Source organism: Enterococcus sp. AZ063, assembly GCF_051715045.1.
GTDB lineage: Bacteria > Bacillota > Bacilli > Lactobacillales > Enterococcaceae > Enterococcus_D > Enterococcus_D casseliflavus.
On the sequence record NZ_JBIOTA010000001.1, the window covers coordinates 403,701 to 519,043 of the forward strand.

Sequence of the window (115,343 nt, forward strand, 5' to 3'; positions counted from 1 at the left end):
AGGTTTTGCGCTTGCTGCCACCCTTAACGATCTCGCAAGAGGAAACGCAAGCAGCCTTGGCGATTTTACAAGCAGTCTTAGCATAATTGCATAAAAATAGATTTTTCGGGCTTTTTTTCTTATAAAAACCGAATAATAGCGAATTAACTTTGAATAGTTTTATAAATAATCATTGACAGAGCGATGGGAGTTTCTTATAATCTTAAGTAAATTCTTTTGAGGAGTGACGTGTTTGAAGGCAGCAATCGTTGGTGTAACAGGGTATACCGGAATTGAATTGATTCGTTTGATCCAGCAACATCCCCAATTGGAGGTGGGCACCTTGCATAGTCATTCTATGCATGAAAATTCATCTGTTTTGTATCCTCATTTAATTGGACTGACAGAGCGGCTGATCGAACCTTTTGATGCAGAAAAAATCCAAAAGGAAAATCAACTCGTGTTTTTTGCGACTCCTGCTGGAATCAGCAAAGAACTCGCAGCGACTTTTGTCGCAAATGACTTTCCAGTGATTGACCTTTCTGGTGATCTGCGATTGAAGGATCGGGATAGCTATCAAAAATGGTATCACCAAGAAGCTGCACCTGCCGAGTTGTTGGCACAAGCGACCTATTCGCTGCCTGAGTTTGCAACGACTTCTGGCAATTTGATCGCCAATCCAGGCTGTTATGCGACTGCTGCCATTTTAGCGGCTGCGCCGTTGGTTCAGCAAAAACTATTCAGCGGCACGTTGATTTTTGATGGCAAGTCGGGCTTATCGGGTGCTGGAAAGAAATTGACTGACAGCAGTCACTTTGCAACCGCTGCGGATAACATGACGATGTATAAGCCAAATCAGCATCAGCATATTCCCGAGATCATGCAACAGTTTCAACAATGGGATCAGGCAATGCCGCCGATCCAATTTTCTACCAGCTTACTGCCTGTCAAAAGAGGGATCTTTATGACGCTTTATGCGCCTATCAAAGACGCGATTTCGCAAGAGGACATCTATGAGCAGTACGTAAAAACGTATCAAAACCATCCGTTTGTCCGAGTGCAACCGTTAGGAAAGCTGCCAGAGCTGCGGCAAGTGACGGGAACGAATTTTTGTGACATTGGCATATGCTTCAATCCACTGACCCAAGTGTTAACCGTTGTCGCAGTGATCGATAATTTAGGCAAAGGGGCTGCTGGCCAAGCAATCCAAAACTTCAACCGATGGGCAGGCATACCAGAAACGACCGGTCTTATGCAAGCACCGTTATATCCATAAAATAGCCAACAGACGCGTGAGGATACTCGTGCCAGCCAGTGGATAACCCGCCAAAAGGTGGCAGTAGGAGGAAAGAAAATGAAAGAAATCAAAGGAACGATCGCAACCCCCAAAGGTTTTTTTGCCGACGGTCTGCATTGCGGCCTGAAGAAAGAGAAAGTCGATCTTGGTTGGATCGTCTCTGAAGTGCCAGCCAGTGCTGCGGCAGTCTTTACCACCAATCAAGTACAAGCGGCGCCCATTCTCGTTACAAAGGAAAAAATGCAAGCAGGCACCTTGCAAGGCGTAATCGTCAATGCGGGCAATGCCAATGCTTGTACCGGGGAGCAAGGTTTAAAAGATGCACAAGAGATGGCAGAATTGGCAGCAGACCAGCTGCATACGAGTCCCGAAGCCTTTGCGGTAGCCTCCACCGGAATCATTGGCAAGAGCTTACCGATGGAAAAAATCACTGCAGGGATTCAGCAACTAAACAGGCAAGGGGATGCCCACCGGTTTCAAAGAGCGATTTTGACGACGGATCTGACTGAAAAAAGCAGTGTCATCCAATCAACGATCGCTGACAAAACGGTGACTGTTGCGGGCTGTGCCAAAGGGTCTGGTATGATCCATCCCAATATGGCCACGATGCTGGCATTTGTTACGACGGATGCAGCGATCTCGTCAGCACTCTTGCAAACACTGCTGAAAGAGTTGACCGATGTCACCTTTAATCAAATCACGGTCGATGGTGATACATCTACCAATGATATGGTGTTAGTTTTAGCCAACGGGTTAGCCAAAAATCCAACGATCGAAGCCGATACGCCAGCTTATCATGAGTTTAAAGGGATGCTTAAAGCAGTTCTGACCGCCTTAGCCAAAGCAATTGCGAAGGACGGAGAAGGCGCCAGCAAATTGATCGAAGCTCACACGAGTGGAGCTGTGACCGATGAAGCAGCCCGCATGATCAGCAAAACCATCGTCGGTTCGCCGCTGGTCAAAACAGCCCTCTTTGGCAAAGACCCAAACTGGGGGCGTATCTTATGTGCAGTGGGCTATAGTGGGCAACCCATCGATCCAGCAACGGTATCGATCGCATTAGCCGACATTCCCGTTTTTGTCCAAGGGACACCGGTAGCTTTTGACGAAACCATCATGCAAGAACAGTTGGCGGAAAATGAAGTCAAAGTCGCTGTCGAGCTGAAAGAAGGGGCAGGCGTTGGCACCGCTTGGGGCTGTGATCTGACGTATGACTATGTGAAAATCAACGCACTATATCATACCTGAAAGAAATCAGGTACTAGACAAAAAGGAGCGAGTAGATGGAAACGATCGTAGTAAAAATCGGCGGTGTCGCCTCAGACAATTTAACCCCGTCATTCTTTGAGACGATAGCAGACTGGCAAGCTGCGGGCAAAAAAGTAGTCATCGTCCATGGCGGCGGTCACTACATCTCAGAAATGATGGAGAAAATGGCGTTGACAGTCACGATCAAAGACGGCCTGCGGGTGACCGACCCCCAGACGCTTGAAGTAACTAGAATGGTCCTTTTGGGACAAGTTCAACCGCTAATCACGACCGCTTTCCAGCAAGCTGGGTTCCATGCCGTAGGACTGAATGCTGGCTGTGATCAACTGATTCAAGGAGAAGTCATTGATGAAGAAAAATTAGGACAGGTGGGGAAGGTTCAACAAATCAACGCTGCTTTCCTGCAGCTCTTGACAGAGAAAAAACATGTCCCGATCCTAGCACCGCTAGGAATTACCCCAGAGGGGCAATGGCTGAACATCAATGCCGATGAAGTAGCGTGTCAGGTTGCTGCCAGTTTACAAGCCGAAAAACTATATTTGTTGACGGATGTCCCTGGGATCAAGCAAGAAAGCCAGTGGTTATCGGCTGTTTCTTTTGAAGAGATCCCCCGTTTGATCACCGAAGAAGTAGTCACAGGCGGCATGCTGCCAAAACTAAAAAGTGCGCAGAAAGCCTTGAAAGCAGGGGTAGCTGCCGTTTGTATCACCGATCGAATCGATCGTTTAGGAACCCAGATCCTCGCGGCAAGTCCAGCCGCAGCTGTCTGTAGCTGAAGCCATTAGCAACACCCAAATGCCTCTTCTCTACTCATAAAAATGCAAAATTCTGACTTTTCTGTGCTTTTCTTCTTGTTTTCTCTAAAAAAAGAATAAAATAGGTAGGGATTTCATTTGCTAGAATTTCGTTTTATCAGTACAATGAGTACATATGTAAGTAGGGGGAGAAACAATGACAGATTTCTTATTGGGGAGCAGTACGAAGTTGCTGACTGTTGCAATCCGGGTAAAAGACCGTGATCAAGCGATTGCCTTTTATCGGGATGTACTTGGTTTTGAGTTGAAAAGAGAAGAAAATGAATTGGCCATCTTTGGTCTAAAAGGATTAGATAGAGAAGTTTTATGGTTGGAAGAAAGCCCGCGTGCCAACGATCACTTCGGCGAGATCAAAAAAATGCAGCGCATCGTCTTAGCCGTATCCTCATTAGAAGAAGCGGCAACTATCGCGAGCAATGCCCAACAAAAAGCGATTGCTTTCGAAGAAGCTCGTTATGAAGCGAATCAATTAGGCTTTATTATAGCTGATCCAGAAGGGAACAAAATTGAAGTCTTATTTACAGCACCCGCAGGAACTGCGGTACCAAAAGACGAAGCAGAATTGATCAAAGCGGCACCTGCAAAAGCGGCTGGCTTATCAAAAGAAGCTCATTTTGGCAAGCTGTATTTAAACGTCAGTGATCTAGCCAAAGAGCAGCTTTTCTTAGAAGAAAGCTTAGGATTGAAAACAAAAGAAGCCGAAACGAAGGAATTTATCCTCAATGATGGTGACTTCCAAGTCGGCTTGACTGAAGCACAAGGTGGTACGATCGATTTGCCGACCCATGAGGTGCTTGGCTTAGACTTCTTGAAAATCTCCATCAGTCAAGAAGATATCGATACATTGGAAAAGCACTTGTCTGAGAAGAACCAAGAGTTCTTCATCGACAAAAAACGGAAGTTGTTGACGACCTACGATGCGATCGGTATCGAATGGTGGTTTATCGTTAAAAAATAAATCCAAATAGATAAGAAAAAACATCGGAAACTCTTTTGAGTAGTCGATGTTTTTTGATGACTAAGAAACCAAGCAAGCGAATCGACTAGCTGATCGAGGCGGATAGTTGGAGGAAAAAAGAGGATAACGAGTTTTGTTTGCTGCTAAAAAGTGCTAAAGTTAGAAGCAAGACAAGCCTGAAAGGAGCGAGTATGGAACGATGACAATGTACCCAAAAACAGTACAGCTCATTCAAGAAAAAATGCCGACCGTTTTCCCAGGAGCGGTGCTGCGTTTTATCGCTGGTGAAACCCAAGAGACCCATGTATTCGGACAGGCAGCGCTTCTTCCGAAAACCGAACCTATGACGAAAGATCATTTGTTTGATTTAGCCTCATTGACGAAAGTCGTTTGTACAACGAGTGTTCTGTTAAAATTGTGGGATCGAGGAAAAATCGAGATGGAGGCGCCGCTTACTCGTTGGCTGCCAGCGTTTAAAGACGATCGGGTAACGATCAAGCACTTGCTGACGCATACGGCAGCCATCAACACGTGGATTCCTCATCGAGACCAATTGGATGCTGCTGCCTTGCGCAAGGCGTATTTGCAGCTTGAAAGCAGTGATACGATCGGTCAAACGGTCAGCTATACGGATACTGGGACGATTTTGCTGGGCTTTTTATTGGAGGAGCTGTATCAAAAACCAGTGACCGAGATTTTTCAAGAAGAAGTCTTGACGCCTTTAGGCATGAAGAACAGCGGCTTTCCGCCTTTTCCTCCCTCACAGCTGCCAATGATCGTTCCTACCCAGCAGCTGCCAGACGGCAGCATCCTTAGAGGAATCACCCATGATCCTAAGGCACGAGTGTTGGGAAACCATGCCGGCAACGCAGGGTTGTTTTCTACCGTGGATGACTTGACGCTTTTCGTTCAACTGTTACTGGCAAATGGTCAGCAGCAAGGAGCGCCGTTTTTCTCAGAAAAAGTCATGCAGGCGCTGGCTCACAGGCAGACACCTGAAAGCACAAAGCCTCGCACCTATGGTTGGGACTTGTTAGGTGCACCGTATCAATTATTTCATACAGGCTATACAGGCACGTTTCTCGCAGTAGATATCCCTAACAAAAAAGCGTTTATTTTCTTATCGAATCGGGTCCATCCAGTGGATCATCGAGAAAGCTATTTGGGTCATCGTGACGAAATCCTGCAATGTTACTTAAAAGAAACTGCCGAATAAGCGGATTCATGCTATAATATGCACGAACAACTAGAGAGGGGAACAATTATGGAACCATTGTTTATGAAACCTGTTTTTCAAGAAAAAATTTGGGGCGGCAGTCGCCTGCATTCTGTTTTTGGTTTTGATTTACCGAGCGACAAGATCGGTGAAGATTGGGCGATCAGTGCGCATCCTCATGGGGTGAGCGTCATTGAAAATGGTCCGTTTAAAGGCAAAACATTGGCGGATCTTTGGCAAGACCATCAAGAACTATTTGGTCATTCAGACGAACCAGTCTTTCCATTATTAATTAAAATTTTAGACGCGGAAGATGATCTATCCGTTCAAGTCCATCCTGATGACACGTATGGGTTAGCCCATGAAGGGGAATTAGGGAAAACGGAATGCTGGTACATCATTGATGCCGAACCAGGTGCGGAAATCATTTATGGCCACCATGCACAAACCAAAGAAGAACTTGCGGAAATGATCGAAGCGGGTCGTTGGGATGATTTGTTAACAAAAGTCCCTGTGAAAAAAGGCGATTTCTTCTATGTGCCAAGTGGAACGATCCATGCCATTGGAAAAGGGATCATGATCTTGGAAACCCAGCAGAGCTCGGATACGACTTATCGGGTGTACGACTATGATCGTACCGATGATCAAGGACAAACTCGGGAGCTGCATATCCAACAATCGATCGATGTGACGACGATTCCTGCACGGACGCCAGAATTATCGATCCGTGAGGTCAAACAAGGACAATCAGCAGTTGTTACCTATCTTGAAACGCCATTTTTCAATGTGTATGAGTGGGAAGTACGTGGAAAATTATCGTTGGCACAAAAGGCCGATTATACCTTGATGACCGTGATCGATGGGTATGGGCATTTGATGATCGACGGTCATTCCTATGAACTAAAAATGGGCACGAGTTGCATTTTGCCAAACCCGATCAAGAAATGGGAATTGGTTGGTGAATTGACTGTCATTGCCTCTGAACCTGGAAAAAAATAAAACGATCAGTAAGTGACGTGATCCGCACGAGCAAAACAGCACACGTTCCTGATTTTTCGTAAGGCTGAACTCGTTCAGCTGCCTGTCATCATTGGCGATTTTTCCGCTTTTGACTGACAGGTTTTTTCGTATGGACACTCACGATAGACGTCTGAGGAAGATTTGTTATAATGGCAGTAATGAAGGATAGGTGAAAAGAATGGTTTACTTAGATCATGCAGCAACGACACCGCTGCATCCAGAAGTGATCAAAGTGATGAGTGAAACGATGCAGACATTTTTTGGCAATCCATCAAGCATTCATCATTATGGTCGAGACGCCCACACCCAATTAGAATTGGCTCGTCAAGCGATCGCTCAGCAGCTAGGAGTCAAAGAACATGAGATCATTTTTAATAGTGGTGGTACCGAAAGTGATAATACAGCAATCATCGGTACAGCCCTTAGCAAACAAGCACAAGGCAAACATATCATTACGACCCAGATCGAACATCCGGCGGTCATTGAGAGTATGCGCTATTTAGAAGGCTTAGGCTTTGAGGTGACCTATTTGCCCGTAGATCAAAAGGGGCAGTTGGCCGTCAGTGAAGTTGAGGCTGCCTTACGTCCCGATACGATTTTAGTATCCATAATGACGGCAAACAATGAAACGGGCAATTTGCTGCCGATTGCAGAAATTGGGGCCCTTTTACGGGAGCATCCCGCCGTGTTTCATACCGATGCCGTGCAAGCTTATGGCAAGATCCCGCTTGAAATCAATGAAAACAGTATTGATCTTCTAAGCATTTCTGCTCACAAAATCAACGGACCAAAAGGGATCGGCTTTTTGTATAAACGAGATGGCTTGACGCTGCCTGCGCTACTCCATGGCGGCGAGCAAGAAGAAAAACGGCGAGCAGGGACGGAAAACTTAGCAGCCATCATGGGAATGGCCAAAGCAGCTTCTTTGCATACCCCCGAAGCGCAGCAAGCAGCGGCGGAACAATATCAAACGTTTGCCGATGTACTGATGGAGACCTTAGCAGCACAAGGCGTCGATGTTCAGTTGAATGGTGATCCAGCACACAAATTGCCGCATATTTTGAATCTGCGTTTCCCAGGTGTCAGCAGTGACTTGCTGCTGATGAAATTGGACTTAAAAGGGGCTGCGATCTCGACAGGCAGCGCTTGTACGGCGGGCAATGTTGAACCCTCACATGTGCTCGAAGCGATGGTGGGCAAAGAGCATCCAGCTATTCGGGAATCGGTCAGAGTCAGCTTTGGCTATGGCAACACATTGGCGGAAATCGAAGCATTTGCTCTGCTATTAGCAGAAACTGTCTTAGCAACGAAAAAGTAGGAGAACAGCTAGCAATCTCGCTGAAAACTATTTATAATGAAAGAAATGATGTTAAAGAGGTGAAGAACATGGCATTTGAAACAACAGCAACCGTTTTAGGCGCAGCAACCCAATACCGCATTGCTCCTGAAGCAAAAAAATATACGTTGCGGGACAATGGCTTTACAGAAACGAACGGCGGCAACTTCCAATTGATTCGCGGCCTTGAAGCAACACCCCAAAGCAAAGAAGGCTTTAAATTAAAAATCACTGTTGCAAAAGATCTGCAAACCTTCAAGATGTCCATCACGACAGCCAATGGGTTAAAAGCAGTCAACATTTTCAAAGATGAACAGCACAAAATGCTGCAAGAAAAATTTTACTTTTTAATGGATGGTTTTATCAGCCGCGGGTTGTTTGTCAAAGCGTAAGCTTTTGCCAAAAGCAGCTATATCATTCAAAAGGCAAGAAGTGTGTCACTCCGCCAAGCAGGCATGGGATTGATACACTTCTTTTGTATCTTTGGCGGTTTCTTTTTATACTATAGAAAACAAACCCTAGGTGTTCGCAGGAACAGGATGAGTTAAGACGAGAAAGAGGGAATCAAGATGAAACGAACCTTAAACAAGCAATCAGTGCTAGCCGTCGGCATGGGGACTTGGCATATGGGGGATGACCCAGCCAAGGAAAAAGCCGAGATCGATGCGTTGCAAGCGGGCATCAAAGCTGGAGCGGCTGTCATCGATACCGCAGAAATGTACGGCGAGGGAAACGCAGAAACGCTAGTTGGCAAGGCGATCCAGCCCTTTACACGAGGGGATCTTTATTTGATTTCAAAAGTCTATCCCTGGAATGCCTCCGCAGATGAATTGCCGAAAGCTTTAGACCGCAGCTTAGCGCGTTTAGGCACCGACTATCTTGATCTGTATCTGCTCCACTGGCGAGGAGATGTGCCGTTAGCAGAAACAGTTGACGCACTAGAAGCTGCCAAAGCCTCTGGAAAAATTCGCGCATGGGGCGTCTCTAATTTTGACGTGGCAGATATGGAGGAGCTGTTGCGGTTAGAAAACGGCGATCAATGTGCCGCCAACCAAGTACTCTATAATTTAGGTGCCCGGGGGATCGAATACGATCTTTTGCCTTGGCAGGCAGAGGCTGAGATTCCTGTGATTGCCTACTCACCCATTGCTCAAGGCGATCGGCTAGGGCACCACTTCAAAAATGATGAAGTGTTGAAAGAGCTGGCAGAAGCCAAAGGCTGCACGATCTTTCAGCTGCTTTTGGCATGGACCCTTCGACAACCCCACGTCTTAGCGATCCCCCAAACCAGTGACTCGCTGCATATGCTGCAGAACATTGAAGCTTGCAAAATCGTTTTTTCCCAAAGCGAATTGGCAGCAATCGATGCGCGGTTTCCTGCACCGACGAAAAAGCAGCCGCTAGCGATGATTTAAAGACGCTGATCACAGAAAAAGCACCAAGGTAAGGAGCGACTATGAAATTTTTTACGTCTGATACCCACTATTTTCATGCAGCCTTGCTCGGGGACAATGACTTTGCCCCACGCCCCTTTGAGACAGTGACGCAAATGCATGAAACGATGATCGCCAGCTGGAATGAGGTCGTTGCGGATAAAGATGTCGTCTATCATTTAGGGGATGTCGCGATGCACCCTGATTACGAAGCGGGCTTTCCAGAAATTGCTGCGCTGTTAGCACAGCTGCAGGGCAAAATCGTTTTTATCAAAGGCAATCATGATACCCGAGCTTTCTTTGCGTACTTGCGCAAGCATGATCCTGGTTGTTTGGGAGCCGAAAAGTATGCGTTTGAAGATGTCGGTGTCTTGCTGAAGTTTGCTCATCAGCAATTTATACTGACCCATTATCCTATGCTGCTGGGGATCACCAAAAACAGCCGTAATCTGCATGGGCATATTCATCATCACAGTGTACCGATCGCTGAGAATCTCAACGTAGGAGTCGATGCACCAGAATTGGCGTTTCTGCCACAGCCGCGTCCTTTTGGTCGGCCAGTTTCCGAAAATGAACTGGCGGTGTTGTATCATGCAAAACAACAAGAACTTACTAAGCTGGCTCGTTAACAGATAACAAAAAAAGCAAGCGTCCAAACAGATTTGGGCGGCTTGCTTTTTTTGTGATGACTTTGACAGCAAGCTTTGATTAAGGAAATTTTTTTGATAAAAATAAACTTTATATGTAAAAAATAATCGATTCCAAGAGTTATTATTTGATGGATATTTAAGAAATGTGTATGCTTTAAGTAGAAAGCAGTAAAGGAGGTTGCCAATGCGTAAGATTTCTAAAGTGATTTTTATCATCGGATTGCTTTTACTCTTACTTGTCTTTTATTTTGGGATCATCGCCAATCAGCAAGCGGCTTCATTGCCTGTTTACTTGATTCCTTTGGATGAATATCCTTGGGTCGGATCTTCCATGAGTATGCTGCTCTTTTGGTTATCTGTTGGCTTTGCCATTTTTACCGTGATCGCGCTCTTTGTCGTTTTGTTTTATCCAAAACGTTCGGACCGCTTGATCATTTCCCATAAGACAGGCGATTTAGTGATTCAGAAGAAGGCGTTAGAGCATTTTGTGCTTGAACGGGTGAAACAAGCAGATTTCATCCATCAGCCATCCGTAAAAATCAAAATCGTCAAGAATAAAGTATCCGTAAAAATCGATGGAGAAATGAAACAAACAGCAGCCATCCCGCAAAAACAAGAAGCATTGGTTGGTGAGATCAGCAGCAGTCTGCAGCAGCTTTTCGGTATCGAAAGCAATATCCAAACGGAAGTTGTTTTAAAAGATACGCAAGAAACGCCAGCAGCCCATGACCAGCCGCGTGTAGTTTAGGAGGAACAGGTATGAGTGAATGGTTCTACCACTATAAGATCCCGCTTATCTTTGCAGGTTTCGGTTTGATCCTAGCGATCCTGTTTCTAACGATCGGCTTTTTGAAAACCATACTGCTGGTGCTGTTTACGGCACTAGGTATGTATCTGGGATTTTATCTCAAAGAAGTCGGATTCTTTGAACAATTTCAAAGACCGCGCCGTTAACTTTGGTAACATTATTAGTTTAATTTATATCAAGATTATAGTAGGAGGAATGTACGATGGAAAACCAAACAAAACCAACAACAGGTGTTAAAGGAGAATTAACTTACGAAGATAAAGTGATTCAAAAAATCGTAGGCATTGCATTAGAATCTGTAGACGGACTCTTAACAGTCGATGGCGGTTTCTTCTCAAATATTGCAGGTAAATTAGTCAACACCGATGATGTGACTTCAGGGATCAACGTTGAAGTTGGGAAAAAACAAGTAGCAGTCGATCTTGATATCGTTGCAGAATACGGCAGCGACATGACCACGATCTACGACCAAATCAAAGAGGTTGTTTCAACACAAGTCAACAAAATGACGAATTTAGACGTCATCGAAGTAAACGTGAACGTAGCAGATGTCAAAACACGTGAACAATTCGAAAAAGACTCTGAAACAGTTCAAGACAAAGTAAGCAGTGCGGCAGAAACAACTGGCGACTTTGCGTCAAAACAAACACGTAAAGCCAAAGGTGCCTTCAACCGGACAACGACGCGTATTCAAGAAAACAACGAACCACGCGTTCAATAATAGCAAGATAAGCAAAAGACTAGCTTCGGCTAGTCTTTTTTGTCGCAAAAATGGCGTGTTTTTGCAGCTTCAGCCGGTCAGAACATCAAAGCCAAAAGCTCCAATAATGGATTCCTTCTGCTTGAAAGACATCGTTAGGATAGCTTTTCTCATAATGGGCTTTTTCGGGGGAATCATTAGGATCGAATACTTGAATCGCTCCTTCTTTGTTCAAAGCCAATACCATGATATGTCCTGAGGTCGTAAAGGTTCCTGCTTGAACCGAGACCACAACGGGGATGCCTTGTGTCATTTTCTCATAGGCAGCCGCAAAGGAACTTCCTAAATCGGCAAATTGGTAACCAAAAGCTTCGGCAAACTGAGGAAAGATTTGCCAACTCGTTCCTTGTTTGGGAAGATAAAATTGATCGCCAGCCCACTTTAATAGTTTGTCAGGATTCGACGGATGATCCGTCCAAAAAGAATCGATCATCGCTAAAGAAGCAATAGCGCACCCGTTTGCTGCAAACGTATTTTGCGTTTCTCCATATCCATATGTGTTATTGCCCCAGCGTTGATCGGTTTGTACAATCAACGGCACTTGCTGCGTGTCTGCCATCGCTTGTTGAATCGCTTGATTGGCTTGGCGAGTGAACTCTTTTGAGACAAGCGCTGTCTGATCAAATTCAGCATCCCTGACCTGATCAATCACGTAATGAATGACAAAAATACCACCGATGAGAAAAAGTAGTAGCGCAAGGCTCTTTCTTTTCTTTCCGTCGTTTCTCCTAGTTTTCGATATCCCTGTGTGTGATCTCATGAAATGCCCCTCCTCGTAAAGTAATATCTAAGAGAAGTATAGTCTTTTTCTGATAGCGGCATTTCTACATTTCCTGAAGAATTCCATACGATTTTATGACAAACGACTGTTTAAAAGGTAAAATGCGGCTTCTTAGCATTCGCTTATCTAGTTGTCTTTGAACAATGGGAGTCGTTTGGACGGCTATCGATAAGATACACAAAAAGCAGCGCTTCTTCTATTGGTCTGAATGGGGGGGAAGAACGGACAGCGGGTATCCTCCAGATGACTTTTCTAAAAAAGGAATTTATAAGAAAAGACAGCAAACAGTGAACTTTTTTGTGTTTTGTTGTATAATGCAAATTACTGAAAAGTTGCGACCTTCAAATCGTAGATGATTTCAGAATCTATAATTGAAATGATGGTGAAACGATCATGTCTAACGAAAACACCCGTGTGGTGGTTGGAATGAGTGGCGGGGTAGACTCGTCAGTAACAGCACTTTTGCTGAAAGAACAAGGGTATGATGTTGTCGGGATCTTTATGAAAAATTGGGATGATACCGATGAAAACGGTGTTTGTACCGCAACAGAAGACTACAAAGACGTAGCCAAAGTGGCTGCGCAAATCGGGATTCCTTATTATTCAGTGAATTTCGAAAAAGAATATTGGGACCGTGTATTTGAATATTTTCTTGCAGAATACCGTGCCGGACGGACGCCAAATCCAGATGTCATGTGTAACAAGGAAATCAAGTTCAAAGCCTTTTTGGATTATGCGATGGATCTTGGTGCCGACTATGTAGCAACTGGCCATTATGCGCAAGTGACCGTTGATGAAAACGGCGTGACTCATATGTTGCGAGGCGTGGATAACAACAAAGATCAAACGTATTTCTTAAGCCAATTGTCACAAGAACAATTGAGCAAAACCATGTTCCCACTAGGCGGCATGGAAAAATCAGAAGTACGAGCGATCGCTGAACGGGCCGGTCTAGCAACAGCCAAGAAAAAAGATTCCACGGGTGTCTGCTTTATCGGAGAAAAGAATTTCAAACAATTTTTGAGTAATTACTTGCCAGCGAAAAAAGGCAATATGGTTACATTAGATGGCGAAGTCAAAGGACAACACGATGGCTTGATGTACTACACCATCGGACAACGTCAAGGCTTAGGCATTGGCGGCGGCGGTGCTACCCAAGAACCATGGTTTGTAGTAGGAAAAGACTTAGCGACCAACACTTTGTATGTGGGACAAGGATTCCATCACCCCGCATTGTATGCAGATCGCTTGGAAGCAAGCCAAATCCACTTTACTACAGAACAAGACCGCGGCACAGAATTTTCATGCACAGCAAAATTCCGCTACCGTCAACAAGATGTACCGGTAACGGTGCGTCTATTAGATGGAGATCGAGCAGAAGTGATTTTTGACGAACCAGTCCGCGCCATCACTCCTGGACAAGCAGTCGTTTTTTATGACGGGGTGGAATGCTTGGGCGGCGGTTTGATCGATGCAGCCTATAAAGAAGCCAAAGAATTACAATATGTTTAACCACTAACACAATCAGCCCTAGCTAAGAACACTGAACCAATCAGTTGCACTTAGCTAGGGCTTTTTTTATTTGTACCAACGAATGTTTTGCGTAATCAAGAGAACCAAAAAATAGGTAGCCGATTATTCTTTGATCTTGAAAAGGTGGATCTGTTCGCTAAATGTAGCGACTTGTGCAGGATTGATCGTACCGTTTGTTTTCGAAAGCGCATTAGACATGCCACAAGCCATCGAATAGGTCAATGCTTGTTCCATTGGATACTGTTTATTCAATGCAACAGCCATGCCACCAACAGTTGAATCGCCACAGCCAGTCGTATTAACGATGGCGATTTTAGGGATCTCGATCTTATAAAAAGTCGACTGATGTTTAACGATTGCCCCATCGCCGCCTTGAGATATCATGACGGTGTCGATTCCTTCGAAAAGAGTGCTTTCTAAGACAGAGAAAATGTCTTGAGATGAATGTAATTTTTGACCTATTAGCTCTTCCAATTCCTGTTGATTCGGTTTAATAAAATTCGGACGAGCATTCGTGTGAGTCAAACAATTTTTTAGTTGTTCACCTGCTATATCCATGAGGATTGGTACCTGCTCACCTAATGTCTTACGGATGAATTGAAGCAATTGATCGTGAAAATGCCCATTATCAGAATTTACTGATCCAGAAATACAGACGACCGTGATGGGATGTTGTTCAATTAATGCTGCAAGGTGTTGGTAAAAAAGTTGTTCGTTTTTCTCCGATAGATAAAGTCCTTTTTCTACTAGCTCTGTATGGGTGTTACCGTCATGCATGATCGTGATCGCATTGCGAGAATTACCATCGATGGTTAGGAAATCCAATACATAACGTTCTTCGGCTAGTAAAGAATCAAGGATCGTTTTGCCTACAGGTCCACCTAAAATACCTGTCAATAAAACGTCTTCCCCAGATTGTGCGATGACTCTGCCAGCATTGATACCTTTTCCCCCAATCGATGTATGTGGGTTATCTACCCGATTTACTTGATCCAATTTCAACGAAGGAACCAAATAGTTGTAGTCCATGGAAGGGTTCATTGTGATGGTTAAAATCATTTTTGTTCCTCCTTGAGGATCTCTGTAAAGGAGCGATAATACTCAAAAGTAGTCTCAGAAAGTTTATCATCAGTGATCAAATAATCGATATCTGAAAGTGAGTAAAAGGTGTAAACGTCGGAGCGATTAAACTTGGAACTATCCGCAACGATGCATTTTTTGCGGGAATGCTTGAAAGCGACTCGTTGAATCGAACCTTCAACAAGATTCGCAGTGGTGATATTATTTTCAAAGATCCCATTTGTAGCAGCAAAAGCGATATCGATATTTAAATTTTCAAAACTCTTCTCTGCCGTTTCCCCATAAAATTCTTCCGTCGTGCGGGAAAATTCTCCGCCTGTCAATAAGACACGATAGTCTGTGTTGTAAATCAAATAATTAAAAGCAAGCAAACTATTTGTGATCACGAATAAGTTTGCTTTTTTTAGTTCAGGTAAAGCGTGAAGCATCGTAGTTCCAGCACCGATATAGATAGTATCGTTGTCTGAAATGATACTGTTCATCACTTTTCCAATGAATTTTTTTTCAGCAACATTCGTATCGATTTTTTCTTGAGTAGAAAGCTCGTGTTCGATTTTTTCGAGTTTTTGGGCGCCACCATAGATTTTTACCAATAAAGATTGATTCGCTAACTCTGTAATATCTCTACGAATGGTCATATCGGAAACGTCTAATGTTTTGGCTATTTCTGCAATGGATAAGTAATCGTGCTGATTCACTAGCGCTAGAATTTTTTCTTGCCGTTCTTTCTTTAACATAGTTTCACCTCTGGTTGATTAACGATTTTTTTAAGTTTCTTTTTCAACTGTCTTCTTTATACATTAATTAATAGCATTTACTTTTGGAAAAAGCAAGGATAAATGTTCATCTTTGTTAAAGTTTGATAATTTTATGTGTCGATAAAAGTAACCAGTTTGGAAAAAATACGAAAAGAAAGCGTTGACAAGAAAAATTAACTATTGTATATTTACATTGTAAAACACATTATAACAAAGTTTAACAATGTTTATCATTAAAGTTGAACAAGGAGGAAGAATAGGTGGGCTATACGAGCATGTTTGATGAAAGGCTGATTTTTCTCGACGTGGAAGGAGAGGAGTTGAAAGAGCTATTTGAAGAGATAGCCAAACGATTACAGGAACAAGGTTTTGTGAATGAACAGTATGTAGAAGGATTACTAGCAAGAGAACAAGCCTTTCCAACTGGGCTGATTACACAGTATTTGAATATTGGCTTGCCTCATTCAGAACCAGCGTATGTCGAAAAGCCTTTTATAGCGATCGTGCGTCTGAAAAACGAGGTGAAGATGAAGCAAATGGGTGACAGTCAAGAAATGCAGGTCAAGAATCTCTTTTTTCTAGGGATCAAAGAACCAAAAGAGCAAGTCGGCTTACTGCAATCGTTAATGGCATTATTTATGGATGAAGGATTTGTAAAGGCATTCATTGGGACACAAGAAGTACAGGCAATTTATCAATTAGTTACACAGTATACAAAATAAAATTTTTGGAGGGATTCAAGATGAAAAGAAGATTGATCGTAGCATGTGGAAGTGGCGTTGCAACAAGTCAAACGATCGCAAGTAAAATTGCTGGGATGCTTGAAGATGACGGGATCGATTTCCCCGTTGAAGCAGTTGATTACAAGTCGATCCAAAACGAATTGCCGTCGACAGGAATTTATGTGTATGTTGCACAGCCAGATGATGAAGTATTGGAAAAAGCGGCTGAGCTAGGTGTACACGTTTTTGCTGGAATTCCGTTTCTTACAGGTATGGGTATGGATACGATTTATGAAGAAATCAAAGAATTGATTGGCTAGCACAAAACATCCTATCAAAAGAAAGAAGTGAAAAAAATGCAAGTATTTCAAGACATTATCAATTATATTTTAGGTTTAGGTTCCGCTATTTTTGTGCCGCTAATCATTTTAATCCTAGGCTTGGTTGCAGGGATGAAATTCAAAAAAGCCTTTATGTCTGCGATCACGTTAGGTATTGCTTTTACTGGGATGTCGATGGTCATCGGCTTTATGTCAAATGCAGTTAGTCCAGCTTCCGAAGCATTGGCGAAAAATACTGGCTTGAACTTGCCTGCGCTAGATTTAGGTTGGACAGGAGCAGCAAGTATCACCTGGTCATGGTCTTATGCATTTGTTTTCTTTGCCGTCGTTCTTGGTGTGAATTTTGTCATGTTGATTTTGAACTGGACCAAGACGTTGAATGTCGATATGTGGAATGTATGGGGCAAAGCGCTGACTGCCTATCTAGTCTACTTTATCAGTGGGAGTTTACTTGCTGGGTTTATCACCGCCGTCGTACAGGTTATCTTGGAACTTAAGATGGGGGATATGTTCCAACGCCACATTGAGGACTTGACTGGTATTCCTTTAGTAACAGTGACCCACTTGATGAATATTTCAGCAGTACTTTTATTACCGATCAATGTGATTATGGATAAAATTCCTTTCTTTAATCGACGTGCCGATACCAAAGCCTTAAAAAAGAAAATCGGCATCTTCTCTGAAAATTCGGTGATGGGCTTTCTCATAGGCTTAGGCTTGGGGTTAGCCGCAGCCTATGGCGTGTCAGGTTCATTGAATTTAGCTATTCAAATCGCGACGGCAATGGCTTTGTTCCCAATGATCTCAAAAATGTTTATGCAGTCCCTTTCACCACTTGCTGATGCAATGTCGGAAATGATGAAAAAACGCTTTAAAGATCGGGAAGTTTACATTGGGTTAGATTGGCCTGTATTAGCTGGTCGCTCTGAGATTTGGGTCACTGCTATCTTGTTGGTACCTGTATTTATTGGCTATGCCATCATCTTGCCAGGAAATGCTGTGTTGCCTTTAGCAGGAATCATTAACTATTCGATCGCAGTAGGTGGATTATTGCTTACCGGCGGAAACTTGGTTCGTATGCTGATCATGGGGGTTATTTCGATGCCAATCTATCTATATGCAGCTACGTATTTGACGCCGATCTTAACGGGCTTAGCAGATCGAACCGGCGCAGTAGAAGGGATACAAAAAGGGCAGCAAATCACTTGGTCTTCGATCGAAGGACCAGAATTTCGAATTTTATTTGCAGAAGCGTTTAAAGGAAATATCTTGGGTATCGTCGGTTCCGTTGTGTTTATCGCAATGTTTGTCTGGTTGTATAAATATATGAGTAAGGTAAAGGTACCAAGTCAAAGATATGAAGAACAAGGGACCCAATCGACGCATGTGCGTGCGACGAATGGCTAATATTTTCAAAAAGGAAAGGGCGACAGGAATGGGAAAGAGCGAAAAAATAAAATGGCAATTGCTTCTTTTTCTAGCAATTGGCTGCTATCTCTTAGCTTTGGTGACACAACAGTACCTATTTAATGTCGTAGCGATTGGTCTAGCAGTCTGTGTGTATAAATATGGCAGTCCAGTACTTTTTAAAGAATATGATGAACGGAAAAAGAAAAAAGAGGAAGAAGCAGCCAAAGTAAGAGAAGCTGTTCAAACAATCTTACGCAACAAAACGTTTGAAAAATAAAAAAGGTGGTCTTGAATATGTCAGATGGACGGATGATTTTTGAAAGAGAACGGGAAGATTTAGCACGAATCGTAAAATTGATTTTTACTAGGAAGAATACAAATGTTGCAGGCGGTAATTTTTCTTTTAAAACAACCGATGAAACTGGAAAAGAATACATTATTATGACACCAACTATGATGTCAGAAGCCTATTTAGGAGAAGTCTCACCAGCCCAGATTTTAGTCGTTGAGCCTCATACGAGAAAGGTGATTGATGGGGTAGGTCAGCTGACACGAGAAATCAACTTACACGAAGCGGTTTATGATACGAATCCAGCGATAAAAGCAGTCTTACATGCCCATTCTCCTCACTCGATGTTTTGGGCAACCGCCGGATTGGATATGCCTAACTTAACGGAAGCGACCCAAAAAATTGGCTATATTCCTGTACTAGACTTTGAACCTAATTGCTCACCAGAATTAGCAGAATTAGTTTCTGATTATATGAAAAAAGAACAACTCGCCTTACCGAATATGTTGCTCCTCAACAGTCATGGGGTACTGATCAGTGCGCCAGGAGCATCTGGCATCGAAGCAATCCATAAAGCTTTGCAAATATTAGATACCACGGAATGGAATGCGGAAATTGCCTATAAGCAAACGATTTTCCAATCTTTAGGCTTGTTAGATGGTTTTTACTCCAAAGGGAGACAAGTAGGAACCCTTGAAGACTTGAAAAAACATACACCGATTTATAATAAAGAAGAAATTTTTGCTGGTGGTGATTAGCCAGCAAGTAATCATCTTTTTCGATTGATAAAAATCCAAGAACATTCGTTTACGAGTTCTTGGATTTTATTTTTTTAGTCAAATTATGCTATAATTTAGATAGAAAATGAATGTTTTTGATGCATTGGCATTTTTAAAAGAAAGGAGGAGGAGCATGAATCGTACCAAAGCCAATCTCATGAAATGGGGGTTTGTCGTTAGTGTCGTAGGGATGGTGATGCTTCATCAGACTCAGGTCATTTCAAGCCAAATCAACCATCTTGCCTTAGCCGTACTATTGGGTTTAGCCGGGTATTTGCTTGTTTTTAAAAAGTTCTACTTTTTGTCCTCTCAGATTGCGGGGCATTCCGATCAGTATAACCAAGCAGAAGTCAAGTGGGGCAAAATTGCGGGAGTGGTCGCCTTCTGTATTGCGCTGATCAATTTGATTTTGGTCTTTGTGTGAGTGCGACGGAAAAAAAGCCGCCAAAAGAAATCTTTGGCGGAAACTGGGTTGCTTTGCTCATGATCGATCATCAAATTCGGCTTGGTGTGCTTGAAAAAAGCGGTAATACTGCTGGACACTGGCTAACTGGGTCCACTTCCGAACATCGACGGGCGTTTGATCCAAATCATAGATTTTGGCTTCCTTTAAAGATAAAACGAAAGGACTATGGGTAGCAATAATGAATTGACACTGTTCATAGCGGACAAAATCTTCCAGTAACTGCACCAGTTCCAGCTGACGCTCAGCAGAAAGAGAATTTTCTGGTTCATCTAATAAGTAAAGGCTGTTGGGACGAATCTTTTCTTGAAAGAAGCGAAAGGCACTTTCACCATTGGAATATTCTCGGACATTGTCGATCAAGTGCTTGCGGGTGAATTTGGACTGTGTGTTGGATCGTGCAAGATTGATTTTCTTCAATTCATGGTAGTCGTCAAAACCCGTGAAACGAAAGTCCGCATACTTTGCTTGGTAGTATTCTTGGAATACTTCTTCTCGGCGATGATCGATCCCTTGATTCAAGTTTCGAATAGCCAGCATGTAATCAAAGACATCATCGCTGGTCAAAAGTACTTTTTCTTGCGGTTCGACGATGCTGCCAGTAGTACAGTAGGCTAAGTAGTCCTCGAAAAAATTCGAGCGATTATACGCAGCAAAGCGCTGCGCGTGGATCTTTTCGGCAATCACGTTCAATGCGGTGGTTTTGCCAGAACCATTGCCGCCATATAAGATCGTGACCGGTTCAAAATCGATCTGCTGAAAAAGGCGGGCACTGAGAATCTGAAAAGGGTAGTAAGAATCATAAACGGTTCGTTTGATGGAAAGGAAAAAATCAAACTCGGTCTCTTGATCGGGAAAAGTGATTTGTTCGAGATACATGGGGCACCTCCTGGCAATTTCGTGGTTGTCATTATTGTAGCATATCCATCGCAGACAAATTTTTTTTACGAGGTTAAAATAAATCTTGTTTGATATTTTTTTAATCTTTTGATGTTATATTCACAACAGGAAACATCTGTGCTAGACTATAGGGGCATAGAAATGATGTAATCTTAAACAACCGATAAATCGTACAAAAAAACGAGGGTTTAATGAATTTTTAAAGCAATGTTTAAATGCTGAAACTTATTCCTTGCAAGTTTAAGTAAAAGTGACTAATATGAGGAAGGAATCGTGAAAGGAGCAATGGAATGTATCAAGTAGTAGTCATGTATGGGGACAATGAACCGTGGTGGTTTTTTGAGGGATGGCAGTCAGATATTCAAGAGGCGTTCACATTTGCAACTTTCAGCGAGGCGCAGTCATTTTATGAACAAAAATGGCAAGAAATCAGAGAAGAGTATTCGTACATAAATGCAAAATCAAACTTTATGACGGCTTTTTGGAATGAAGAAGACGAACGCTGGTGCGAAGAATGCGACGATTACCTCCAACAATATATTGGACTGGCATTGCTTAAAGAATATCAGCAAGTCGTCGATGAAAGCAGGAAAGATTTTTATGAAACAACTAATTCTAGCGGAAAAGCCAAGCGTTGCCAAAGACCTCAGCAAAGTTTTGGGCTGTGAGCAAAAACATAAAAATTATTACGAAGGACCCAAGGCGATCGTTACTTGGGCCCTTGGTCATTTATTGGGCTTGAAAATGCCTGAAGATTTAAACAAAGACTGGGCATCATGGCAGATGGAAACGCTACCGATGATCCCTAAGTCCATCGGGATCAAGCCGTTGCCAAAAACCGGTCATCAACTAAAAGCCATCAAACAATTGGCTCAAAGAAAAGATGTCGGGGAAGTCGTGATCGCTACCGATGCGGGAAGAGAAGGGGAGCTAGTCGCTCGCTGGATTTTGGAGTGGGTTCGTTTTGACAAACCAGTCAAACGTTTGTGGATTTCTTCGCAAACCCCTAAAGCCATCAAAGAAGGCTTTGCAAAATTGCAGTCAGCCAAGCACTACGACAATCTTTACTACTCCGCCCTTGCGCGGGCAAAAGCCGACTGGCTGGTAGGATTGAATGTCACCCGGGCATTGACGGTCAAATATCAAGACAATCTTAGTGCGGGTCGGGTCCAAACCCCTACCTTAGCTTTGGTGCGCAGTCAGGAAATGCAGATCGAGAGTTTCCGTCCGCAAACCTATCATGTGATTACCCTAAACGTAGGCGATGCCAAGGCCCGCCTGCAGCAAAAAAATCCCTATCAACTAAAAGAACGCAGCGACGCCGAAGCATTGGTCAAGCAAATGAGTCAACAAAATGGTCGCGTGACAGCGATCGAAGAAAAGGTCAAAACAGAAAGTGCACCATTGCCATACGATTTGACCGAGATCCAACGAGAAGCCAATCAGCGTTATGGTTTTTCTGCCAAGAAGACCTTGTCGCTTGTTCAAAGCTTGTATGAAACCCACAAGATCGTCACTTATCCAAGGACGGATTCCAAGTATTTGACCAATGATATGAAGGCAACCATGAAGGAACGCCTGCAGGCAGTTGCGGATTTTGCCCCAGAAGTCAAAGGATACTTGAAAAATGGCGGACAAGTGGTGCAGCAAGCTGTCTTCAATGATAAAAAAGTTACCGATCACCATGCCTTATTGCCAACGGAACAGCGGGCACGTTATGAAAAATTAACTACCGATGAACAACGGATCTATCAAATGATCGTTAGTCGTTTCTTGATGCTCTTTGCGAAACCCCATAAAAAGCAGCAGCAGAAAGTGACCGTGACCTTTGGTTCAGAAACCTTTGTATTCAACCGCAATACCGTGTTAGAAGCGGGATGGAAAACGACTTCTGAAGAAGAAACCAGTGATGTGGCTTGGCAAAAAGACAGTACCGTCAAGCCTGAGTTCACCATCCAGAAAGAGTTGACCACACCACCGAAACCGTTGAATGAAGGAACTCTTTTAGGTAAAATGGAAAAACATAGTCTCGGTACGCCGGCAACCCGTGCGGAGATCATTGAAAAGCTGATCAAATCTGAGCTGATGGAGCGGACCCCAAGCGGCTTGCAAGTATCGCCAAAAGGCAAGCAGCTGTTAGTCTTAGTCAATCCATCCATGGTGACACCAGAATTGACGGAAAAATGGGAGAAGGAACTGGAAGCCATTGCGAAAGGCACCTATTCTGCCCAAACCTTCCTTGCACAAATCGAAGCAGACACAAAACAACTGGTCAAAGAAATCAAGCAAAGCGAAAGCAAGTACCAAGATTTCTCATTGACCCAAAAACGTTGTCCCGAATGCGGCGAACCATTGCGGGAGAAAAATACCCGTGATGGCAAGATCTATGTTTGCTCCAGTGGCACCTGCAAGTACCGTCGTCGGAAAGACCCGAAAGTTTCAAACCGACGCTGCCCGCAATGCCACCGAAAGATGGAGATCATCGAAGGCAAAAACGGCGCCTATTTCCGCTGTAAATTCGATGGGACCACCGAAAAAATGGCGGATAAAAAGGAACGCAGCAAAAAGCTGTCGAAACACGAAGAACGCCGCTTGATGAACAAAATCAATCAAGAAGAACCGCAAGAAAGCCCATTAGCAGCTGCTTTAAAAGCTGCGATGGAGAAGAAATAACTGCATGAGGTAGAAAATGAAAAAGAGTGAGGACGATTTTGCTGTCCTTCACTCTTTTTTTGCATCCATCCATTCACTCATCTAGGCATTTTTTTGACGGTATTCTTTCGGTGAGATGTTTTCTTTCTTCTTGAACAAAAAGGAAAAATAATTTGGGTCATTATAGCCAACATCAAAGGCGATCTCAGATAGCCGTAGATTGGTCGTTAACAGCAGTTCCTTAGCTAAGGTCAACCGTTGCTCGGTCAAGTATTCGATAAACGTAGAATCAGTGGCTTGCGAGAAGATGGTGCTGAAATGTGCTGGACTCAAATGAACTTTTTCAGCAACTACATTTAAGGAAATATTGGGATCAGAAAAGTGCTCACTGATAAAGGCTTTGGCTTGATTGATGACGCTTTGATATTTCGCCATCGCAGGATTGATGGGTTGTTGGGTCAATAATGGCAACAGTTCTGCCAGAGTCGTTTGATAGTTCTCTGGCTCATGGGTCAATGCCGCTAGATAGTCTAAGTCATGGGCGTGCTGAACGATCTGGGGCAGCGAATGACTGTCTTTTTTCTTCAATAATGCCAGCAGTTCGACTAAGACGAACAAACGGTACATTTGCGTTCGCTCAACGGTTCCATGAGGCGCCATCAATTCAGCGATCAGCTCAGGGATCGTCTGTTTCCCAGCATTTGCCAGCCGTGAAGCAAGGTCGGTTTTGAAGGGATTGGTGGGGGACAGTTCCCCTTCGCGAATGTCGTCTTCATAGCTGATGATTTTTTCCTTGCGGATGCTGCCATAGGTTTTTAGCATGTCACGAGCTTTCTGATAAGAAAGAGAGATGCCCGAGAAGCGATCTGCTACCGGTCCGATCGCCACTGCTACTTCTTCCCCAGAACCATGAACGAGGCTTTGAGCGATCTGATAGGCTTTTTCTAAAACTTGTTCTCGGTCATGGTCAAAAAGCAAAAACTTGATGAAGCGGCTAGACACACTGGAGAACAAGACGGCATCGTCTTGTTCATAGGCTTTGGTCAGCTGCTGGCTAAAGCGAGTGTAGTCAGAAAAGCTTTGATTGAAGGGGGTTTTTGCTAAGAGCACACAAAACTGTTTGCCTGAAAAGCGCCGGCCCAGTTCTTCTGCTTGTAAAAAGGCTTCTGAGATCGTGATCTTTTGTTTAAAGAGGTGATTCAGAAAGTGATTCTTTTTGATTTCCATTTCGAATAAATCGTCTTCTTTGGATAATTGTTGATGAGTGGCTTGTTGTTCATCTAAATGTTGAACGACGGTTTTGATGGCTTGTTCTAATTCTTCGTTTTTGATGGGCTTGAGCAAGTAATCGTCTGCTTGCAGCTGCAGTGCCGTTTTTGCATAGTCAAAATCATCAAAGCCGCTAACGAAAATAATGCGAACTTGCGGCAATAATTTCTTGGCTTCTTTCGCAAAGACCAAGCCGTCCATAAACGGCATTTTGATATCACTGATAATAATATCAGGACGCAGATCAAGGATCGAAGCCAGCGCCAATTCGCCATCTGCGGCTTCATCGCTATAAACGATCGGGTATTGTTTGGCAAGAGTCATGATTTGGTGGCGCAAACTATCGCGAATCAGATGTTCATCTTCAACTATGAACACTTTGTACATGGTTGGGTTCCTCCCTTTTTGGTACTGTGACGTTAATCGTGGTGCCTTCTTGGTATTGACTGTGGATCGTCAGTTGCGCTTCGCTGCCGTAGTTCAGCTGGAGACGGCGATAGACGTTATATAGGCCATAGCCGCTCTCAGAGGCGGGATCAGTGGTTTCTTTAAGGTTACGACGAATCTCCTCCAAACGCTCAGGGTCGATCCCAACACCGTTGTCACTGATGGTCATTTGAATCTGGTGAGGCAATTCTGACACTGTGATTCGAATCATGCCGACACGACGGACAAATTTGGTGCCATGATATACGGCGTTTTCAACAAGGGGCTGCAGGACCATCTTCAAAACCTGTAGTTCTGGACTGACAGTTTGATCTTCAATGGTGTAAGACAGCATCCTGCCATAGCGGATCTGCAAAATCTTCAAGTAATCGTCCACATGCCGCAATTCTTTTTCCAGCGGAATCCAGTCTTGCCCTTTGCTTAAGGAGATGCGGAAAAAATCTGACAGCGCATAAGTCATTTCGGTTGCTTGCTCGTAACGGGCAGCTTCAATCAAAGAAACGATCGCATCTAAACTATTATAGATGAAATGTGGAGTGATCTGGGCTTGTAAGACCCGCACCTCACTTTGGGCTAAGTGATACTGCTTCAAGGCATTTTCTTCCAAGAGCCGAGTCAAGTCATCTGCCATCCGATTCAAGCTACTCGTCAGAGTCCGCAGCTCTGGGGTTTCGGGCAGTTCTGCTCGGTAGCTCAAATGTCCTTGGGATAGTTCATTGGAAAGGTCTAACAACCGATCCAGCGGGTATTGCAGATTGTCACGAACAAAGCGGCGGTTTTTATTGATGATCGCAAAGATGATCAAAAGCAACACGACCTGAAAAAGGATCAGCAGCAACACGGATTGGACCAGTTCGTGATTGGTTTGGCTGGCTAAGCTGATCTCTACCCCGACAAACTGCTGCAAAATATCGGATAGCAAATCGATCACCGAATCCACTTGGATCATGACGTATTGGTTTTTTTCCACCGGCTCATCCTTGAGAATATTGTCGATCAACTGTTGCTGATAGGTTTCTAAAGAATCGAGCGTCCGAAAGGCGACTGCTAAAATATTGAGCTCTTTGGCAGTGCTGGTATTTTCTTGAATGTGCTGCAGATCGCTCCTCAGTTCATCGATCACATTGGTTTCTTGGACTTGTGCGACGGTTTTTTGGCCAAAGACTAAGTCCCACATCTCCTCCAAGACAATGGCGTCGACTTTTTCCGATAGTTGATTGGCTTCTTCAATATTGTTGATGGTGTTTTGGTAAATAAAAATCTGCCGCGAGTAAAAGACACTGCTTACTACAAGGGGGATAAAGGCGACGAGGATCATCAGTTTGTTGGTCTGCTGGAAAATGCCCTTGATACTTTTTGTTTTCATCTTCATCTCCTCAATAATTTCTTGGTGGAATCTGATCAAAGTCCATATCACTGGAAAAAACTGTTTCATGGACATAGATTTCACGAGGAATGGCATCGGCGCCGCGAGCCAAGTAGCGCGAGATGGCATTTTTGACGAACACACCAGCGTCTGGGTTGCATTCAACGACACAATTGACGATCCCTTGCTTCAATTTGTCGATCATTTCTTTTTGGGCATCGATCGATACGATCACCAAATCCTTCCCTGGCTCAATATCGGTTTTTTCGAGGGCTTCAAGAGCGCCAAGAGTCATCTCGTCATTGTGACTGAACAAGACATCGATCTGCTCCATTTTGCCTTCTGCGATGTATTGTTCAATGACTTCTTTGCCTTTGCGGCGAATGAAGTCACCATTTAGCTCATCTTTGACTTGGATCGTTACATTGTTGTGGGCATAATCACGCTTGATGGTTTCTCGGAACCCTTCTGAGCGCAAATACGTCGGAGAAGTAGCATCCAGTCCCGTCAATTCTAAAACATTGATCGTTTCATTTTGATGTTCTTTATAATAATTGCTGACGTAGAGACCTGCACGATTGCCCTCGGCTTTGAAGCTTGGCCCGATATGAGTCAGAAACAAAGAGGGATCGCTGACGTTGACATGACGGTCCACCACGAAAACGGGAATCCCCGCTTGCGCAGCTTCTTCCAAAATCGGTTCCCAATTGTTTTCCTGAATCGGGGTAAAGACGATGGCATCGACTTGATACACGATAAAACTGCGGATATCTTGAATCTGACGTTCTTGATTCATATAGCCGTTACGATAGAGCACTTCATAGCCTTCCTTCTCTAATTCAGTGCGAATCGATTCGGTGTGGCGCTTGCGCCAGCTGCTTTCCGTTCCCGATTGAGAAAAACCGATCACGATACTTTCTTCCGATGTTTCAGCGGTCGTTTCTTTGACTGCTTGGCAACCAGCCAAGAAAGACAAACACAACCAAAGGAGTAACCCAATTTTTATATTCCTCATTTTTTTCACCTCTATGGTCTATTCTACTAAAAAATACGGAAGCGCTTTACACAAAATATCAAATCAAATAAAAACCAAGGGAATCTTAAAAAATCCAAGATTACGAAAAGAAAAGGGGGCAACTGAGTCGTTTTTTCTCAAGAAATCCAAGAAACCTCGAAAAAATCTAAATGTAAGCGATTCCTTAAATGGCTATACTGAGAATGTAAGAAAAAGACATGGAGGGATCACAATGAAAGGTACTTTTGGTAAATTGGTCGTCCTAGCATCCACCTTATTGGTTGGCGGATTGTTAGCAGCTTGTGGGAATGGATCAGACAGCGGGGCAAACGGTGACGGAGACAAAGGATTTGTTGGGATCGCGATGCCGACCAAATCGGCAGAACGGTGGATCGCAGATGGCGACAACATGGTAGAAGAATTAGAGAAGCTCGGCTATAAAACTGACCTGCAATATGGAGAAGACAAAGTAGAAAACCAAGTGGCACAAATTGAGAATATGATCACCAAAGGCGTTGATACTTTAGTGATCGCCTCGATCGATGGTTCGGCACTGACAGACGTGTTGGAAAAAGCCCATAACGAAGACATCACAGTCATCGCCTATGACCGTTTACTGATGAACTCGGAATACGTCGATTATTATGCCACCTTTGATAATTTTGGAGTCGGCGTGCTGCAAGCGTCTTATATTGAAGACAAATTGGGTCTCAAAGACGGTGAAGGACCATTTAACATTGAATTATTCGGCGGCTCTCCAGATGATAACAATGCACTGATCAATTATAATGGGGTCCTTTCGGTCTTCCAACAATACTTTGACAGCGGACAGCTAGTCGTTCCTTCTGGTCAAACCAACTTTAACCAAATCGCTACTTTGCGTTGGGATGGTTCAACTGCGCAAGCTCGGATGGACAACTTGTTGAGTGCCAACTATACGGATCAAACATTGGATGCCGTTCTTTCACCTTATGATCCAATCAGCCTAGGAATCATTTCATCGCTTAAAGGCGTTGGCTATGGTTCTTCCGATAAACCACTACCTGTAATCACCGGTCAAGATGCGACGGTGGCAGGGGTGAAATCGATCATCGCGGGCGAACAGACCCAAACGATTTTCAAAGATACACGGGTGTTGGCGAAAAACACGATCGAAATGATCGAAGCCATCACCAATGGCGAGGAAGTGCCAGTCAACGATACGGAAACCTATGACAATGGCGTCAAAGTCGTACCAACCTACTTGTCAAATCCCGTTTCTGTGGATAGCGACAACTACAAAGAAGAACTGATCGATACCGATTACTATACAGAAGAAGAGCTAGGCATTTAAGCAAGAAGCGCTGATCCAGCGAGAAAAGATACTAGTTTCCCCGAAAGCAGTAGGGAAGAACGAATCATCCCCACTATTCGTTCTTTCCGCTTTTCTTACAAAGGCAGCGCACCACTTTTACATAAAAAGGAAAAGGGTGAAAGAACATGGCAGATAATATTTTGATGATGAAAGGCATCGTCAAAGAGTTTTCAGGGGTTCGCGCCCTTGATAACGTCAACCTCTCGATCGAGCGAGGAGAGATCCACGCACTGTGTGGAGAAAATGGCGCTGGCAAGTCCACGCTGATGAATGTCTTAAGCGGACTCTATCCTTACGGCAGCTATGACGGAGAGATCTATTATGAAGGGGAGTTATGCAAGTTCAAAGATTTGCGGGACAGTGAGGACAAAGGAATCGTTATTATTCATCAAGAGTTAGCATTAAGTCCTTACCTGTCGATCAAAGAAAATATCTTTCTAGGAAACGAACAAGCCAAACACGGCATCATTGATTGGGATCTGACCGAAAAGAAAACAGACAACCTCTTAAAGATCGTTGGCTTGAAATTAGACCCGAATACGCTGGTTTCACAAATCGGTGTCGGGCATCAACAGCTGGTGGAAATTGCCAAAGCATTTTCAAAATCCGTCCGATTGTTGATTTTAGATGAGCCAACCGCGGCGTTGAATGAAGAAGAAAGCGCCAATCTGTTAGAGCTGATCAAAGAGTTTCGCAACCAAGGGATCACCTCGATCATCATCTCCCACAAGTTGAATGAAATCGTCAATGTGGCGGATCGCATCACGATTTTACGAGACGGGCAAACGATCGAGACGCTGAGTGGTGCCGAAATCTCTGAAGAGCGCATCATTCGCGGCATGGTTGGGCGAGATTTGACCAATCGCTACCCAGAGCGGAACCCCACTATTGGTGAACCGTTTTTTGAAGTCAAAAATTGGACGGTCCATCATCCAATCGACCATACCCGTGTGGTGAATGAGAATTTGAACTTGATGATCCGCAAAGGAGAGATCATCGGCATCGCTGGTTTGATGGGTGCGGGACGGACTGAGTTTGCCATGAGTGTCTTCGGTCATTCCTACGGCAGTTCGATTTCGGGGGAAGTCTATAAAGACGGCCAACCGATTTCTGTCAAAGACGTGCCAACCGCCATCAAAAATGGGTTAGCCTATGTGTCGGAAGATCGAAAAGCGCTGGGCTTGAATCTGCTGATGGATATTCGCGAGAATACCACCATTGCTAGTCTTGCCAAAATCAGCCGCCAAGGGGTTATCGATAAAGAAAAAGAAGTCACGATGGCTGAAGAATTCCGCAAAAAAATGCGGACGAAAACCAATTCGATCTATCAAAACGTCGGCAGCTTGAGCGGCGGGAATCAGCAAAAGGTCGTTTTGGCAAAATGGCTGATGACCACACCAGACATCTTATTTTTAGATGAACCGACCCGTGGGATCGATGTCGGGGCGAAATACGAAATCTATACGATCATCGAAGAGATGGCAGCAGCTGGCAAAGCCATTTGCATCATCTCCTCGGAGCTGCCAGAACTATTAGGCATGTGTGACCGAATCTATACGATGAACGAAGGCCGCTTCACTGGCGAGGTCCTGCGGGAAGAGGCGGATCAAGAACGATTGATGAATCTAATGACATTAGAAGAGAGTGGGGTTTGAGATGGAAACAACCAATAAATTAAAAAAAGAACGCAGCCATTCGCTGAAAGAAAAGGCACTGGAAATCTTTAGCAAATACAGTATGATCATTATCTTAGCAGTGCTGCTGGTGGCCTTTCAGCTCATGACCGACGGGATTTTCTGGCGGCCGCTGAATATCACCAATCTCGTGTTGCAAAACAGTCATATTCTCGTTTTGGCAGCTGGTATGCTCTTGGTCGTCTTGTTAGGACATGTTGATTTATCCGTAGGGTCCGTGATGGCGTTTGTCGGTGCGATTGCAGGCGTCTTAATGGTCAATAACGGCATCAGTCCTTGGCTGGCAGTGCCTCTTTGCTTACTGATGGGCGCAGTGATCGGTGCTTGGCAAGGCTTCTGGGTCGCGTATGTCGGTATCCCAGCATTTATCGTGACCTTGTCTGGTTTACTGATGTTTCGAGGACTGACCCAAGTCGTCTTAGGGGGTCAATCATTGGCGCCGTTTCCCAAGGCATTCCAACAAATTTCTACTGGGTATTTGCCAGATATTGCAGGCGGTCAGATCCATTTACTTTCCATGATTTTAGGTGTAGTGATCACGGGCATCCTGATTTTAGGCCAATGGCGGACCCGTGAGCGTCGCAAAAAAAATCTTTTTGAAGTGGAATCAATGGCAGCATTTGCCTTTAAAGCCGTCTTTACTGCGGTCGTATTTCTCGGCGCTACCTATATCTTTGCCTCTTATCAAGGGTATCCGATCATTTTGATCGTCTTAGGGGTGATCGTGGCTGCTTATGGCTTTTTGACTAACAAAACCGTTGCTGGTCGTCAAATCTATGCAACCGGCGGCAACAAAAAAGCAGCCGAACTTTCTGGGATCAAGACGAAGAAAATCACCTTCTGGGTCTTCGTGAACATGGGGATGATGGCAGCTTTGGCGGGCTTGGTTTTAGCCGCTCGGTTGAACGCAGCCACCCCGCAAGCAGGAACGTCAATGGAATTAGATGCAATGGCCGCAGTGTATTTCGGCGGGGCTTCCACATCAGGTGGTATTGGTACTGTGATGGGTGCGATCGTTGGTGGGCTCGTGATGGGTGTCTTAAACAATGGGATGTCGATCTTAGGAGTCGGTGTCGATTGGCAGCAAGCCATCAAAGGGTTGATTTTGCTGCTGGCCGTCGTGTTGGATATCTACAATAAGAAAAAGAAAATATCGTAGGAGGGCCTGTTTATGGAGGAACAAGAACAAAAGACGATTTTATTGATTTGTACCGCAGGTATCACTACGGGTCTCTTAGTGAAAAACATGCAGCGAGCTGCAGATGAAAAAGGATTAGCCGTGCATATCTATTCGGCACCAGCCATCATTGCTGAACAGATCCTGCAGCAGCAGACTGTCGATGCCTTGCTGATCGGTCCGCAGTCGAAGTACGAAGTCAATCGATTGAAAGACTTTCTCATGGTCAAAGCGGTGCCTTATAAATTGATCAAAGAAACAGATTACGAGTTGTTAGATGGCGAAGCTGTCCTTGCAGACAGCCTGACCCTCTTGCAAAACGATCGCTAACCAGCAGCTTGGCAAAAAGCTAGGTGGTCAGCAGTTGAATAGGCTCCCCAGAGTAGTGCTTGTCATCCCCCACAAGCACTACTCTTTTTGCGGTGCTTTTCTGCCTACACTAGCCAAGAAAGCCACTATTAAGCAGAAAAGCGTGGCAAGCCCGTTGGTTCGTTTTCTCGTGTTTAGGACATCGCATCATAGACAAACAAAAGAGAAGTTGAGGGGGAAGAGGACGAAGCTGACACCACGCGTATGCTGTTTAAAGGCAAGTGATGGGCGAGTGTCGCCCTTAAAGCATCGAGGCTGTGGGCGGTAGGAGGGGGGAAATGAGCTGATTAAACCGCTTCTGGTTTCTCGTTCGTAACTAAGCGTTTCGTAGGAAACACAACGAAACCCAAAAACAGACAGTCTGCTGACTGTCTGTTTTTAGGGGATACAAATAAGGAATAAAAGTGGATATTAGTTAAATGCGACTGCCTAGGGGGCAAATCCGAGAACAGTGCATGGTAACTACAAATTAAGGAAGTGTGATGACATTTTCTGAATCTTTGTCGAAGAAGTGTGCTTTGTTGATGTTGAAAGCCAAATCAACTGTTTCACCTGGACGGTGGAAGTCACGAGCATCAACTTTCGAGATAAATTCAGTCGCACCTACGCGTGTATAAAGCATCGTTTCTGCACCTAATAATTCAGATACGACTACTTCGGCACGTACAGTTGCTTCAGGAGAAGCTTCCAATGCGATTTGTTCACTGTGAATATCTTCTGGACGAATACCAAAGACTAATTGTTTGCCTTCGTACCCTTTTTCCACAAGAATCTTGTTCTTGCCTTCAGGAATACGTAAGTTCAAGCTTTGTCCATCAGAGATCATACCGTTTTTCAACGTAACATTGAAGAAGTTCATTGCTGGTGAACCGATAAAGCCGGCAACGAAAATGTTTTTCGGTGTGTTGTAGACTTCTTTTGGTGAACCGATTTGTTGAATGAAGCCATCTTTCATGATAACGATCCGGTCAGCCATGGTCATCGCTTCTGTTTGGTCATGGGTTACATAGATCGTCGTTGTTTCTAAACGTTGGTGTAATTTTGCGATTTCCGCACGCATGGCAACCCGCAATTTCGCATCTAAGTTTGACAACGGCTCATCCATCAAGAAGACTTTGGCATCACGGACGATGGCACGGCCTAGGGCAACCCGTTGACGCTGACCACCTGAAAGGGCAGCTGGTTTACGATCTAAGTATTCTGTCAATCCTAAGATCTCAGCGGCATTTTCTACCCGTTTTTTAATTTCTTCTTTGTCGTATTTACGCAATTTCAAACCAAATGCCATGTTGTTGAAAACAGTCATATGGGGATACAATGCGTAGTTCTGGAAAACCATCGCGATGTCGCGGTCTTTTGGTGCCACATCGTTCATTACTTTTCCACCGATGCTCAATTCGCCTTCAGAAATATCTTCTAAACCAGCGATCATTCGAAGCGTTGTTGATTTTCCGCAACCAGAAGGTCCAACGAAAACGATGAATTCGCGATCCGCGATATCTAAATTAAAATCAGTTACCGAATACGCATCATTATTATCATATTTTTTGTGGATATTTTTTAAGGCCATTTCTACCATTGGGATTACCTCTTTCCATTTAGTTTACATGAACATCATAAATGAAAACGCTTCGAAGGTGCAACGGAAACATGCACAAGAAAAAAACGTTTTCTTGTGCATGTTGTTTAATTGCTCTGATGGGTGAACTGATCGATCAATAAATAGCAAAGCAGCAGATCATCCATATTTTTTAAATTTAAGCGCGTCAGTGTTTGAAACTTATCGATCTTATATAGGAGAGAATTCCGATGCATGAACAGTTCTTTGGCTGTGGAGCTTGCATTGCCTTGATTGCGCCACAGGGATTGAATGATCGTTTCGGTCTCTTCTTCAAACCAATCTAGATACAAGGTACGAAACAAGGAAATATACTCGGAAAAGCCGTTGCGAAAAAGAGAGAAGACCACTTTGGGCAGATCCATACTTTTACTGGTGGTTTTCGTTTTTAACTCATTTTTGAACAGGCTAGACTCACTTGCCCATAAGGCAGTGAAATCGTGGCGTGGATGATGGAAGGGACCGACGAACAGCTGGGAATAGCAGTCGAAATCCATATCCAAAGCGACGAATAAGCCGTCGAGATCTTCGATGGGCAAATTGGCAGCATCTTGTTTTTCTACGATCACTGCATGGTCTTCGGTGAGGAAAAAAAGATCCACCACGCTAGGGAGCATTTGCTGAATCTCTGCGAGCCATTCGGATTGCAAAGAGTCGATGGTTCGGGTGAAATGAACTTGCAGCAAGCGAATCCACTCTGGCTCTTGAACGGGCTGATGTTCAAATAAAATCGGATACCATGGATGGTTTCGGTTATCGATTTCTGGTTGCAAAGAGCCGTTTCCCAGTTGGATCAGCAATTTTTCACTGTCACTTAATTGGTCAGTTGGCAGCCAAATATATTTTTTGCCGAAGGCGATGGATTCGATATCCTTCGTTGTGGCAACTTTGTCATGCAACGTTGCCTGGGGGAAACGTGCTTTGATGTCATTAAAAGAAAAAATGAGAAAGACCTCCTTTGAGATACTCTACGTATTCTTCAATTAGTATAGCATGTTCTAAAAAAACCGTTCAAAATTTTCCCAGGAAAAAAGCACAGCCCTTCACCGAAAGCTCTGTCTTCTCATGGCAGGAGGGCGGCTTTTTTCTCCGAAGCGATTGCTTCTATAATCCTAACAGTTGTTTTTTCTTGAATGCAAATTCTTCTTCAGTCAAAATTCCTTCGTCGACCAACACTTTTAGTTCGCGTAGTTCAGCAATGAGCGCTTCCGTCGGCTTCGCAGCTGGTGGTGGCGATGGGTTCGTTAACGGGACCGACCGCTCCCGAGGGAAGTTGGTGAGGTAGCGCTGTATGATCCGAGCAATCACCAGGTCTTTTTCGGCAAAGCAAAGGGAGTGATTCGGTTCCATTCGTCTGAAGGAATGGGTTTCTCTGATCGCTCCGCCGCCAATATACAATTCTAAAAAGCCATTGCCTTTCCAAAGTCCTGATTCAGCAACTTCTTTCAGATTGACACTGGTGATTTGGGGAATCTGCAGAACCTGTTTCGCTTTCTTCTTGTAATCGATGATCGTGAGGGTATCTTCTGAAATGACCCAAGCATCACGATAATGATAGGAAAGTAATTTGATTTTTCCAGCCTCTTCATCCACGTAACTTTTGGCTGATTGCCCACCAAGTGCTGCCAAATGATCCGTTAAAAACTCATAGGCTTTTTGGGCATAGATTCGATTGGTGAAATAGAGCAGATGAGAATTACCTGGTACCTGCAGTCGGAGGTAGTCCACTAAGAGACCTTTGCCTATATGTAATTCCACATCGGCAATTTTTGCCATGGGAATCTTTTCATCTGGGATTTTTGGATGGGTGTTGTTTATCCAGACGCCTTTTTTCGTAATGAGCCAACGACAGCTGGCATCATGTCTGCGATTTTCTCGATATTTTTTTGAATACAAAATAATGGGTTCCTCGTAGGTTTCATTAGGTGTTCTCGTCAAAATACTTACCTCCTCAAACGTAATAAGCAACATTTTATTCAATTATACAACAAATAGTGTTTTGATTCGTTTTATTCTGATGAAAATAAAGGAGATTTATCATTTATCTTCTTTTCGTTAGGTTTTTTTAGAAAAAAAGCCATAGCAGCAATTGACACGGAAGCGGTTTCTTGGTATCTTAGATGTACGGACAACTTTTGAAAGATGGGATTAAAATGGCGAATAAGTACGAACAACTTGCGGATATCTTAAGAGAAAAGATCCGCTTAGGCACCTATCAAGAAGGCGATGCAATCCCTTCAGAAGCAACCTTACAGGAAGAATTTCATTATAGCCGCCACACGGTGCGCCAAGCGATCGCTGTTTTGGTCAATGAAGGCTATTTAAGAAAAGAACGAGGCTCAGGCACCTACGTTTCAAAACCTGAGACTGTCAATCATAAAAACCGCAAAACGATTGGGATCATCATGACCTATTTGTCTGATTATATTTTCCCTTCGATCATGCGCGGCGTGGAACAGACATTGCGGGAGCAAGGCTATTCACTGCTTCTAGGATCAACCAACAATGACCATGAGCAAGAAAGAGCGTGCTTGCAGCAAATGATGGATCAAGGGGTAGACGGGTTGATCGTTGAGCCAACGAAGAGCAGCCAGTACAACCCGAATCTTGCTTATTATGTCGCCCTCCAAGAAGCCGGGATTCCTCTCGTCATGATCAATGCCTATTACGAAGAACTAGACTTGCCGCATATTTGTGTCAACGATACACGTTCTGGGTTTTTAGCAACCAATTATCTATTAGAACAACAGCATCAGCAGTTGATGATGATCACGAAAATCGATGACTTACAAGGGAAATATCGGATGAAAGGGTTTGTCAAAGCCTTGACCCAAGCCAAGCGGACGTTTGCAGCAGAAGACGTCTTGACGTATACGACGGAGACGAAAGAAGCCGTTATTGAACAAGCGATCCAGCGCTTGACGGCTGCCGATAATCAAGTCACAGGCATCGTTTGTTACAACGATGAGATCGCGCATCGCTTGATTCAAGCATTGACGGCTGCTGGGAAGAACGTTCCTACTGATTTTTCGATCGTGGGTAACGATGACTCGCCCCTTAGCACCTTGTCCACACCGACGATCACCACACTAACTCACCCGAAAGAAGCGATGGGGGAATTGGCGGCACAATGGATCACTACAGGTAAGGCAACAGAAGCACAACACTTTTATTTTGAACCGGAGCTGATCGTTCGCGGTTCAGTCAATAACCAAAAAGGAGAATAAGAAGATGACGCAACAAGTAAGGCAAGCAATTATTGACGGGCGCACGTCTCTTGGGATCGAGCTAGGCTCGACACGGATCAAAGCTGTCTTGATCGATGAGCAGTTTCAGACGATCGCTTCAGGCAGCTTTGAATGGGAAAATCAATTGGAGCAAGGGATTTGGACCTACTCACTAGAGGCGATTTGGCAAGGACTGCAAGCCAGCTACCAAGAGTTGGCGCACAACATCCAACGGCAATTTGAGGTACCTTTGACGACGATCGGCAGTATCGGTTTTTCTGCAATGATGCACGGCTATATGGCTTTTGATCAGCAAGGCACGCTGTTAGTACCTTTTCGGACATGGCGCAATGCGATCACGGAAGAAGCAGAAAAAGCCTTGACGGCATTGTTCCAATACAACATCCCGCAGCGTTGGAGTATCGCGCATTTGTATCAAGCGATTTTGAATCAAGAAGCCCACGTCCCAGAGGTTGCTTTTTTTACTACCTTAGCCGGCTATGTCCATTGGCAGCTGACAGGGGAAAAAGTTATCGGAATCGGCGATGCATCAGGGATGTTCCCAATCGACAGTACGACAAAAAACTATGATGCGAATATGCTGCAGCAATTTGATGCACAAATCAGCAGTCTGGGGTATCCTTGGCAGATCAAAGACCTTTTGCCGCAAGTGTTGACAGCAGGCGAACCAGCCGGAACTTTGACGGCAGAAGGGGCAAAAAAACTCGACCCAACTGGTACTTTGCAAGCTGGCATCCCGTTATGTCCGCCAGAAGGCGATGCGGGCACTGGCATGGTTGCCACGAATAGTGTGGCACAGCGAAGCGGGAATGTTTCAGCCGGGACGTCTGCTTTTGCCATGATCGTCTTAGAAGAACCCTTAACTAAAGTGTATCCAGAGATCGATTTGGTCACGACGCCTTCTGGTGATTTGGTGGGGATGGTCCATACGAATAACTGTACCTCGGAGATCAATGCCTGGGTCAAACTTTTCCGCGAATTTGCCGACGCAGCTGGAATGAAACTCTCCACGGAAGAATTGTTTGCGACCTTATTCAACAAAGCATTGAAAGGGGATTCAGACTGTGGCGGGATGCTTTCTTATGGCTATTATTCTGGTGAAAATATCACTAAGATCCCTGAAGGACGGCCGCTTTTCGTCCGATCGCCAGAGAGTTCTTTTACTTTAGCAAATTTCATGCGCTTACATCTGTTTAGTGCCTTTGGTGCGATGAAGATCGGGATGAAGATTCTGGAAGCCGAAGACGTCGCCATTGATCGAATCGTTGGTCACGGTGGGATCTTCAAGACGCCAGAAGTTGCCCAGCGTGTCTTGGCAGCTGTCATGGAAGCCCCAGTCACGGTTATGGAAACGGCTGGTGAAGGCGGCGCCTGGGGGATCGCCCTTTTAGCAGCATACCTTCGCCGTCACACGCCAGAACAATCCTTGGCAGCATTCTTAGCAGATCAAGTGTTTAAAAATGACCACGGCGTGACCTTAGCCCCAACGGAAGCCGACATTCAGGGGTTCACCGTCTTTACCCAACGTTACCAAGCAGGGTTGCCGATCGAGCAAGCGGCAATCGATGCGTTGATTTAAAAAGAAAGAAGGGAATTTTGTGTTAGAAGGATTAAAAGAAGAAGTCTTTCAGGCCAATTTGGCATTGCCTAAGCAAGGATTGATTAAATACACCTGGGGCAATGTGTCAGCAGTGGATCGCCAACAGCAATTGTTTGTCATCAAACCTAGCGGTGTTGACTATGAAACCATGCAAGCCAGTGATATGGTGGTTTGTGATTTTGAGGGCAACGTAGTGGAAGGAGCGAAAAATCCTTCCTCCGATACGCCAACGCATGCCGTTTTATACAAAGCATTTTCAGAAATTGGTGGGATCGTCCATACCCATTCTACTTGGGCGACGAGCTGGGCTCAGGCAGGACTCGATCTGCCAGCAATGGGCACAACCCATGCCGATACGTTTTATGGAGCAGTCCCCTGTGCGCGCTTTTTGACGCAAACCGAGATCGATGAAGGCTATGAAGCACAAACAGGACAGGTGATCGTCGAAACCTTTAAGGAACGCGGCATCACGCCAGAAGAAATTCCTGGTGTCTTGCTTCACGGTCATGGACCGTTTACCTGGGGCAAAACGGCGGATGCGGCGGTGATGAACGCAGTGGTCTTAGAAGAAGTCGCTAAGATGAATTTTATCACGCGTCAGCTGAACAGCTACGCACCCGAATTGCCGCAGCGGGTCTTAGACAAACATTATTTACGTAAACATGGAGAAAATGCCTATTACGGGCAAAAATAACGAAAAAGGAGCAAGCAGAATGTTAGAAATCGGGAAAAAAGAATTTTGGTTCGTCGTAGGATCACAGCACTTGTATGGAGAAGAAGCTTTACAAGAGGTACGGGACCATGCAGAAGAAATGGTCAAAAGCTTAAATGACAGCTCAAAGCTGCCTTATCCAGTCGTTTTACAAGAACTCGCTGTTACTGCCGATACGATTACGAAAATCATGAAAGAAGTCAACTATCGGGATGAAGTCGCTGGGGTGATCACCTGGATGCATACCTTCTCACCAGCAAAAATGTGGATTCGCGGCACGAAATTATTACAAAAACCATTGCTGCACCTTGCCACTCAATACAATGAACAAATTCCATGGGAAACCATCGATATGGACTTTATGAACTTGAACCAAGCGGCTCATGGTGACCGAGAATATGGATTTATCAATGCCCGTTTGAAAAAGCAAAACAAAATCGTTGTCGGCTATTGGAAAAATGAAGCCATCCAAAAAGAAATCGCTGCTTGGATGGACGTGGCAGTCGGCTACAATGAAAGCTTCCAAATCAAAGTCGCTCGTTTTGGCGACAACATGCGTAACGTTGGGGTGACCGAAGGCGATAAAGTCGAAGCACAGATCCAATTTGGCTGGACCGTTGATTATTTTGGGATCGGCGATTTGGTTCAAGTCGTCGATGCGGTGACTGACGAAGAAGTCGATGCACTCTTTGAAGAATACAGCCAGCTGTATGATTTCGATTATGGCGATTACGACAAAGAAGAATGGGCACGTCATGTCAAAGCCCAAGCCAAACAAGAAATCGGTCTGCGCCGCTTCCTTGAAGCAGGCGGCTATACGGCATTTACCACGAACTTTGAAGACCTATATGGTATGCAGCAGTTGCCTGGTTTAGCTGTACAACGTTTGATGGCAGAAGGCTATGGGTTTGCTGGTGAAGGGGACTGGAAAACCGCCGCTATTGACCGCTTGATGAAAATCATGGCCCACAATAAGGCGACTGGCTTTATGGAAGACTATACCTATGAGCTGACACCAGGAAAAGAAGCCATCTTGCAATCCCACATGATGGAAGTCGATCCAGTATTAGCAGTCAACAAACCAAAAATCGTGGTTTCGCCATTGTCGATGGGGGATCGTGAAGACCCAGCCCGACTCGTCTTTGACGGCCAAGGCGGCGAAGGTGTCGTGGTTTCGATGGCAGACTTTGGCACCCACTACAAATTATTGATCAATGAAGTCGATGCCTTTGAGCCAACTGAAGAAGCACCAAAACTACCGGTTGCACGAGTAATGTGGACACCAAAACCAAACTTCCACGATGGGGTCAAACAGTGGATCGAAACAGGCGGTGGCCATCACACCGTTGTCTCACTTGTCCTAAATTCTGATCAGATCGAAACATGGGCGAAGCTTGTGGGATTAGAATACGTAACGATCAAATAAGTACCCAATCACAAAAGAAACCGTTGGCGATGGTCGGCGGTTTCTTTGCGTTTTTCTTAAGCTTTCTTGCCTTCTAGCTGCAAAGTGCGGATAAGCAGACCCCTGAAAGCACCAGCAATCAGCAAAATTGACTTTTAAATATAGGGGGCATAGACTTTTATGTAAGAGTGGAACAATGGACTAAAAGGAGGAGCACAATGAAGACAACCTACGATACACCTGAGTATTACCAGAAAATGAACGCTTGGTGGCGAGCAGCCAACTACCTTTCCGTTGGTCAGATTTATTTGAAAGACAATCCCTTATTGCGCCGCCCCATCGAAGAAAAAGATTTGAAAGTGAATCCGATTGGTCACTGGGGAACGATCGCAGGGCAAAATTTTATTTACACCCATCTCAATCGCGTCATCAATAAGTACGACTTAAACATGTTTTATATCGAAGGACCAGGCCATGGCGGACAAGTCATGGTTGCTAATGCTTATTTAGACGGCAGCTACAGCGAGATCTATCCAAAAGCCACCCAAGACGAAGCAGGGATGAAACATCTATTCAAAACCTTCTCTTTCCCAGGTGGGATCGCTTCTCATGCGGCACCTGAAACGCCAGGTTCGATCCATGAAGGCGGCGAGCTAGGCTATTCCATCGCCCACGCTACCGGAGCTATTTTAGACAATCCCGATGTCATTGCAGCAGTAGTGGTCGGTGATGGCGAAGCCGAAACTGGACCATTAGCGGGCAGCTGGTTTTCAAATACCTTTATTAATCCAGTCAATGATGGCGCAATTTTGCCTATCTTGCATTTGAATGGCGCCAAGATTGCCAATCCAACGATCTTGGCTCGTAAAAGTGACCAAGATCTCACGAAATATTTTGAAGGCATGGGTTGGACCCCTTATTTCGTAGAAGGGGACGATCCAGAAGCCGTTCATCCGCAATTGGCACAGAAAATGGATCAAGCCATCGAACAGATCCACGCGATCCAAGCAGAAGCCCGCAAAGGTTCTGCGGAAGAAGCCACTATGCCTCATTGGCCTGTTTTGATCGTTCGCACACCGAAAGGCTGGACTGGACCGAAAGTCTGGGATGGCGAGCCGATTGAAGGGGGCTTCCGTGCCCACCAAGTGCCGATCCCTGTCAATGCGAAACATATGGAACACGTGGATGCTTTGACGAATTGGCTGCAGTCTTATCGTCCAGAAGAGCTTTTTGACGAAAACGGCCGCATCAAAGCTGAGATTCAAGAATTGGCACCAAAAGGGGAGCAGCGGATGGCGGTCAACCCAATCACCAATGGGGGGATCGATCCGCAACCGCTACGCTTGCCAGATTGGCAAGCACATGCCATTGCGATCGAGACACCAGGGGAAACGACTGCCCAAGATATGATGGTCTTTGGGAAATTTGCCCGTGACATCATCAAAGAAAATCCCGACAACTTCCGCATCTTTGGCCCAGATGAAGCCAAATCCAATCGGTTGAACCATGTGTTTGAAGTCACGGACCGCCAATGGTTGGAGCCAAAACATCCTGATTATGATGAATGGCTGTCTTCAGTGGGCCGTGTGATTGATTCACAATTATCAGAACATCAAGCAGAAGGCTTCTTGGAAGGCTATGTGCTGACGGGTCGTCATGGCTTCTTTGCCAGCTACGAGTCATTCTTAAGAGTCGTTGATTCTATGATCACGCAACACTTCAAATGGTTACGAAAAGCCCATGATCTTGACTGGCGCAACCCGTACCCCTCATTGAATTTGATTGCTTCATCAACGGTCTTCCAACAAGACCATAATGGGTACACCCACCAAGATCCAGGGATCATGACCCATATTGCAGAGAAAAAAGCCGACTTTGTGCGGGTCTACTTGCCAGCCGACGCCAATAGCTTGATGGCTGTCATGGCAGAAACACTCGCTTCTGAAGAAAAGATCAATCTAGTGGTCTCTTCAAAACACCCACGTCCGCAGTTTTATTCGGCGGATGAAGCGAAAGTGCTTGTCAAAGATGGCTTGAAAGTCATCGACTGGGCATCGACAGATGAAGGACAAGAACCCGATATTGTGATCGCAGCTGCTGGGACGGAACCGAATTTGGAAGCTTTAGCCGCTGTTTCCTTGCTGATTGAAGCCTTCCCAGAGTTGAAAGTCCGCTTCATCAATGTGGTCGATCTATTGAAATTGCGTCGTCCAGAAGTCGATCCTCGTGGGTTAAGCGATGAAGCATTCGAAGCCTACTTTACGAAAGACAAACCGATCGTGTTTGCTTTCCACGGGTATGAAGGACTGATTCGCGATATCTTCTTTGGCCGTCGCAACCAACAGCTTCATATTCATGGGTACCGAGAAAATGGCGACATCACGACACCGTTTGATATGCGGATCCTTTCTGAATTGGATCGCTTCCACTTAGCCAAAGACGCCGCCGAATGGGTCTATGGAGAAAAAGCAACGGACTTTGCCCAAAAAATGGCAGACACCGTTGCGTATCACCATGACTTTATTCGAGAAAACGGCTATGATATCGCCGAAGTCGAAGAGTGGGAATGGAAACCATTGCGTTGATTTATTCTCCACAACGCCAACGTAAGACAGTTTAAGAACAAAAAAAGCACAAAAGAAACAAAACGATCCGCAACAGGGTCGGGACACCTTACTAAGGTAGCCCGACCGACTGTCTGCGGATCGTTTTTTTTAAAAGACGTCGAAACCGTAGTTTTTGATATGCTGCTTCAACAAGGCGAGATAGTCCAAAGCCATCTCACTCAGTTCCATTTTCTTGTGTTTTAGATAACCTAGTGTCATCGCATCATCGACCTCCAAAGGGATCGCAACGATTTTTTCATCATTCAGCTCACTGCTGATGATCCCAGAGCTGATGGTATAGCCGTTGAGACCCACCATCAAATTGAAGATCGTGGCACGATCGCTGATGCGGATGTGTTTTTTGCGCTGTAAAGTGCTTAAGATCTCTTCAGAAAAGTAGAAGGAATTGGTTTCCCCTTGTTCGTACGACAAATAGGTATATGGTTCCAAATCAGCTAATGTGATGCTTTTTTTCTGAGTCAGGGGATTTTCTCGGCCGATGAAGACGTGGGGTTTGGCTTCAAACAAAGGAATGAATTGCAGGTCTTTTTCGTGGATCAAACGGGTGAGGACCGTCGTGTTGAAATCATTCAGATAAATGACCCCCAATTCGCTCTTAAACGTCTGGATATCATCCAGTACATTTTGTGTCTGGGTCTCTCGCAAGGTGAATTGAAATTCATCCTCCCCTAACTGTTTGACCAGCTCCACGAAGGCGTGGACGACGAAGGCATAGTGTTGTGCGGAAACACTGAAAACATGCTTGCGATGGCTGTCTTTGCGAAAGCGTTCGTCCAAGAGATTGACTTGGTCTAAAACATTTCGAGCATAGTTGAGAAAGGAACGGCCATCATCGGTCAAGGTCACCCCTAATTTACTGCGATAAAACAGCTGCAGATCATACTCTTTTTCCAACTCTTTCATGGCTTGAGAGAGGGAGGGCTGACTGATGAAAAGCTGTTTAGCGGCTTCATTGAAAGAGCCAGTTTCTACGATTTTTTCCAAATATTCAAGCTGCTGGATACGCATGGGATACAACCTCCTTTTTATGTTATAGGTATTGCCTATGGAATATATAAGTTTATAAGTATTATCTATAGTATAAGATGTTTGCTAGAATAAATCTAACAATTTTGAAAACTTTGTATAGGAGGAATGGATATGGCAACAGACAAATTTCAGCTTGTGGGGTCATTGTTACGACCACAAGATTTATTGGACTACAAAAATCAAATCGAGCATCGGGAGGATATCCGCTACCCGTTTTATGATGCGTTTCCTAGCTACCAAGAAACGGAAGCAAAAGCGATCGCTGAAATCATTGCAGCGCAAAAAGAACACGGCATCACAGTCATCACAGACGGCGAACACGGCCGCTCAATGTGGCACCTGGATTTTCTCTGGGGATTAAAAGGCGTTGAGCGCTATATCTCCGATCATGGGTATGCCTTTGAAGATTTGGACGGTGGACATTTTGAGACACGTAAAGACATCGGCATCCGAATCACAGAACCATTATCTGGCAAAAACCATCATTACTTGACGTTGTTTAAAGAAACCAAACGCCAAGCTGGCGACCTGCCAGTCAAAATCACCGTCTGGGGGGCTGCCCACGCCTTTACCGAGCTGACTGTCTTTAACGACCTCGTTGGTGAAGGTCAGGTGTATCCAACGAAAGAAGCCTTGCGGGAAGGGCTGCTTAACGCCTACAAGGAATTCTTGCAGGAATACCGAGAAGCCGGTGGTGAGATCGTTCAGTTCGATGATTGTTTATGGGAATTATTCGCCGAAGACAATGACAAGAGCTTCTTCACCCAAGGCAATGACGGCTTAGAAGCGTTAGCCGATGAATTCGTGGCGATCAACAACGAAGTCGCTGACTACGCCCACGAATTAGGATTAAAAGTCTGGACCCACAACTGCCGCGGCAATTACCAAAGCCGCGCGGCCGGCAGCGGTACCTACAAAGCGATCGCCGAAAAATTCTTGCGTGATCAGCATTATGACCGCTTTTTCCTAGAGTGGGACGATGACCGTGCTGGTGATATCTCGGCTTTAGAAGTGCTGAAAGATCGTCCAGAAGTGGAAGTTGTCTTAGGCTTATTGTCCAGCAAAACCGCTACATTAGACGATGAAAAGCGAGTGATCGCTTTATTAGACAAAGCCAGCCAAATCATTCCTAAGGAGCGGCTTTATCTTTCTCATCAATGCGGCTTTGCCTCTTGTGACTGCGGCAATGAGCTTTCGACTGAACAGCAGTGGGCAAAAATCAAGCAAGGACAAGCCTTAGCTGAAGCGTACTTCGGTTAAGCAGCTGCGTCTTCTTTTCCCTGAATCTTCCCCTCGAAACCGGTACATTTGACAAAGTTTCGAAAATTTCAGAAAAAATGTTTGACATTTTCTTTAAGAGCGAGTAAAGTAAGACACAACTTAATGAAACAGACATCGAAAAGAAGAGTAGCAAGGCTTGCTGTTTGAAGAGAGTCTCTGGTTGGTGCAAAGAGATAACGCATGGTTGTGAAACACATCTTGGAGTCGTTTTTCCGAAAGAAAAGTAGGAGAGACCGGGTTTGCCCGTTACAGCAGCAGTCATTGATTGATGACTTTCTGAGTTCAGTTGCTGTGAAGCACTGATAAACAAAGGTGGAACCGCGTTGATAACGTCCTTTAGCTGTAATGGCTAGGGGACGTTTTTTTTCTCTTTTTTTGCATCTCACCGAAAACCGAAAGTGGAAGGATCACAAGGACTGCACGAGGCCTTTTCCTGTGAAGGAAAGGCAAATTGAGGTGGAACCACGTATCAAGCGTCCTCTGGCAAATGCCAGTGTGCGCTTTTTTTGTTTTTCTTTTTTAAAAAAATGAAGCTTGCCAGTTGCCCCTCACCAGCCAACGCCCAGCGTCACATAAGCGTCGGAGCAAACCGTCGCGAAGCTGTAGCGCTGCTAATCGAAATTGAAACCTATCAAGGAGGAAGTCACCATGTTTGAGTATTTAGTTAATGTTATGCCCCAACTGATTTCAGGAACTGGAATCACCGTTAAATTGTTCGCACTGACCTTAATCGGGTCCATTCCCTTAGGCATCTTGTTGGCCTTTGTTTTAGCCAGTCGCCTGCGTATTTTGAAATTGATCGTGCAAGTCTACGTTTGGTTGATGCGAGGAACGCCTTTATTGCTACAGCTGATCTTCGTATTCTACGGTCTGCCGATCTTAGGGATCGTCTTTGACCGCTTTGAAGCAGCCTTGATCGCCTTTATTATCAATTACGCTGCTTATTTTGCCGAGATTTTCCGTGGAGGGATCCAATCGATTCCAGCCGGACAATACGAAGCCGCGAAAGTCTTGCGTTTGTCCCCGATCCAAACGATCCAAAAAATCATCATCCCACAAGTCGTCAAGATCACCCTGCCATCTGTCGGCAATGAAGTCATCAATCTTGTCAAAGACACATCCCTCGTCTACATCTTAGGATTGTCAGACGTGATGCGAATCGGAAAAATCGCCATGGAGCGAGACAGTACCTTGCTTCCGTTAGTTGGGGTCGGCTTGATCTACTTGGTGATGACAGGCGTCTTTACGTTATTGTTAAAACAAATCGAGACCAAACTGGACTATTACCGTTAGGAGGAACCACATATGTTAGAACTAAAACAAGTATCAAAGTCATTTGGCGCTAAAAAAGTCATCGATCAATTAGACCTGACGATCGAGGACGGCAGTATCTTAGCGGTGGTCGGTCCTTCCGGTGGCGGGAAAACCACCTTGCTTCGGACACTGGCTGGTTTAGAAACGATCGATTCTGGAAGCTTTTTACTGGATGGCAAAGCCTTTGATCCCACCGACACAAAAGAACAAGAACAAGTCGTCGGTGTCGTCTTCCAAGACTTCCAATTGTTTCCGCACTTGTCAGTTTTTGAAAACATCACTTTGGCGCCAAAAATGGTGCTAAAACAAGACAAGGCCGCGTATACAGCAAAAGCCGAACAGTTGGCAGAAAAACTAGGGTTAAGTGACCTACTAGCCCAATATCCCTTCCAATTGTCCGGGGGGCAGCGGCAACGGGTGGCTATCGCACGAGCGATGGCGATGAATCCCAAAGTGTTGGCCTATGACGAGCCTACCAGCGCCTTAGATCCAGGCTTGAGACAGCAAGTCGAACAGCTGATCTTGGATCTGAAAAAAGAAGGAGTGACCCAGATCGTGGTGACCCATGATTTGGTTTTTGCCGAAAATATCGGTGATCAATTATTAAAAGTAGCAGGAGAATAAGGGGGAGAACAAAATGAAAAAATTACTATTGACGGGAATCGCAGCAGCAAGTGTATTTTTATTAGGGGCGTGTGGCAGCAGCAATGACACCACAACCAGTGCCGCTGACAAAGAAGAAGTGATCGTCGGCCTAGACGATACCTTCGTACCGATGGGCTTTAAAGACGACCAAGGCAACATCGTTGGGTTTGATGTGGATTTAGCCACAGCGATCTTGGATCTAACAGGAACCAAAGTCAAATTTCAACCAATCGATTGGTCCATGAAAGAAACCGAACTAAGCAATGGCACCATCGATATGATCTGGAACGGGTATACCAAAACCGCAGCTCGTGAAGAAAAAGTATTGTTTACAGATACTTATATGGAAAACAAACAAGTCTTAGTCACAGCAAAAGCAAGCGGCATTACTAGCTTTGATGATATGGAGGGCAAAGTCTTAGGCGCCCAAGAAGGCTCTTCTGGTTATGAGACCTTCAATAACCAACCGGAAGTTTTGAAGGATCTCGTAGACGGCAATGACGCAACCTTGTATGCCAGCTTTAATGAAGCCTTTATCGATCTAGAAAACGGTCGGATCGACGGTCTTTTGATCGACCGCGTCTACGCAGAATATTATTTGACTCAAATAGGCAAAACCGATGACTTCAACGAAATCGAAAGCCCTTTTGAAGCAGAAGATTTTGCTGTAGGTGTGCGTAAAGACGATCAAGCCATGGCAGATAAAATCAATGATGGCTTGAAAGAATTGCAAGACAATGGCACCTTTGCTGAAATCTCTGAAAAGTGGTTTGGCGAAGACGTCACACCAAACTAAAACAAGTCAACTAGATACACTGGCTGCTTAGCAGCTGGTGTTTTTTTCATCATTTAAGAAATTTTCGCTTAAATTCCAACATCTACCCAAAATTTCTCACAGGAAAACTTTTGTTCGCCTTCTTTTTTCGTTATAATAGGGAAAGATGAAAAGAGGGATAGAAATGGCGCAAAAAAAACGCGCAAAGAAACGCAAAACAAAAAAACAACAAAAACAGCAAGAGAAATTAATGCTGGTCGGCGTCGGCCTGCTCTTTGTCTTGTTTTCGATATTTGGCTTTTTCCATTTAGGTTTTTTAGGAACCTTGATTGCCAACGGGTTTCGGATCGTTGGCGGAAACACGTACCAATTTTTGAGTGTTGCCCTAGCCGCTTATGGTGTCTGGTTAGCGATCAAAACGACCGATGCTCGCTTTAAGAGTATTCGGCGAGTGATTGGCTGTGTATTGGTGTATTTTGGTTTACTGATCATCCTCCATGCGCAAATCTTTAGTAATGTGGTGGGAGAACAAGCCAATATCTTCCAAACGACTTGGATGACGCTGTTAGGCGATATTCGGCGCAGCCAAGTGACCCAAAATGTCGGGGGCGGAATGATTGGCGCCATGCTCTATGGGGCGACCTATTTTCTTGTTTCCCAGATCGGCAGCTACATCATCGCTGTTTTACTCATGATGATTGGGGCGTTCTTGTTCAGCCAAATGAGCAGCCACGAGTTAGTCGAGCACCTGCAAGCAGCTGGTGACAAGCTGCAGCGGTTGTTAGAAGGCTCTCCAGAAAAGCAAGCCGAACGAGAAGCCCGCAAAGCGGAACGAGCAGCAGAGAAACAAGCTGCGAAAGAAGCCAAAAAAGAAGCCGAACGAGCAGCAGTCATGGCGGAGATCAAAGAAAAGAATCAAGTCCGACCAATGACAGAAGACGAAAAATCAGCAAAAGAACAACAGATGCAAGCGCCAGCTGATTTTGAACCAGAGCAGCTGAGCTTTGTACCCATCGACCACTTCCAGGAATTGCCGCAAGCGGCGGGACCAGAGGCCGCTCAAGCACCACATCCAGCAGGAAACAAACCGGGACCAAGCAAAAAGGTCAATGAAGACGGAGAGATCCTCGATGATGATGGTGAAGTATTGGAATTTGAGATTTCGGAAGAAGCTGAAAATCGTGATTATGAATTGCCTTCAGCGCAATTACTCGATTCGATCCCTTCAACGGATCAAAGCAGCGAGTACAAAAAGATCGAACAAAATATCGGTGTGTTAGAAACTACCTTCCAAAGCTTCGGTGTTGACGCAAAAGTCGTCAAAGCCAGCTTAGGACCAGCAGTAACCAAATTCGAAGTTCAACCAGCAGTAGGGGTCAAAGTCAGCAAAATCGTCGGGTTGACCGACGATATCGCCTTGGCCTTAGCTGCCAAAGATGTGCGGATGGAAGCGCCGATCCCAGGGAAATCATTGATTGGGATCGAAGTTCCAAACAGTGCAGTCAGCATGGTTTCATTCCGAGAAGTGATCGAAGCCCAACCGGATCATCCAGATAAACTATTAGAAGTACCTTTAGGACGCGATATTTCTGGCCGTGTCCAAACGGCAGACTTAACGAAAATGCCCCATCTCTTGATTGCCGGATCGACCGGGAGCGGGAAGTCCGTAGCCATCAACGGCATCATCACCAGTATTTTGATGCGGGCAAAACCCCATGAAGTCAAACTGATGATGATCGACCCGAAAATGGTTGAATTAAATGTTTACAATGGGATTCCCCATCTCTTGACACCTGTCGTGACCAATCCGCGCAAAGCGGCGCAAGCGTTGCAAAAAGTGGTCAAGGAAATGGAAGAGCGCTACGAAAAATTTGCGGCAACTGGGGTCCGAAACATTACTGGCTACAACGATTTAGTGATCAATAAGAATTTAGAAGACGGCGAAAATCGTCCGATCTTGCCATTCATTGTAGTGATCGTCGATGAGTTAGCCGACTTGATGATGGTTGCCAGCAACGAAGTCGAAGATGCCATCATTCGTTTGGCGCAAATGGCACGGGCAGCAGGTATCCATATGATCCTAGCAACGCAACGACCAAGTGTGGATGTCATTACAGGGATCATCAAAGCCAATGTTCCATCACGGATGGCGTTTGCTGTTTCCAGCGGTGTCGATTCGCGGACCATCATTGATGGGAACGGAGCCGAAAAACTGCTGGGCCGCGGCGACATGCTGTATCTGCCGATGGGTGAGAACAAACCGATTCGGGTCCAAGGGGCCTTTATCTCCGACCAAGAAGTCGAACGAGTGGTTGAATTCGTGACCGATCAGCAAGAAGCCAATTATGAAGAAAAAATGATGGTCACTGAGGAAGAAACGAGTACCGGCAGCAGCGGACAACCGCAAGATGAGCTGTTCGAAGATGCCAAAGCCCTTGTGGTGGAAATGCAGACCGCCAGCGTTTCTCTCTTGCAGCGACGTTTTCGCATCGGCTATAACCGAGCGGCTCGGTTAGTGGATGAATTAGAAGATCAAGGCGTCGTTGGCCCTTCTGAAGGCAGCAAGCCACGGAAAGTCTTGATCGAGCCGCAACCAGAAGACATTCCTACCTTTGATGAATAAGGAGAACACCAGACCAATCCAATGAGAGAAAGGCGAGATAGCAATGAAACGCAAACACATTCTTTACCGTGATGTTGCCGATAAGCTCAAAGAAGACATCATGTCGGGTCGCTACCCGATTGGTTCATTTTTACCGACGGAAACAGAATTGGAAGCTACCTTCAATGTCAGCAAGATCACTGTCCGCAAAGCCATCGAATTGTTAGCGGCAGATGAGTATGTGGAAAAACGCAGCGGACGTGGGACGACGGTTTTAAGCAATCGCCCTTATAACAAGCTGTCAAAAGGCACGACGTTTAGCCAATTGCTTGAAAAGACTGGCAAGGAATACACGAAGAAAAACCTCAGCTATGAATTAGTCGAACTTGCGCCTGAACACCCAGCGTATTCCTTGATGGGCAAAGAAGTCATGCGTTTACGTCGCATGTATTATTTTGACCACCAACCCTTTATTTACTATGAGTACCATTTGCCAAAGCAGCTAAAGGGTACCTCCATCGAGGTCTTTGAAGAAAAATCATTGTATCGCCTATTGGATGAACATCGAATGATCATCGATCGCTTTCAAGATGCGTTCGTGGCAACGACCTTGACCGAAGAGCAACAGAAGTTTATGATCACGCCAGAGGTCGCTGCCTTGAAACGAACCCGTTATTCGTATGATCTACAAGGAGAAGTGGTAGAATATACAGAAGGGATCTATAACACCGCCTTGCATCCGTACATGATCGAGTTTGAAGCCTAGTCATTGATTAGGCTTTTTTAGCAAAAAGTGGTACCAAAATCAGAAGTGGAGCGTGAAATACATGAGAAAAATCGCCTTTTTAGGAGCCGGTAACATGGCAAAAGCCATCATCAACGGCTTGATTGCAGCAAACCTGTATGAACCAGTAGAGATCCTGGTTTATAACCATCGCTACGAGCCGACTTTGGCACAATTAGAAAAAGAAACTGGGATCACTGGGACAACTAAGCTAGCAGATGTCACCGGAAAAGCGGAGATCCTCGTCTTAGCAGTTAAACCTTTTGTCTTTCCCCGCTTGCTTGCTGATTTAAAAGACGGCTTGACCAAGGAGCATTTGCTAGTATCTATTGCCGCGGGTGTGACGATCGCACAAATGGAAGAAATCATCGGTGCGCACAAAATCGTGCGGGTCATGCCAAATACCCCTGCACTGGTAGGGGAAGGGATGTCTTCTATCAGTCCCAACGGTCAAGTGACGGAAGCCGAAGCCAACGAAGTCAAACAGCTTTTTGAAAGCCTAGGGAAAGCCGAGCAAGTACCAGAAAGCATGATCGATGCAGTCATTGGTGTCAGCGGTTCTTCACCAGCCTACACGTATTTGTTCATTGAAGCTTTGGCAGATGGAGCAGTGGCAGAAGGAATGCCGCGTCCGATGGCGTATGAATTTGCTGCTCAAGCGGTATTAGGCGCAGCGAAGATGGTATTAGAGACGAAGGAACACCCAGGCGTCTTAAAGGATCGTGTCAGCTCGCCAGGGGGCACAACGATCCAAGCAGTTAAAACCTTAGAGGAAAATGGCTTTCGTGCGGCTGTCATCAAAGCAGTGCAAGCAGCTGCTGACAAAAGTCGGGAAATGTCTTGATCCCCATAAGTGAGAGGGAAATCTAGCAAAACGAAGGAGCGTTTATGAAAGAACTTTTGATTTTTGATTTTGATGGATTGTTAGTCGATACTGAAAGAGTCTATTTTGATGGGTGGTTGGCGCTATTTAAAAAGTATCAGCTTCCGATTACAGCCGCTGATATTTTTGGTTGGCGTGGTCAAAGTTGGCAACAGACTGCCACTAAATTAGCCGACCTCGTAGGCGGTCAGCAGCGGGTGCAGGAATTACGAGCAGAACGGGAAGTCTATATTGCCCAGCAAATAACCGATGGCACCTTCAAAACCAAACCCTATGCGAAAGAAACCATCGCATTGGCTCGTGAGAAAGGCTTCCAAACGGCATTAGCCACCTCGACGATGAAAAAAAGAGCCTCTGAATTGTTGGCGCATTTCGATTTGTTGCAGGCCTTTGACTATCAGACCTTTGGCGATGACGTCTCCGCCCATAAGCCTGATCCAGCACCTTACTTGCTGACTTTAGAAAAAGCGCAAGTCGCAGCAGAAAAAGCTTTAGTCATGGAAGATTCTCTTGTGGGAGCAACAGCCGCGACACGTGCGGGCATCGATGTCGTGCTGATTCCCGATCAAAGCTTTGATCAAGTCTATTCCCCAGAGGAAAAAGCAGATCTTCAGTTATATGGCGAAGCTACCTCATTGAAGTATGTGTATGAGTTATTGGCAAAGGATCAACTGAAATAATACCTAAAAAAGCTTCCTTTTTCGTTGCAGAAAAAGGAAGCTTTTTTTGTATAGGAAAGGCCTGTAAAAAAACAGAACAAAGGATATGAGTGGTGTGTTTTTCGCCATCATGGTAAAGTTAAAGAAAGTTTAACAATAAGCGAAAAAAAACAAAAAGTAAAGGGGTTTCATTTTGACAAAAACGTCCATTTGTCAAAAGGACTTTTCTTGGTCGATCCTAGCCGTTGGCGGCGGGGGAAAAACATGGTAAATTATCCTTCGACGAAGAACTAGTGGGGGAAGAAAAAATGAATAAACTAAAGAATGTTTTCTATTTATATAAACTGGACTGGAAACGAATTTTCAGCAATCCAATCTCTGCATTTTTGATCATTGCCTTAATGATTTTACCCTCGCTTTATGCGTGGTTCAATATCAAAGCCCTCTGGGACCCATACGGCAACACCAGTGAATTGCCGATCGCCGTTTACAGTGCGGATAAAGGGGCAGAATTTCAAGACAAGCACATCGATATCGGTGATGAAGTCATTGACACCCTCCATAAAAACAAGCAGTTGGGCTGGCGCTTCTTGGATTCAAAAGAGGACTTAGTAGAAGGGGTCAAGTCAGGAAAATATTACGCGGGTATTTACCTACCAGCGGATTTTTCAGATGATCTGATCAGCTTTACCAGTGGGAAAATCGAAAAACCGACCATCGAGTATTACAGCAACCAAAAAATCAATGCCATCGCACCAAAAATCACCGATAAAGGAGCCAGCAGCCTTCAAGAAGAGATCTCACAAAACTTTATTGAAACCGCCAGCTCCACGTTGATAAAAGTCTTCAATGAAATCGGCTATGACATTGATTCCAACTTAGTCAGCATCAACAAAGTCAAATCCATGATCTTAGATACCGATGACAATTTGGCTACGATCGACGGTTATACGAAAGAGATCGTCACCTTGCACGATAAGTTTCCAGAAATCAAAGAAAAGATCGCAAAAGCCGAAGAATTTACCGATTATATTCCGCAAGTGGATGCCATGGGGGAAAAACTGATTGGCCTAAACGATAAGCTGCCGACATTGAAGAAAGAAGCCAGCATCATTTTGACCTTGCAAGAGAAGATCCCAGAGATCCAAAATGCCGGCAAACAATTGAAGATGATCGATGATGATTTTGATGACATTGCCAGCACCATGACGGACGGCATCGATACCGCCAAACAAGGACTGCAAGTCATCGAACAAGTTCAAGCCGCGTTACCACAGATCGAACAACTAGGCGACCAAGCCGCCAGCTTCGCCACAGCGACCAAAGATGGGGCCCAACAGTTGCAAGCTGCCCTGCCAAGTATTTCTAGCAGTGTGAAGGTGACGATTGAGTCGATCAGTCAAGTGGCAACAACTACTGCTAAATGGTCGAAGGCTCTGAACGATTCAATCAACCAGGAGCAGTTGGAACAAGATCGAGAATCAATCTTAAAAACAATTGATGGGTTGCAACAAAGCATTCAGCAACAACAAAGTATGCTAGATGCCTTAATTGCATTTTTAGGAAATATTGAAGGTTCAGCTGAAAATGCCCAAATTCAAGCCGTGATCAGTCAGTTAAATGACGCAAAAGGGCGTTTGACGAATGTATCTGGGTTGTTAACTCAGGTTAGAAATGCTGTGCAAAGCGGCGATGTTACAGCAGCTAAGCAATACCTTAGTCAAGTTACTGATGCAGCTAATAACGTTGCCAATCTCATGAACAGCATCAATGTTGATTCAATCACTGCAACCATCAACGACATTCTAACTAAACTAATCGAAACCATCACCACTGCCGAAGATGTCTTGAAAAAAGCCCAAGAAATCGATTTTGACTCGTTGCTGTCTTCCACCAAATCAGTGGTCAGCAATGCCGTGACGATTTTGGAAAAATACCAAAAAGAATTGCCTGCCATCAAGCAAGAATTGCACGATGCCAATACGATGCTGAATGGTCATATGGATGAAATCGTCAATGCCATCAACAAAGGAGCCGACCTGTACAACAACGAATTGCCAGTTGTCGAAGAAAAATTAGGGCTGGCCGTAGACTTCTTGCAAAACGATTGGCCAACCATCAAATCAGAAATCAGTTCTACGATGGCGATGGTGGATGAAAAACTACCAGAAGTTGAAAAAGCCTTGGATGCGGCTGTCGATTTAATCAATAACGATTGGCCAAGTATCAAAGCAGGCATCCACAAAGCCGCTGATGCGATCCGAGCAGGAGAAAATGAAGTCGATCTCGGGGAAGTCATCAAATTATTGAAACTTGATGCCACGGATGAAGCCGACTTCTTCAAACAACCAGTGGAATTAAAAAGCAATGAAATCTACCCAATCGCCAACAATGGTTCAGCTAGCACACCATTTTATACCGCATTGTGTTTGTGGGTAGGGGCATTATTATTGTCAAGTGTCGCTACAACGGAGTATCATTTAGAGAAGAAAGACAAAAAACGCTTTACACAACGTGAAACCTTTGTGGCACGGATGCTGACGTTCTTGACGATGGCAGTCGCCCAAAGTTTGATCGTGACCCTAGGAAATATGTTTTTATTAGGCGTCGATGTCCACAACCCTGTGTACAGTGTCTTCTTCGCATTACTCGTCGGACTCGCCTTTATGATGATCGTCTACGTACTGGCGGGACTGTTCGGCAACCTCGGGAAAGGGATCGCCATCATTATTTTGGTTCTCTCCATTTCAGGTGGGGGAGGAAACTACCCAATCCAAGTCTCTGGGAAGTTCTTCCAATTCATTAATCCGCTACTGCCGTTTACTCATGCGGTCAATCTGTTAAGAGAATCAGCCGGTGGGATCTATTGGCCAAATGCTATCCCGCAGTTGATCATTTTAACGATTTTGTTCCTAGTCTTTGGGATCGTCGGTACGTACGCGTATCCTTATCTAGTCAACTCTACGAAGAAACTAAGTGACATTTCCAAAGAAAGTCATTTCTTCCACTAAAATCTTAAAGCAGAAAGAGCATTTGTTCTTTCTGCTTTTGTGCCATCACGTGAAATTTCTAATAATCAAAAGAGGGAAAAAGGGTCGTTTTTTCATCTGATTTTCATTGACTTTTCGCGGTTACAAGAGTAGCATACAGTCTTGATAATTCAATATTTGTGAGGATATCGTTACAAGTTTAACGAAGGATTTTTTCATGAAAAGGAGTGTAGAAAAAGTGGAGTATTTGAAACGTTTGTTGGTCGGACGTCCATTGAAATCCGCAGAGAATGATGAACAAAAACTGAGCCGGACGGCGGCCCTTGCGTTGCTATCTTCTGATGCTTTGTCTTCGATTGCTTATGGGACAGAGCAGATCGTTGTCGTATTAGTGGCACTTTCCGCTGCTGCTATCTGGTATTCATTGCCGATCGCTGCTTTTGTTATTATTCTTTTGATTTCATTGACCTTGTCTTACCGCCAGATCATTCATGCTTACCCTCACGGCGGTGGGGCATATGTAGTAAGTAGTGAAAATTTAGGGAAAAATGCGGGCCTGATTTCCGGCGGCTCTCTATTGATCGATTATATGCTGACAGTGGCAGTATCCGTCTCAGCAGGGGCAGAAGCTATCACTTCAGCTGTGCCGGCGTTGTTTGGTCATCAAGTGGCCATTTCTGTCGTGATCGTAATCTTGATCATGATGATGAATCTGCGAGGGTTGCGAGAATCAGCTAGCTTCTTGATGATTCCTGTCTACACCTTTATCGCAGTGATCACAGTCTTGATCGTGGTCGGTTTGTACAATATCGTAACGGGTGCGCAACCGTTAAATGCAACCGCACTACCGGGAGCGGTCGTACCTGGGGTATCCGTGGCCTTGATTTTACGGGCTTTCTCATCAGGTTCCTCTTCTTTGACAGGGGTCGAAGCGATCAGTAACGCGGTGCCATTTTTCAAAAAACCACGGGCGAAAAATGCAGCTGCGACCTTGACGATCATGGCTGCGATCTTAGGGTTCTTCTTCGTCGGCATCACTTTTATCAACTATTGGTACGGTATCGTACCAGAAGCAGAAGTGACCGTCCTATCTCAAATCGGCTCTGCTGTTTTTGGTCATGGGTTTATGTACTACGTTTTGCAATTTGCCACAGCGCTGATTTTAGCAGTTGCCGCAAATACCGGATTTTCCGCCTTCCCCGTGTTGGCGTATAACTTAGCCAAAGACAAATATATGCCACACATGTATCAAGACCGTGGGGATCGTCTCGGCTATTCGAACGGGATCATCACCTTAGCTGCTGGTTCCATCGTCCTATTGTTTATCTTCCAAGGATCGACCGAGCGTTTGATTCCGTTGTATTCCATCGGGGTATTCATTCCTTTTGCACTATCCCAAAGCGGAATGGTCGTCAAATGGAAAAAAGAAGGCAAAGGCTGGTTCTTTAAATCCATCGCCAACATCATTGGGGCTTTGATTTCCTTTGCGATCATTGCCATCTTATTCGTGTATCGCTTAGGCGATATTTGGCCATTCTTCATTATTATGCCGATCCTCTTGTATATCTTTTACAAGATCCATGATCATTATAAGAAAGTCGCAGAACAGCTGCGATTGGAAAAACAAGAAGCATTACATGTTTATGAAGGAAATACCGTGATCGTTCTCGTCGGAAATGTTACCCGAGTAAATATCGGCGCATTGAACTATGCCCAATCGATTGGTGATTATGTCGTGGCGATGCACGTCTCGTTGGATGAAGATGTGAAGAAAGAAAAAGAGATCGAACAAGAATTTAAGCAAAAATTCCCAGACGTGCGTTTCTCCGTCGTTCATTCTTCGTATCGTTCGATTGAAAATCCCATCTTGCGTTATGTGGATCTAGTCAGCCGCAATGCAGCCAAACATAATTACACAACGACCGTCATCATTCCACAGTTTGTCCCAAGACGTCGCTGGCAAAATATTTTGCACAACCAAACAAGCCTGCGCTTGCGTTTCAGACTCTCTTGGCGTGAGAACATCATTGTAAGTACGTACAGTTACCATTTGAAGAAATAACAAAAACGCTAGTTTAGCGACCTGATTCCCAAAAGAAATGTTTGGGTCAGCCGCTAAGACTAGCGTTTTTTTTTTAGCTATAAAACATTTTCAGTTTGATATCCTGATCGTAATTCCCAAACCCCTTGCCAAAGAGGGTACAACCGCCGACATGCTCGGCATCTTCTTTGACTTCCACTTTTAAGTGCCACGTATCTTCGTAGGCAGGTATATCCTTGATCGTAATGTCGGAAAGAGGAACACCTTCCATGTAGGTTCCGTGATCCATGATGCGGATCGTCTTCAATAACCCGTACTGATTGAGATTGTCTGGATACCAATCCGGTGTATACTTGCCGCGAATATCTGCAAAATCCCCTGGGCTAGTCCATGTACCAAGCTCCACACCATTTAAGCTGAAGGTGATGTCTGACGGCCAGTTGTTATTGGAAAAAGGAAATTCAGACGAAACTTCCATTGAAATCTCCATCATTTCAAGTTTTTCTTCTCTTGCTAAGAAGTTTGGCGATTGGTATTCAACAAATCCTTTCGTAAACCACAAGATGCGGGCATCCATTCGTCGGGGATCCATGAAAAACTTCGGTTCATCCACCATTCCCACAAAATCAGCTGAAGTAGCAAGCCCGCACGTTGGTTCTACCGAATAATTTGTATAATGACCGATCGGTATCGCCGTTTCTTTCGTATCAAAGGCATTAAAGATTTTCTCAGGAAAGTTGATATCGATATGATCCACTCTCAAACTGGAAATCTTTTTTTGTCCCACACGCTCTGTTTTGATGATTTTGGCTTCTTCTAATTTTTTGATGTGCATCGTAATGATGGCGCTGCTTAAGCCCAACTCCTGTGCCAACTCTTTGACATTCATCTTGTTTTTAGCCAGCAATTGAATGATTTTGATTCGCACGTTACTGGCAAGTGCCTCATAGACAGGCAATGCTTCTTGATTGATTTCTAATTGCATCGTGTCACCTCCGCTTAAACTGTTTGATTTACTTGAATGTTAACATATTTGCTAATTTGTGTAAATAGCGTTGTTTATTTCGCTAATTATTAATATATTTATTAATTAATATAGATATTATCCTAGATAAATTAATCAAAATATTGTTGACAGCGATTACAAATCAAGTTATGATTTATTTGTAAATTGAAAGTGTTTGCAAACATCAATTTCTATGTTTTGTTTTTGTGAATTGTTTATAGGCTTCTTTATAGGAAATATCTTAGGTGTTAGGAATTATTATGAGCAGTTAGTAAGGTTTTTTTTAAGAGATGTCAATGAACAAATGTGATAACGTACCTGCAAATATCTATAAAACTTGAGAGGATGGAAAAGATGAACATCAAAAAGGTTATTTTTTCGGGAGCAGTTCTAGGTTTAAGTAGTTTGGTATTAGGGGCCTGCGGAAACAGTAATAATAGTTCAGGTGATGATAGCGGAAGTAAAGAAATTACGTTTATGTTTCGAGGCGGCGAGGACGAGAAGAAAGCCTATGAAACAGCAATTAAACAATTTGAGGAAGAAAATGATGTAAGCGTTAAGATTATCGCCACAGATGCTGATCAATATGCAACAAAGCTGCAAGCGGCAATCTCAGGCGGTAATATGCCCGATGTTTTCTATGTAGAACAAAGCAATCTAATGGCTTACGTTGATAATGGTGTTTTGCTAGATATTACGGATGAAATTGAGAATTCAGATTTTGATCTTTCAAACATTTGGGAATATGGGGTAAACAGTTATCGGTATGATGGTGAAAAAGTTGGTAGCGGTGCTTTGTATGGATTACCAAAAGATGTTGGACCATTTGCTTTAGGATATAACAAAGACATGTTTAAAGAAGCTGGTATTGATTTGCCAGATACAGATACGCCTTATACATGGGATGAATTCGTTGAAGTATCTAAACAGTTGACGAAGGATTCTGATGGAGATGGAAATCTTGACCAATGGGCAACAGGATTTAACGTAAACTGGAGTTTACAAGCTTTTGTTTGGAGTAACGGAGCAGATTGGATCAACGAAGCCAAAGATACCGTTACAGTCGATACACCAGAATTTGCGGAAGCATTGCAATGGTTTGCGGATCTGCAAAATGTGCATGAACTCACCCCTTCAATTTCTGATGCCCAAACATTGGATACGTATCAAAGATGGATGAATGGTGAGATTGCTTTCTTCCCTGTAGGACCTTGGGATATGAGTACGTATGCAGGATTAGATTTTGAGTATGACTTGATGCCTTGGCCAGCAGGCTCTACAGGCGAATCTGCAACGTATATCGGTTCTTTAGGAATTGGTGTTGCCAGCAAAACCAAACATCCAGAAGAAGCAGTGAAATTAGTTGAGTATTTAAGTGCATCTGAAGAAGGACAACAACAATTAGTAGATGCACAGATTCAAATTCCTAACCTGATTGATATGGCTGAAGAATGGGCTTCTGATACAGACAGTGTACCTAATAATAAACAAGAATTTATTGACATCGTCCAAGATTATGGTCGCGCTTTGCCAGTGGCAACAACCTACAATGCAGAATGGTACGATGAATTCTTTATCAATATCCAACCTGTGTTAGATGGAGATCAAACGGCAGCGGATTATTTAAAAGAAGTTCAACCTAAGATGCAAGAAAAACTAGACTCAGCGATTCGCCAACAAGAAACAGCAAGATAGACTCACTGGGGTCACATATCTATGTGACCCCAAAGATTTTTATGGAGGGACGCGTAATGGAACAAGTGGAAATAAAAAAAACAAAAAATAAAAATAGTCTTTATGCAAAAGAGCACAAAGTTGCTTTCTTGTTCGTTCTACTTCCAGTTTTAGGATTTATTTTGTTTTCATTGATACCTTTGGGCTATTCGGTTTATGCTGCCTTTACAGATTGGAACGGTCTAGGGCAAATGAATTTTATCGGTCTTGAGAACTTTCAGAAGCTTTTTAGAGATGAGTACTTCTATAAGACGATGTTTAATACCGTCTTTTTGATGTTAGGGATTCCAATCGGTTTGATTTTGTCATTTATGCTAGCATCAGCACTGAGCAGAGGAATTAAAGGAACGACGATTTTTCGAACAATCTATTATATTCCAGTCATCTCATCATTAGCAGCCATTTCGATTTTGTGGCAATGGGCTTACAATGGTGATTTTGGTTTAGTCAATCAGGTCTTGGATATCTTCGGTATCAGCGGCCCTAACTGGTTGCAAAACCCATCAACAGTCAAACCGGCAATTATTATTATGTCTGTTTGGAAGGGCTTGGGTTATTCTATGCTCTTGTACTTGGCAGCGATTCAAAGTGTACCAAAAACCTTTTATGAAGCAGCAGAATTAGATGGTGCTTCTTCTTTTCAAAAGTTTCGCAATATCACTTGGCCGATGGTTAGACCAGTCACTTTCTTTTTAGTCGTTACGAATATTATCGGCGGCTCACAAATCTTTACGGAAATAAACATTATGACACCAACTGGCGGACCACAATATAGCAGTGCTACGGTCGTTTGGTATATCTGGCAAAAAGCTTTCAGAAATTGGCAAATGGGTTATGCAAGCAGTATGGCGTTGATTCTAGCAGTATTGGTTTTTGTGATAACAGCATTCCAATTCTATATGAACAATCGTTCAAGCTATAAATTAGATTAGGAGGGAAAAGAATGAAAAAACTGAAAATAAGCAACTTACTCATTATTTTAATTCTCTCCCTTGGAGCAGTTATTATGGTGGGGCCGTTACTTTGGATGATCTCAACATCGCTAAAAGACCGAGCTGGCGTCTTCCAGCTGCCACCTCAATGGATTCCAGACCCAGTACAATTTGATGCGTACAAACGTTTATCTGAGCTGGACACTTTGTTCTCAGGGATTAAAAATACAGTGATCGTTTCACTTTCTGTAACTGTTGTAGGTACTCTGACATCCAGTTTAGCTGCCTTCTCATTTGCCAAATTACGGATGCCGCATAAAGATGCGCTATTTCTAATCCTTTTAGCCGCTTTGATGATTCCCTATCCAGCGGTGATGATCCCGCAATTTATGATGTTCTCCCAAATTGGCTGGGTTGATACGTTATTACCATTGATCATTCCGGGAATGTTTGGGAATATCACGATGATTTTCTTTTTGCGACAATATTTATCTAATATTCCTGATTCGATCGTTGAGGCGGCAAAAATTGATGGTGCGGGCTATTTACAAACCTTTATCCAATTGATTTTCCCGTTGATTCGTCCAGCAGTTGCTGCTCAATTTATTTTATGGTTTATGGGCGCTTGGAATGACTACTTAGCACCATTGATCTACTTGAATAGTCCAGAAAAACAAACATTGCAAGTAGTGATCGCAAACCTAAATGCCGCCTATGCTATTCAAACGGATTATCCGTTGATTATGGCAGCTTCCGTTGTTTCATTACTTCCGGTTTTGATCGTATTTATTATTTTCCAAAAGCAAATTATCGAATCAGTTGCACTTTCTGGAATGAAAGGGTGAGTAGATGTTTCTAAAAGCAATGAACTGGCTAAATGCATTCGTACTTCTGATAGAACTAAATATTTTGTGGCTTCTAGGTATTTTAGCTGGTTTTTTTGTGGTCGGCTTTGTTCCAAGTACTGTTGCTGTCTTAACGATTCTAAATAAAGAGGATCTATTTACAGGCTATTACTCTTATATAGAAGTATTGACTTTATTTTGGAAAAACTATGTGTCAGCTATTCGCTTATACAAATGGCGGGTCTTTATATTTCCACTTATTCTAGGCATTCTCTATTTGGAATTGCTGATTGTGCAGCAAAGTGATCTAATGAGAGCATTTTTCCAATGGCCACTTTTGTTTTTGTTCAGTTATGTGATTTTAGTATTGATCAATTTATCCTTAGTTACTCGATTGAGTAAAGATAAGTGGCGGAAAAAAGCCGTTTTTTCATTGACGAGTCCATTCTTGTTACCAAAAGAATCTTTTCTTTGTCTTTTGATGGTTCTTACATTTTCAATTGTTAGCATGGCGTATCATTGGTTCTTTTTTGTCGCAATTTCAATCTTTTTGTACAGTGCCAGCAAGTGCTTGTTGTCAGGCTATAGCAAGAAAGGATTGTTAAAATCATGATCAAAAAATTTCTTTTCTCGTGTGTTCCTCTAATGATTCTTTTATCTGGCTGTACTGCTTCTGCAGTTGAAGAAGTCTTATCCCCTCCTGAGTTTGCCGATGTTAGTGTCCATGACCCATCGGTGATCAAAGCGGATGATACGTTTTATATTATTGGTTCACATATGCAATTTGCCAAGTCTCAGGATTTGTTGAAGTGGGAGCAGATATCTAATTCAGTATCTGAAGATACTCTATTTGAGAATATTCGAGAAGAATTGGCGGAAGAATTTGAGTACGCACAGACAGATACGTTATGGGCTAGTGATATCCAACAGTTTAAGAATGGAAAATACTATTTGTACTATTGTTTGTGTCAAGGAACTTCACCGCTATCCGTAATGGGAGTGGCGGTATCTGACTCTATTGAAGGTCCTTATGAAAAAGTCGAATCTTTTCTTTATTCAGGAACCTCTCCGCAGTTTGGTGAAGCGTACAATGCAGCGATTCATCCAAATGCGATCGATCCTCATATTTTTTATGACAATGAAGGGAAATTATGGATGGTCTATGGATCATACTCAGGCGGGATTTTTATCCTAGAAATGGATGATGAAACGGGTTTGCCTAAAGATCGCAATTCTTACGGAACACATTTGATGGGCGGAAATCACAGTCGCATCGAAGCACCATACATTCAATATAATCAAGAAAATGGCTACTATTACTTGTTCACTTCATTTGGTGGGCTAGATGCAGACGGTGGATACAACCTTCGAGTCGCGCGGTCAAAGAATCCCGATGGTCCTTATGAAGACAGCCAAGGAAATCCAATGGCTGAGGTCAAAGGGAAATTTGGAACGGTTTTTGATGACGTAAGTATTCAAGACTTCGGAACTAAGATTATGGGGAACTTCCTATATACCGAAAATACGAGCAATGAAGGGGTTGGCTATGTTTCGCCAGGTCACAACTCGACCTATTATGATGAAGAAACCAATCAATATTACTTGATTTTCCATACACGTTTTCCAAATAGCGGAGAATATCATTCTGTGAGAGTCCATCAAATGTTTTTCACAGAAGCAGGGTGGCCGGTTGTTTCTCCATTGAGATACAGCGAAGAAACGATTGCTGATTATACAAAGAATCAAGTTACGGGTGCCTATACGCTGATTTCCTTTGACAAGTTTTTAACGGATGATTTGAAAGAACCACAGGAAATTACAGTTGAAAAAAATGGCCCGATCAATGGTGATCGCACTGGAACATGGGAACTAGCGGAAAAGAATAGTCAAGAAGATTCAAGTGTGGTTATCGATGGCACTGTTTATAAAGGGAAGTTTCTTTCCGGCTGGGATGAAAATCAGCAAAAGCAAGTAATGACATTTACAGGTACCTCAGAAGCAGGAGTACCATTATTTATTGTTAGGAATGAGGAGTAAGGTATGGCAAAAGCAAATGCAGAGACAATACAAAATCCAATCGTGTATGAACGAGCAGACCCTTGGGTATATTTACATTCCGATGGTTACTATTATTTTACAGGTTCAGTTCCTGGATATCAGTCGATTGAACTTAGACGAGCGAAAAGCCTCAATGAACTGGAAGATGCAGAGAGAAAGACGGTTTGGCAGGCACATGAATCGGGACCAATGAGTGAATTGATTTGGGCACCAGAAATTCATTTCATCGCTGATAAGTGGTATATCTATTTTGCCGCTAGTGATAATGAAGAGATCAGAAATGAAAATCATCATCATCGAATGTTCGTGATCGAAAATAATGCAAGTGACCCTTTTGAAGGGGAATGGGAAGAAAAAGGACAAGTCATCACGCAATTTGAAAGCTTTAGTTTGGATGCAACTGTGTTTGAACATCAGGAGAAACTTTATTATGTTTGGGCGCAACAAGATCCAAGAATTCCAGGAAACTCTAATCTTTATCTATCAGAAATGGAAAATCCATGGACACTAAAAGGGAAGCAGCTTTTACTATCGATCCCTGAATATCCTTGGGAACAGATTGGTTTCATGGTGAATGAGGGGCCGGCCGTGCTTAAACGAAATGGTAAGATTTTTATCACTTATTCGGGCAGTGCTACAGATGAAAATTACACTATGGGATTATTGTGGACAGACGAAAATAGTGATTTATTAAATGGGTTTTCTTGGCAAAAATCCCAAGATCCAGTCTTTCAAACGTCAGAACGGAATTCTCAATATGGACCGGGGCATAACTCTTTTACAAAAGGGGCAGATGGTGAGGACATTTTAGTTTATCATGCAAGACCAGAAAAAAATCAGGCAGGCGATCCTCTGGCAAACCCGAATCGACATGCAGTTGCACAACCATTCACTTGGGATGAAAAAGGATTCCCAGTCTTTGGTGAGCCGGTCGTAAACAATAAATTAGAGATGAAGGTGAACTGATTGACGATTAACATTCAAAACACAAAATCAGGAACAACGATCAGCAAATATATCTACGGTCATTTTGCAGAGCATCTAGGCCGTTGTATCTATGAAGGATTATACGTTGGAGAAGATTCGCCGATCCCAAATAAAAATGGGATGCGGATTGATGTGGTTGAAGCACTGAAAAACATTCAAATCCCTGTGCTACGTTGGCCAGGCGGCTGCTTCGCCGATGAATACCATTGGAAAGACGGGATTGGTCCTAAAGAAAACCGCAAAACGATGGTCAACACCCACTGGGGCGGCGTGACTGAAAACAATCATTTCGGGACCCATGAATTTTTTGAATTGATCAAGCAACTGGAATGTGATGCGTATGTCAACGGCAATGTCGGCAGCGGAACGGTACAAGAAATGTCGGAATGGGTGGAATACATCACGATGGATGGCATTTCTCCGATGGCTGATCTTCGCAGAGAAAATGGCCATGAAGAAGCGTGGGAAATGAAATTTTTTGGCGTAGGAAACGAAAACTGGGGCTGCGGCGGCAATATGCGGCCAGAGTATTATGCGGATCTGTATCGCCGTTATCAAACCTATGTCCGCCAATACGGCGACAAAAAAATCTACAAAGTCGCCGGCGGAGCGAATGTCGCAGACTATCATTGGACAGAAACGCTGATGAAAAACGCCCATTGGTTGATGGACGGCCTAAGCTTGCACTACTACGTTCATCCGCAAGGCTGGGAAGAAAAAGGTAGCGCCTTGGAATTTGATGAGGCAGAGTGGCAAGTGACCTGTGAAAAAGCAGCCTACATGGATGAATTATTGACCCGCCACAGCGCGATTATGGACCAGTATGACCCAGAACAGCGTGTGGGAATCATTGTTGATGAATGGGGCACTTGGTTCTCAGCAGAACCTGGGACGAATCCAGGCTTCTTATACCAACAAAATACGATCCGTGATGCCATGGTCGCAGCGATCACCTTGAATATTTTCCATAAACATGCCAAGCGAGTGCATATGGCAAATATCGCACAAACCGTCAACGTCCTGCAGGCGATGATTTTGACAGATGGCGAACAAATGGTGAAAACCCCAAGCTATCATGTCTTTGATTTGTACAAAGTCCATCAAGATGCTGAAACCATTGATAGCCATGGAACCAGCAGCGATACCATTACGTATACGATTTCGAAAAAAGAAGATACGATCCATCTATCGGTTTGTAATTTTGCTACCCAAGGCACGGAAGAATTATCCTTCTCCCTTGAAACAGCGATCAATGAAGTGAAAGAAGCTCGTTATATCGTGGGAAACAAAATGAACGCACACAATGATTTTGATCATCCTGAAGATGTGGTGATCCAAGACTTCACCGCTTACAATGTTGAAGAGAACAAAGTCAGCTTGCGGGTGCCAGCAATGAGTGTTCTAACGATCTCATTGACAGTCTGATCCCATGACTTGTAAAGGATGCGAAGTGAAAGATGCTGCGGCAGCAGCACAGGAAGACATTGAATCCTTGATTGCAGAACAACTTTCTTTAGAAAGCGACTTGGCTTCGCCGGAGATCGTCAGTAGGAGAATCGTTGTTTGTGAGACTTGTCCATTGCGATTGAATCATACCTGTACCAAATGCGGCTGCTTTTATCGGTTTCGCGCAAATTTAGCTAAGAAAAACTGTCCTGCAGGAATGTGGGAACAAACAGGGCAGCTCGTCAAGTAGCTGTCCTGTTTTTATAAAATAGAATAAATCAATTAGGAGATGAGGGAAGACATGACAGCGATCAATGGGGTTCATGATCCTACGATTATTGAACATGAAGGCACCTTTTATTTATATTCAACGGACACCCAACAGCCCAAAACGGCTGGTGTACCAATTCGTCGTTCAAAAGATTTGATCCATTGGCAATTTGAGAAACAGGCATTGTCAGAAATGCCTGAACCAGCAGTAAAATGGAGCAAGGCTCAAGGACTATGGGCACCGGAAGTTATTCGCTATAAGGACGAATTCCGTATGTATTATTCTGCTTCGACATTCGGCAGTACCACTTCTTTTATTGGCTTAGCTACAGCAACAGATCCTTTGGGCCCTTGGGAAGATCAAGGAGAGGTTATTAAAACCAATGCTACTCTTGCACAGCATAACGCGATCGATGCCAATATTGCTTTTGACCGCTCGGGTGAACAGTGGTTTGTCTATGGTTCTTTCTTTGGCGGAATCTATATTGCTCCATTGAACAAAGAAACTGGAAAACTTCAAGAAAAGAGCTATGGCCAACGGATTGCTTTTCGTCCGAAAACAGTTGATACTGCTATTGAAGGCCCATTTGTCTATTATCATCCTGAAACCGATTATTATTATTTGTTTGTTTCTTTCGATTCCCTTAACGATTCGTATAATATCCGTGTCGCCCGAGCAAAAGAAATTACGGGGCCATATCTGGACTGGCATGGTACGGCCATGACGGATCAAGAGAAGACGCCAACCGAAGTAGGAACCAAACTGTTGGGCAGTTATCAGTTCTCAGAAGAACCAGTTGTATACGCTCCTGGTCATAATTCGATCTTTACGCAATCCAATAAAGAAAGCTTCGTTGTGCATCATGCACGGAGAAAACCCTTCAGTGACCAATTCTATTTACAAATACGTAAACTCTATTGGCTAGAATCAGGTTGGCCAGTAATCTCTGCTTCAATCTATCAGGGAAGTGTTTCACGAATGCCAGAGCAGGAAACTCTGTTAGGAAAGTGGGAAATCATCCAATTTGATCACGAGTCTCAAGTTATATCTTCTCAACAGCAAGAAATAACAGCATTAAAAAAAGAAGGACGAAGTTACTTGTGGGGAGAAAATGAATTTGTCCCATATTATGAGTACATCGACCAAAAAGAAAGGTTGTTTTTATCTGGAATCAATGATCAAGGCGTTGCGTTTCTTGGTCGAAAAGTGTACGAAGAATAAAAAATAAGCAGCACAATGGGCAGGTTGCATTGTGCTGCTTATAAACGTATACTGCTGCCGGTTTTACTAAATACTGCCTTTGAATAATCGGACACCATGAGTAGGAACCTCAGCATTGGCAATTGTTTGTTCTTTTTGTTGCCATAACTCAGTGCCGTTTTTAAGTGGTAGTAAATCAGTGATCGATTTTGGGATGGTTTGCGTTTGATCAGAAACATTGAAAATGGCATAGTAGACTGCTGTGTCGCTCAACGCCTCCCAAATGATCCACTCTTGATCACGATAGAACTCTTTTTTCGTATAAATTTTTCGATACATTTCTAAGACTTCAGTATTCGTCAATAAACGTAAGGTAAAGAGATCGATGTCTGGTAAAGTACCACCAAACATCAATGGAGATTGGAAGATCGTCCATAAACTCATCAATAAGTATTGCTCGTCTTCCGTAAAACGTGTCCAGCTGTCACCACCGCCACCATCAACTGCCCGAATGCCGATATGACCCAACGGCAACATATCACAGTCAGGCCAGTTACCTGGACGGACGAAAGGTGCCCACTCTGCTGCTCGGTCAAACATGGCGTAAAGGGCATCCCAATGATCCCAAAAGTCATCCGTCAAGCGCCACATATTGGCATGATTTTGAAAGAAACTACCATTTTTGAGGGCAGCTGGTCCGGGAGACAAAGAAAGGACGATCTCTCGACCGGATCGATCGATTGCACGGCGAATCGCTTTGATTTCTGCTTTATGGGCATCACCGTAAATTTTCGAATCGCCGATATCATCCACCTTTATAAAGTCAACACCCCAAGAAGCATATAATTCGAGCAAAGAATCATAATAAAGCTGTCCTTCAGGCAATGAAACATCGACCCCATACATATCGGAATTCCAAGGGCAGATTGAATTCATAGCAATGTCCCGTGCCCGTTTATCCGTTCCTTTGATCGGCGTATTTTGATGAACTGCTTGTCGTGGAATGCCGCGCATGATATGGATACCAAACTTCAGCCCTTTTTGATGCAGATAGTCACCAAGTTTTTTGAAACCAGCGCCATCTTTTGCTGAAGGGAAACGATTTTCAGCAGGAATCAAGCGAGAATAGTCGTCCATACACAACGGATAAAAATCATTGTACCTTGTAGACTTTGCTTCTGGTTCGCTCCATTGAATATCCACGACGACATACTCCCAACCATAAGCTTTCAAATGCTCTGCCATAAAATCGGCATGGGCGATCACTTCTGCTTCGGTCACAGAAGCGCCATAGCAGTCCCAAGAATTCCATCCCATTGGGGGTGTTTGTGCAAAATGTAAAAAAGACATCGATTTCCTCCTAGTACGTTTTTCTTATAGTATAGTAAGCAATAAAAAAGAGAGGGAAAGTTTTGTCTACTAGAAATAAAAAAGAAAGAAATCGTCAACGAATGAAAAAGGAGTTGATCAATAGTGTTTCCACAAGAAACAAACTATGCGAAGATTACAGCATACTATAGTGTTGCCCTTGAGCGTTTTTCCATGAATCCACATCAACACCCAGCGTGTGAGATCATGTTTGTGACCAAAGGGAAGTGTAAGATAAAGGTGCAAGATCAAGTAATTGTTCTGGAAAGAAATGATTTCGTTTTCATAAATGCGTTTGTGGAACACGCCTTACTCGTTGAAGGAGATTCCTGCACATTACTGAATATTGAATTTCTTCTGAGTGAGACACCGTCCGCCCTTTGTGTTCGTGATGTTTTTGCATACATCAAAGGAAATGTACAATGGAATGAGCCTTACGCGAAAAGTCGCGATGTCCGCCAATTTGGACAAGCGATCAAGTCATTGCTGCAGCTGCTAATGATCGATGATACTCAAGAGCAACCGTCTGCTGAACGGCAATTTACGATCGAGCTCTTGTTTAAGCGGATGCTGATGGAATTAGCCTTTTCATTACGTACGAAAGAAACCAAACGGGGCAATTGCTATGTGAACGCTGCGATCAACTATATTCAACAGCATTTTGATGAAGATATTCAAGTCTCCCAAATCGCAGCGGCGGTGGGGATTACGAAAGCTTACTTGCATAAACTCTTTCATGAGCAACTGGGAGTGACGGTCAACCATTTTCTCACCAGTGAGCGTCTGAAACAGGCAGCATTTTTACTAAGCAATAGTCAGCTGCCAATCGTCGAAATTGCCGCTCAAGCAGGATTCAACAGCAGGCAGCACTTTACCAATACCTTTAAACAGAAAAAAGGCATGAGTCCTAAAGCCTACCAGCTCTTATATAAGCAAACGATCAAAGAGGAGGCAGGGCAACATATCACAGGAGATGATTCGGCCTTTCTATTAATGAAGTGAATATAGAACGAATGATCAAACATAAAAAATAAAAGAACAGGAGAACGTAATGAAAGAATTCGCATTAAACAAGATCCAGCTCACGGACGAGTTTTGGCAAGGATACCAAGAGCTTGTTCGCAAAGAAACGATTCCTTACCAATACCAAGTCCTAAATGATGAAATCGATGTAGATGTTCAAGCAGAACGGGAAGATCCCAATTTGCCAGCTGGGAAAAGCCATGCATTGGCGAATTTTCGCATCGCTGCAGGGCAAATGGAAGGGGAACATTTTGGCTGGTTTTTCCAAGATAGTGATGTCTACAAATGGATCGAGTCGGCTGGGTATAGCTTGTTGAATACTAGCGATCCGCAATTGGAAAAGACAGTAGATGAAGTGATTGACTTAGTTGCTGCTGCGCAAGAAGCGGATGGCTACTTAAATACCTTCTTTCAATTGACCCGACCGAAGTTAAAATACCGTCAGCTGTATTTCAGTCATGAACTTTATTGTGCCGGGCATCTAGTCGAAGCGGCTATCGCTTATGATCAAGCAACAGGCAAGGATAAATTACTGACCGTGGCAGAGAAAAATATCGCCAATATTTGCACGTATTTTGGGCGGGAGCCTGGAAAAATTCAAGGTGCTGATGGCCATCAAGAGATCGAATTGGCACTGGTGCGTTTGTATGAATACACTGGTAAACAAACCTATTTGACATTAGCTGATTTCTTTCTTGAAGTACGTGGGGAAGATCCTGCCTTTTACGAAAAAGAAATCTTGAAAAACCAAGCGGATGGCTTATCAGATGAAACACCAAGGGTAGACCTCACCTATTTACAAGCCTACGATCAACCTAAAAAGCAGCATGAAGCCAAAGGTCATGCGGTACGAATGCTGTATATGGCAAGCGGGATGGCAAAAGTCGCCCAGCATACCCAAGATCAAGCATTAATCGACGCTTGCGAAGCGATTTGGGAAGACATCGCCTGTAAGAAAATGTATGTGACCGGTGGCGTCGGCTCAACCGTTCACGGGGAAGCCTTTGTCGGTCCCTATGATTTGCCGAATGATACGATGTATTGTGAAACTTGTGCAGCTATTGCATTGGTGCAATTTTCTTTTGAGCTGTTCAAACTAACCAAGGAACCAAAATATTTAGCGACGATGGAACGAGCGTTGTATAATAGCGTCCTTTCTGGTGCGGCAATTGACGGCAAACACTTTTTCTACGTGAATCCTTTGGAGGTCAATCCCCAACGAGATCAAGAAAATCCTGACAAAGGCCACGTCAAAGCCCAACGACCTGATTGGCTCGGTTGTGCGTGTTGTCCGCCGAATTTTGCGCGGATGGTCGCTTCGCTGCAGCGCTTGGTTTACACTTGCGATCAAGAAAAGCTTTACGTGAATTTATTTGTGGCAAGCCGTTTAGAAGAACCTGACCAATTTACGTTTGAACAAACAGGCGGGTTTCCTTTTACAGAGGACCTCACGATTCGCTATCAAGGTATTCCAAAGACGCTCATCATCCACAAACCTAACGGACTAAGTAAGTTTCAAATCGATAGTGAACACGAATGGCAGGAGACGAACGAGGCAATCATCTTTGAGGCAGTCGAAAACGTGACGGCCAATATCCGTTTTGAACAACCATTGCAAATCTTGCGTGCGAATCCTCAGGTTATTCAAGCTATCAATCAAGTCGCATTGCAACGAGGACCCTTCGTGTATTGCATAGAAGAAGCCGACAATGGTCAAGCACTCTGGCGTTGCCGCATCGACCCACAGGCGCTGGAGGCGACCTTTTCGAAAGAGGATACGTTGTTGCCAACTACTTTATGTTTGGCGATCAAAGGCTACCAAAGCGAAGAATGGTCGGGAACACCCCTTTACGAAGAACGAGCGGAAACGGTCATACCTCGTACGTGGCAACTGATCCCATACCATTTATGGGGCAACCGGGGCATAGGCGAAATGCGCGTTTGGCTGCCGCTCGTTGGAAAGGAGTAAGAAGTAAGCAGGGCCAAAGAGCTTCCCTAAAAGGAGGCTCTTTTTTTCTATGTAAAAATAACGGGAAAAGTTCGCTGTATATGAGTACGTTATTGTATTTTTGATGTACTCAATCAGGTACGCTATAATTATATCAAGAAAAGGAGGAGTGGCAATGGCTAATACAACGATGAATCCTAGCACTGCTCGTAAAAATTTTTATCAGTTATTGAAAGATGTAAATGAAAACCATACTGAAATTGAGATTATTAGTGATCGTAGTGGAAACAATGCGGTGTTGATTGCGCTAGAAGACTGGAGAGCGATTCAAGAAACCCTTTTTCTTGAGCAAACAGGTACTCTAGAAAAGGTACGAGACCGCGAAAAAGACGACAGTGGCTTTACGGATATCGATGATATTGATTGACAAGCTCTTTGATGAGGAGCGATACAGTCACAATCAAAAACTCTGCGAAAGTGGATCTAAGGAAAATCAAACAATCGAATTTAAAAAAAACAGTTTGAAGAAGTGATTCAGGCCTTGAAGGAAGATCAATATATGCCCACGCAGTCTTTTGAAAAGCTGAGACCTACACATGAAGGCAGATATTCACGTAGGCTGAATAGGCAACATCGAGTGGTTTACAAAGTTGATGAGGAAAATAAAGTTGTGGAAATTTATTCTGCATGGACACATTATGAATGAAGTGTGAAGAGCTGATTTTTTAGCTAGTTGACCAAGAGCTTCCCAAAAAGGAGGCTCTTTTTTTTCTAAACTCAACCTTCTTGGATTTGTTGCATGATTTCTTTAATTTGTTCCTATATTCCTACCTTTGAAAGCGTTATCGTTTTAGTGTAGGAATGTTGGCGGGTTTATGTAAAACAAGGAGGAAGAAGTGTGACAAGGAAAATCAGTAAAGTTGGCGTATCTTTGTTGGTATTGGCAGCGGCAACGGCAATCGGCGGCTGCACCCAAAGTGAGGCGAAGACAACTGGAAAAGTCGTTTACCAAGAAACAGCCAAAAGTACGTTGGAAAAAGCGATGGACAATCAACCGGAGTCGTCTTATTGGTTCCCAGAGGATTTGTTGGCATGGTCTTTTGAAAAAGATCCAGATGCGAAATACAATACCAGCGTCGTTCCATTAGCGCAGCGGGCAGCTAAAGAGACGTTGCCGAAGATGAATGACACGCAAACGGCAGAAACCAAAGTCGTGGCGCTTTCGATCATGAATAGCAGTACGAGCGGCAATGCACCACGAGGGATCAATACCTTTGATGCCAATGTCTTTTCTTATTGGCAATACATCGATCAATTGGTTTATTGGGGCGGCTCTTCTGGCGAAGGGATCATCGTACCACCAAGTCCTGATGTAACGGATGCTGCTCATAGGAATGGCGTGCCTGTTTTAGGAACGATCTTCTTTCCGCAAACTGCCCATGGTGGGAAGCTGGACTGGCTAGATACGTTTTTAGCTAAAGATGAGGATGGCAATTTTCCAATCGTAGAAAAGATGATCGAAGTTGCCAATACGTATGGCTTTGATGGCTGGTTCATCAATCAAGAAACCGATACGGCGGTCACTAGTTTTGATGATGCAGCGGAAGGTGTCGAACAATCGGGGACTGATGGTAAAGGACTAAATGAAAGCCACGCCAAAGCGATGCAAGAATTGATCGCCCAATTCAAAGAACAAGCCGACGAGCATTTAGAGATCATGTGGTATGATTCTATGACGAGTGATGGGAAAATGGATTGGCAAAACGCTTTGACGGATAAGAACAAAGCCTATTTGGTGGATGCAGAGATGAACCCATTGGCAGATAGTATGTTCTTGAATTTCTGGTGGACCACTGACAAACTGGCGGACAAAGAGCTGTTGAAGGCCTCCAATGAAAAAGCCCGTGAAATCGGTGTCGATCCTTACGATCTTTTTGCTGGGATCGATGTGCAAGAAAATGGTTATTCAACGCCTGTACGCTGGGATCTGTTTACGGATGAAAAAGGCGTTCCTTATACCTCATTAGGCCTGTATGTGCCAAGCTGGACCTATTCTTCTGCTAGTACGCCGGATGATTTCCAAAGCAAAGAGAATGCTTTTTGGGTCAATAACACGGGCGATCCTCGGGAAAGCCAGCTGCCAGAAGCGACAGAGTGGCCTGGGATCTCCACCTATGCCATGGAACAGACCGCTATCACAGAGCTGCCTTTTGTGACGAATTTTAGTCTGGGGAATGGCTACAACTATTTTATCGAGGGAGAAAAAGTGTCCAGCCGCAATTGGAACAACCGAAGCTTGCAAGCTATTTTGCCGACCTATCGTTGGGTCTTTGACCATGGAAAAGACAATGATTTGGCTGTATCAATCAATTATGCGGAGGCCTATAATGGCGGAAATGCACTGAAACTGCGTGGACAGATGACAAAAGGCAGTACCAGTCACATGGCATTGTATCAGACAGCATTTCCTGTGACGAAAAAGACGAAGCTGACGACGACTGTCAAAGCAACGGTACCGACAGCTCTTGATTTGGTCGTGACCTTAGCCGATGGTTCGACACAAACGATCAAAGGAGACAAAGAGGTCGCAGCAGACTGGACGACGATTACTTACTCATTGAAAGACATCAAAGGGGAAGTGACAGCGATCGGTTATGACATAACCACTGAAGAGACCAGTGATGTCTATGAGTTGAATCTAGGGCAATTAACGATCGGAGATCAGAAAGCGGAGAAATTCGCTGCCGAAGCATTGACGGTTGAGGATGTGCTCTTTGATGAAGAAGAGGGCAACTATGCGGGTGTCCGTTTAACGTGGGAAGCTGCCAAGGACAAGACAGCTGCGGTTTATGAGGTCTACCAATTGAACGATGACGGCTCACGCTCCTTCTTAGCAGCTACGCCAGCAACCAACCACTATTTGAATGCCGTTGAACGACCAAAAGGAACGAAAACCAAGTTCGCGGTGGTGGCAGTGGATCGCTATGGCAATCGTGGCAAGCTATCCGATACGGTGGAGATTACTTGGCCAAACAATCAGCTGCCAAAAGCAGCCTTTACAGCCTCTAAAACCTTAGCGGCACCGGGGGAAACGATCACCTTCACGAATACCTCATCTGCGAATGCCGAAGCATTTGAATGGACGTTTGAAGGCGGCGATATCACCAGCAGTACAGAAGAAAATCCCCAAGTGACCTATTCGGAACCAGGTACCTACAAAGTCACACTTGTTGCCAAAAACGAAGCAGGAGAGACCCCTCTGGAAATGGCGGGATTGATCACGATTTCTGCTGATGCGCCGAAAGAGTTGCTGCTGCTTTCAAAAGATGCCGAAGCAACTGCTTCATCGTTTGTCAATGATGCCGAAGCACCAGCTTTTGCCCTCGATGGTGATTTGAGTACGAAGTGGTGTGCGACAGGCAATGCGCCTCATGAGTTGATGATCGATCTCGGTCGACCACAGACGGTCAGTGAAGTACGCCTCGCCCATGCGGAAGCTGGTGGAGAAGGCCCAGACATGAATACGCGGGCGTATACGGTGCTCGTCAGTGAAGATGGCAAAGACTATGAGCCAGTTTCACGAACGTTGAAAAATGAAGCGGGCAATAGCACCAATACGTTTGCCGTCAAGAAGGTGCAATATGTAAAAATCAGTATCGATAAACCAACACAAGGAGCAGACTCAGCAGCCCGAATCTATGAAGTCGAAGTATACGGAATGGATAAATAGCAAAAAAGAGCAGGGCGTTAACCCTAAAAAGGAAAGCGACTGAAGCGATGCTTTTCTGAAAATGACCGAACCAAAAAAGCCGTTGCGACCAATAAATGGTCACAACGGCTTTTGCTTTTTCCAAATAAGTTTAGCGTGAAGTACGGCTGGCTGGATCTAAGCGGCGTTCAATAAAGCTTAGCCCAAGATCCGTAATGATCGCCATCAAGGCAGTTGGTAAAGCACCGGCTAAGATGATCGATGCACCATCCGTCGCATTGGTTCCGCGGATGATGATGTCCCCCAGTCCACCAGCACCAACGAAAGCGCCAATAGCGGTGATACCGATCGCCACGACTAAGGCGTTTCGAATCCCTGCCATGATCACCGAAACAGACAATGGCAATTCGATCATATACAATCGCTGCCAGCTAGTCATCCCCATCCCTTTGCCGACATCTAACGTATTGCGGTCGACTTGGCGCATGCCGGTATAGGTATTTTTGATGATCGGTAACAAAGAATAAAGGAAAATCGTTAAAATCACGACATTCACACCTAAGCCCATGCCGATCATTAAAATCGAGATCATCGCTAAAGATGGAATCGTCTGGATGATATTGGCGAAACGAATCACCCAATCTGCCAAACGCATTTTTTTAGAAATCAAGATCCCGATTGGAATCCCGACGATCGAGGCAAAAAGTACCCCGTAGATTGAAATCAAGAAGTGACGAATGAACTGGGCAAAAACATAGCCGCCATTTTCTTGAAAATAGAAAAGAAATTGTTGGAATAAATTCATGTCTGCCATTTCGTCACTCTCCTTCGAAGTAATTATTTTCTTCTAAGAAACGTTCGGCAACTACCGTTGGTTCTAGAAGGTCATTATCCACTTGGTAATTCAATTCTTGCATTTTTTCGGTATCGATTTTGCCTGCTAATTTGTTCAGGGCATCGCCGATTTCAGGTGTTTCTTTCAACAATTTGTCATCGACGATCGGTGCGGCATCATAAGGAGGGAAGAAGTTTAGATCATCTTCCAGCATCACGAGATCGTAACTGCCGATCCGGCCGTCGGTTGAGTACCCTAAAACGATATCCATTTTTCCGTTATCAACAGCATCATAGACGAGACCGATCTGCATCGGTAGGATATTTTGGAAAGAGAATCCATAGGCTTTCTGGAAGCCATCGTACCCATCGCCGACCCGTGTGATCCACGCGGTATCGACCCCTGCAACCAATTGATCTGCGACATCTTTCAAGTCACTGACTTTTTCCAATCCGTATTCTTCGGCAGTATCTTTTCTGACAAGAAAGACATACGTGTTATCAAAGCCGTAAGAAGGGAACCAAGTCTGTTGGTACCGTTTCTCAAATTCTGATTTGACTTTGTCAAAGGCGGCTTGTGGATCAGATTCTGGCTCCAACCCTAACGTCGTGGTCAAGTCAGTTCCTGTGTAGCGGGCAGCTGAGATCGACGCATCGCCATTCATCATTGCTTGGTGATTGATGGTCGTTGTTGCTAAGTTGTTAATGACGGTTGTGTTTTTATCCGTATAGTGTTCGACCATACCTGCAACCACCGCGCCAAGAATTTGGGCTTCGGAAGTGATCCCACCTGTGATCGCCACGGTATTCTCATCAGAAGTCGAGGCTAAACCGGGAAAGGAACAGCCGGACAGTAAAGCGACACTTAAGGAAAACAACAGCGCTAATTTTGAAGTTTTTTTCATTACGCATCCCCCCTTAAGGCAGCTGGTGTCAGTTTGTTTTCTAACAAACCCAGTAACCAGTCAGCTAATAAAGCAAAGATCGTCACTGGAATCGTCCCAGCAAAAATCAAAGGCGGTTGGTAGTTGTTTAGTCCGCTAAAGATCAAATCACCAAGTCCACCGGCGCCAATGTAAGAAGCCAAGGTAGCCCAGGCTAAAACATACACGGCCGATAAGCGGATCCCTGCCATGATCGTTGGGATCGCTAGAGGTAATTCCACACTGATGATCGACTGCAAGTTGGTCATCCCCATCCCTTTGGCAACATCACGGTAATTCCAATCGACTTTTTTCATTCCAATGTAGGTGTTTCGCAAAATCGGCAACAAGGAATAAATGAAAAGAGCGACGATAGCAGGAACTTTTCCGACACCTAAAATCGGGATCATCAATGCCAATAGTGCCAAAGAAGGCACGGTTTGCAGCGCACTGGTGATGCCGATCACGACCGTTGCTGCTTTGGGGAAACGGGTCAAGATCACACCGATCGGTACAGCAACAAGAATCCCTAAGAGCAAAGCAGCAAAGGAGATATACAAATGTTCGAGACTTTTGGTGACCAATTGGCCGCCATATTCATTAAAGAAGCTTTGCATGCGCTAGACCTCCTCAGTTTCTTCAGGTTTCGCCGACTCAATGGCTTCCATGATCGATGGCTCATCGCCCCAAATCACGTCATAAACGATATCAACTAAGGAAGCACGGGTCAAAATCCCGACTAAATGTTTGTCGGCATCTACTACCGGCACATATTTTAAGCCGCGTTTTAAAATGCGTTGCAAGGTATCCCGCAGCAAGGCGGTTTCACGAACGAAAAAGACATCTTTGTTCAAGATATCGCCGACACTAGTAACTTTGCCACGGTTGCGGTCGATGGATTCGACATCGATGTAGCCTTTTAGCACGTTGCTATTGTCGGTAACCAGCAAGGTATCGACCCGTTTTTCCCGCATCAAGTGAATCGCTTCTTGTAAGGATTTTTCTGGGGTGATAGCGATCGGGGTATTTAACATTACGTCTTTGACTGGTGTCGTGTCAGGTTTTGCTTGTAACAAGCGGTCTTCACCGATCAACTCTTCCACGAACGGTGTTGCTGGGTGTTGCAGAATATTTTCTGGTGTATCAAATTGAATGACTTTTCCTTCACTCATGATCACGATACGGCTAGCAAGCTTCAATGCTTCATCCATATCATGGGTAACGAAGACGACGGTTTTTCCAAGCCGTTCTTGCAAGTCTTTGACCAAATCTTGTAGGGAATCACGAGTGATTGGGTCTAGTGCGCCAAAAGGCTCATCCATTAAGATGACATCTTGGTCAGCTGCCAAGGCACGGACAACACCGATCCGTTGCTGTTGTCCCCCAGACAATTCGTTGGGGTAACGGTCGAGCATTTCTCGCGGCAATTCCACCAAATCGATCATGCGCTCGGCAGTTTTGTTGCGTTCTTCTTGGCTGACTTTTAACAATTTTTGAACCAATGTAATGTTTTCCCGAATCGTCATGTGAGGCATCAGACCGATGCTTTGGATCACATAGCCGATTTGACGGCGTAATTCCACTGGGTTGATCTCTGTAACGCTTTTTCCATTGATCAAGATTTTTCCTTTAGAAGGATCCGTCATACGGTTGATCATCCGCATACAAGTCGTCTTTCCGCTACCACTTGTCCCGATGAAGCAAATGAATTCGCCTTTTTCAAAGGAAAGATTCACATCTTCAACAGCGACTTTACCACCTTTGTAAATTTTGGATACCTGCTGAAACTCAATCATGATGTCACCTCTATTTTTATTTAAGCAATCTGAATAATGGCTTAGAATCTGTACTAAGTATGCCGAAAAGTCCCTTGTTATTCAAATAATCTGCCCATTTTTTTCATAATTGTATAGACAAAACCGAAAATAGCGCCATAAGCAAGTCCAAATTAAGGAGCGATGCATAGAGAAAAGAAACGGCGAAGATCCCCCGTTATTTTTCATTGGGAAAAAGGGGGCTTTTTTGCAGAACGCCTTGGCAACAGTCTCTTTATTTTTTTCTAAGAAAGGGCAGAATAAAAAGCTGTTTTTTCAATTTTTATAAAAACATGCTAGAATAGAGAAGAATTTAGGGAAAGAGAGGAACAACATGCTTACAACTGAAGATTTTGATTTTGAATTACCGGAAGAACTGATCGCCCAAACGCCATTAAGCGATCGCTCAAGTTCCCGTTTATTAGTGGTTGACCGTGAGACTGGCAAATTTGAGGACAAGCACTTCTATAACATCATTGATGAATTGGCACCAGGGGATGCTTTGGTGATGAATGATACACGGGTATTACCAGCTCGTATCTATGGCGAAAAACAAGAAACAGGTGCCCATTTAGAAATCCTTTTACTGAATAATATTGAAGGGGATACGTGGGAAACCTTGATCAAGCCAGCCAAAAGAGCCAAAGTCGGCACGAAGATCACCTTTGGCGACGGACGATTAGAGGCAGTGGTGGAAGAAGAGCTCGATCACGGCGGCCGGATCATTCGTTTTCAATACAAAGGGATCTTTTTAGAGATTCTGGAATCACTTGGCGAAATGCCGTTACCGCCTTATATCAAAGAACGGCTAGAAGACCCAGACCGCTATCAAACGGTTTATGCCAAAGAAAACGGCTCAGCTGCTGCACCGACTGCCGGCTTGCATTTTACCCCAGAATTGCTGGAGCAGATCGCCGCAAAAGGCGTCAAGCTGGTTTATCTGACTTTGCACGTTGGTTTAGGAACGTTTCGTCCAGTGAGTGTCGATAATATCGCTGATCATGAGATGCACAGCGAATTTTACCGTTTGACAGAAGAAGCTGCCGCTCAATTGAACGAGGTTCGGGCAAATGGCGGCAAGATCGTTGCAGTCGGAACGACTTCGATCCGTACGTTAGAAACCATTGGGACTAAGTTTGATGGGCAAATCAAAGCCGATAGTGGGTGGACGAGTATTTTTATCACGCCAGGCTATCAGTTTAAAATCGTGGAAGCTTTTTCTACCAACTTCCATTTACCAAAATCAACCTTAGTGATGTTAGTCAGTGCCTTTGCAGGACGCGACCTAACACTTTCTGCCTACCAACATGCCATCGATGAGCGGTATCGCTTCTTTAGCTTTGGCGATGCGATGTTCTTAAAATAAACAAAAAAAACTGAGCGACGTAAGCGGCTCTTTAAGTTGAAACAACTTCTCAACTTTTAGAACTGCTTTTTTGTCGCCCAGCTTACTACTAGAGGAAGGTATAAGTGGTGGTCGCTTTTTGTGGTCCATGCAAAGCAATGTTTCTCGAAAATTTGTTTTCATTTACAAACTTACACATGTTTCGTGTATTCCGATACAAAATGAGACGTATCATTTTTCGATATGGAAATGTTCGATCCTTGTTACGTTTTTCTTCTTGTTACTTTACACGTTTGGTACTAGGTGAAACTTGTACGTTCAACAACTTTTAGTAGATTGAGTTTGCGATATTTACGAAAACCACCAACAGAGTTGCTACCTTCCTTACACGTATACTATAACACGGAACGGAAGCGTTTGCAAAAGAAAAAGGTCGTTTTCCTCAAAAAAAAGACCGGCGAACCGATCTTTTAAGCAAGTGCTCGTTTAGGCAGATTGTCATAAAACGCTGCTTTGGTTGCACTGATGTAAGGTGTCAGCCATAAGTAGCCGATTCCTGCAGTCATGATGGCCAAAATGTGCCAGCCGATGAAGCTCAGATCAAGGATGAACAGTTGACCTTTGTAGCCTCTCATTAAATGACGGCTACCTGTGATGCAGCTGAGAAAATCTGGCCGCATGCCCGTTTCTTCATAGGTATCATAAAAGACAAAATATGCTTGAGAATAAGAATAAGCTTTAATGATCCCAGGAATGATAAACAGGAACGTCCACAACGTCGTGAAAATAGTCGACAGAATATAAATGACGATGATCCCTAACACGAAAGCACCACTGAAGCCACGAAAGACATCAGAAAAGGGTTGGATCGACTGTTTTTTACCGCGTAAAAGATCAAGGAAAGTCCAAGAGATCCCAGCACCGAATAAGGCAGAAAATAGACCGCTGATCAAACCGCCGCCGCCACTGCCACCACTGCCGCCAGCGGAATTGACTGCATCGGTAGAACCAAGATCATTGAACATACCGCTTTGATACAATGGAATAACAGTAAGGACGATAATGACGAATGCGATAGCGATCGAGATCAAAGTCGGTACAATACACATCAAAACACTGTCTTTCCAGCGTCCTCGCAGCATTGCTTTTGCTTCTGCTTTTAGTTCTCTATTTGATTTCATTTCAAAAAACCTCCCTTCAATATAAATAACATGATAGCAAACTTTCGCTAAATCTTCAAAAAAAAGTAATAGATGTTTCGCATGACTAGGAGAAAATACTCTTAGTTTCTTTAAACTTCCTTGCAAAATGTAAGGGCAACCCTTATCATAGATAGCGTTGCACAGTTAATCGAGTATAGAGAGAAAGTAGGGAAATGAATGACGGAACCAGCCATTCGTTATCGTCTGATAAAGAAAGAAAAGCATACCGGTGCCCGTTTAGGCGAACTGATCACGCCTCACGGAACCTTTCCAACGCCAATGTTCATGCCAGTCGGCACATTAGCAACGGTCAAAACCCTTGCCCCTGAAGAGTTGAAAGAAATGGGTGCAGGCGTCATTTTAAGCAATACCTATCACTTGTGGTTACGTCCAGGAGAAGACATTGTTGCAGAAGCAGGCGGCTTACATAAATTTATGAATTGGGATCAACCAATCTTAACAGATTCTGGTGGTTTTCAGGTCTTTTCATTAGCCGAAATGCGTAACATCGTCGAAGAAGGTGTCCATTTCAAAAACCATTTGAATGGATCGAAAATGTTTTTATCTCCTGAAAAAGCGATTGATATCCAAAACAAATTAGGGTCAGATATCATGATGAGTTTTGATGAGTGTCCGCCATTTGATGAAAGCTATGACTACGTCAAAAAATCGGTGGAACGGACGTCTCGCTGGGCGGAGCGTGGCTTGAAAGCCCATGCCAATCCAGACCGGCAAGGCTTGTTTGGGATCATTCAAGGTGCAGGCTTTGAAGACTTGCGCAAGCAAAGTGCCCAAGACTTGATCAGTATGGACTTCCCAGGGTATTCCATCGGCGGCCTGTCAGTTGGCGAACCAAAAGCGGAAATGAATCGCGTGTTGGAATTTACGACTCCTTGGATTCCAGAAAACAAACCACGTTACCTGATGGGCGTTGGGGCAGCTGACTCCTTGATCGATGGCGTGATTCGCGGTGTCGATATGTTCGACTGCGTTTTACCAACACGGATCGCAAGAAACGGTACCTGTATGACTTCAAAAGGTCGTTTAGTCGTGAAAAATGCGCAATATGCCCGTGACTTTCGACCAATTGACGAGAAGTGTGATTGCTATACATGTAAAAACTATTCTCGTGCGTACATCCGCCACTTGATCAAATGTGATGAAACCTTTGGTATGCGTTTGACGTCTTACCACAATGTCTACTTCTTATTGAATCTGATGAAAAATGTCCGTCAAGCCATCATGGATGACAACTTGTTGGAGTTCCGTGAGCATTTTATTGAAGAGTATGGGTTCAACAAGGAAAATGCGAGGAATTTCTAACATTCTCTACTAAAATGGTGGGAATAATAGAGGAATTCTGATAAAGTATCTTATAGGAAAGAAAATAAATCGAGGTGAAAAAAATGGCACAATCTTTACCAATGCTCTTTATGCTGGTTGCTTTAGTGGCAATGTGGTTCTTTATGAGTCGTTCACAAAAGAAACAACAGCAAGAGCGTAAAAATCTTTTAGAAAATATGAAAGCTGGCGATGAAGTCGTAACCATCGGCGGACTCCACGGCGTTCTTTCTGAAGTCAACACAGAAAAAAGCACCGTGATCATCGACTGTGAAGGAATTTTCTTAGAGTTTGATCGTTCAGCGATCCGCACAGTGAAACCCGGAACTGTTGCATCCGTTGAGACACAAATCGAACCAGCTGATGTCGAAGACGCAACGAGCATCCAAGACGAAACCAAAGAATAAGCACAAACGCACCGTCTCTTTCTCAGAAGCGATGGTGCATTTTTTTAGTAGTCGGACAGTTTCTAAAATAAAACAAACACCGCAGCAAAACAGAGATCGCTCGTTTTGCTGCGGTGCTTTGATTGCCTTCGTTACTCGATCGGAATCAGTTTCTTTGACGCTTGTTTGCCTTGGTCTTTTGGCAACGTCAATTTCAAAATTCCTTCAGCGTAAGAGGCTTTGATTTCATCCTCTTTGACGTTTTCTAACAGGTATTGCCGCCGAACGCTTGTCAAGCTGCGCTCGCTGCGAACCAGACGTCCTTTTTCATCTTCGGTCGCATGATCCGTCTGGTGTTGTCCCGTAATCGTTAAAACCCCATTTTCATAGGTTACTTGAATATTTTCTTTAGGGATGCCAGGCAGTTCTGCTTCAACGAGAAATTCCTTGTCATTCTCGTGAATATCGGTTTTGATCAGGTTCGATGGAAACCCATCAAAAAAACTGCGGCCAAAATCCTCAAAGAAATCAAAAGGTGTCATACTGTATGAATCTGAGCGGCGTGGCACAATCTCATGTGTCATAAGAATCATCCTTTCTTTATTCTTTTGTTTTTACACTTTTTATTTTATTCATTTTTTAGCGAATTTCAAGTGATTTACTCGCTTTAAAAAAATCTTAAAAAACCTTTGATACCAACGTTTTACTCCTTGATTTTGGCGTATTTTTACCTTGCTTCGTTCCTGTTTTCCCCCTCATTTCACCTGCTTTTTCTGCGTGACAGTATATACTTAATGATATATACTAAAAGCGAAGTGGAGGAGGAAAAACATGGCACGTTATAGAAAACGAATGCTTGTTGCTTTGATCTATGCATTGCTGTCGTCGATTGCCCTAAATCTCTTTTGGCTGCCGGGAAATATTTATGCGAGTGGGATCACTGGTTTGTCGCAATTGCTGTCGCAGCTTTTAGATGAGCAGTTGAATCTGCAGCTTTCGATCCCGCTTTTGGTGCTTTTTTTTAATGCGCCATTGTTAGCGGTTGCTTGGGTCAAAATCGATCGAGAATTTACCATCATGACGGTTTGTACCGTCGTCCTGTCTTCTGTTATGATGAAGGTGGTTCCGGTCATTGCTTTAACGACCGATCCGGTGATCTGTGCCGTGTTTGGCGGATTGCTGCACGGGGTGTCGGTGGGCTTGACATTGAACGACGATTTTTCAACGGGTGGGCTTGACATTTTAGGGATTTTAGTGAAAAAAGCCACTGGTAGAAGTATCGGCAGTTTCTTTATCGGCTTCAATGTCAGTTTGCAGCTAGCAGCTGGGCTGATCTTTGGCTGGCCTTATGCTTTTTATAGTGCCATTTCCTTCTTCATCAGTGGGCGGATGGTCGACTACGTCAACCTGAAGCAGCGGCGTGTACAGCTGCTGGTCGTTACAGAAAAAGCAGAACCCGTCATTACGACGTTGCAATGTGCCTTGCAGAGAGGCATCACGGTCATCAACGATGTCGAAGGTGGATTTGATCATCAACAGAAAAAACTATTATTACTTGTCATTTCCCATAGAGAACTCAAGACTGTCGAAGGCATGATCCAAGGAATTGATGAACAAGCGTTTGTCAGTGTTTCTTCTGGCGTCAGTGCCAATCGATCGTTTTATGAATGGTAGCAAAGTGAAAGAAAGTAGGAGAGACGTTGAAAAAACAAGCAGTATTTCAAGAAGTTGCCCAGCAGATTGCGCAACGGGTTCATGAAGGTACGTATGTGACGAGCCAAAAGCTTCCTTCCGATTATGATTTAGCAGAGGAATTTCAGTGTAGCCGTTTAACGGTGCGCAAAGCCATCGATCTATTGATTGGCCAGAATTTGTTAGTGAAAGAAAAAGGAAAAGGAACCTATGTCATGAAACAGCCCAAGATCCAAAGCGGCTCTGGCGGACTCCAAAGTTTTACCGAGACTGCCAAAATCCAAGGGAAAAAGACCCGTACGGAAGTTTTGCATATCGAAACCGTCAAAGAGCTCCCGGTAGAGATTGGTCAGCTGTTTGGCGATTACGCCAAGGAACCAATCGTTTATTTGGTGCGCTTGCGTTACTTTGATGATGAGCCGATGACGGTGGAAAATCTTTACGTATTGAAACGCTATCTGCAAGAAGACACCGCAGAACTCACGAAAGCTCAATTAGAGTCGTCTTTGTATCAAGTCATTGAAGCCAACATCGAGATTGGTTATTCCCATCAAGAGGTGGAAGCTGTGAAAAGTCCTGCCGATATTGCGAAACTTTTACAGGTGCCTCAAGAGGAACCGATGCTTTTGGTCCATTCGATGACCTATTCCGCATCAGCCAAACCGATCTTATACGATACATCCTATTACCGAGCAGACAAATATACCTTCAAAAATACATTAGTGCGTCAAAAATAAAATCAATCCTTTAGAGGTGAAGACAATGGATCCACTCACAACAAGTATTGAAGCCAATTGGTCAGAATTTCTCACGCTTTTGAGCGAAGTGATGCAGATTGCAAGCGTCAAAGGTGAGCCGGCGCCCCATGCGCCTTATGGCAAGGGACCACGAGAAGTGTTAGCATACGTCATGGAAAAAAGCGCAGCATACGGGTTTCAAACAACGGTCATTGATGATGCGATCGGCTATGCCCATTGGGGACCAACGGATACCGACTATATCGGTGTGTTAGGACACTTGGATGTCGTCTCGGCAGGTTCTGGCTGGAGCTACCCACCGTTTGCACTAACTGAAAAAGACGGCAACTTTTATGGCCGAGGGATCTTAGATAACAAAGGCCCGATCATCAGCTGTTTGTTTGCCATGAAATTATTGAAAGACCTTGGTCATCAACCGCAATTACCGCTGCGGATCATTTTCGGTACAGATGAAGAAAGCGGCATGTCGGATATTCCGCATTATCTAGCGGTTGAGCAGCCACCGCATTTTGGTTTTACGCCAGACTGCAAGTATCCAGTGGTTTACGGCGAACGAGGTGTCGTCAATGTGCAACTTGATTTTCCATTGCCCGTCCAAGAACAGCAGCTGTTAGCTGCGTTTTCTGGCGATCAATTCCGCGATCATGTGCCAGACCACCTATCGGTAACCGTAGGCAGCCAGTCCTTTGAAGCACTAGGCAAACGCTCCCCTAGCAATGCCCCTGAGCTAGGGGACAATGCCATTACAAAGCTTGCGCAGCAAGCGGCACCGCAACTGGCGGCGACACCGTCATTGCAAGCAGCTTTGCAGTGGATCACCCAAAGTTTTCACCAGCAGCACTATGGCGAAGGCATTGATTTGGTACTAGAAGACGCTGATTCAGGAAAATTGATCTTGACTCCTGTGGTTCTCCAAAAATCCGCCAGTGGACTAGCGTTAGAAGTGGCCTTTCGCTATCCTGTATCGGTAACGGGGGAACAAGTGCTCGCTGGGGTGCAAAAGGCATTGCCAAAAGGGGCAAGCCTTACGATCCTTCGCAGCATTCCAGGGTTCTGCCGATCAAAAGATGCCCCCGAAATCCAAACGCTATCGACGATCTATCACCAAGTAACGGGCAATGATCCAACCCCCGTGACCACTACAGGAGCAACCTACGCCCGCAAGATGCCAAACATCCTTGCTTTTGGTCCGTCTTTTCCAGGGCAAAAAGGGATCGCTCATAACCAAGATGAGTACATGGCGGTTGCCGATCTACGGATGAATCTTGAAATTTATCTGCGCAGCTTACAAGCACTGACAAAATAAGCGAAGACACGAACGAAGAAGAGTTTTTCCAATTTTTTTGAGAAACTCTTTTTTTAGTATAGACATAGTAGTATATACCGTATAGAATATACTTGAAAGCGCTATGAAAAATGGAGGGATATTTATGTGGGGAATGATTGCTACATGGCGGATGGCACACGATGGCGTGCTCGCTGCTAAAGCAATATTAGAGCAACAAGGCTCCTGCCAAGATGCAGTAGAAACAGCCATTAAAGCAGTGGAAGATTATCCATTTTATAAATCGGTGGGGTATGGCGGACTACCAAACGAAGAAGGCGTGTTGGAAATGGACGCTGCCTTCATGGATGGTGATACCTTCAAAATTGGTGCCGTCGCTGGGATCGTCGATGTGGAAAATCCTATTTCCGTGGCACGCAGCCTAAGTGAGGAGAAATTCAATAGTTTTCGGATCGGCCAAGGAGCGGTCGCTTATGCGCTTGCCGAAGGATTCCAGCCCAAAGAGATGCTGACACCGCGAGCCAAAACCATTTGGGAAAAGCGCAAAGCAGAGATCGCTGCCAACAACCTCGATCCCTATGACGGCCACGATACAGTGGGAGTAGTTGCGCTGGATGAACACCAAAGCATGGCAGCAGGAACCTCTAGTTCTGGTTTATTTATGAAAAAAAGCGGTCGTGTTGGCGATTCACCTTTATCTGGTTCTGGTTTTTATGTGGATAGTGAAATCGGCGGTGCCGCTGCCACAGGGTTAGGGGAAGACTTGATGAAAGGCTGCCTTTCCTACGAAATCGTCCGTTTGATGGGAGAAGGGCTAGCACCGCAAGAAGCATGTGATCAAGCCGTTTACGACTTTGAAGCGCGATTGAAGAAGCGCTACGGCAAAGCTGGCGCCTTCTCGCTGATCGCCTTAGATAAACAGGGTCGCTGGGGGGTGGCAACCAATGTAGAATTTACCTTTAGTGTCGCAACCACCAATCAAGCGCCTGCTATTTTTATGGCAACGCCAGGACCTGAGCAGACAACCGTGATCGAACCCATCACGAAAGAATGGTTGGAGGCTTATGAAAAACGAATCAAAGCGCCGGTCTAACAACCGCGATTGAGAAAAACAAACATTGGAGGAATGGATATGGCAACGAAAAAAATCTATTTGTTTTGTGAAGCTGGAATGTCAACGAGTATCATGGTAAATAAAATGATGGAAGTCGTCAAAAAGCACAACATGCCTTTGACGATCGAAGCATTCCCTGCAATCCATGCAGAAGAAAAAGTCGAACAAGAAAAACCAGTCGCTATTTTGTTAGGTCCACAAGTACGACACTTAGATAGCAAAATGAAAGCAACTTTCGAGCCAATGGGGATTCCAGTCGGCACGATCGCGACAGAAGCATACGGCATGATGGATGGCGAACGAGCGTTGAAAGATGCCTTAAGCTTGATCAAAAAAGCCAAAGCAAAGTAATAAAAGTGTTGGAGTAACAGGGGACTACGTGTTATCTGCCAGATAGCACGCAGATGGGAGGAAGAAAAATGCAGAAATTTTTAAACTGGTTAGAAAAAGTGTTAACACCGATGGCAAAGACGATCGGTGAAAACAAATACTTGATTGCGATTCGTGATGGTTTCTTATTATCCACACCGTTGTTGATCGTGGGTTCACTCTTTTTAGTCTTGACCAATTTTCCGATTCCAAATTGGAACGAGATGATGAGCAGTTTGCTGGGAGACAACTGGGCAACGATGTTGAATATGCCAGCAACAGCCAGCTTTGACATTATGACGATTTTAGCCGTTGGTGGGATCGGGTATAGTTTGGCAAAACAGTTTAAAGTTGATGCCATGCAAGCAGCCATTATTTCACTCGTTTCTTTTTTTATCGTGACACCATTTACGACCGTTTTCACACCAGAAGGCTCTACGGAAGTATATGAAGTTGGCAGCCTGCCATTACGATGGATGGGTTCTAGCGGTTTGTTCTTAGGGATGGTCGTTGCCTTGATTTCCACCAGAATGTTTGTTGCGTTATTACGCAAAGGGTGGACGATCAAAATGCCTGACGGTGTTCCCCCAACTGTGGTGAAATCCTTTGAGGCATTGATCCCCAGCTTTGTGATCGTGACGGTTTTTATGATCGCCAACTGGTTAGCCAACTTGACGTCTTATGGCAATCTGCAAGAGATCCTCTTTAAGTTCTTACAGACACCGTTGTTAAGTTTAGGAAATACTTTAGGTGCCATGATCATAGCCTACCTATTTTTGCATTTTTTCTGGTTCTTTGGGATCAATGGTTCCAGTGTGGTCGGCGCTGTCTTCAACCCTATCTTACGGGCATTATCTATTGAAAACTTAGATGCTTTCAAGAATGGCGCAGAAATTCCTAACATCATCACCGGTCAATTTCAAGACATGTTCGCGACCTTTGGTGGGGGCGGTTCGACGTTATCTTTGATTTTAGTCATGATCTTAGTCTGTAAAAGCCAACGGGTCAAAAAACTATCACAGTTATCGTTGATTCCAGGTATTTTCGGGATCAATGAACCCATCATCTTTGGGTTACCGATCGTCTTGAATCCAGTTCTGCTGATTCCTTTTGCTTTAGTGCCAACGATCAATATTATTATCTCTTACTTCTGTATGGATCTTGGGTTAGTCAACTATACCAATGGAATTCAACTGCCATGGACCACACCACCGATTATTTCTGGTTTCTTAGTCAGTGGTTGGCAAGCGTCCGTGTTACAAGTCTTGTTGATCCTCTTAGGAATGGCTATTTATTATCCGTTTATCAAAGTCTTAGATAATCAATATCTAAAAGAAGAAGCGGATGCCGTTGAACAAGAAGAAGAGGAAATCAATTTTGATGATTTCGATTTTGATGATCTATAAGAAAAGAGGCACCGCTCATGAAAAAAATAATTTTGATTCTCAATCATGTCACTGCAGGGATGGGAAGTGATGAAAATGCTCAGTTGCCGCCAAGCGGCAAAAAAGCTGCCCTTGGTCCAGGTCGAACCTTGAATCCACTTTTTCAAGAGCAAGACGCACAAATCGTTGCAACGCTTTATTGTGGTGACCAATATTATCACGAGCATCAAGAAGAAGTGAATAAAAAATTTGTGGGGTTTGCTAAAAAATTTGACGCCGATGCCGTTCTTTGCGGACCTGCGATGCATTATCCTAATTTTGGCGAAATGGCAGCAGGATTGACGAAAGTATTCAATGCGCAAGGAATTCCAGGGGCTGCAGCGATGTCAGAGGAAAACCCAGCAGTGGCAATCTATGCCAAAGACATCTATATCTTGAAGATGCCGAAAAAAGGCGGAATCGGATTGAATGATTCCTACAAAAAGATGGCGCACGTTGTTTCCCAGCTTGCCCACGGGAAGCCTCTAACAGAAGCAGACCAAGAGGATTTGTTTTAAAGAGAAAGACGATCAGCGATGGCTGGTCGTTTTTTTGTCCTCGATAGACACTAATAGCCATTGAAAGAAGGGCAGAATACTAGAGGGAGTATACGGCAATCTTAGATAAAATAGTAGAAGGAAGAGTGATTTTTTTCAAAAGTGAACAAAAAGTTTTTTAACCTATTGTTCAACTTAGCACATGACATTTTTCTTAATAAAAACCGAAACTTTTGTCCACTTCTTTTCCTTAAAAGTTCTTGAAAACGCTTAATTTAAAGGGAGTTTAATAAAACTGTGAAAAAAATCACAAAAACTATTTACAAACGAAAAAAGATGTTGTATGATCTGTATGTGAAGTAATTAACAAACAAAACATGTTTAAAAACTAGGAGGACATACAATGGCTAAGACATTGGAAAAAGAAGTGACAATCGACGTACAAGCAATGATTGACGATTTAGCAACGAAGGCAAATGTGGCGTTAAAAGAAATGGAAAGCTTTGATCAAGAAAAAGTGGACCACATTGTTCATGAAATGGCAATGGCAGCATTAGACAAACATATGCCTTTAGCTAAAATGGCAGTAGAAGAAACTGGCCGTGGTATCTATGAAGATAAAGCGATCAAAAACATGTACGCTTCAGAATATATTTGGAACAGTATCAAACATGACAAAACAGTCGGCGTGATCAAAGAAGACAAACAAAAAGGCTTGATCGAAATCGCTGAACCAGTTGGTGTCGTTTGTGGGGTAACACCAACAACTAACCCAACATCTACAACGATCTTTAAAGCAATGATCGCTTTGAAAACACGTAACCCGATCGTTTTTGCTTTCCACCCATCTGCACAAAAATGTTCAGCAGAAGCTGCACGTATCGTTCGTGATGCAGCCATCGCTGCTGGGGCACCTGAAAACTGTGTGCAATGGATCGAGCATCCATCAATCGAAGCGACTGGCTTATTGATGAACCACCCAGGAATTGCGATCGTATTAGCAACTGGTGGCGCTGGCATGGTCAAAGCAGCATACTCAACTGGTAAACCTGCATTAGGTGTTGGACCAGGGAACGTACCTGCTTATATCGAAAAAACAGCGAAAGTGAAACGAGCAGTCAATGACTTGATCGTATCAAAAACTTTTGATAACGGAATGATCTGTGCCTCTGAACAAGCAGTGATCGTTGATAAAGAAGTCTATGCCTCTGTGAAAGCAGAATTTGAAGCACATCAAGTCTATGTTGTAAAAGCAAAAGAATTACAAAAACTTGAAGATGCCGTGATGAACGAAGGGAAATATGCCGTAAATCCAGCAATCGTTGGACATTCAGCAATGGAAATCGCGAAATTAGCAGGCATCAACGTACCAGAAGGAACAAAATTATTGATCGCTGAACTTGACGGTGTCGGTGCTGATTACCCACTATCAAGAGAAAAACTTTCTCCAGTTTTAGCAATGATCAAAGCAAACAACACAGAAGACGCGTTCGAAAAATGTGAAGCAATGCTTGATTTAGGCGGATTAGGCCATACAGCGGTGATCCACACTGAAAACGAAGACTTGCAATTAGCATTCGGCCTACGCATGAAAGCTTGCCGTATCTTAGTTAATACACCATCTGCAGAAGGTGGTATCGGAAATATCTACAACGAAATGATTCCATCATTGACACTTGGTTGTGGTTCATACGGGAAAAACTCTGTATCACGAAATGTTTCTGCTGTGAACTTGATCAACGTGAAAACTGTAGCGAAACGGAGAAATAATATGCAATGGTTTAAATTGCCACCAAAAATCTTCTTTGAAAAGAACTCTCTAATGTACTTGGAGAAAATGGAAAACGTTGAACGTGTCATGATCGTTTGTGACCCTGGTATGGTTCAATTCGGCTATTGCGATACGGTTCGTGAAGTACTTGCTCGTCGTAAAAATGACGTGAAAATCGAAGTCTTCTCTGACGTAGAACCAAACCCATCAACAAACACCGTTTACGCTGGAACAAAAATGATGGTTGATTTCAAACCAGATACAGTGATCGCCCTTGGTGGTGGATCAGCAATGGATGCTGCCAAAGGCATGTGGATGTTCTATGAGCACCCAGATACTTCATTCTTCGGCGCGAAACAAAAATTCTTAGATATCCGTAAACGGACATACAAGATCGACAAACCAGAAAAAACGCAATTCGTTTGTATCCCAACAACGTCTGGTACTGGTTCTGAAGTAACCCCATTTGCGGTTATCACTGACAGTGAAACACACGTAAAGTACCCATTAGCTGATTACGCATTGACACCAGATGTAGCAATCGTTGACCCTCAATTCGTAATGTCAGTACCTGCTTCTGTTACAGCAGACACTGGAATGGACGTTTTGACTCATGCGATCGAATCTTATGTGTCAGTAATGGCATCTGATTACACTCGTGGATTGAGCTTACAAGCAATCAAGTTAGTCTTTGACTACTTAGAAAAATCAGTGAAAACACCTGATATGGAATCTCGCGAAAAAATGCATAATGCCTCAACAATGGCAGGTATGGCCTTCGCCAATGCATTCCTAGGTATTTGTCACTCAGTAGCCCACAAAATCGGTGGTGAATATGGTATTCCTCACGGACGTACAAATGCGATTCTTTTACCGCACATCATCCGTTACAATGCCAAAGACCCACAAAAACATGCAATGTTCCCTAAATATGACTTCTTCCGTGCCGATACAGATTACGCAGACATTGCGAAATTCTTAGGCCTTAAAGGCAAAACAACGGCTGAATTGGTTGAAGCATTGGCAACAGCTGTTTACGAATTAGGACAATCTGTGGGTATCGACATGAGCTTGAAAGCGCAAGGCGTCACTCAACAAACACTAGATACAACAGTTGATCGCATGGCTGAATTGGCTTACGAAGACCAATGTACAACAGCAAATCCAAAAGAACCACTAATCTCTGAATTGAAACAAATCATCGTTGATGCCTATAACGGCTAAACAATGAATCAAGAACACCCTGCGGTATCTTAGCTGCCGCAGGGTGTTCTTTTGTCGTCACTTTTTTTGAAAAACAAGCTGGCAGTTGCCGCCTTTTTGCCCAGATCAGTTAAGAATGCGAAAAATAGCAAGTGAACACGGGGGATCATAAAAAAGGAGTGGATGTCTCCACTCCGTAAAAGTCTCGTTTTTTCAGGATGTCACCAAGGCTGCTGCTTTTTTTTGCTCAAACAGATACGCTCGTTACTTGCTGCCGTTTTTCTTCAAGCGTAGCATCTGGAAGCTTTGTTTTTCCAAGACGACACGCAAAATGCCGTCATTCAATTCCGCTGTTTTTCCATTGACTGGCACAACGTTGTTCGGAGTTGCTTCGGTATTGGCGGCATGCAAGTCTGGGTGGTGCAAGACTTGATGGGTAGCGATTTGCAATGAATCATATTGACGCAAGTCGCAAGTGAATTCATTGGCATCCTGCAAATCCTTATTTACTAAGAAAAAGGTTAAATAGTCATCTTCGTTTTCGATCGCAATGGCATCCACATAAGAAGCTTTTCCGTGGCTGCTATCGAAATCAACTCCTCGAAGGATACTATGCAACACGTGACCGCGACCATAGTTGCTGATCATTTCATAGGGATAAAAAATCGTTTGTTTCCAAGCGGCAGTATCGGAAGTCATGATCGGTGCGATCACGTTGACCAGCTGTGCCATGCAGGCGATTTTAACGCGATCTGCGTGATGAAGCATCGTGATCATCATGCTTGCGACGAGTAACGCATCTTCAAAGTGATAGACGTCTTCTAATTGTGGTGGGTGTTGACTCCAAGGTTCAATTTTTTGATCCTGTTCATTTGAGTGATACCAGACGTTCCATTCGTCGAAGGAAATATTGATCGTCTTCTTGCTTCGGCGTTTGGCTTTCACTGCATCACAGATTGCTGCGACTTGACTGATGAACTGATCCATTGCGACATTGCTTGCTAGATAATCTTGGCTATCGCCGTTACGGTTGCCATAATATTGGTGCATGGAAATGTAGTCGACTTGATCGTAACAATGACTTAATACTGTATCTTCCCACATGCCAAAGGTCGGCATCGTGAGAGAAGAACTACCACAAGCGACGGTTTCGATCGTTGGGTCCACCAAACGCATCGCTTTGCCAGCTTCTTCTGCGAGACGGCCATATTCATCGGCTGTCTTATGTCCTTCTTGCCAAGGACCGTCCATTTCATTGCCTAGACACCAAAGTTTGATGTCATGAGGATCGGCCACCCCATGGGCACGACGGAGGTCACTATAATAGCTGCCGCCTTTTAAATTGGTGTATTCGATCAAGTTTTTCGCTGCTTCGATTCCTCGTGTCCCAAGATTGATCGCCATCATCGGTGCCGTATTGACTTGTTTGGTCCAATCCATAAATTCGTTTAAGCCGAACTGATTGCTTTCGATTACCCGCCAGGCCAAATCGATTTTTGCTGGCCGTTGCTCTTTAGGGCCGACGCTATCTTCCCATTTATACCCAGAGACGAAATTGCCTCCTGGGTAACGGACGATCGGCACATTCAACTGCTTGATCAAGGCAGCGACATCTTGACGAAAGCCCTGATCATCGGCAAAAGGACTTTCTGGTTGATAGATCCCTTCGTACACACAGCGCCCTAAGTGCTCCACAAAAGAGCCGTAGATCCGTTCGTCGACTGGTGCCAAAATAAAGTGTTTGTCTAAATACATGGTAGTTTTCTTCAATTTTGCAACCCCTTTCTTTTCTTTCATTGTAGCGATAGTCCATGAAAATAAACACTACATTCTGTCTTATTCTATTGACGTTTTGTCCGTTTTCTTTATACTAAAGGCAAGTAGGAAGGAGTGAGAAGTTGAACGTAACCTATTCAGGATTTCAAATGCATAATGCTGTTTCCGATCATATTTATCGCCCCTCTGGCTTAAAGCATTATCTTTTCGTGTTGACGTTGTCTCCAATGGTTTTCACTTTTGAAGATGGTCATCAAGAAACTAGTGAAAAAGGTAGCTGCATTCTTTTTCCTCCAACCGTCTATCAAGATTATCGTGGCAAAGAAGATTTTTTTAATAGCTTTGTTGAGTTTCAAACGGATCAGGTGATCGAAGAAACCTATGCGATCCCTTGTAACCAACTGTTCCAGCCGAAAAATATTCAACAAATCAACAAATTGATCCAAAAGATCAATCATGAATCCTTGTTGCCACAACGGCACACGGAAGAATTGATCGCGGCGTATATGACAAATCTATTGGTCTTACTTGAACGCAATTTTGAAGAAAGCATCCCGCAACCACAAAACGAACACTATCAACTGTTTCAAGCGATGCGATTGAAAATGTTAGTCAATTGCGAACAGCAATGGGATTTTTACCAGTTTAGCCGAGAGCTTTCCATCGGTAAAAGCCAATTCTATAAGCTCTATCAACAGTTTTTTCATACCACGCCCAAAGAAGATTTATTGCAAGCTCGGTTTCAAAAGTTTTTTTATTTACGCAGCAACGAAACACTGACGATTCGAGAGGCGGCGTTTCAATCTGGGTTCCAAAACATCAACCATTTTAATCGGCTCTTTGCGAAGCGCTATGGCTGTGCACCGACAAAGTACCAACAGGAGCAATAGGCAGGTCTTATCGGTAAAAACGCAGAAAAAAGTCCGACGAATTCTTGACGGATGAAAGAGAAAGCGGGACAATGTCATTAGGAGGTGGCGTATGGATACAGAAACGATCGTAAGCGAACTTTCTAAACGTTCAAACGAATTGGAAGCGCTACAAAGAAAATTGAGTCAAAGCCAATTAATGAACAATGAAGCGGCACAAACGTTCATTTTTGACTTAAAGGATTATTTAGATAGCTTAAAGCTCGTAACGGATTTAGTACCGTCAGCGGCCACTACAACAGTGGAAGTTGACCAGTTGTCGTACGTCTTAGGTGAACAAAATCAAAGCATCCAGCAGCTGCTGGTTATTTTGGAAGAAGCCGAAGCAAATGACGACCAGTGCTTTTTCGGCAAAAGTGCGGGAGAAGTGCGGCGGATGATTGGCAGTCTGTCTGGGATCCTGGAACTAAACGGTCTGTTGCTGCAAGACAATCGTGGCTTTCAGCAAGTCGTGAAGGAAACTGGACCGCTTCAGGTGACTGAAACAAAGGAAGTCCCTGAGAAAAAAGGATTTCTCCAAAAACTTTTCGGGAAATAAGCACTGATCGTCGATCAAAACATGAATCACTTGTACCAAAAAAACGGCACTTCACAATACGTGAAGCACCGTTTTGTGGTACAAGTATTTTTTTGCTTTTTGCCAATAGAAACGGAGGGATCAGAAGGTACCGACGCTGAAACCTTAGACTGAAATCGAACTTCTGGGGGGACATTCTTCAATCCCGTAAATCAGAAAGGTGTTTTCGGTAGCTTTTCTACTAGCATTTGCCAGTAATTTTTTTGCTAGTAGCTAAGCTGAATGGTTTTTTTCTGATCCCCTTGGCTCATTGCTACTTTGTCCGCTGTGATAGTGACATCAAAAGATGGAATCTGATCAGAAAAGGCATTGCCTAAACACGCAACGAGCCATTCCTGTTGTCCGGCGAGAACGGTTTTGCTTATTTGAGGGATGACTGTTCGACTATAAAGTAGATTCGTGTTGGGTTCTGGCATCAAGAGGGTACCTTCTTGATGCGTCGGGAAGCTTTTGATACCGACACAGCCAACCGAGCTTTGATAAAAGGTGCCTTCTTTGCTAGAAAGCGCAGCACCATCAGCTGGTGCTGCAAAGCTGCCATTGACCAGTTGCAACCTTCGATCCGTTTGAATCCGATGGTAACGCAGATGCCAAGGATACATCGGAATCACAAAGGTTTCGATGACGACCTGCTCGTAGGGGCGCCAGCGACTATAGACGTAGTCATCTTTAATCGCAAAGGCTTCGTAACCAAAAGCTGTTTTAAAATCCGTCTGCCCCTCTGAAATCGCCAATGTATTATCATAGGCACCTTGTTTCAATAAAACGGTTGCTTTCGCTACGCTAAACCCAAACGTTGTCGAATAGACAAACTTTTCGTATTTGGCATTGCCGTGAGCATGTTCGTGGGAATGTTGCCCCGCAGTGAAAGCTTGCAATTCTGTGCCTTCTTGGTTATGCACCAAAAGCATCCGACTATGCGGATTGCGCACCGGTGTGGCAAACGTTGGCACCTGCTCCTCAAGCGTCCAAAATTCAGCATCCGCTGGGATGGCCAATACACAGAAATTTTTGAAAGCCCAATAAGGCGATCCTGGTGCGTTATAGCCTTCAGCCATATTTAGGTTGGGGTAGGCATAGCCAATACTTAAAAAGCCTTCTTGCGTAAAGATTGGTTGGCGAAACCAGTAACGCATGTTTTGTAACAGTAAATATTTTCCTTCATTTTTTGTGAAGCCTTCATATTCTATATCGGCGAAAGCACCGACAGCAAAGAAACTTGATTGCGCAAACCGATACGTTAGACTACGACCAAAAGGCAATGCCGCACCGGTTTTCGTGAACCACTGTTTAAAGGATTGCGCAAACGTAGCGGCTCTTTGACGGTAGCTAAACTGATACGGGCATTGGGAACGACAAGTAAGAACACTGTAAAGGAGTCCGTAGTATTGCATCCCAAAAGGAATATAATAGTCGATTTGGTTTTCATAGCCATCAAAATACCAGCCGTCTGCTAAGTAATACCTCTCGATCTCTTCTTGATCAGCCAAAAGGGTGGTTTCTACAAAAGGCAATGCTGCCATTTCAAAGAAGGTATTAACTAAAATCCGAAAGAAGAGCCAATTGGTTTTAGGGATGGTGTGCTGATTGATCTGATTGAGCCAATCAAAGAGATTTGTTTGCTCTCTTGGTGTGAGGAGATCCCAAAAGATGGGTTTGGTAAAAATCAAATAGCTAGCAAGGGCACCCATTTCCACAAACAATTGGTCGTAGTCATGCAGTTTTCCCCAGTACTCCTGAGAGGTCGGGGTGGTGCCTGCAACGATCCCGGCATTGGCTTGTTGAAAAAGTTTTGGGTAACGAAGGCACGCTTCTTCTTGGCTGAACAATGGGCCCAATCCCCAGAGTGTCCGTAAAAAGCCTTCGATGTCACTCTTTTCCTGAGTGTACACTGCTCCTGAATTTCCTAGGTGGACCCTCCCGGGAGTTCCTTGTCGTGCCATACATTCGTATACGGGAGTGACCAGATCAACAAGGGCCTCTTCTAGATCGGTTTTGGTTCGAAGAGGGTTCTTACTTAATGCTTCTTGGAAGTTTCTCATGTAAACAGCTCCTTTTATTTGTTATTTTACTTTATTTAGTAAAATAAAGAAATGGAAACTGTTACATTTCTCGATTTTAAGTAAAAAAATAGTAAAAAATCGCTGGAACCAGTTACATTTTTTTGTCGACATCGCTATAATGGAGAAAATACGAGAGGAGCTACATGCAATGACCCAGATTTCCTTAACGATTTATGACCAAAAGCATCAAGTAAAAAAAGGCAAACGAACACCTGAAAGTGAACCTACCCTTCTTCAAGCGACGGCGGAAGACTTTGTCACGTTGGCATCCCAAGAGTATTGTTACGAGGACGGAGATAAAATCGTTGTCTCGCTCTCACGCAGTGGACAATTTGTGTGGGTCACACTCGATGAAACGCTGGCGACTACTTTGGTGTACATCAAAGGCAACGAGTGGATCTACCCCGTACATCTTAGTGAAAATGCCAAAGAAGCCGCGCCAGAAGGCCGTTTTTCTGGGAAAAGCCATTATTTGAGTGTGCGGGTAGCAACAAAAGAAGAACTAGCGGCTTACCGCAATGTCGCCTTAAACCCTCATGATCAAAAAGAATTCTTGGGTGCCTATCCGCATGCCCATGCCAATGTTGAAACAAGAGATGATGCGACGTTTTTCGCTTGTAACGCTATTGATGGCATTTTTGCCAATACGTCTCATGGCAATTATCCCTATGGCTCATGGGGGATCAATCAACAAGCAGATGCCGCTTTGACGATCGACTTTGGTCATGAGGTCCGCATCGACCAATGTGCGCTTACGTTACGGGCGGATTTTCCCCATGATAGCTATTGGCAACAAGTCACGTTGGCGTTTTCCGATGGGAGTCAAGAAATCTTGCAGACGGTCAAAAGCAGCCAGCCTCAACGGTTTTCTTTCCAGCCGCGAACGGTCACTTGGGCGAAATTGCATGAGCTGATCCAAAATGACGATCCCTCACCATTTCCAGCGTTGACCCAAATCGAAGTCTTCGGACGCTCCATTCAGGAGGAAAACGCGTGAATCCAGCAGATGTAAAAGAAGAAATTTTACAGGCGGCACAGGCTTATCTTGACACTGGTGAGATTCCCTATTTGCCTTATCAAGGCTATCAAGAGTATCTCGAATCGGGGAATCGTGTTGTCTTCGAATCCCATTATTTTGCCCGCCGACGGATGTTGGTGGTTTTAGGACTTGCTTATGAAATGGAGCGTAAGGCAGCGATCAAAGTGCTGCTGGAGCAAGTGATTTGGGAAATCTGCAATGAATATACATGGTGTCTGCCAGCGCATCTGCCGATTGTCGATGGCCAGTTTTCTTCGCAAGCGCGCCACACAGTCGATCTTTTTGCAGCTGAAACTGGGCAATCCTTAGCAGAGTTGTTTATGTTGGTTGGGGGAGACCTTTCACCAGTCATCACAGAACGAGTGTTGTATGAGATCGATCAACGGCTTTTTTTACCCTTCGAGGAGCAAACCTGGGAGTGGGAGACAAAAGAGAACAATTGGTCCGCAGTTATTGGTGGCTGTCTTGGAATGACGGCGCTCTATGTATTGCCGAAAAAAAGCGAGCGACAATTGCGGATGATCAAACGATTGGATACTGCAATGCAAAGCTATCTCAACAGCTTTGGCGAAGATGGGGCTTGTGTGGAAGGTGTCGGATACTGGGCGTATGGGTTTGGTTATTTTCTGTATTATGCGCAATTGTTGGCAGAAGTATTGCAAGAAGATACCTACCTAAAGCAGCCTAAAACCAGAAAAATTGCTGCTTTTCCTTACTACACGATGATTTCTCCAGGGCATTACATTCCTTTTTCTGATTATTCGACGATCGAACTGCCTAGTGGCTTGGTCAGTTATTGCTACGAGCATTTGGGCGTGGCGGTTCCCCAATTATCGGGGGTCAGTCCGTTAGACTTTGATCCTTGCTACCGGTTTGCCCACATCTATCGAAATTTGTATTGGCATAACGAAGCGATCACACGAGAAACGAATGCCTCGTATCATCACTATTTTGAACAAGCGCAGTGGTTCGTTGCAAAAGATGTGCAGCAGGATCTCTTTTTTGCTGCCAAAGGGGGGAGCAATCAAGAAAGCCACAATCATCTCGATGTCGGTCATTTTGTATTAGGAACGACAGAGGAGTTGTTTCTGACGGACCTTGGTGCAGGGGAGTACACCAAAGAGTATTTTGACGAGAACACGCGCTATCACTACTTTCCCGCAGCCGCAATCAGTCATTCGCTGCCAATCATCAACCAGCACACCCAACGCCCAACAGCCGAGGAAGCAACGGTGCTACAGGTTAATGACCAGCAATTTGACTTAGACCTCAGTGTGTTCTATCCGAAAGCAGCGGTCACTGAATACCAGCGGCGCTTCGTGGTCTCGCAGCAACAAGTAACGATCGAAGACCATTTTGTCTTTGACGAGCACCAACCAAAGAATCTGGTGGTGGAAAACTTTATTACGAACATACCACCAATGGTGCAAGATAAGACCGTTCAACTAATGACAAAAAAAGCACGCTGTGTTCTTGGTTTTACCAGTGATAAGATCCAAATACAGCCAGTCACTTATCAAGACCACCATGGTGTACAGGCACAAGCGTATTTGATCCAAGCCGAACACGCGCTTGAGCAGACAGGAGAAATCAAAACGACCATTAAAATAAAAAAAGGCTGAGAAGGATGCGGTGCTTCCTTGCAATGACGTTGATCAATGCAAGAAGACACCGCAGCTTCTCAGCCTTCTTTTGGTTTTGCGGTAGATTGACGAATCACCAGCTGTGTACTTAAAAAGATGCGTCTGGCGATCCCAGGATTTTCGATGCGGTTATAGAGTAGCTCTAACCCCGTTTCACCCATCTCTTCAGTAAATGCTTGGACTGAAGAAAGGGGTGGAGAGACATAGCGGGACACCGAAATATCGTTGATGCCCATAACACTGATGTCTTCAGGAATCTTGATTCCATGAGCCGTTAACGTATGGATGACCCCGATCGCAAAGGCATCATTGGCTGCCAAAATCGCAGTCGGCAAGCGGTCTTGCCACAAAGCCAAAGCCTGCTCCGTTAATTCTTCCCCCGTTTGGACATCCAACCGACTATTTTCTTTCACGATGAAATAATCCTCATCAAACAGCTGATAATGCTGCATCATATCGACATAGGTGTTGACCGTTGGCGTTTTGTACCGTCGATACCCATACATATTTTGACTTTCCTCGGCGCCGATAAAGGCGATTTTTTGATGACCAAGTCCCATCAAGTGAGAAAGAGCCAACTCCGTTGCTTGCGTAAAATCGGTATTGACAGAGTCGTAGTCATCCAGGGGAAAGTTACTGCCAATCACACAGAGGTTGGGGTGTAGCTCATGGAGTTTCTTGACCCGCTCTTCTGTAAACTTGCCGATTGCTAGTAAGCCGTCGACGGACTGGATCACTGACTCATCAAGGTTGGAGATTTTTAACAGATCACAACCCAGTTCGGCGGCGCGTTTTTCCACACCCAAACGAATCGACATATAGTAAATGTCTTCTAATTCTTCATCATCCATCCGCCACTGAACGATCCCGATCGATTTGTTGTGTTTTTTTGGTACATCCACTGGTAGTTCACGCTGCTTTTGCTTGTTTTTGTATTTCGTATAATTTAGTTTTTCAGCTGCCTCGAAAATCTTTCGTTTGGTTTCTTCGGTCACTGAAAGACTAGGATCGTAGTTCAGAACCCGTGATACGGTTGATATTGATACCTCAGCTATGGTCGCTATGTCGGTAATCGTAGCCATAGAATCCCTCCTCCAATGCTTCTCCTCTTCAGTATATTTCTTTTTAGTAAAAAAACCAAGAGAGAAATTGCCCTCAAGTAAAAATTTTACTTTTTTTAGGAAAAACTATTGATTATTTTCCTAAAAAAAAGTATGATTTGAAATGAAGAAAGCGTTTTAAAAATGAGGGTGGCATGAATGAAGTGGATTAATTCGTTATTTATCCTGGGTCTACTTATGGGGTTGACTGCTTGTTCTCCAAATGAAGCAACGCAGACGCAAGCATTTTCCCAAAGCAGCGAAAAGCAATTAAAAGAACGAGCGCTTTGTTATTCTGACGAAGATTTTTCGCAAGGTGTCGTCCCGTTGCATGAATTCGTGAAGCTATCTGGCACCATCGTAAAGAGTGATGCGAAAACAGCAGACATTGAGAAAGGGGATCGATTTATTCTAGAAACAGCGGCTGGACAGTACCAAGTATTCAATGAGCAAAGTCAACAACTGAAACTGCAAGATGTGGTGACGGTCTACGGAGAATATTATGGTTTTATTAAAGCGACATTGATTGAAAGGAAGGATGCGGATGCAATCACAGAAGCTGCAGCAATTGAAAAAGAATAAATTTGAAAGTTATGAAGATGTAGCAGCCGGCTTCAAAACGATCATGGATCAACTCAAACCCGCTTTTGCAAGCAGTCGTCCCGGTCATTTGGCTTTAGGCAGCCATGGGACTGTCTATGAGAAAGAGGTACAGGAACTTGAAGCGTTCTTGCGACCGCTTTGGGGACTCGCGCCTTATCTAACCCAGCAAGAAGATTCATTCATGGAAACCTATCTCTCAGGAATTATTGCGGGTACAGATCCAGAGAGTCCCGATTATTGGGGTGTTGTGGAAGACTTCGACCAACGAATCGTGGAAATGGCTTCGCTAAGTACCTTTTTACTATTAAATAAGGAAAAAACGTGGGATGTTTTATCCCAACGCCAAAAAGATAATCTCCATGCGTGGCTGATCCAAGTCAATCAACGAGAAATTCCCGCAAACAATTGGCATTTCTTTCGGGTTCTCGTCAATGTAGCCATGAAGCGTTGTGGCAGCAGCTTTTCCCAAGAAAAGATCGATGCTGACTTGGCATTGATCGAGACCTTTTATTTAGGGGAAGGATGGTACTGTGACGGAGTAGCCACTCAAATCGATTACTATGTATCTTTTGCGATCCACTACTATAGTCTTCTGTACTGTCGATTTGTCCCTGAGGATCTTGAAAGGGGAAGGAAGTTCAAACAACGAGCCACCGAGTTTGCTCAAACCTTCAAGCATTGGTTTGCAGCAGGTGGAGCTGCCGTTCCTTTTGGTCGAAGTTTGACGTATCGCTTTGCGCAAGTTTCTTTCTTCAGCGCATTGGTTTTTGCGGATGTTGAAGCATTGCCATGGGGAGAGATCAAGGGGTTGATCAGTCGTCACCTGCATCAGTGGATGCAGCAAGACATTTTTACTTCCGAAGGGATACTGACGGTCGGCTATTCGTACCAGAATCTGATCTTTGCCGAAGGTTACAATGCACCAGGTTCGCCTTATTGGGCGTTAAAAACCTTTCTTTTGTTAGCGGTACCAAAGGAGCATCCCTATTGGCAAGCCACCCCGACGCCATTAGTGATCACTGAAAGAACACTGGCTCATCCCATCAGTAAGAACTTTTATCAACACAATCAAGACTTGACCCATGCCTTGATGTTTCCTGCAGGACAATGTATCAACTATCAAAGTCATGCCAGCAGCAAATATAGCAAATTTGTCTACTCAACGACATTTGGCAATAGCGTGCCCAAGAGCAATTATTGGTTTTATGAAGGAAATTATGACAACACATTGGCTTTGTCAGAAGATGACCATTACTTTCGCACCAAAGGATTGGATCGCCAGTATCAGCTTTTACCTGATCGGATCATTCATGAATGGAATCCATGGGAAGACGTCCAGATAAAAACGACAATCATTCCACTGATAGGCAGTCACCTTCGTATTCATGAGATCAATTCTCAGCGCGCCCTTTCTTTCTATGAGGGTGGGTTTTCATCACCGAAAGAGGCAACTGCCATCACTGAAAAAACCGCAAGCAGCGCTGCGGTACGAACATCGATCGGCTATTCGAAAATCGAGGCAATCGCTGGCTATGAAACGAGCGATGTCCTACGAACGGAGCCAAATACGAACCTCTTGTATCCTGCAACGTGGCTGCCGTATTTAACTGCTCAACGACAAGCGGGAAAGCACCTGTTCGTTTCCCTCGTCACCGGCTTGCTTCCACAAGAACAAGAACAAGCAGTGACCGTCGAAGTGACAACAAACAACATTACGATCAATCAATCCGGACATATGATCCAGGTTGAGCGAATAGGAGGAAAAAATGGAAACCAGCTATGACGTACAGCTATCACAATGGGTAGCCGAGCAAATCGACTTCACCGTTAATCAAGTAAGAAAGAATACTAAGACCTTTGACACGTTGGTCCCACCTGCAGCAAGTGAACAGCTTGTCTATCGACCAGAAGCCAACCATGATTGGACGGCGAGTTTTTGGACTGGCATGTTGTTTTTGAGTAAAGAACTGACGGGATCAACAGAATTTGATGAAACCATCGAAAAACAACTGCACTCTTTCCAAGAACGATTGGACCAAAGAATTGGACTAGAAACCCATGATATCGGATTTTTGTATAGTTTGACTGCGATTGCCGACTATCGAGTGAACGGACGGGAATCTTCGAAAAAACTCGCGATTGCCGCCGCCGATCTATTGATGGTCCGTTACTCACCCAAAGCCCAGATCATTCAAGCGTGGGGCAATCTCGATGATCCGCAACAACGGGGGCGCATCATTATTGATTGCTTGATGAATTTGCCGCTATTGTATTTTGCTTCCCAAATGACGGGGGATGAATCCTACAAACAAGCAGCCTATGCTCATGCCAAGCAGACCCAGAAATACATCGTGCGAGACAACGCCACGACGTACCACACCTATTACTTCGACGTTGAAACTGGAGCGGCGATCGGCGGCAATACCCAACAAGGCTATGCCGATGATTCCTGCTGGGCGAGAGGACAAGCGTGGGGAATCTACGGATTTACGCTGAGTTACCTTTACACCGGTGATACCAGTTTCTTGAAGACTGCTCAAGACCTTGCGGATTACTTTATTGCTGAATTACCGGCGGACAAGGTCAGTTATTGGGATTTAGTGTTTAACGATGGTAGTCAGGAAGAAAGGGATAGTTCGGCCGCCGCCATCGCAGTCTGTGGCTTGCTAGAACTGGCGAAACATTTACCGATCACGCAGCCAAACCAAGCCGCCTATCAGGAAAATGCCTTGGCGATCTTGGCGTCGTTAGCCCAAAACTATACAACGATCGACCATCCCGAATCAAACGGACTTTTGATGCATGGGGTTTATGACAAGAATTCCCTCAAAGGGGTCGATGAATGCATGATCTGGGGCGATTATTATTACATGGAAGCGTTGATGCGGGTGTCACAAAGTTGGTATTCCTATTGGTAGTTTTAGGGGCGACCCTTTAAAAAAATGTTTAATGGAGGAATGAACATGCACTTTTTGAAAAAAGGTTTATTAGCAGCAACGATGTTTGGGACAATCGCAGCCTTGGCAGCGTGTGGAGGCGGAGCGACAGATGATTCCGCTGCTTCTGAAGATGGCGACATCAAATTGACCGTAACCACTTGGAATTACGATACGACACCTGAATTCGAAAAACTATTCCGTGCCTTTGAAGAAGCGAATCCGGGCATTACCGTTGAGCCTGTCGATATTGCTTCAGATGATTATGATACCAAACTGACGACCATGCTCTCTTCCGGAGATACGACAGATATTTTGACCATGAAAAATTTACTTTCTTACTCTAATTATGCGTTGCGGGACCAATTGGTGGATCTCACTGACCATATCGGATCATTGGATATTGCCCCAGCGCAAGAAAGCTATGACATGTATGACGTAGAAGGCAAAACCTATGCACAACCGTATCGGACGGATTTTTGGGTCTTGTATTATAACAAAAAAATGTTCGATGAAGCAGGCTTAGACTACCCATCAAACATCACCTGGGACGAATATGAGGAGCTTGCCAAGCAGCTAACAAAACCAGACGAACAAATTTATGGTGCGTATCAACACACGTGGCGTTCCACTACCCAAGCGATTGCAGCTGCCCAAAATGGCGCCAACTTGATCGATCCTCAATACGACTACTTGGAAGCGTACTATGATCGTGCATTGCGGATGCAAGACGAAAAAGCGCAAATGGACTTTGGGACAGCAAAATCAACGAAAGTTACGTATCAATCACAATTTGAAAATGAAAAAGCAGCCATGATGTACATGGGAACTTGGTATATGGGTGCATTGATGACCAATATCGACGATGGCAAGACAGATGTTGAGTGGGGCATTGCGGAAATGCCGCAAAATGAAAAAGGGGAAGTAACGACATTTGGTTCTCCGACTGCTTTTGCCATCAATAAAAATTCAAAACATCAAGAAGCTGCACAAAAATTCTTAGACTTTTGTTCTGGTGAAGAAGGCGCCAAAGTATTAGCTGAAGTCGGTGTCGTTCCTTCGTATAAGACTGACGCCATTGATGAACTTTACTTCTCCCGTGAAGGCATGCCCGCCGATGAAGTATCGAAAAAAGCCTTCAATCCAGAAACCGTCGCGATCGAGTTTCCTGTCGATGAAAATGGACCAGCGATCGACAAAATCTTGCAAGAAGAACATGACTTGATTCTTGTAGGGGATGAAACACCAAAAGAAGGCATTGCGAATATGGAAAAAAGGGTGAAATCTGAAACCGAATAGTCCTAACGAGAGAAGGGACTTGGGCAAAAAAGTTCCTTCTCTTTATTAATGAAAGGGGGCCTGCTGGCAAGCAGCAGGAGACAAATATGGAAATAACCTCAAAATCAAAAGCAGCCAATAAGTTGAAACGCAAAAATACGCTAACCGCGCTGTCTTTTATTGCACCAAACTTTATCGGCTTTTTCTTATTTACCTTAGTGCCCGTTGTGTTCTCATTGATTCTGGCTTTCATGGAATGGGATTCCTTTAGTTCGCCTGAATTTGTGGGAATGAAAAATTTCAGCAAAATGCTAGGGGACGACACCTTTTGGATCTCGTTAAAGAACACCTTTCTCTATACGATTGGCGTCGTTCCATTGACGTTAATATGTTCTTTAGGCTTAGCGATTTTATTGAATAAAAAAGTACGTGGAATGAAGTTTTTCCGTACTGCCTTCTTCTTTCCTTATGTCACCTCGTTAGTTGCGATCGCTGTCGTGTGGAACATGTTGTTTCACCCAACGATGGGACCAATCAATCAGTTTTTGAAATTTTTTATTGAAAATCCTCCTGGTTGGACCTCCAGCTCTGATTGGGCTTTGACGGCGATCATCATAGTCAGCGTCTGGCGTGGCATGGGGTATTACATGATCTTATACTTGGCAGGGTTACAAAGTGTGCCAAAGGAATTGTATGAAGCGGCTTCGATCGATGGCGCCAACAAGTGGCAGCAGTTTCGCAACGTGACGTTGCCGTCCTTGCGACCAACGACCTTCTTTGTTTCGATCATGCTGGTCATCAACTGTTTCAAGATCTTCGATTTGGTCCAAGTCATGACTGCCGGCGGACCCGGTCGAGCCACCAATGTCTTGGTGTATCAAATTTACAACGAAGCGTTTGTGAAATTTAATTTTGGTTACGCATCTGCGATCGCCATGGTCTTGTTTGTGATCGTTTTGGGCATCACGGTGATCCAGTTTAAGTGGAACCAAAGACAAGAACGGGTGTAAGGAGGGAGTACAGATGGAAAATACACTGAGTAAAAAGAATGTTCAAGCCAAACCAAAACAAAAAGTCAAGCTGTCGGTCGGCAGTGTCTCCTTGATTCTTTTATTAACATTTCTCGCGTTAGTGACACTGATCCCGTTTCTCTGGATGATCTCTGCTTCTTTTAAGACCAATAACGATGTTTTTAGCGTACCGATCCAATGGATTCCAAAAAGTTGGCACCCAGAAAACTATACGGTGATCTGGGATCGCATTCCTTTGCTGACTTTTTTCAAGAATACAGCATTTTTGAGCGTCATCATTACTTTGATCCAACTGTTTACCTCTAGCTTTGCGGCTTATGGGTTTTCGAAGATGCATTTCAAAGGACGCGACCTGTTGTTTCTGACATACATCGGTACGATTGCGATTCCTTGGCAATCCTATATGATTCCTCAGTTCATCATGATGCGCCAGTTCGGGCTGACAGACACGCTTTGGTCTTTGGTCCTCTTACAAGCCTTCAGTGCCTTTGGCGTCTTTTTGTTGAAACAATACTATAGTAGTATTCCTGATTCATTGTGTGAAAGTGCGCGGATCGACGGCTTGAGTGAGTGGGGGATCTATCGAAAAATCATTCTACCACTGACGAAGCCCGCTTTAGCGAGTCTGACCATCATCACCTTCGTCAATACATGGAACGATTATATGGGACCATTTATCTACCTCTCCTCAACCGAAAACAAAACCATTCAGTTAGGGTTGAAAATGTTTGTCGGCTTATATGATGCCGAGTACGCCCTGATCATGGCAGCATCTGTGGTCTCCATTTTGCCAGTGGCGATCGTCTTTTTAGCAATGCAAAAATACTTCGTAGAAGGAATCGCTACTTCGGGAATGAAAAATTGAGGTGATCAATCATGTTTACCAAACCTACCTTTGAAAACAATCTTTACATGCGGATCTTCCGCTGGCTATATATTGGCTTTGCCCTGAATATCAGTTTTTGGGTCGTCAATACACCCTACACCCTCACGGCAATGTTCTTGGCAGTCGATCCTAGAAACCTCCTTTGGTTTGCATTGGCACTCTTGCTGATTGGGCCAAGCATGATCAGCCTCCTGGCTGCGATTGATCGCTTTGCAGAATACAAAGACATCGATCCAGTAAAAGATTTCTGCTACTTTTTACGAACCTTTGCCGTGCGCGGGTTTCTCTATTGGCTCATCGGCTGGCTGGGAAGTGTCATTGCGATCGTGGATATTCTGTTTGCGGTTCAATTTGAAAGTGGCAAATGGCTCGTTCCTTTCTTTCTTTTGTTAGGAATGCTTTCCATAGCTCTTAGTATCAATGCGTGGTACTTCCAAGTGCGTAATCCAAAAGCCGCTAAGAAAGATGTCCTGCGTACCGCACTTTTTTTCACTTTGAAAAAATGGCCTGTTAGTTTGTTAGCAACCTTTTTGCTTGTTGCCGTTTTTGTCGCCTTGATTTTGAAGCCACAATTTGGCTTTACTCTTTTTCCAGTCCTTTTTTTCGGACTCCTTTATTTAAACTTACGGAAATTTCAGATAAAATAGAAAGAAAGTCGTCTACGAATAAAGGAGACGACTTTTTTTAGGAGAAAGGGGGGCTTGAAGATGGCAGAAACAGTCACACTTCAACCGATTACGGAAGAAATGATTGCTGAACTTTGGTCGATCAGCTATGGGCCTAAGGCAGATTTAGAATGGAAAAAATGGGACGGACCGTATTTCCAAGACCCCGTGTTGACGTGGGAAGAATTTCGAACGGGGTTTGGCGCTAGCTGTATCGACAACCCGTTACGTAAAGCGATCAGCTATCAAGGAAGAATCGTGGGGATCGCGACCGCTTACTGGGAAGACAATACCTTGCAGCAGTGGTTGGAATTCGGGATAGCCATCTATGATGCTTCCCTTTGGAATCAAGGCATTGGCAGCCAAGCAATTCGCCAGTGGATCAATGAGTTGTTTGAATCACAGCCTCATATCCAGCGTGTCGGGTATACCACGTGGTCGGGCAATCACCGCATGATGAAACTAGGAGAAAAGCTAGGGATGACCAAAGAAGCCCAGATTCGCAAAGTCCGTTTCTGGGAAGGCAACTATTATGATTCCATCAAGTATGGCATCTTGCGAGAAGAATGGGCACAGCAGAAGTGAAGGTAGGGGATACGACAGCCAATGTCGTATTCCTTTTTCTTTTTTACAACAAATCAAAAAAATTTCTAGCATTACAGACAATAACCATGTACTATCTCTATGTAATACTTTATAATAATTCCAATGTACAGATTAGAAATATTTTAAAAAAGTCGGGAATAGCGTTTGAAGTTCATTCTCAATTAGTCTAAAATAGTGAGAAAGAAAAGATACTGGAGGGAAAGAAATGTCAGTTTTAGAAATTAAAAATCTACACGTCCAAATCGAAGATAAAAAGATCTTAAAAGGCGTTGACTTAGTGTTAAAAACTGGAGAGATCCATGCCATCATGGGACCAAACGGTACAGGGAAATCAACCTTGTCCGCTGCCATCATGGGTAACCCGAATTATGAAGTGACAGAAGGGGAAATTTTGTTCGACGGCGAAAATGTCTTGGAAATGGAAGTGGATGAACGGGCTCGTTTAGGTCTGTTCTTGGCGATGCAATACCCAAGTGAAATTCCAGGCATCACCAATGCGGAATTTATGCGGGCAGCGATCAATGCCAAACGTGACGAAGACGACAAAATCTCTGTCATGGATTTCTTGAAAAAATTAGATGAAAAAATGGATTTATTGAATATGCCAGAAGAAATGGCGGAACGCTATTTGAATGAAGGCTTCTCTGGTGGAGAAAAGAAACGAAATGAAATCTTACAATTGTTGATGCTAGATCCAACCTTTGCGATTTTGGATGAGATCGACTCTGGTCTAGATATTGATGCCTTGAAAGTCGTAGCAAAAGGCGTCAATGAAATGCGCGGCGAAGGCTTTGGCGCTTTGATCATCACCCATTACCAACGTCTGTTAAACTACATCACACCAGACGTGGTTCATATCATGATGGAAGGCCGTGTCGTGATGACCGGTTCGGCAGATTTAGCCAAACGCCTAGAAGCAGAAGGCTATGCTGGGATCAGTAAAGAGTTAGGGATCGACTACAAAGAAGAAGAAGCGTAAGGAGGCAAGGTAAATGGCAAAATTACAGGATTATCTTGAACAAGTCAACGTTTTTTCAGCGTTAAAAGAAGAGCCTGAATGGATGTTGGAATTACGCCAAGCAGCCCTTGCGAAAGTGGATGAACTTGCGTTTCCAAAAATCGAGCGGGTGCGTTACGAGCGTTGGCCATTGTTCAATATCGACGAACAAGCACTTGCTGGTGAAAAAGAATTTGCAGGCTTCATCGATCCAACCTTACCTGCAAGTGAATCTAAGGAGACCGGTGCTGGCTTGGTTCCCGCCTTTGACGCGATGGATAACCATCCGACTCTCGTTCAGTTTGATGACACCACCATCTTTGAGCAATTACCGCAAGAGCTGATTGACAAAGGCGTGATCTTCACCGACTTGTTTACAGCAATGAAAGAAGTACCAGAGTTGGTCAATCAATACTACATGACCAAAGCAGTACCAATGGATGAAGACAAAATGACCGCAGCACATGCGGCGTTTATGAATAGCGGCATGTTCTTGTATGTACCAAAAAACGTGGTGATCGAAGAACCCCTTGAAGCGATTTTCTATCACAATGGCAATAGTCAAGCGCATTTCTTCAAACACATTTTGATCGTTGCTGATGAGCACAGTGAGTTCAGCTACTTAGAACGTTTCCAAACCAAAGGCGACCAAGCGAAAAAACTGTCTGGCAATATCGTAGTGGAAGTGATCGCCAAAGCAGGTGCGAAGGTCAAATTCTCTGCGATTGATCAGTTAGGTGTCAACATTACTACGTACATGAATCGTCGCGGCTACGTATTACGAGATGCGATGGTAGATTGGGCAATTGGAGTCATGAATGACGGCGACGTCGTGGCGGACTTTGATTCTGATCTTGTAGGCGAAGGCGCGCATTCGGAAGTCAAAGCGGTCGCAATCAGTGCTGGGCGTCAAACACAAGGGATCGACACCCGTGTTACCAACAAAGCACCGCATTCCATTGGCCATATCCTGCAACACGGCGTCATTAGAGAACGCGGCGTCTTAACCTTTAACGGTATCGGACACATTTTAAAAGGAGCAAAAGGGGCGGACGCGCAACAAGAAAGTCGGGTCTTGATGCTTTCTGACCAAGCCCGTGGGGATGCCAACCCAATCCTTTTGATCGACGAGCACGAAGTAACCGCCGGACACGCAGCCAGTGTGGGACGGGTCGATCCAGAAGAAATGTACTACTTGATGAGTCGTGGGCTGCGCAAAGCAGAAGCGGAACGTTTGGTGATTCGTGGTTTCTTAGGCTCCGTCTTGACCGCGATCCCAGTCAAAGAAGTGCAACAAGAATTGGTTGCCGTTATCGAAGGGAAGTTGCTCGCATGATCGATGCCCAAAAAGTGAAACAAGCGTTTCCCATCTTGGATCAGCTCGTAAATGACGAACCATTGATCTACCTCGACAATGCCGCCACTACGCAAAAACCAGAGGCGGTGCTGCAGGCGATCACCGATTATTACCATCAAGACAATGCCAACGTTCATCGTGGGGTCCATACCCTCGCAGAACGGGCGACCCATTCCTATGAAGGCGCACGAGAAAAAGTTCGCCGTTTTATCCATGCGAATGAGACGGCGGAAGTGCTGTTTACTCGAGGGACGACCACTGGTTTAAATTGGGTCTCCCGCAGCTACGGCGACCGTTTTGTCAATGAAGGCGATGAAATCGTGATTTCCTATATGGAACATCATTCCAATATCATCCCTTGGCAACAATTAGCAGCCCGAAAAAAAGCTACCTTGAAATATATCCAGCTGACGCCAGAAGGCACCTTGGACATGGAAGATGCCAAGAAACAGATCACAGACAAAACCGCTATCGTTTCGATCGCTCATGTTTCCAATGTTTTAGGCGTGATCAATCCGATTGCGGAGCTAACCAAATTGGCGCATCAGCACCAAGCCGTCATGGTGGTGGATGGTGCACAGGCTGTTCCACATATGGCAGTTGATGTCCAAGCACTGGATTGTGACTTCTATGCCTTTTCTGGTCATAAAATGTGCGGACCAACTGGCATTGGTGTCTTGTACGGCAAACGGCAATGGCTGGATCAGATGGAGCCCGTCGAATTTGGCGGTGAAATGATCGATTTTGTCCATCTGCAAGAAAGCACGTGGAAAGAACTACCGTGGAAATTTGAAGCTGGTACACCAAATATTGCCGGTGCGATCGGTTTAGGTGCAGCGGTGGATTACTTAACAGAAATCGGCTTAGAAAACATCCACGCCCATGAAGCAGACTTAGCTGCTTACGTTTTGCCAAAACTGCAAGCCATTGAAGGCTTGACCATCTATGGCCCCCAAGAAGCAGCAAAACGCACGGGAGTGATCGCCTTTAATCTAGCTGCCATCCATCCTCATGATGTTGCCACCGCTTTAGACATGGAAGGCATCGCGGTACGGGCAGGTCATCATTGTGCCCAACCCCTCTTGACCTATTTGCAAGTCCCAGCGACTGCACGGGCCAGCTTTTACCTGTATAATACAAGAGAGGACGCCGATCGACTGGTTGACGCCATCAAGCTGACGAAGGAGTTTTTCCAACATGGCACTAACGAAATTAGATA

At 44.2% G+C, this 115,343-nt stretch carries 104 protein-coding genes, 1 pseudogene and 1 other annotated feature (3 of these 106 running past the window's edge); of the genes and pseudogenes, 83 read left to right on the forward strand and 22 right to left on the reverse strand.

Translation table 11 applies throughout. The features are described 5' to 3' along the window. The 14 genes from IGK61_RS01895 to IGK61_RS01960 form a co-directional block, all read left to right on the forward strand. On the forward strand, positions 1-86 hold the 3' portion of the coding sequence (locus tag IGK61_RS01895; RefSeq protein WP_074535349.1) for an acetylornithine transaminase. 1,060 nt of this gene lie to the left of the window's left edge; 86 of the gene's 1,146 nt are visible here — the last part of the coding sequence; the start codon falls outside the window, past its left edge; its stop codon occupies positions 84-86. Between the two features lie 146 nt (positions 87-232). After that, a complete protein-coding gene (gene argC, locus IGK61_RS01900; RefSeq protein ID WP_074535348.1) occupies positions 233-1,255 on the forward strand; it encodes an N-acetyl-gamma-glutamyl-phosphate reductase in 1,023 nt (340 codons plus the stop codon). Positions 1,256-1,333: 78 nt separating this feature from the next. Continuing rightward, a complete protein-coding gene (gene argJ / locus IGK61_RS01905) occupies positions 1,334-2,524 on the forward strand; it encodes a bifunctional glutamate N-acetyltransferase/amino-acid acetyltransferase ArgJ (RefSeq protein ID WP_074535347.1) in 1,191 nt (396 codons plus the stop codon). A 35-nt stretch (positions 2,525-2,559) separates the two neighbouring features. Beyond that, positions 2,560-3,321, forward strand: coding sequence for an acetylglutamate kinase (argB, locus tag IGK61_RS01910; protein ID WP_074535346.1), 762 nt, complete (start codon positions 2,560-2,562; stop codon positions 3,319-3,321). Between the two features lie 175 nt (positions 3,322-3,496). Beyond that, a complete protein-coding gene (locus tag IGK61_RS01915) occupies positions 3,497-4,318 on the forward strand; it encodes a VOC family protein (RefSeq protein WP_015508862.1) in 822 nt (273 codons plus the stop codon). A gap of 199 nt (positions 4,319-4,517) precedes the next feature. Continuing rightward, complete coding sequence (locus tag IGK61_RS01920) at positions 4,518-5,534, forward strand: serine hydrolase domain-containing protein (RefSeq protein ID WP_081343858.1); 1,017 nt, start codon at positions 4,518-4,520, stop codon at positions 5,532-5,534. A gap of 45 nt (positions 5,535-5,579) precedes the next feature. Next, positions 5,580-6,533 (forward strand): mannose-6-phosphate isomerase, class I, encoded by a 954-nt coding sequence (manA, locus tag IGK61_RS01925; RefSeq protein WP_170920124.1) that lies wholly within the window; start codon positions 5,580-5,582, stop codon positions 6,531-6,533. 199 nt (positions 6,534-6,732) lie between these two features. Further along, positions 6,733-7,872, forward strand: coding sequence for a cysteine desulfurase family protein (locus tag IGK61_RS01930; RefSeq protein WP_074535345.1), 1,140 nt, complete (start codon positions 6,733-6,735; stop codon positions 7,870-7,872). A gap of 68 nt (positions 7,873-7,940) precedes the next feature. Then, the gene (locus IGK61_RS01935) at positions 7,941-8,282 is read left to right on the forward strand and encodes a DUF1831 domain-containing protein (protein WP_005232263.1); all 342 of its coding nucleotides are present in this window, start codon (positions 7,941-7,943) and stop codon (positions 8,280-8,282) included. 177 nt (positions 8,283-8,459) lie between these two features. Continuing rightward, positions 8,460-9,305, forward strand: a complete 846-nt coding sequence (locus IGK61_RS01940) for an aldo/keto reductase (protein WP_074535344.1) — start codon at positions 8,460-8,462, stop codon at positions 9,303-9,305. A 41-nt stretch (positions 9,306-9,346) separates the two neighbouring features. Next, on the forward strand, positions 9,347-9,952 hold the full coding sequence (locus IGK61_RS01945; protein WP_005227234.1) for a metallophosphoesterase: 606 nt from the start codon (positions 9,347-9,349) through the stop codon (positions 9,950-9,952). Positions 9,953-10,157: 205 nt separating this feature from the next. Continuing rightward, on the forward strand, positions 10,158-10,721 hold the full coding sequence (gene amaP, locus IGK61_RS01950; RefSeq protein WP_060792382.1) for an alkaline shock response membrane anchor protein AmaP: 564 nt from the start codon (positions 10,158-10,160) through the stop codon (positions 10,719-10,721). An 11-nt stretch (positions 10,722-10,732) separates the two neighbouring features. Then, positions 10,733-10,927: a DUF2273 domain-containing protein gene (locus tag IGK61_RS01955; protein ID WP_005227236.1), complete on the forward strand. Its 195-nt coding sequence runs from the start codon at positions 10,733-10,735 to the stop codon at positions 10,925-10,927. A 56-nt stretch (positions 10,928-10,983) separates the two neighbouring features. After that, the gene (locus tag IGK61_RS01960; protein WP_005227237.1) at positions 10,984-11,502 is read left to right on the forward strand and encodes an Asp23/Gls24 family envelope stress response protein; all 519 of its coding nucleotides are present in this window, start codon (positions 10,984-10,986) and stop codon (positions 11,500-11,502) included. 85 nt (positions 11,503-11,587) lie between these two features. On the opposite strand, the gene IGK61_RS01965 is transcribed toward IGK61_RS01960, so the two are convergent. Further along, on the reverse strand, positions 11,588-12,301 hold the full coding sequence (locus IGK61_RS01965) for a C39 family peptidase (protein ID WP_074535343.1): 714 nt from the start codon (positions 12,299-12,301) through the stop codon (positions 11,588-11,590). 414 nt (positions 12,302-12,715) lie between these two features. On the opposite strand from IGK61_RS01965, the gene mnmA reads away from it, so the two are divergent. After that, positions 12,716-13,834 (forward strand): tRNA 2-thiouridine(34) synthase MnmA, encoded by a 1,119-nt coding sequence (gene mnmA, locus IGK61_RS01970; RefSeq protein ID WP_074535342.1) that lies wholly within the window; start codon positions 12,716-12,718, stop codon positions 13,832-13,834. 123 nt (positions 13,835-13,957) lie between these two features. Here the strand turns inward: mnmA and IGK61_RS01975 are convergent, their stop codons facing one another. Further along, positions 13,958-14,914, reverse strand: a complete 957-nt coding sequence (locus tag IGK61_RS01975; RefSeq protein ID WP_074535341.1) for a 1-phosphofructokinase family hexose kinase — start codon at positions 14,912-14,914, stop codon at positions 13,958-13,960. Continuing rightward, positions 14,911-15,672, reverse strand: coding sequence for a DeoR/GlpR family DNA-binding transcription regulator (locus tag IGK61_RS01980; protein ID WP_005227243.1), 762 nt, complete (start codon positions 15,670-15,672; stop codon positions 14,911-14,913). The genes IGK61_RS01975 and IGK61_RS01980 overlap by 4 nt, the downstream gene beginning before the upstream one ends. Before the next feature lie 281 nt (positions 15,673-15,953). Between IGK61_RS01980 and IGK61_RS01985 the strand changes: the two genes are divergently transcribed. The 6 genes from IGK61_RS01985 (at position 15,954) to IGK61_RS02010 (ending at position 19,658) form a co-directional block, all read left to right on the forward strand. Beyond that, a complete protein-coding gene (locus IGK61_RS01985; RefSeq protein WP_060792379.1) occupies positions 15,954-16,415 on the forward strand; it encodes a PTS sugar transporter subunit IIA in 462 nt (153 codons plus the stop codon). A 20-nt stretch (positions 16,416-16,435) separates the two neighbouring features. Next, complete coding sequence (locus tag IGK61_RS01990; RefSeq protein WP_005227245.1) at positions 16,436-16,735, forward strand: PTS sugar transporter subunit IIB; 300 nt, start codon at positions 16,436-16,438, stop codon at positions 16,733-16,735. Positions 16,736-16,771: 36 nt separating this feature from the next. Further along, the gene (locus IGK61_RS01995) at positions 16,772-18,163 is read left to right on the forward strand and encodes a PTS galactitol transporter subunit IIC (RefSeq protein ID WP_074535340.1); all 1,392 of its coding nucleotides are present in this window, start codon (positions 16,772-16,774) and stop codon (positions 18,161-18,163) included. 28 nt (positions 18,164-18,191) lie between these two features. After that, positions 18,192-18,443, forward strand: coding sequence for a hypothetical protein (locus IGK61_RS02000; RefSeq protein ID WP_008376154.1), 252 nt, complete (start codon positions 18,192-18,194; stop codon positions 18,441-18,443). Positions 18,444-18,460: 17 nt separating this feature from the next. Then, a complete protein-coding gene (locus IGK61_RS02005) occupies positions 18,461-19,213 on the forward strand; it encodes a class II aldolase/adducin family protein (RefSeq protein WP_010748701.1) in 753 nt (250 codons plus the stop codon). 154 nt (positions 19,214-19,367) lie between these two features. Further along, positions 19,368-19,658, forward strand: coding sequence for a hypothetical protein (locus IGK61_RS02010; RefSeq protein ID WP_254777442.1), 291 nt, complete (start codon positions 19,368-19,370; stop codon positions 19,656-19,658). 57 nt (positions 19,659-19,715) lie between these two features. Here IGK61_RS02010 and IGK61_RS02015 read toward each other — a convergent pair whose 3' ends face one another. Further along, on the reverse strand, positions 19,716-20,576 hold the full coding sequence (locus tag IGK61_RS02015) for an AAA family ATPase (protein ID WP_074535337.1): 861 nt from the start codon (positions 20,574-20,576) through the stop codon (positions 19,716-19,718). A gap of 311 nt (positions 20,577-20,887) precedes the next feature. Here IGK61_RS02015 and IGK61_RS02020 point away from each other — a divergent pair, with 311 nt between their 5' ends. Next, entirely contained in the window at positions 20,888-21,265 is a 378-nt protein-coding gene (locus IGK61_RS02020; RefSeq protein ID WP_005227251.1) for a DUF1033 family protein, read from the forward strand. After that, positions 21,198-23,270 carry a DNA topoisomerase III gene (locus IGK61_RS02025; protein WP_074535336.1) on the forward strand — a complete coding sequence of 691 codons (2,073 nt, stop codon included), beginning with the start codon at positions 21,198-21,200 and terminating at the stop codon, positions 23,268-23,270. Before IGK61_RS02020 ends, IGK61_RS02025 begins: the two co-directional genes overlap by 68 nt. Before the next feature lie 81 nt (positions 23,271-23,351). Here the strand turns inward: IGK61_RS02025 and IGK61_RS02030 are convergent, their stop codons facing one another. Genes IGK61_RS02030 through IGK61_RS02040 form a run of 3 tightly spaced genes read right to left on the reverse strand, consistent with a single transcriptional unit; the run spans position 23,352 to position 27,346 of the window. Continuing rightward, positions 23,352-24,905 (reverse strand): response regulator transcription factor, encoded by a 1,554-nt coding sequence (locus tag IGK61_RS02030; protein WP_074535335.1) that lies wholly within the window; start codon positions 24,903-24,905, stop codon positions 23,352-23,354. Further along, the gene (locus IGK61_RS02035; RefSeq protein WP_074535334.1) at positions 24,883-26,331 is read right to left on the reverse strand and encodes a sensor histidine kinase; all 1,449 of its coding nucleotides are present in this window, start codon (positions 26,329-26,331) and stop codon (positions 24,883-24,885) included. Before IGK61_RS02035 ends, IGK61_RS02030 begins: the two co-directional genes overlap by 23 nt. Positions 26,332-26,341: 10 nt before the next feature. Then, positions 26,342-27,346, reverse strand: a complete 1,005-nt coding sequence (locus IGK61_RS02040) for an ABC transporter substrate-binding protein (protein WP_008376147.1) — start codon at positions 27,344-27,346, stop codon at positions 26,342-26,344. A gap of 232 nt (positions 27,347-27,578) precedes the next feature. Between IGK61_RS02040 and chvE the strand changes: the two genes are divergently transcribed. The 4 genes from chvE (at position 27,579) to IGK61_RS02060 (ending at position 31,901) form a co-directional block, all read left to right on the forward strand. Next, positions 27,579-28,679, forward strand: coding sequence for a multiple monosaccharide ABC transporter substrate-binding protein (chvE, locus tag IGK61_RS02045; protein WP_005231478.1), 1,101 nt, complete (start codon positions 27,579-27,581; stop codon positions 28,677-28,679). A gap of 146 nt (positions 28,680-28,825) precedes the next feature. Continuing rightward, positions 28,826-30,355: a multiple monosaccharide ABC transporter ATP-binding protein gene (gene mmsA, locus IGK61_RS02050; RefSeq protein WP_005231476.1), complete on the forward strand. Its 1,530-nt coding sequence runs from the start codon at positions 28,826-28,828 to the stop codon at positions 30,353-30,355. Position 30,356: 1 nt separating this feature from the next. After that, on the forward strand, positions 30,357-31,553 hold the full coding sequence (gene mmsB / locus IGK61_RS02055) for a multiple monosaccharide ABC transporter permease (protein WP_005227258.1): 1,197 nt from the start codon (positions 30,357-30,359) through the stop codon (positions 31,551-31,553). 12 nt (positions 31,554-31,565) lie between these two features. Beyond that, on the forward strand, positions 31,566-31,901 hold the full coding sequence (locus IGK61_RS02060; RefSeq protein WP_074535333.1) for a PTS sugar transporter subunit IIB: 336 nt from the start codon (positions 31,566-31,568) through the stop codon (positions 31,899-31,901). Between the two features lie 508 nt (positions 31,902-32,409). Here the strand turns inward: IGK61_RS02060 and IGK61_RS02065 are convergent. The 3 genes from IGK61_RS02065 to IGK61_RS02075 form a co-directional block, all read right to left on the reverse strand. Further along, a complete protein-coding gene (locus tag IGK61_RS02065) occupies positions 32,410-33,519 on the reverse strand; it encodes an ABC transporter ATP-binding protein (RefSeq protein WP_005227260.1) in 1,110 nt (369 codons plus the stop codon). Between the two features lie 107 nt (positions 33,520-33,626). Continuing rightward, positions 33,627-34,457, reverse strand: coding sequence for a helix-turn-helix domain-containing protein (locus IGK61_RS02070; RefSeq protein WP_074535332.1), 831 nt, complete (start codon positions 34,455-34,457; stop codon positions 33,627-33,629). A gap of 205 nt (positions 34,458-34,662) precedes the next feature. Then, complete coding sequence (locus IGK61_RS02075) at positions 34,663-35,529, reverse strand: SHOCT domain-containing protein (protein ID WP_074535331.1); 867 nt, start codon at positions 35,527-35,529, stop codon at positions 34,663-34,665. Between the two features lie 149 nt (positions 35,530-35,678). Here IGK61_RS02075 and IGK61_RS02080 point away from each other — a divergent pair, with 149 nt between their 5' ends. The 5 genes from IGK61_RS02080 (at position 35,679) to IGK61_RS02100 (ending at position 43,108) form a co-directional block, all read left to right on the forward strand. Next, complete coding sequence (locus tag IGK61_RS02080; protein WP_016619662.1) at positions 35,679-36,785, forward strand: GntR family transcriptional regulator; 1,107 nt, start codon at positions 35,679-35,681, stop codon at positions 36,783-36,785. A gap of 4 nt (positions 36,786-36,789) precedes the next feature. Continuing rightward, positions 36,790-38,385, forward strand: a complete 1,596-nt coding sequence (locus IGK61_RS02085; RefSeq protein WP_074535329.1) for a xylulokinase — start codon at positions 36,790-36,792, stop codon at positions 38,383-38,385. Positions 38,386-38,404: 19 nt separating this feature from the next. Next, positions 38,405-39,100 carry an L-ribulose-5-phosphate 4-epimerase gene (locus IGK61_RS02090; RefSeq protein ID WP_074535328.1) on the forward strand — a complete coding sequence of 232 codons (696 nt, stop codon included), beginning with the start codon at positions 38,405-38,407 and terminating at the stop codon, positions 39,098-39,100. Between the two features lie 19 nt (positions 39,101-39,119). Beyond that, on the forward strand, positions 39,120-40,544 hold the full coding sequence (gene araA / locus IGK61_RS02095; RefSeq protein WP_074535327.1) for an L-arabinose isomerase: 1,425 nt from the start codon (positions 39,120-39,122) through the stop codon (positions 40,542-40,544). A gap of 197 nt (positions 40,545-40,741) precedes the next feature. After that, positions 40,742-43,108 carry a phosphoketolase family protein gene (locus IGK61_RS02100; protein WP_438844665.1) on the forward strand — a complete coding sequence of 789 codons (2,367 nt, stop codon included), beginning with the start codon at positions 40,742-40,744 and terminating at the stop codon, positions 43,106-43,108. Positions 43,109-43,237: 129 nt separating this feature from the next. On the opposite strand, the gene IGK61_RS02105 is transcribed toward IGK61_RS02100, so the two are convergent. Then, positions 43,238-44,158, reverse strand: a complete 921-nt coding sequence (locus tag IGK61_RS02105; RefSeq protein ID WP_005227268.1) for a LysR family transcriptional regulator — start codon at positions 44,156-44,158, stop codon at positions 43,238-43,240. A 126-nt stretch (positions 44,159-44,284) separates the two neighbouring features. Between IGK61_RS02105 and IGK61_RS02110 the strand changes: the two genes are divergently transcribed. The 10 genes from IGK61_RS02110 (at position 44,285) to IGK61_RS02155 (ending at position 58,174) form a co-directional block, all read left to right on the forward strand. Next, positions 44,285-45,439, forward strand: coding sequence for a cobalamin-independent methionine synthase II family protein (locus tag IGK61_RS02110; RefSeq protein WP_175445277.1), 1,155 nt, complete (start codon positions 44,285-44,287; stop codon positions 45,437-45,439). A 126-nt stretch (positions 45,440-45,565) separates the two neighbouring features. Beyond that, positions 45,566-45,800: a binding site (T-box leader), on the forward strand. A gap of 308 nt (positions 45,801-46,108) precedes the next feature. Continuing rightward, a complete protein-coding gene (locus IGK61_RS02115) occupies positions 46,109-46,753 on the forward strand; it encodes an amino acid ABC transporter permease (RefSeq protein ID WP_010748717.1) in 645 nt (214 codons plus the stop codon). Positions 46,754-46,765: 12 nt separating this feature from the next. After that, positions 46,766-47,398, forward strand: coding sequence for an amino acid ABC transporter ATP-binding protein (locus tag IGK61_RS02120; protein WP_005227272.1), 633 nt, complete (start codon positions 46,766-46,768; stop codon positions 47,396-47,398). 13 nt (positions 47,399-47,411) lie between these two features. Further along, a complete protein-coding gene (locus IGK61_RS02125; RefSeq protein WP_074535323.1) occupies positions 47,412-48,215 on the forward strand; it encodes an amino acid ABC transporter substrate-binding protein in 804 nt (267 codons plus the stop codon). A 163-nt stretch (positions 48,216-48,378) separates the two neighbouring features. Then, positions 48,379-50,817, forward strand: coding sequence for an FtsK/SpoIIIE family DNA translocase (locus IGK61_RS02130; RefSeq protein ID WP_005231469.1), 2,439 nt, complete (start codon positions 48,379-48,381; stop codon positions 50,815-50,817). Between the two features lie 43 nt (positions 50,818-50,860). Beyond that, a complete protein-coding gene (locus IGK61_RS02135) occupies positions 50,861-51,562 on the forward strand; it encodes a GntR family transcriptional regulator (protein WP_005232219.1) in 702 nt (233 codons plus the stop codon). Between the two features lie 61 nt (positions 51,563-51,623). Then, the gene (gene proC / locus IGK61_RS02140; RefSeq protein ID WP_074535322.1) at positions 51,624-52,424 is read left to right on the forward strand and encodes a pyrroline-5-carboxylate reductase; all 801 of its coding nucleotides are present in this window, start codon (positions 51,624-51,626) and stop codon (positions 52,422-52,424) included. A gap of 44 nt (positions 52,425-52,468) precedes the next feature. After that, positions 52,469-53,143 carry an HAD family hydrolase gene (locus tag IGK61_RS02145; RefSeq protein ID WP_074535321.1) on the forward strand — a complete coding sequence of 225 codons (675 nt, stop codon included), beginning with the start codon at positions 52,469-52,471 and terminating at the stop codon, positions 53,141-53,143. Positions 53,144-53,430: 287 nt separating this feature from the next. Then, positions 53,431-56,133 (forward strand): YhgE/Pip domain-containing protein, encoded by a 2,703-nt coding sequence (locus IGK61_RS02150; RefSeq protein ID WP_074535320.1) that lies wholly within the window; start codon positions 53,431-53,433, stop codon positions 56,131-56,133. Between the two features lie 217 nt (positions 56,134-56,350). Further along, positions 56,351-58,174: an APC family permease gene (locus IGK61_RS02155; protein ID WP_074535319.1), complete on the forward strand. Its 1,824-nt coding sequence runs from the start codon at positions 56,351-56,353 to the stop codon at positions 58,172-58,174. A gap of 73 nt (positions 58,175-58,247) precedes the next feature. Here IGK61_RS02155 and IGK61_RS02160 read toward each other — a convergent pair whose 3' ends face one another. Continuing rightward, positions 58,248-59,138, reverse strand: coding sequence for an ArsR/SmtB family transcription factor (locus IGK61_RS02160; protein WP_005227282.1), 891 nt, complete (start codon positions 59,136-59,138; stop codon positions 58,248-58,250). 375 nt (positions 59,139-59,513) lie between these two features. Here IGK61_RS02160 and IGK61_RS02165 point away from each other — a divergent pair, with 375 nt between their 5' ends. The 9 genes from IGK61_RS02165 to IGK61_RS02205 are packed head-to-tail and all read left to right on the forward strand — an operon-like array spanning position 59,514 to position 68,653. Next, on the forward strand, positions 59,514-60,854 hold the full coding sequence (locus tag IGK61_RS02165; protein ID WP_015508887.1) for an ABC transporter substrate-binding protein: 1,341 nt from the start codon (positions 59,514-59,516) through the stop codon (positions 60,852-60,854). Between the two features lie 56 nt (positions 60,855-60,910). After that, positions 60,911-61,825, forward strand: a complete 915-nt coding sequence (locus tag IGK61_RS02170) for a carbohydrate ABC transporter permease (RefSeq protein WP_034872060.1) — start codon at positions 60,911-60,913, stop codon at positions 61,823-61,825. 11 nt (positions 61,826-61,836) lie between these two features. Then, the gene (locus IGK61_RS02175; RefSeq protein WP_074535318.1) at positions 61,837-62,670 is read left to right on the forward strand and encodes a carbohydrate ABC transporter permease; all 834 of its coding nucleotides are present in this window, start codon (positions 61,837-61,839) and stop codon (positions 62,668-62,670) included. A 4-nt stretch (positions 62,671-62,674) separates the two neighbouring features. Continuing rightward, on the forward strand, positions 62,675-63,283 hold the full coding sequence (locus IGK61_RS02180; RefSeq protein ID WP_005232198.1) for a DUF624 domain-containing protein: 609 nt from the start codon (positions 62,675-62,677) through the stop codon (positions 63,281-63,283). Next, positions 63,280-64,707 (forward strand): glycoside hydrolase family 43 protein, encoded by a 1,428-nt coding sequence (locus IGK61_RS02185; RefSeq protein WP_016611394.1) that lies wholly within the window; start codon positions 63,280-63,282, stop codon positions 64,705-64,707. The genes IGK61_RS02180 and IGK61_RS02185 overlap by 4 nt, the downstream gene beginning before the upstream one ends. A 3-nt stretch (positions 64,708-64,710) precedes the next feature. Next, positions 64,711-65,694 (forward strand): glycoside hydrolase family 43 protein, encoded by a 984-nt coding sequence (locus IGK61_RS02190; RefSeq protein ID WP_016611393.1) that lies wholly within the window; start codon positions 64,711-64,713, stop codon positions 65,692-65,694. Then, positions 65,695-67,140, forward strand: coding sequence for an alpha-N-arabinofuranosidase (locus IGK61_RS02195; RefSeq protein ID WP_016611392.1), 1,446 nt, complete (start codon positions 65,695-65,697; stop codon positions 67,138-67,140). It begins immediately after the preceding gene. A gap of 4 nt (positions 67,141-67,144) precedes the next feature. Next, complete coding sequence (locus tag IGK61_RS02200) at positions 67,145-67,411, forward strand: DUF6171 family protein (protein WP_005232191.1); 267 nt, start codon at positions 67,145-67,147, stop codon at positions 67,409-67,411. Positions 67,412-67,462: 51 nt separating this feature from the next. Then, on the forward strand, positions 67,463-68,653 hold the full coding sequence (locus IGK61_RS02205; RefSeq protein ID WP_074535316.1) for an arabinan endo-1,5-alpha-L-arabinosidase: 1,191 nt from the start codon (positions 67,463-67,465) through the stop codon (positions 68,651-68,653). Positions 68,654-68,719: 66 nt separating this feature from the next. Here the strand turns inward: IGK61_RS02205 and IGK61_RS02210 are convergent, their stop codons facing one another. After that, positions 68,720-69,982 carry a glycoside hydrolase family 27 protein gene (locus tag IGK61_RS02210; RefSeq protein WP_016611390.1) on the reverse strand — a complete coding sequence of 421 codons (1,263 nt, stop codon included), beginning with the start codon at positions 69,980-69,982 and terminating at the stop codon, positions 68,720-68,722. 120 nt (positions 69,983-70,102) lie between these two features. Between IGK61_RS02210 and IGK61_RS02215 the strand changes: the two genes are divergently transcribed. The 5 genes and pseudogenes from IGK61_RS02215 to IGK61_RS02235 all read left to right on the forward strand — a co-directional run bounded on the left by IGK61_RS02215 (position 70,103) and on the right by IGK61_RS02235 (position 76,701). Beyond that, on the forward strand, positions 70,103-71,002 hold the full coding sequence (locus IGK61_RS02215) for a helix-turn-helix domain-containing protein (RefSeq protein WP_074535315.1): 900 nt from the start codon (positions 70,103-70,105) through the stop codon (positions 71,000-71,002). A 49-nt stretch (positions 71,003-71,051) separates the two neighbouring features. Beyond that, positions 71,052-72,992 carry a glycoside hydrolase family 127 protein gene (locus IGK61_RS02220; RefSeq protein ID WP_074535314.1) on the forward strand — a complete coding sequence of 647 codons (1,941 nt, stop codon included), beginning with the start codon at positions 71,052-71,054 and terminating at the stop codon, positions 72,990-72,992. 154 nt (positions 72,993-73,146) lie between these two features. Beyond that, positions 73,147-73,398, forward strand: coding sequence for a type II toxin-antitoxin system Phd/YefM family antitoxin (locus IGK61_RS02225; protein WP_034872056.1), 252 nt, complete (start codon positions 73,147-73,149; stop codon positions 73,396-73,398). 11 nt (positions 73,399-73,409) lie between these two features. Further along, a pseudogene (locus IGK61_RS02230) lies at positions 73,410-73,677 on the forward strand (Txe/YoeB family addiction module toxin). Between the two features lie 192 nt (positions 73,678-73,869). Then, on the forward strand, positions 73,870-76,701 hold the full coding sequence (locus IGK61_RS02235) for an endo-beta-N-acetylglucosaminidase (protein WP_074535313.1): 2,832 nt from the start codon (positions 73,870-73,872) through the stop codon (positions 76,699-76,701). Between the two features lie 130 nt (positions 76,702-76,831). Here IGK61_RS02235 and IGK61_RS02240 read toward each other — a convergent pair whose 3' ends face one another. The 4 genes from IGK61_RS02240 to IGK61_RS02255 are packed head-to-tail and all read right to left on the reverse strand — an operon-like array spanning position 76,832 to position 80,233. Further along, complete coding sequence (locus tag IGK61_RS02240; RefSeq protein WP_005227316.1) at positions 76,832-77,494, reverse strand: ABC transporter permease; 663 nt, start codon at positions 77,492-77,494, stop codon at positions 76,832-76,834. 4 nt (positions 77,495-77,498) lie between these two features. Further along, positions 77,499-78,419 carry an osmoprotectant ABC transporter substrate-binding protein gene (locus tag IGK61_RS02245; protein WP_074535312.1) on the reverse strand — a complete coding sequence of 307 codons (921 nt, stop codon included), beginning with the start codon at positions 78,417-78,419 and terminating at the stop codon, positions 77,499-77,501. Then, positions 78,419-79,054, reverse strand: a complete 636-nt coding sequence (locus IGK61_RS02250; RefSeq protein WP_016609633.1) for an ABC transporter permease — start codon at positions 79,052-79,054, stop codon at positions 78,419-78,421. The genes IGK61_RS02245 and IGK61_RS02250 overlap by 1 nt, the downstream gene beginning before the upstream one ends. Positions 79,055-79,057: 3 nt before the next feature. Beyond that, the gene (locus tag IGK61_RS02255; RefSeq protein ID WP_005227327.1) at positions 79,058-80,233 is read right to left on the reverse strand and encodes a betaine/proline/choline family ABC transporter ATP-binding protein; all 1,176 of its coding nucleotides are present in this window, start codon (positions 80,231-80,233) and stop codon (positions 79,058-79,060) included. A gap of 352 nt (positions 80,234-80,585) precedes the next feature. Between IGK61_RS02255 and queA the strand changes: the two genes are divergently transcribed. Beyond that, positions 80,586-81,617, forward strand: coding sequence for a tRNA preQ1(34) S-adenosylmethionine ribosyltransferase-isomerase QueA (queA, locus tag IGK61_RS02260; RefSeq protein WP_010748742.1), 1,032 nt, complete (start codon positions 80,586-80,588; stop codon positions 81,615-81,617). A gap of 449 nt (positions 81,618-82,066) precedes the next feature. On the opposite strand, the gene IGK61_RS02265 is transcribed toward queA, so the two are convergent. Continuing rightward, on the reverse strand, positions 82,067-82,777 hold the full coding sequence (locus IGK61_RS02265; protein ID WP_015508900.1) for a DUF975 family protein: 711 nt from the start codon (positions 82,775-82,777) through the stop codon (positions 82,067-82,069). Positions 82,778-82,975: 198 nt separating this feature from the next. Between IGK61_RS02265 and tgt the strand changes: the two genes are divergently transcribed. After that, entirely contained in the window at positions 82,976-84,121 is a 1,146-nt protein-coding gene (gene tgt / locus IGK61_RS02270; protein ID WP_005227333.1) for a tRNA guanosine(34) transglycosylase Tgt, read from the forward strand. Between the two features lie 83 nt (positions 84,122-84,204). Next, positions 84,205-84,546 carry a preprotein translocase subunit YajC gene (gene yajC, locus IGK61_RS02275; protein ID WP_005232170.1) on the forward strand — a complete coding sequence of 114 codons (342 nt, stop codon included), beginning with the start codon at positions 84,205-84,207 and terminating at the stop codon, positions 84,544-84,546. A gap of 131 nt (positions 84,547-84,677) precedes the next feature. Here yajC and IGK61_RS02280 read toward each other — a convergent pair whose 3' ends face one another. Then, complete coding sequence (locus tag IGK61_RS02280) at positions 84,678-85,109, reverse strand: Hsp20/alpha crystallin family protein (protein WP_005227339.1); 432 nt, start codon at positions 85,107-85,109, stop codon at positions 84,678-84,680. A gap of 247 nt (positions 85,110-85,356) precedes the next feature. Between IGK61_RS02280 and IGK61_RS02285 the strand changes: the two genes are divergently transcribed. The 8 genes from IGK61_RS02285 to adhE all read left to right on the forward strand — a co-directional run bounded on the left by IGK61_RS02285 (position 85,357) and on the right by adhE (position 94,659). Continuing rightward, positions 85,357-86,199: a YitT family protein gene (locus IGK61_RS02285; protein WP_005227341.1), complete on the forward strand. Its 843-nt coding sequence runs from the start codon at positions 85,357-85,359 to the stop codon at positions 86,197-86,199. Positions 86,200-86,225: 26 nt separating this feature from the next. Further along, positions 86,226-86,954 (forward strand): GntR family transcriptional regulator, LSA1692 subfamily, encoded by a 729-nt coding sequence (locus IGK61_RS02290; RefSeq protein ID WP_074535310.1) that lies wholly within the window; start codon positions 86,226-86,228, stop codon positions 86,952-86,954. Positions 86,955-86,979: 25 nt separating this feature from the next. Further along, positions 86,980-88,281 carry a Sapep family Mn(2+)-dependent dipeptidase gene (locus IGK61_RS02295; RefSeq protein WP_438844666.1) on the forward strand — a complete coding sequence of 434 codons (1,302 nt, stop codon included), beginning with the start codon at positions 86,980-86,982 and terminating at the stop codon, positions 88,279-88,281. A gap of 124 nt (positions 88,282-88,405) precedes the next feature. Continuing rightward, positions 88,406-89,353, forward strand: coding sequence for a N(4)-(beta-N-acetylglucosaminyl)-L-asparaginase (locus IGK61_RS02300; protein ID WP_060792619.1), 948 nt, complete (start codon positions 88,406-88,408; stop codon positions 89,351-89,353). Positions 89,354-89,392: 39 nt separating this feature from the next. Beyond that, positions 89,393-89,725, forward strand: a complete 333-nt coding sequence (locus tag IGK61_RS02305; RefSeq protein ID WP_005227348.1) for a PTS sugar transporter subunit IIB — start codon at positions 89,393-89,395, stop codon at positions 89,723-89,725. Between the two features lie 68 nt (positions 89,726-89,793). Then, positions 89,794-91,149, forward strand: a complete 1,356-nt coding sequence (gene celB / locus IGK61_RS02310; protein ID WP_005227350.1) for a PTS cellobiose transporter subunit IIC — start codon at positions 89,794-89,796, stop codon at positions 91,147-91,149. A gap of 17 nt (positions 91,150-91,166) precedes the next feature. Continuing rightward, positions 91,167-91,685, forward strand: a complete 519-nt coding sequence (locus IGK61_RS02315; protein WP_005232156.1) for a GrdB-related putative oxidoreductase — start codon at positions 91,167-91,169, stop codon at positions 91,683-91,685. A 382-nt stretch (positions 91,686-92,067) separates the two neighbouring features. Further along, positions 92,068-94,659 carry a bifunctional acetaldehyde-CoA/alcohol dehydrogenase gene (adhE, locus tag IGK61_RS02320; RefSeq protein ID WP_074535308.1) on the forward strand — a complete coding sequence of 864 codons (2,592 nt, stop codon included), beginning with the start codon at positions 92,068-92,070 and terminating at the stop codon, positions 94,657-94,659. A gap of 243 nt (positions 94,660-94,902) precedes the next feature. Here adhE and arfA read toward each other — a convergent pair whose 3' ends face one another. Further along, positions 94,903-96,435, reverse strand: coding sequence for an arabinosylfuranosidase ArfA (gene arfA / locus IGK61_RS02325; RefSeq protein WP_074535307.1), 1,533 nt, complete (start codon positions 96,433-96,435; stop codon positions 94,903-94,905). Positions 96,436-96,536: 101 nt separating this feature from the next. On the opposite strand from arfA, the gene IGK61_RS02330 reads away from it, so the two are divergent. Then, complete coding sequence (locus tag IGK61_RS02330; RefSeq protein WP_015508907.1) at positions 96,537-97,304, forward strand: AraC family transcriptional regulator; 768 nt, start codon at positions 96,537-96,539, stop codon at positions 97,302-97,304. 91 nt (positions 97,305-97,395) lie between these two features. Next, positions 97,396-97,881: a hypothetical protein gene (locus IGK61_RS02335; protein ID WP_074535306.1), complete on the forward strand. Its 486-nt coding sequence runs from the start codon at positions 97,396-97,398 to the stop codon at positions 97,879-97,881. Between the two features lie 245 nt (positions 97,882-98,126). On the opposite strand, the gene IGK61_RS02340 is transcribed toward IGK61_RS02335, so the two are convergent. Then, positions 98,127-99,962: a DUF2264 domain-containing protein gene (locus IGK61_RS02340; protein WP_074535305.1), complete on the reverse strand. Its 1,836-nt coding sequence runs from the start codon at positions 99,960-99,962 to the stop codon at positions 98,127-98,129. Positions 99,963-100,131: 169 nt separating this feature from the next. Between IGK61_RS02340 and IGK61_RS02345 the strand changes: the two genes are divergently transcribed. Together IGK61_RS02345 and IGK61_RS02350 are read left to right on the forward strand one after the other, a co-directional pair. Then, positions 100,132-100,980 (forward strand): hypothetical protein, encoded by an 849-nt coding sequence (locus IGK61_RS02345; RefSeq protein ID WP_074535304.1) that lies wholly within the window; start codon positions 100,132-100,134, stop codon positions 100,978-100,980. Next, complete coding sequence (locus IGK61_RS02350; protein ID WP_074535303.1) at positions 100,977-102,644, forward strand: heparinase II/III family protein; 1,668 nt, start codon at positions 100,977-100,979, stop codon at positions 102,642-102,644. Before IGK61_RS02345 ends, IGK61_RS02350 begins: the two co-directional genes overlap by 4 nt. 59 nt (positions 102,645-102,703) lie before the next feature. Here IGK61_RS02350 and IGK61_RS02355 read toward each other — a convergent pair whose 3' ends face one another. After that, on the reverse strand, positions 102,704-103,747 hold the full coding sequence (locus IGK61_RS02355; protein ID WP_005232137.1) for a LacI family DNA-binding transcriptional regulator: 1,044 nt from the start codon (positions 103,745-103,747) through the stop codon (positions 102,704-102,706). Between the two features lie 177 nt (positions 103,748-103,924). On the opposite strand from IGK61_RS02355, the gene IGK61_RS02360 reads away from it, so the two are divergent. Then, positions 103,925-104,347 (forward strand): hypothetical protein, encoded by a 423-nt coding sequence (locus tag IGK61_RS02360; protein ID WP_074535302.1) that lies wholly within the window; start codon positions 103,925-103,927, stop codon positions 104,345-104,347. Beyond that, positions 104,310-106,151, forward strand: coding sequence for a DUF2264 domain-containing protein (locus IGK61_RS02365; protein ID WP_074535301.1), 1,842 nt, complete (start codon positions 104,310-104,312; stop codon positions 106,149-106,151). Before IGK61_RS02360 ends, IGK61_RS02365 begins: the two co-directional genes overlap by 38 nt. After that, positions 106,135-107,286: a glycoside hydrolase family 88 protein gene (locus IGK61_RS02370; protein ID WP_074535300.1), complete on the forward strand. Its 1,152-nt coding sequence runs from the start codon at positions 106,135-106,137 to the stop codon at positions 107,284-107,286. The genes IGK61_RS02365 and IGK61_RS02370 overlap by 17 nt, the downstream gene beginning before the upstream one ends. Positions 107,287-107,331: 45 nt before the next feature. After that, a complete protein-coding gene (locus tag IGK61_RS02375; protein ID WP_034857867.1) occupies positions 107,332-108,603 on the forward strand; it encodes an ABC transporter substrate-binding protein in 1,272 nt (423 codons plus the stop codon). Positions 108,604-108,689: 86 nt separating this feature from the next. After that, positions 108,690-109,592, forward strand: coding sequence for a carbohydrate ABC transporter permease (locus IGK61_RS02380; protein WP_074535299.1), 903 nt, complete (start codon positions 108,690-108,692; stop codon positions 109,590-109,592). 13 nt (positions 109,593-109,605) lie between these two features. Beyond that, on the forward strand, positions 109,606-110,478 hold the full coding sequence (locus tag IGK61_RS02385) for a carbohydrate ABC transporter permease (RefSeq protein ID WP_438844667.1): 873 nt from the start codon (positions 109,606-109,608) through the stop codon (positions 110,476-110,478). Positions 110,479-110,489: 11 nt separating this feature from the next. After that, positions 110,490-111,146, forward strand: a complete 657-nt coding sequence (locus IGK61_RS02390; RefSeq protein WP_074535297.1) for a DUF624 domain-containing protein — start codon at positions 110,490-110,492, stop codon at positions 111,144-111,146. Positions 111,147-111,206: 60 nt separating this feature from the next. Then, on the forward strand, positions 111,207-111,749 hold the full coding sequence (locus IGK61_RS02395) for a GNAT family N-acetyltransferase (RefSeq protein WP_074535296.1): 543 nt from the start codon (positions 111,207-111,209) through the stop codon (positions 111,747-111,749). Positions 111,750-111,975: 226 nt separating this feature from the next. Beyond that, complete coding sequence (gene sufC / locus IGK61_RS02400; protein ID WP_005232112.1) at positions 111,976-112,749, forward strand: Fe-S cluster assembly ATPase SufC; 774 nt, start codon at positions 111,976-111,978, stop codon at positions 112,747-112,749. A 13-nt stretch (positions 112,750-112,762) separates the two neighbouring features. Beyond that, on the forward strand, positions 112,763-114,103 hold the full coding sequence (sufD, locus tag IGK61_RS02405; RefSeq protein ID WP_015508910.1) for a Fe-S cluster assembly protein SufD: 1,341 nt from the start codon (positions 112,763-112,765) through the stop codon (positions 114,101-114,103). Continuing rightward, on the forward strand, positions 114,100-115,343 hold the 5' portion of the coding sequence (locus IGK61_RS02410) for a cysteine desulfurase (RefSeq protein ID WP_074535295.1). 1 nt of this gene lie beyond the right edge of the window; the window shows 1,244 of its 1,245 coding nt (coding positions 1-1,244); its start codon is at positions 114,100-114,102; the stop codon is cut by the window's right edge — 2 of its three bases fall inside, at positions 115,342-115,343. The genes sufD and IGK61_RS02410 overlap by 4 nt, the downstream gene beginning before the upstream one ends. Then, a protein-coding gene (sufU, locus tag IGK61_RS02415; protein ID WP_005232105.1) for a Fe-S cluster assembly sulfur transfer protein SufU crosses the window boundary here: on the forward strand, positions 115,322-115,343 show its beginning. The gene runs 473 nt beyond the window's last position; the window shows 22 of its 495 coding nt (coding positions 1-22); the start codon lies at positions 115,322-115,324; its stop codon lies off the right edge, out of view. Before IGK61_RS02410 ends, sufU begins: the two co-directional genes overlap by 23 nt.

Bases quoted from the DNA above. Each gene is read 5' to 3' on its own strand.
- IGK61_RS02335 (WP_074535306.1), top strand. From the start codon at position 97,396: ATGGATACAGAAACGATCGTAAGCGAACTTTCTAAACGTTCAAACGAA.
- IGK61_RS02285 (WP_005227341.1), top strand. From the start codon at position 85,357: ATGGCACGTTATAGAAAACGAATGCTTGTTGCTTTGATCTATGCATTG.
- IGK61_RS02115 (WP_010748717.1), top strand. From the start codon at position 46,109: ATGTTTGAGTATTTAGTTAATGTTATGCCCCAACTGATTTCAGGAACT.
- IGK61_RS01945 (WP_005227234.1), top strand. From the start codon at position 9,347: ATGAAATTTTTTACGTCTGATACCCACTATTTTCATGCAGCCTTGCTC.
- IGK61_RS02300 (WP_060792619.1), top strand. From the start codon at position 88,406: ATGTGGGGAATGATTGCTACATGGCGGATGGCACACGATGGCGTGCTC.
- IGK61_RS02200 (WP_005232191.1), top strand. From the start codon at position 67,145: ATGACTTGTAAAGGATGCGAAGTGAAAGATGCTGCGGCAGCAGCACAG.
- chvE (WP_005231478.1), top strand. From the start codon at position 27,579: ATGAAAGGTACTTTTGGTAAATTGGTCGTCCTAGCATCCACCTTATTG.
- proC (WP_074535322.1), top strand. From the start codon at position 51,624: ATGAGAAAAATCGCCTTTTTAGGAGCCGGTAACATGGCAAAAGCCATC.
- IGK61_RS02100 (WP_438844665.1), top strand. From the start codon at position 40,742: ATGAAGACAACCTACGATACACCTGAGTATTACCAGAAAATGAACGCT.
- IGK61_RS01995 (WP_074535340.1), top strand. From the start codon at position 16,772: ATGCAAGTATTTCAAGACATTATCAATTATATTTTAGGTTTAGGTTCC.
- IGK61_RS02040 (WP_008376147.1), bottom strand. From the start codon at position 27,346: ATGAGGAATATAAAAATTGGGTTACTCCTTTGGTTGTGTTTGTCTTTC.
- tgt (WP_005227333.1), top strand. From the start codon at position 82,976: ATGACGGAACCAGCCATTCGTTATCGTCTGATAAAGAAAGAAAAGCAT.
- IGK61_RS02185 (WP_016611394.1), top strand. From the start codon at position 63,280: ATGATCAAAAAATTTCTTTTCTCGTGTGTTCCTCTAATGATTCTTTTA.
- IGK61_RS02025 (WP_074535336.1), top strand. From the start codon at position 21,198: ATGAAACAACTAATTCTAGCGGAAAAGCCAAGCGTTGCCAAAGACCTC.
- IGK61_RS02190 (WP_016611393.1), top strand. From the start codon at position 64,711: ATGGCAAAAGCAAATGCAGAGACAATACAAAATCCAATCGTGTATGAA.
- sufD (WP_015508910.1), top strand. From the start codon at position 112,763: ATGGCAAAATTACAGGATTATCTTGAACAAGTCAACGTTTTTTCAGCG.
- IGK61_RS02395 (WP_074535296.1), top strand. From the start codon at position 111,207: ATGGCAGAAACAGTCACACTTCAACCGATTACGGAAGAAATGATTGCT.
- araA (WP_074535327.1), top strand. From the start codon at position 39,120: ATGTTAGAAATCGGGAAAAAAGAATTTTGGTTCGTCGTAGGATCACAG.
- IGK61_RS02295 (WP_438844666.1), top strand. From the start codon at position 86,980: ATGGATCCACTCACAACAAGTATTGAAGCCAATTGGTCAGAATTTCTC.
- mmsB (WP_005227258.1), top strand. From the start codon at position 30,357: ATGGAAACAACCAATAAATTAAAAAAAGAACGCAGCCATTCGCTGAAA.
- IGK61_RS02110 (WP_175445277.1), top strand. From the start codon at position 44,285: ATGGATATGGCAACAGACAAATTTCAGCTTGTGGGGTCATTGTTACGA.
- IGK61_RS01990 (WP_005227245.1), top strand. From the start codon at position 16,436: ATGAAAAGAAGATTGATCGTAGCATGTGGAAGTGGCGTTGCAACAAGT.
- IGK61_RS01940 (WP_074535344.1), top strand. From the start codon at position 8,460: ATGAAACGAACCTTAAACAAGCAATCAGTGCTAGCCGTCGGCATGGGG.
- mmsA (WP_005231476.1), top strand. From the start codon at position 28,826: ATGGCAGATAATATTTTGATGATGAAAGGCATCGTCAAAGAGTTTTCA.
- IGK61_RS02125 (WP_074535323.1), top strand. From the start codon at position 47,412: ATGAAAAAATTACTATTGACGGGAATCGCAGCAGCAAGTGTATTTTTA.
- IGK61_RS02360 (WP_074535302.1), top strand. From the start codon at position 103,925: ATGAAGTGGATTAATTCGTTATTTATCCTGGGTCTACTTATGGGGTTG.
- IGK61_RS02000 (WP_008376154.1), top strand. From the start codon at position 18,192: ATGGGAAAGAGCGAAAAAATAAAATGGCAATTGCTTCTTTTTCTAGCA.
- IGK61_RS02170 (WP_034872060.1), top strand. From the start codon at position 60,911: ATGGAACAAGTGGAAATAAAAAAAACAAAAAATAAAAATAGTCTTTAT.
- IGK61_RS02175 (WP_074535318.1), top strand. From the start codon at position 61,837: ATGAAAAAACTGAAAATAAGCAACTTACTCATTATTTTAATTCTCTCC.
- IGK61_RS01935 (WP_005232263.1), top strand. From the start codon at position 7,941: ATGGCATTTGAAACAACAGCAACCGTTTTAGGCGCAGCAACCCAATAC.
- IGK61_RS02105 (WP_005227268.1), bottom strand. From the start codon at position 44,158: ATGCGTATCCAGCAGCTTGAATATTTGGAAAAAATCGTAGAAACTGGC.
- IGK61_RS02015 (WP_074535337.1), bottom strand. From the start codon at position 20,576: ATGTATCTCGAACAAATCACTTTTCCCGATCAAGAGACCGAGTTTGAT.
- IGK61_RS02280 (WP_005227339.1), bottom strand. From the start codon at position 85,109: ATGACACATGAGATTGTGCCACGCCGCTCAGATTCATACAGTATGACA.
- IGK61_RS02135 (WP_005232219.1), top strand. From the start codon at position 50,861: ATGAAACGCAAACACATTCTTTACCGTGATGTTGCCGATAAGCTCAAA.
- IGK61_RS01955 (WP_005227236.1), top strand. From the start codon at position 10,733: ATGAGTGAATGGTTCTACCACTATAAGATCCCGCTTATCTTTGCAGGT.
- IGK61_RS02145 (WP_074535321.1), top strand. From the start codon at position 52,469: ATGAAAGAACTTTTGATTTTTGATTTTGATGGATTGTTAGTCGATACT.
- arfA (WP_074535307.1), bottom strand. From the start codon at position 96,435: ATGAAAGAAAAGAAAGGGGTTGCAAAATTGAAGAAAACTACCATGTAT.
- IGK61_RS02120 (WP_005227272.1), top strand. From the start codon at position 46,766: ATGTTAGAACTAAAACAAGTATCAAAGTCATTTGGCGCTAAAAAAGTC.
- IGK61_RS02340 (WP_074535305.1), bottom strand. From the start codon at position 99,962: ATGAGAAACTTCCAAGAAGCATTAAGTAAGAACCCTCTTCGAACCAAA.
- IGK61_RS02255 (WP_005227327.1), bottom strand. From the start codon at position 80,233: ATGATTGAGTTTCAGCAGGTATCCAAAATTTACAAAGGTGGTAAAGTC.
- IGK61_RS02385 (WP_438844667.1), top strand. From the start codon at position 109,606: ATGGAAAATACACTGAGTAAAAAGAATGTTCAAGCCAAACCAAAACAA.
- IGK61_RS02375 (WP_034857867.1), top strand. From the start codon at position 107,332: ATGCACTTTTTGAAAAAAGGTTTATTAGCAGCAACGATGTTTGGGACA.
- IGK61_RS02390 (WP_074535297.1), top strand. From the start codon at position 110,490: ATGTTTACCAAACCTACCTTTGAAAACAATCTTTACATGCGGATCTTC.
- IGK61_RS01965 (WP_074535343.1), bottom strand. From the start codon at position 12,301: ATGAGATCACACACAGGGATATCGAAAACTAGGAGAAACGACGGAAAG.
- IGK61_RS01960 (WP_005227237.1), top strand. From the start codon at position 10,984: ATGGAAAACCAAACAAAACCAACAACAGGTGTTAAAGGAGAATTAACT.
- IGK61_RS02365 (WP_074535301.1), top strand. From the start codon at position 104,310: ATGCAATCACAGAAGCTGCAGCAATTGAAAAAGAATAAATTTGAAAGT.
- IGK61_RS02265 (WP_015508900.1), bottom strand. From the start codon at position 82,777: ATGAAATCAAATAGAGAACTAAAAGCAGAAGCAAAAGCAATGCTGCGA.
- sufC (WP_005232112.1), top strand. From the start codon at position 111,976: ATGTCAGTTTTAGAAATTAAAAATCTACACGTCCAAATCGAAGATAAA.
- IGK61_RS02305 (WP_005227348.1), top strand. From the start codon at position 89,393: ATGGCAACGAAAAAAATCTATTTGTTTTGTGAAGCTGGAATGTCAACG.
- IGK61_RS02130 (WP_005231469.1), top strand. From the start codon at position 48,379: ATGGCGCAAAAAAAACGCGCAAAGAAACGCAAAACAAAAAAACAACAA.
- IGK61_RS02075 (WP_074535331.1), bottom strand. From the start codon at position 35,529: ATGTTGCTTATTACGTTTGAGGAGGTAAGTATTTTGACGAGAACACCT.
- IGK61_RS01975 (WP_074535341.1), bottom strand. From the start codon at position 14,914: ATGATTTTAACCATCACAATGAACCCTTCCATGGACTACAACTATTTG.
- IGK61_RS01930 (WP_074535345.1), top strand. From the start codon at position 6,733: ATGGTTTACTTAGATCATGCAGCAACGACACCGCTGCATCCAGAAGTG.
- IGK61_RS02060 (WP_074535333.1), top strand. From the start codon at position 31,566: ATGGAGGAACAAGAACAAAAGACGATTTTATTGATTTGTACCGCAGGT.
- IGK61_RS02035 (WP_074535334.1), bottom strand. From the start codon at position 26,331: ATGAAAACAAAAAGTATCAAGGGCATTTTCCAGCAGACCAACAAACTG.
- IGK61_RS02165 (WP_015508887.1), top strand. From the start codon at position 59,514: ATGAACATCAAAAAGGTTATTTTTTCGGGAGCAGTTCTAGGTTTAAGT.
- IGK61_RS02030 (WP_074535335.1), bottom strand. From the start codon at position 24,905: ATGTACAAAGTGTTCATAGTTGAAGATGAACATCTGATTCGCGATAGT.
- IGK61_RS02080 (WP_016619662.1), top strand. From the start codon at position 35,679: ATGTACGGACAACTTTTGAAAGATGGGATTAAAATGGCGAATAAGTAC.
- IGK61_RS02315 (WP_005232156.1), top strand. From the start codon at position 91,167: ATGAAAAAAATAATTTTGATTCTCAATCATGTCACTGCAGGGATGGGA.
- IGK61_RS02245 (WP_074535312.1), bottom strand. From the start codon at position 78,419: ATGAAAAAAACTTCAAAATTAGCGCTGTTGTTTTCCTTAAGTGTCGCT.
- IGK61_RS02370 (WP_074535300.1), top strand. From the start codon at position 106,135: ATGGAAACCAGCTATGACGTACAGCTATCACAATGGGTAGCCGAGCAA.
- IGK61_RS02160 (WP_005227282.1), bottom strand. From the start codon at position 59,138: ATGCAATTAGAAATCAATCAAGAAGCATTGCCTGTCTATGAGGCACTT.
- IGK61_RS02355 (WP_005232137.1), bottom strand. From the start codon at position 103,747: ATGGCTACGATTACCGACATAGCGACCATAGCTGAGGTATCAATATCA.
- IGK61_RS01915 (WP_015508862.1), top strand. From the start codon at position 3,497: ATGACAGATTTCTTATTGGGGAGCAGTACGAAGTTGCTGACTGTTGCA.
- argB (WP_074535346.1), top strand. From the start codon at position 2,560: ATGGAAACGATCGTAGTAAAAATCGGCGGTGTCGCCTCAGACAATTTA.
- IGK61_RS02205 (WP_074535316.1), top strand. From the start codon at position 67,463: ATGACAGCGATCAATGGGGTTCATGATCCTACGATTATTGAACATGAA.
- argJ (WP_074535347.1), top strand. From the start codon at position 1,334: ATGAAAGAAATCAAAGGAACGATCGCAACCCCCAAAGGTTTTTTTGCC.
- IGK61_RS02210 (WP_016611390.1), bottom strand. From the start codon at position 69,982: ATGTCTTTTTTACATTTTGCACAAACACCCCCAATGGGATGGAATTCT.
- IGK61_RS02225 (WP_034872056.1), top strand. From the start codon at position 73,147: ATGGCTAATACAACGATGAATCCTAGCACTGCTCGTAAAAATTTTTAT.
- IGK61_RS02010 (WP_254777442.1), top strand. From the start codon at position 19,368: ATGAATCGTACCAAAGCCAATCTCATGAAATGGGGGTTTGTCGTTAGT.
- adhE (WP_074535308.1), top strand. From the start codon at position 92,068: ATGGCTAAGACATTGGAAAAAGAAGTGACAATCGACGTACAAGCAATG.
- IGK61_RS01920 (WP_081343858.1), top strand. From the start codon at position 4,518: ATGACAATGTACCCAAAAACAGTACAGCTCATTCAAGAAAAAATGCCG.
- IGK61_RS02065 (WP_005227260.1), bottom strand. From the start codon at position 33,519: ATGGTAGAAATGGCCTTAAAAAATATCCACAAAAAATATGATAATAAT.
- IGK61_RS02240 (WP_005227316.1), bottom strand. From the start codon at position 77,494: ATGGCAGACATGAATTTATTCCAACAATTTCTTTTCTATTTTCAAGAA.
- IGK61_RS01980 (WP_005227243.1), bottom strand. From the start codon at position 15,672: ATGTTAAAGAAAGAACGGCAAGAAAAAATTCTAGCGCTAGTGAATCAG.
- queA (WP_010748742.1), top strand. From the start codon at position 80,586: ATGCTTACAACTGAAGATTTTGATTTTGAATTACCGGAAGAACTGATC.
- amaP (WP_060792382.1), top strand. From the start codon at position 10,158: ATGCGTAAGATTTCTAAAGTGATTTTTATCATCGGATTGCTTTTACTC.
- IGK61_RS02180 (WP_005232198.1), top strand. From the start codon at position 62,675: ATGTTTCTAAAAGCAATGAACTGGCTAAATGCATTCGTACTTCTGATA.
- IGK61_RS02085 (WP_074535329.1), top strand. From the start codon at position 36,790: ATGACGCAACAAGTAAGGCAAGCAATTATTGACGGGCGCACGTCTCTT.
- yajC (WP_005232170.1), top strand. From the start codon at position 84,205: ATGGCACAATCTTTACCAATGCTCTTTATGCTGGTTGCTTTAGTGGCA.
- IGK61_RS02020 (WP_005227251.1), top strand. From the start codon at position 20,888: ATGTATCAAGTAGTAGTCATGTATGGGGACAATGAACCGTGGTGGTTT.
- IGK61_RS02220 (WP_074535314.1), top strand. From the start codon at position 71,052: ATGAAAGAATTCGCATTAAACAAGATCCAGCTCACGGACGAGTTTTGG.
- IGK61_RS02005 (WP_010748701.1), top strand. From the start codon at position 18,461: ATGTCAGATGGACGGATGATTTTTGAAAGAGAACGGGAAGATTTAGCA.
- IGK61_RS02380 (WP_074535299.1), top strand. From the start codon at position 108,690: ATGGAAATAACCTCAAAATCAAAAGCAGCCAATAAGTTGAAACGCAAA.
- IGK61_RS02345 (WP_074535304.1), top strand. From the start codon at position 100,132: ATGACCCAGATTTCCTTAACGATTTATGACCAAAAGCATCAAGTAAAA.
- IGK61_RS02250 (WP_016609633.1), bottom strand. From the start codon at position 79,054: ATGCAAAGCTTCTTTAATGAATATGGCGGCCAATTGGTCACCAAAAGT.
- celB (WP_005227350.1), top strand. From the start codon at position 89,794: ATGCAGAAATTTTTAAACTGGTTAGAAAAAGTGTTAACACCGATGGCA.
- mnmA (WP_074535342.1), top strand. From the start codon at position 12,716: ATGTCTAACGAAAACACCCGTGTGGTGGTTGGAATGAGTGGCGGGGTA.
- IGK61_RS02150 (WP_074535320.1), top strand. From the start codon at position 53,431: ATGAATAAACTAAAGAATGTTTTCTATTTATATAAACTGGACTGGAAA.